We start from the raw sequence: 111,320 nt of genomic DNA on the forward strand, positions 1-111,320 counted from the left end.
ACGCCGGTCCGCATCCTGCTCTTCGCGATGATGCTGGGCGGCCTCGTGCTGTCGACGACGATCCCGACCGCCTTCGAAGGGCGGGGCCTGTGGTTTGCGATCGCCTACGCAGCCATGCAGGTGGGGCGCACGGCGTTCTGGCTGTTGGCAACGCCGCGGCATCGGACGGCGGTGCGCCACAACGCCATCCGCATCCTGACCTGGCTCTGTATCTCCGCGGTGTTCTGGATCCTCGGGGGCCTTGCCCATGACGAGGCCCGTCTGTGGTTTTGGATCGCCGCCCTGACGATCGAATACATCTCGCCCGCGGTCCGCTTCTGGGTGCCGAAGCTGGGCTTCTCCTCAATCGAGGCCTGGGCCGTCGAAGGCGGCCACATGGCCGAGCGCTGCTCGCTCTTCGTCATCATCGCGCTCGGCGAAGCCGTCGTCGTCAACGGGGCGACCTTTGCCGAGCTGGAATGGAGTGCGGCCAACATCCTGGCCTTCGTCTCCGCGCTGGTCGGCGCCATCGCGATGTGGTGGGTCTATTTCCACAAGGGCGCGGAGGCCGGCGCCGCGCGCATCTCGAAGTCCGCCGAATCCGGCCGGCTGGCGCGGCTCGCCTACACCTATCTGCACATGCCGATCATTGCTGGCATCATCCTGACCGCGGTCTCGGACGAACTGGTGCTGAAGCACCCCACCGGCCATTCCGATATGCGCACGATCGTGAGCACGATCGGCGGTCCGCTGGTGTTCCTGGTCGGCACGATCCTGTTCAAGCACGCGATCCGCGGCTTTCTGCAACTCTCGCACGGTATCGGCATCATGCTGCTGCTGGTGCTGTGGTGGTTCGCCGCCGATCTCTCGCCGCTCTGGCTGTCGGTCGCGACCAGCGTCATCATGATCGTGGTGGCCGTCTGGGAGTCGGTATCGCTGGGGTCGGCGCCGGAGGAGTAGGCGCGGAGGAGCTTACTCCGCCACCTCCAGCGCATGCACCGAGAACATCTTGGCCGCATCCGTCCAGCTTTCGCGCACCCGCCAGCCGGCGCCCTGCGCCAGCGCGGCAAAACGCTCGAGGCTGTACTTGTAGCTGTTCTCGGTGTGGATGCTCTCGCCCGGCTTGAACGAGAAGCTGGTGCCGAGCAGCCGCACGGTCTGGCTCTTCTTGCTGATCAGGTGCATCTCGATGCGATGGCGCTCGCGATTGTAGATCGCGCGATGGGTGAAGGCGGAGAGATCGAAATTGCCGCCGAGCTCGCGGTTGATGCGCACGAGAACGTTGAGGTTGAAGCGCGCGGTGACGCCGGCGGCATCGTTGTAGGCATCATAGAGCACGCGCTCGTCCTTCTCGAGGTCGGCGCCGATGATCATCTGCGCGCCCCGGCCCAGAATCTTGCGCGCGCTGTTCAGGAAGGCCTGGGCTTCCTGCGGCTCGAAATTGCCGATGGTCGAGCCCGGGAAGAATCCGACTTTCGGCATGGACGCGACCTGTCTGGGCAGCTCGAACGGCGTGGTGAAGTCGGCCGCGACCGGATAGATGCCGAGCGAGGGGAAATCCCGTTTCAGGCCGTTCGCCTGCGCCTTCAGGAAGTCGCCGGAGATGTCGACGGGCACGTAGGCCGCGAACTTGCAATGGTTCAGCAACAGGCGAACCTTGGTGGTCGCGCCGGCGCCGAACTCGACCAGGGCGGCATGCTCCGGAATGATCTTTGCGATCTCGCTGCCGCGCTCCCTCAGGATCGCAAGCTCGGTGCGCGTCGGATAATATTCCGGCAGCTTCGTGATCGCCTCGAACAGCTCCGAGCCGGTCGCGTCGTAGAAATATTTCGGCGACAGCTTTTTCGGCTGCTGCGAGAGGTCCTCGATGGCCTCGCGGGCGAAGGCGGTGGTCTGCTCGTCGGGAAGATGGGCTTCGGCCAAAGCGCTGGCGTGCACATTCATGATACTCTCCTGAACGCGCTGTCCGGCGCGCATTTGTCGTCGGATGAACCCAAAGCGCGACGAGGTCGCATCTCAGGTTTTGCTTCTTTGAGCATGATCTTTTCGGAAAACCGCTGCACACTTTTCCGGATCATGCTCTACTCGTAGTCGGCGAGCCGCAGTCCCGTGAACTGCCAGCGGTGGTGCGGATAGAAGAAGTTCCGATACGTGATACGGCTGTGGCCCTCCGGAGTTGCAAGCGAGGAGCCGCGCAGCACCAATTGGTTGACCATGAACTTGCCGTTGTACTCGCCGAGCGCGCCTTCGACGGCGTGGTAGCCGGGATATGGCGAATACGAAGACCGGGTCCATTGCCAGACGATGCCGAAGGCGTCGTTGAGCTGGCCTGTGCGCGCTGCGACCTCCCATTCCATTTCGGTCGGCAGATGCTTTCCGGCCCAGCGCGCGAAGGCGTCGGCCTCGTAATAGCTGACGTGGCAGACCGGCGCTTCGGGGTCGACCGGCTTGAGGCCGGCGAGCGTCATGACCTGCCATGCGCCATCGGCCTCGCGCCAATGGCCCGGGGCCTGCCAGTCGTCCTTGCTGGCCGCGGCAAAGCCGTCCATCAGCCACAACGTCGCGGTCCGGTAACCGCCGTCGCGCATGAAGGAGAGCCACTCGCCATTGGTGACGAGATTGCGCGCCAGCTTGACCGGGCCAACGAGGGCGCGATGCGCGGGCTTCTCATTGTCGAAATGGAAACTGTCGTCGACATGGCCGACGGTGTGGATGCCTTCGTTGAGTTGCAGCCATTCATCGCCGGTGCGCGTCGGGGAGGGAAAGCGCCAGTCCGGGTCGTAGGCCGGATAGACCGGGTTCTGCGCAAATGCGTGCAGGATGTCGGTGAACATCAATTCCTGATGCTGCTGCTCATGGTTCAGCCCGACCTCGACCAGCGGCGCGATCTCGCGAAGCTTGTCCGCGCCGGTCTCCCGGAAGAATTTGAGGACGGCCGCATCGACATATTTGCGATAGGCGCCGACCTGATCGGCGCTGGGACGGGTGATGTCGCCGCGATGATTGCGCGCATGACGCGGGCCGGCGCTGACGTAATAGGAATTGAACAGGAACGCGAAATCGGGGTGGAAGGGGCGATAGCCCGCCACGTGCTCGCCGAGCAGGAATTGCTCCCAGAACCAGGTGGTATGCGCCCGATGCCATTTCGTCGGGCTTGCATCCGGCATGGACTGAATCTGCTGGTCCTCCGGCGAGAGCGGCGCGGCCCGGCGCTCGGTCTCATTGCGGACGGCAATGAACGCGTCCTGCAGCCTCTGGGCGAGGCCGCCCGGACCGGACAGTGACGAAAGCGGGGCGGCGGCCGTGGCGGAGGCTTGTTTCGTCACGTTTTTCTCCAGACAGGACAAGAGAACGTTGTTGGCGTTACCCGGTTCCACAACCGACGTTCGTCCTAGATAGGGGCTCCGTTACGGTATGAAAGTCCTCTCCGGCGATGATATTGATGTCGTCAGCCTATGGACCTGGCCCGGGTCAAACCGGTCGCAGGGGACCTCTCGCCGCCATTTTACTTTGGATGCACAACGGTTTGGGCTACATATATAGGAAGGTATCGGGTTAGATCGGCTGAGCCGGCCCGAGGGATATTGTTGAGGGCTCTGCCCCAGAAGGACACGGATATGAGCATCGCGGAATTCATCGACAACGAAGTGAAGTCGAACGACGTGGTTCTGTTCATGAAGGGTACGCCGCAATTTCCGCAGTGCGGTTTCTCGGGCCAGGTCGTCCAGATCCTCGACCATATCGGCGTCGGCTATAAGGGCCTCAACGTGCTCGAATCCGCCGAGCTCCGCAACGGAATCAAGGAATATTCGAACTGGCCGACCATTCCGCAGCTCTATGTGAAGGGCGAGTTCGTCGGGGGCTGCGACATCGTCCGCGAGATGTTCCAGGCTGGCGAATTGCAGCAGCTTCTCTCCGAGAAGGGCGTCGTCGTCGCGGCCTGATAAATGACCCAGCTGGCTCGCCGGATCGGCGGCGCCGAGCTCGAGGTCATCGTTGCCGACATCACCACGCTCTGCGTTGACGCCATCGTCAACGCAGCCAACACGTCGCTCCTTGGCGGGGGCGGCGTGGACGGCGCGATCCATCGGGCCGCCGGGCCCGACATGGTCGCCGAATGCCGCATGCTGCACGGCTGCAAGACCGGTGATGCCAAGATCACCAAAGGCTACCGGCTCAAGGCCGCCCATGTGATCCACACCGTCGGGCCGGTCTGGAATGGCGGCACGATTGGCGAGGACGATCTGCTCGCCTCCTGCTATCGCCGTTCGATGGAGCTGTGCGGGAAGCACAGGCTGACCTCGGTAGCATTGCCCGCGATTTCGACCGGCATTTTCCGTTTTCCCGCCGACCGGGCGGCCGACATCGCCGTGCGCACGACGATCGAAGGCCTCACTGCTGCGCCGTCCGTGACCCGGGTCGTGTTCTGCTGCTTCGCGGAGCCAAGCGCCAAACTCCATGCCGAGGCACTTGCGCGATACGCCGGCCCTTGTGCCGACTGAGGCGGCCGGTACACTCCGCCGGACCATGTTCCGAGGAGGGGATATGATTTCACAGTTTGGGCTGCGTGCGCTGGTTTGCGGCGCGCTGGTGTCGCTCGGCGCGATGTCGCTGGCGCGTGCCGAGGGCACTTACGAGATTCCGGCCGGCGCGCATTTCAATCAGGACAAGCTCGCGCGGATCACCGAGTTCTTCAAGAACGAGGTCGCGACCGGGAAGATCGCCGGTGCAACCGTCCTGATCCAGCAGCACGGCAAGCCGGTCTATCATGAAGCCTTCGGCGTGCAGGACGTGGTCAGCAAGGCGCCGATCACCGACAAGACCATCTTCCGCCTGTTCTCGATGACCAAGGCGATCACCGCTGTGGTCGCGATGCAATTGGTCGAGGACGGCAAGATCAAGCTGGATGATCCCGTTTCGAAATACATCCCATCCTTCGCCAATGTGAAGGTCGGCGTCGAGAAGAAGGCCGAGGACGGCACCAAATCGCTCGAACTGGTGCCGCCCAATCGGCCGATGACGGTGCACGATCTGATGACGCACACCTCGGGCATCACCTATGGCTTCTATGGCGATAGCCTGGTCCGCAAGGCCTATCGCGAGGCCAACATCTATGCCGGCGATTTCGATCTCGCCGAGTTCGCCGAGCGCATCGCCAGACTGCCGCTGCACAACCAGCCGGGCGCGCTCTGGCAATACGGTCATTCCACCGACGTCCTGGCGCGCGTGATGGAGGTCGCCGCCGGCAAGCCGCTGATCGACATCATGCGTGACAAGCTGCTCGATCCGCTCGGCATGGTCGATACCGGCTTCTTCGTCAGCGATCCCGAAAAGCAGAAGTTGCTGGCGCAGCCGGTGCCGAACGACGCCGATTTCCGCGTCGGCCGCATCAACGATCCGACCGTGGCCAAGAAGATCATGTTTGCCAGCGGCGGCATGGTGACGACCATGGCGGACTATCGGCGGTTCGCGCAGATGCTGCTCAACGGCGGCAGCCTCGACGGCAAGACCATTCTCAAGCCGGAGACGTTCAAGCTGATGGCGACCGACCAGGTCGGCCCCGGCTCCGGCGTCGATCGCGACTTTTTCTATTTTCCCGGGGACGGTTTCGGCTTCGGTCTCGGACTTGCGGTCCGTACCGATCCCGGAAATGCCAAGCCGCCGCCCCCCGGCAACCTCGGCGAACTCAAGTGGGACGGCGCCTCCGGCTGTTACTTCGTGATCGACCCCAAGCAGGACATGTTCTTCGTCCTCCTGGAGCAGACTCCGAGCGAGCGGCAGCGCGTGCAGCGGACCTTGAAGCAGCTGGTCTATGAAGCCATGGAGAAGTGAGGCGTTCGTTCGGATCGTCCTCGCCGCCGCCTTTGTCCTGCTGACCGGTGCGGCGAGCCAGCTCCGTGCCGAAGCGCCGGCTGCCCGCAGTTTCTCGACGGCGGGACTTGCGCGCGTCAGTGCGTTCCTTGACGATGCGGTCGCCGCCGGCAGGATCCCCGGCGCAATCCTTCTGATCCAACAGCACGGCAAGCCGGCACTCTACCGCAAATTCGGCCAGCGCAACGTCGCGCCGGCGCAGTTGATGACGGACGACACCATCTTCCGCCTCTACTCGATGTCGAAGCCGATCACCTCGGTAACGGCGATGATGCTGGTCGACGACGGCAAGCTCGCTCTCGATGACCCCGTCGCGAGATACATTCCGGCCTTCGCCGATGTGCAGGTCGGCGTCCCGCAAGCAGATGGCAAGCTGGCCCTCCAGCCGCTGGCGCGACCGATCACGGTGCGCGATCTGCTCCGGCATACGTCCGGCATCACCTATGGCTTCTATGGCAGCAGTCCCGTCCGCAGGCTCTATGCGGAAGCCGGCCTGTTCGACGGCGATCCCGACAATGCGCAATTCGCCGAGCGGCTCGCGCGATTGCCGCTGGCCGAGCAACCGGGGACGCTGTGGGACTATGGCCATTCGACCGACGTGCTGGGCCGGGTGATCGAGTCGGCATCGGGTCGGTCGCTCTATCAGTTCGAGAAGGAGCGGCTGCTCGATCCCCTTGGCATGCGGGATACGGCGTTCTTCGTCGCCGACGATGCCCGGCGGCCGCTGATCGCAGAAGCTTTGCCCGGCGACTGGTTCGATCGTCCCGTCGCCGGCATCATCGAGGCGACCGCGCCGCGTCGCTGGGAATCCGGTGGTGCCGGCATGGTCGGCACCATCGGCGACTATGCACGTTTTGCACAGATGCTGCTCAATGGCGGCGAGCTCGACGGTCGCCGCTATCTCAGGCGCGAGACCGTAGCGCTGATGGCGTCGGACCAGCTCGACGGCGGGATCGCGAAGAATCCGGAATTCTATTTTCCGGGCCCCGACAGCAGTTTTGGTCTTGGCTTTGCCGTGCGCACGCGCGCGAAGCCGCCGCTGCCCGCAGGCGAATATCGCTGGGACGGCGTCGGCGGCACCTTCTTCTTCATCGATCCCGCCGACGACATGTTCGTGATCTGCATGATGCAGTCGCCTTCGCAGCGCGGCCCGATCCAGGACGAGCTGAAGCGGCTGGTCTATGAGGCGATGGGACGCTAGCTAAAGCGCGATGCGATTAGGATGAATCGTCATCGCGCTTTAGGTTGTTGTTTAAGCATGATCTTTTCGGAAAACCGCTGCGCACTTTTCCGGATCATGCTTTACGCGCCGCGCACGATCTCGCGGACGTATCCGATCGTCTCCTCGACCTGGGCCGCATTGACGTCGAGATGCGTGCAGGCGCGGATGCGTCCGTCCATCATCGCGAGCGTGACGCCGCGCTGGCGCAGTGCCGCGACCATCTTGTCGCCGGCAATGCCGGCGCCGTCGGGCTTGAAGAAGACGAGGTTGGTCTCGGGCTCCTGGACCTCGATGCCTGCGATCTGCGACAGACCGCGGGCGAGCGCGCGCGCATTGGCGTGGTCGTCGGCGAGCCGATCGACGTGATGGTCGAGCGCGTAGATGCAGGCGGCGGCGCAGATGCCGGCCTGGCGCATCGAGCCGCCGAGGCGCTGCTTCCATTGCCAGACCGCATCGATGAAGGCGCGCGAGCCCGCGAGCACGCCGCCGATCGGCGCGCCCAGCCCCTTGGAGAAATCGATCCAGGCCGAGTCCCAGCCCGCCGTCATGTCGCGCGGGGAGACGCCGCTGGCCACGGTGGCGTTGAGCAGGCGCGCGCCGTCCATGTGTGTGACGAGGCCGTGCTGCCTGGCGATGGTCACGATCTCGTCGAGAGCTGCCTTCTTCCAGATCGTGCCGCCGCCGATATTGGCGGTCTGCTCGACGCTGACGACGGTCTGCGGCGGCTGGTAGCGCGTGCGCGGATGCAGGGCCTTCCGGAGCGTCTCCGGCGTGAACTGGCCGCCCTCGCCCTTGAGCTGCGTGACCTGGAAGCCGCCGAGCGCGGCATGAGCGCCGCCTTCGCGGGCGATGATGTGCGCGGTCTCGTGGGCGAGGATCTCGTCGCCGGGGCGGCAATGCACCAGCGTCGCGGTGACGTTGCACATCGTGCCCGAGGGCATGTAGACCGCCGCCTCCTTGCCGAGCAGATCGGCCACGCGCTCGCACAGCGCGTTCACGGTAGGATCGTCGCCGACCTGCTCGTCACCGACCTCCGCGCGCGCCATCGCCTCGCGCATCCCGGCTGTTGGTTTCGTCTGCGTGTCCGAGAGCAGATTGATGCGCACCGGCGGCGCCTTGGGGTCGACAGGGGGAGGGGTGTAGAGCATCAACTTGCTCCCTGAGGGAAATGCATGTGCTCGCGGTCAGCGAGCTCTGGGTGGACGCCGCGCGGCGTGACGAAACCGCATAATAACGATTTCTGTCTCGGTCACACGATAATCGATCAGATAGGGATAAGGGTTGACCGGCAAGCGACGGACGTATGCACGAGTGGTCTACCGGCCTGCGTACGGGTGATCCCCAAGCAGCGTGATGAGTGCGACGAGGCGGTCGCGCACGTGATTGGCTCCTTGGGGAGAACGCGCATCGATGTAGGTCAGAACTTCGTCGATTTGGGCGAGCGCCCGCTTGGCGTAGCGAGCCTTCACAGTCCGTGCTTGGCCCACATCGCTCGGACTTCGTCGGCGCTGGCCAACTCGCCGCGGGCGATTTCAGCTTCGGCCTCGCCGAGATCTGCGTCTTCCGCCACCGTTAACTGGATAGGAGGTTGATCGATGCCGGCGAGCTCGAGCAGGGCTCGCGCCAGCTCGTCCTGCTCTGAATCGGGCAGGTTGGAAACCTTGCTGAAAGCCTCTTCCAGAAGACGCGTCATGGTCAACTCCGCTAGGTGCGAGCATAGCACGGACCGGCTGAAACAGGCGAGTGGCCGCCCAAAAATGAAAAGGCCCCGGAAAACCGGGGCCTTTGAATGTCGTTCTGCCGAAATGATCAGCGCGAATAGAATTCGACGACCAGATGGGGCTCCATCTGCACCGGGAAAGGCACGTCGGAGAGGCCGGGGATGCGGATGTACTTGGCGGTCATCTTGCCGTGGTCGACTTCGAGATAGTCGGGCGTGTCGCGCTCGGGGAGCTGGCTGGCTTCGAGCACGTGGGCGAGCTGCTTGGAGGCTTCCTTGACCTCGACGACGTCGCCGACCTTGAGCTGGTAGCTCGAGATGTTGACCTTGCGGCCGTTCACCTTGATGTGGCCGTGGTTGATGAACTGGCGTGCGGCGAAGATCGTGGAGACGAACTTGGCGCGGTACACGACCGCGTCGAGACGACGCTCGAGCAGGCCGATCAGGTTCTCGCCGGTGTCACCCTTGAGGCGGCTTGCCTCGACATAGATGCCGTGGAACTGGCGCTCGCTGATGTTGGCGTAGTAGCCCTTCAGCTTCTGCTTGGCTCGCAGCTGCACGCCGAAGTCGGAGAGCTTGCCCTTGCGGCGCTGGCCGTGCTGGCCGGGGCCGTATTCACGACGGTTCACGGGGCTCTTCGGGCGGCCCCAGATGTTCTGGCCCATACGGCGATCGATCTTGTACTTCGCCTCACTGCGCTTAGTCATCGCGTCCTCTTCGGTTGCATGGTTTGAGGAAACGCGCCCTCCTGTGTGACGGACCTGGGCCCGGCACCGACAGGTCCGATCCCCAAAGCTTAAGGGAGTGGACCACGGGTCGCGAAACGCTTCGCGGGCCGAAATCGGCCCGCGAGCAGGCGGCTTTTAGGGGAGTTTGGGGCGTCCTGTCAACGTCACCTCGGTCATTCCGGGTGCCCACAGGGCGAACGCTAGTGTGCAATTGCGCACCTGAGAACCTCGAGATTCCTGGCTCGGTGCTCCGCGCCGCCCCGGAATGACGGGCCTTAACCGCCGACCGCCCGGATGGACTTGGGACCGGCCCGCAATTCGGCAGCGATTTCAGTGTTCAGCACCTGTTCCAGCCGGGTCAGGACCCGGGCAATCGGAGCGCCGTCGGTAACCCGGTGATCCCAGCGGATCACGACGTGGATGGTCTGGTCGGGCTCGACCACCCCATAGCTGACGATGAAGGGGCCCGGCGTGATCGGATGGAGCTCGCCGCCGCCATAGGCGGCCACCGAGCTGACCGCGAAGCTGCCGAACCAATTGCCGCGCTGCCGGCCGAAATTCAGGCCGATCGCCCAGGACAGGCGGCGCAGCGGCAGCGGCAGGCGGGTCGCCCGCATGATCTTGCGGAACATCGGGACGTCGTTGAACGGCGCCGTCTTGGCGCGACGGATCTCCGCATCGACCGCGGCCAGCGCCATGGCCTCGGGCGCCGCGATTCGCTGCGGCATCACGCATTCCTCGCCATCCTCGACCCGGGCCACGGCCACCAGCGCCACGCTCTTGGGCAGCTCGTAGAGCATGGGACGGGGCCATTTGGCGTAGACGGTGCGCAGGATCGGCTCGTCCCTGGCGATCAGGGCGAAGGCCTTGACGAACATCGCGGCCCAGCCCGCGGGCGCCAGCGCGCCTGCGCGGGCCTCCAGCAGGGGGCGGACATTGAGCGGGCGGGACAGCGAAACGAATGGCACGTCCATCGAGGCGCGCATGAGGTCGCAAATCAGCCGGCGCGGCAGCGAAATGTTCTTGGGTTTCCCGCGCATCGGTCTTTCGGTTCCCGCGGATGAAAATATGTGCAGCGAGCGGATTTCCCGCTCGCTGTCTGCTCTAGCACGAACCAACCCTGTTGGGGCCAGTCGGTTCGGCGCACGGCAGCGACGGCGGCTGCCGCCTATTCGAGGTGAAAATACAAATTGTTTTCAATGCTTTACTAATGTTCCTGTGCCGTTTGGACTCGCTCAGCGCCTGATCCCCTCGAACGCCGCCATGATGCCGCGCTGGAACAGCGACCAGTCGAAGCCGAGGGCGATGGCGCGGTAGCCGCGGTCGATCAGGGCGTTGGCCTGATCGGCGGTGCGGGCGACGCCGCCGATCGGTACGCCGCTTCTGAGGATGCCGGCCTCCGCGCGCGCGATCAGCTCCAGCAGCTCCGGGTCGTCCATCTGGCCGCGCTTGTTGATGGACGTGGCGAGATCGCCGGGGCCGATCACCGCGACGTCGATGCCCGGCGTCGCCATGATCTCGTCGATGCGGTTGACGGCGTCGACATGCTCGATGGTGACCATGCAGATCATCTCGTCGTCGGCGCTGGCCATGTAGTCCGGCATCGACTGGCCCCAGCGGAACGGGGCGTGGAAGGGGCCCCAGAGCCGATCGCCACGCGGCGGATAGCGCACGCTGCGCACCGCCTTTTCGGCGTCCGCGCGGCTGGTGATCATCGGGAAGTTGATGCCGAAGGCACCAATGTCCATCGGCGCCTTCGCAAGCCACGGCTCGTTCGCCGCGATCCGCACCAGGGGCGTGCACGGCGTGCCCGTGGTTGCGGCGATCATCGCATGTGCTTCGGTCAATCCGATCGGGCCGTGCTCGAGATCGACAATGATCCAATCGAGCGAGCGCGCCATGATCTGCACCATCTGCACGCTCGGGATGGTCGCGATCGCACCGAAGGCGGGGCGCCCCTCGCGCCAGAGCTGGCGGAGACGGTTGAGTGGCGTGGACGGGACCGACATCGAAAGACCTGCATCTGGGTGACGACGGCAAAACGTAGCAGCGCGGCACCGAGGCGGAAAGTCAGGCCAGCGCGCGTCCGCCGAAGAACGGCGTCAGCGTGGCCGAAAGGCCGTGCACGCGGTTCGAGGTAAAGATCATCTCGGCGCCGGATTGCGCGACCTCTCCGCTGCGCGGACCGAGCAAATCGGAGACGCGCCTTGCGATCGCCGGCGCGGGATCGATCCAGTCGACCGGCCAGGGGGCCAGCCGCTTCAGCCGGTCGAGCAGCAGCGGATAATGGGTGCAGGCGAGCACGACGGTGTCGGTGCGCGCGCCGGCATCCTCGGTATCGCCGACGAAGCAGGGAGCGAGCTCGGCAAGGATGTCGCCGTCGCTGACGGAAGCGCCGCCCAGCGCGGCCTCGGCGAGCGAGGCGAGTTCGGGCGAGCCGACCAGCGTCACCTCGCAGCCTTGCGCGAAATCGCGGATCAGCGCCTTGGTGTATTCGCGCCTCACCGTGCCCTTGGTGCCGAGCACCGAGACGCGCCGGGTCCTTGACTGCGCGCAGGCCGGCTTGATCGCCGGCACGGTGCCGACGAAGGGTACGGAATAAGCGGCGCGCAAGTGCGACAGGACCAGGGTTGACGCGGTGTTGCAGGCGATGACGACGATATCAGGCTCATGCGTGCCGATCAGCTCCCCCATCAGCGGCACGACGCGGGCGATGATCTCGTCCTCGCTGTGATGGCCGTAGGGGAAGAAGGCGTCGTCGGCGACGTAGACAAAGTGCGCCTCGGAGCGCGCGGCCACGACCTCACGGAGCACCGTGAGCCCGCCAAGGCCGGAATCGAACACCAGGATCGTCGGAGAATGGGTCACGTCGTCACCTTAAGGCGCCATGGTTACCATTCGGTTTTTGGGGCGGTTTTGCGGCGGGGCTGGACGACGCCATTGGAAGGGAGGCAGCGAGCGCGGACGGCGGCATCCACAGAAATCCCGGGGCCGACATGACGCGGCCCGGCGTGGGCCGCCCAACTTCACGCGATCCTGTTCGTCGTGGCTGCCCGTTCCGTAGCCAGCTGCTTCTGCAAGCGATCGATGTTCTGCAGGAGGCGCTGGCTGGTCAGCACCAGGAAGTAATAGCCGAACTGCGGATCCTGGAAGTAGATCTCGAGCAGCCGGTCATAGGTGATCGTCAGCACCTGGCCGTCCTCGATACATTCGACCGTGCCGGTGCGCCGGTTGTCCGGCGTGAGGAAGCCGAGCTCGCCCATCAGCGCTCCGGGCAGGATCTCGACATTGATCTCCTTGACCAGGAACTTGCCGGTGACCGTGAGGAACATCTCCTTGGCGGGATCGCGTAGCTTGAACAGCGTGTCGCCGCGGCGATATTTGCGCTCGGTCATGAACGGCTTGAGCCATTCGATCGACATGTCGCCTTCGGCGGCATGGCGCGCCTTCTTGACCAGCTTGAGCATCTGCCGGAGGCGCAGGGCGTTGATCGGAAGCATCAGCAGATAGAGCAGAAACGTTGCGACGTTGGCGGAGAGCGCGCCGAAGATGGCAAAGAACGCGCAGCCGATCATGTTGGCGACGCGCAGCGGCACCATCGTCCGCATCAAGAGCGTGGCGACAAAGAAGACCGCCCCGACCACGGCGAACATATTGGCCAGCGTGATGTTGCTGACGAAGATCTCCAGCAGGCGGTTGAAGATCGCGTCGTAGGTGACGTTGTTGGGATCGAGGCCCATCTGAACCAGGATCTTCGCGATCCTGAGATTGTCCGTGGCCGCGTCGAGAATGCGGTCGAGGATCGAGGAAATGTCTGCGCTGCCGGACGGCATGGTACTAACCCCGCGTAAGGCCTTCAGTCCTGGTCGGTGTGCTCGACACCTATAGCCGAAATCGCATGACGGCCGGCTGAAATGAAGCCTTCGGCCACCATGTCGCAAGAGGCAAATTCTAGCCCGATCGGACGTTTCGGCAATTGCCGGTTGGTGCCCACCAGGCTGTGGCGCGCCGTGATTCGGGCAGGGGCCGGCGTCGCGGAGGCGGCTGCATGCCCCAGGCGGGGCGCCGGACGATCTTCGCCTTACAGCTTGGCGGCGGGCTGCACGACCTGCTGCTCGACGAGGCCAAGGCGCCCCGGCAGCGAAGCGGCCCGCAGCATCATGGCGATGCTGTTGGCTTCTTCCAGTGTCAGGTTTCCGGAGATCTGGCCGGAGCCGCCGGTGATCGGCTCGCGGATCTCGGGAGCCGAGACGACCTTGTCGTCGAGCACGATGGCGAAGGGTTTGCCAACGTTCTCGCTGGTGATGTGGGCAAAGCGCCGCGTGCCGCGGCCGTTGAAACGGAACAAGGCGACGGGCTCTTTCGTGCCGCTTGCAAATCCCGGACCCGCATAGCTGATGTCGTCCCCGTCGAGCGCGCTGTGCTTGGCGACGAGGTAGGGTTTGTTGTCCTTGAAGCCGAGCAGAACTTCCGTGCCGTCCGGTGGCGCGCCCCGCTGCGCCTGCTCGGCAGGCATCGAGACGTCGACCTGGCGGAAGCTGACCTTGACCTTCCTGGCGAAGATCGCGGTGATGCGCTCGGGCTCCGTCATGCCGGGCAGGAAGATGCGAATGCGATCTGTGCCCTCGGGTTGGACGCTGGCGAGCGTTACGCCGGCGTCCTTGAGGCGCTGCTCGATCATGGCGATGCAATCGTCGACCAGCTCGTGCAGGCGTGCGGCGGATGCAGCCTCGGTCGGCGCCAGCCTGATCAACCCGTCGCCACTGCCGGTAATTGTGAGCGCGTGCGTGGGCAAGTCCTCCGCCGCCGAAGCGAGCTTGCGTGTGAGCTGTTCGCGGCCCTTCGCGTCGGGGATATTCACCTCGACGCGGCCGTCGCGGATCGCGAGTCCGGAGAAGGCGATCCGGCCCTCGCGCAGGGTCTTGTAGACGTCGTCGCGCAGGTCCGCGACGACTGCCTCGCGCAAGCCGTCGGTGTCCACCCTGTAGACGATGCGCGATCCGCCCAGCTTCTCCATCTTGTCGGCGATGAAAGCCGCCACTTTGGCTCGCATCTTGTCGAGCTGGGCGTCGGCCGACGCCGCACCCGGCATGGCGATCGCCGCTGCCATGGCGAGCGCTACGCGCAGCCTGGTGATGAAGTTGCTCCGGTGCATGGGCATGATCACCTCAAGTCTTGCGGCAGGACGCTGGCCGGCGCATCCGACGCCAGTTCTTGGTCCCGGAATTGGGTGTGGAGGTTCAATGCCGGTGTCGATCGAGGCGGTCGCCGCGGCGGGTAGGCCATGGACGAACGGCAAATCATCCATCATTCTGCGCTCGCTCGACCGGCCATCGGTCGAGGCCTCGCCGAACAAAATGTCAAAAGACAGCGGGCGGGGGACATGCATCTGAGGGAGGACGGAATTCCATGGCGGGCATCCATGCGCTCGATCGGCTTATCGGCAACGACTATCCGGAGCTTTTGACGGACGCGGACGTCCGCGCCTTCGAGCAGGTTCCTTACGCAGAGCGCGTTGCGGCCGAGAGCACCTATGACGCCATCAAGCTGGGTGCGGAGCGCAACCCCGACGGCGCGGCGATCCAGTTCCTGCAGAACGCCGATCCCGCCGACACGCCGGTCGTGGTCACGTACCGCGACTTCATCGCGCGCGTCACGCAGGCCGCCAACATGTTTCACGCGCTCGGCGCGGAGAAGGACGACGTCATCAGCTTCATGCTGCCGCTGGTGCCCGATGCCTTCGTGACGCTGTTCGGTGCGGAGGCCGCCGGCATCGCCAATCCCGTCAATCCGCTGCTCGAGCCGCACCAGATCGCGGAAATCCTGGAAGCTGCGAACACCAAGATCCTGGTGGCGCTCGGGCCGATGCCGGGCACCGACATCTGGCAGAAGGTCGAGCAGATCCGCCCCCAGCTCAAGCACCTCAAGGCGATCGTGCAGGTGTTCGGCGGCGGCGATCACGACAAGGGCATCTTCGCCTTTGGCGACCTCATCAAGCAGCAGCCGTCCGACCGGCTCGTCAGCGGGCGCAAGATTGCCGGCCGTGACATCGCCGCCTATTTCCACACCGGCGGCACCACCGGCACGCCGAAGCTGGTGCGGCACACCCATGCCAACCAGGTCTATCAGGCCTGGGCGCTCAATCTGCTGCTGAAGGGAAAGCCCGGCGCCAATCTGCTGTTCGGCATGCCGCTGTTTCACGTCGGGGGCTCCTTGACACAGGTGCTGACGACGCTGTCGAGCGGCGGCTCGCTGGTCGTGCTGTCGCCGAGCGGCTGGCGCAATCCGAATGCGGTGAAGAACATCTGGGGACTGGTCGAGCGCTTCAAGCCCGAGGCGCTGTCGAGCGTGCCGACGGTGCTGGCCGCGACGCTCGCGGTGCCGCCTGGCAATGCGGATATTTCCAGCCTGAAATATGCCGCCGGCGGCGGCTCGGCGATCCCCGTCGCCGTCGGCTCGGCGATCCAGGACAAGCTGAAGCTGCCGGTGGTCGAGGTCTACGGCATGACCGAGACCTCGAGCGTGCACACGCTGGCTTATCCGTCACGACCGATCCGGCTCGGCTCGGTCGGCCTGCCGATGCCTTATTCGCGCGTGCGCATCGTGCAGCTGGACGCCGATGGCCGCCTGATCCGCGACTGCAAGCCAGACGAGATCGGCGTCGTCATCATGGCCGGGCCCGGCGTGTTCGGCGGCTATCTCAACGACGAGCACAACAAGGGTGCCTTCGTCGACGAGGTCTGGGTCAATTCCGGCGATCTCGGCCGCCTCGATGCCGACGGCTATCTCTGGATCACCGGCCGCGCCAAGGACCTCGTGATCCGCGGCGGCCACAACATCGACCCGGCGCCGATCGAGGAGATCATGTTCCGCCATCCCGCCGTCGGCTTCGCCGCCGTGGTCGGCCAGCCCGACGCCTATGCCGGCGAATTGCCCGTGGGATACGTGCAGCTGAAGCCGGGCACCAAGGTCGAGCCGGGCGAGTTGGAATCGTGGGTTCGCGAGCGCACGCCGGAGCGCGCCGCCGTTCCGGTGCAGGTCATTCCGATCGACCCGATGCCGGTGACGGGCGTCGGCAAAGTGTTCAAGCCGCAGCTGCGCTGGGACGCGGCGGAGCGCGTGTTCACCAAGGTGCTGGCGCCGCTGGTCGAGCGCGGCATCGATTGCAGGGTCAAGGTCGGCGCCCATGGCAGTCACGGCTCGATCGCGACTGTCACGCTTGCCGGTGTGCCGCCGGATCAGCGCGAGACGATTGCGGGCGAGGTGCACGCTCTGCTCGCGCCGTTCGTGATGCGGCACGAGGTCGTGCAGGTGTAGCACCCATTTTGGCTTACTGAATCGGACAGGAAGGGGACGCTTCGGCACGTTATCCATATCGAAGTCGGAAGCCTTTATGTGATGGATGTCACATAAGAAGGATTGGAAATCGGCGACGCTAGCGAATAGTCTCATGGAATTGCATCCGGGGGGACGCAAGTGATTCCGCTTCGGCTATTTGTTTTGTTGATGTTGGCGATGGGCTTTGCCTGCGGACCGGCGCATGCCGACCGGCGGGTGGCGCTCGTCATCGGAAATTCCGCCTACAAGAGCGCACCCAAGCTCAGCAACCCTGCGAACGATGCCACCCTGGTTGGAGGCATGTTCAAGAAGGCTGGCTTCGATTCCGTCGATGTCAGGCTGGATCTCAATGCCAGCGAGATGCGGCGGATGTTGCGCGAGTTCGCGGGCAGGACGCGCGATGCCGACATGGCGGTAATTTATTACGCCGGGCACGGCATCGAGCTCGACGGAACCAACTATCTCATTCCGACCGACGCGACGCTGGAGACCGACGGCGACGTTCTCGACGAGACTATTCCGGTCGAGCGTGCGCTCTTTGCGGTCGAGCCCGCCAAGCAACTGCGTCTGATCATCCTGGACGCGTGCCGCGACAATCCATTCGCGAAGTCGATGAAGCGCACGCTGGCCTCGCGCGCGATCGGACGCGGCCTCGCCAAGGTCGAGCCGACCAGCCCTAACACCATGATTGCCTTCGCGGCTAAGGCGGGATCGACCGCCTCCGACGGCGATTCCAGAAACAGCCCGTTCGCCGCCGCACTGGTCGAGCACCTGCCGAAGCCGGGACTTGATCTGCGCAAGGCCTTCGGTTTCGTGCGCGACGACGTGCTCAAGGTCACGGGCTACAAGCAGGAGCCTTATGTGTACGGCTCGCTCGGCGGCGACGACGTGCCCCTCGTCGCGAAGCAAGTCCCAACCGGTCCCCAGGCTAACCCGCAGGAGGCCGTGCGCAGGGACTATGAGCTCGCGCTCCAACTGGCCACGCGCGATGCCTGGGAAGCCTTCCTGGCGGCGTATCCGGACGGCTTCTACGCCAACCTCGCCAAGGGCCAGTTGAACAAGATCGGCGCCGAAGAGACGCGCGCTGCCGCTGAACAAAAAGCGAAGACAGCCGAGCAGGAAAAGGCGAGGCTCATCGCCGAGCGAGCCCAGAAGGCCGAGCAGGAGAAGGCGGCTGCTGCGGCCAAGGCCGCCGAAGAGGCGCGCATCGCGGCAGAGAAACAGAAGCAGATCGAGCAGGCGAGGGCCGAAGCGGCCGAGCACCAGCGTAAGCTGGCTGAGGCGGCGGCGGCGAAAGCCTTGGCCGAAAAGCAGGCGGCGGAAAAAGCCAAGGCCGAGCTGGCTGCCCGGCAGGCCGCCGAGAAGTCCGAGCAAGCGGCAAAGCCGGCACCTGACAGGCAGATACCCGAGGTCGAGAACAAGAAAGTCGCCGCGCTCTCGGCTGGGGCAACCGCGACATTGTCCGCGACTGACCTCAGCAAGTCCGTACAGAGCGAGCTGCGCCGCGTCGGCTGCCTGACGTCCGCCGCAGAGGGCGAGTGGACGTCGGCCGCGCAGCGTTCGCTGACGCTCTTCAACAAATATGCCGGCACCCAGTTCGACGTGAAGCTCGCCAGTATCGACGCGCTCGATGCGCTCAAGGCGAAGCCGGGACGGGTCTGTCCGCTGGTGTGCAATTTCGGCTTCAAGGCCGACGGTGACCAATGCGTGAAGATCGCTTGCCGCCCAGGCTATCGCGTCGGCGACGATAACGAATGCGAGAAGATCCAGGAGAAGAAGCCGGTCGCGACGCGCGAGGAACCGAGGAAGCGCGATCAGGACCGGAAAGAGGCGGAATCTGCGGCACCTAAGTCGCAAGCGTCCGGTCAGATGATCTGCAATCAAGCCGGCTGCAGACCGGTCGCAAAGGGTTGCCGCCTTGGTTCGGTGCCCGGCCCAGGGAGTGGGGTCGTGAAGATTACTGGCGAGATCTGCAACTGACCAGCCGGGCTTGGCTCGCCCAAGGCTTCCCCTAAAGCGCGATGCAATTGGGATGAATCGTCATCGCGCTTTAGGTTGTTGCTTAAGCATGATCGTTTCGGAAAACCGCTGCGCACTTTTCCGGATCATGCTTTAGCTCGCCGGCATTCGCGTCTCGACCAGGCGGGCCCAGAACGAGGCGCCGTGGCCGAGAATGTTGTCGTTGAAGACGTAGGCAGGGTGATGGCACTCGTTGCCGTCGCCCATGCCGACCAGCACCATCGCGCCGGGACGCGCCTCCAGCATGAAGGAGAAGTCCTCGGCGCCCATCATCGGGATGAACTTGTCGTTGACGCGATCGGTGCCGACGATGTCGCGGGCGACGTCGGCGGCAAGGCCGGCCTCGCGGGCATGGTTCATGGTCACCGGATACATCCGCGTGTATTTGGTCTCGGCCGAGCCGCCATAGGCGCGGGCGACGCTCTCGGCGACTTCGCCGATGCGGCGTTCGACGAGATCGCGCACCTCGGGATCGAGCGTGCGCACGGTGCCGCCGAGCTCGGCGATCTCCGGGATGATGTTGAAGGCCGTGCCGGAGTGGAATTGCGTGATCGAGATGACCGCCGACTTCAACGGATCGACGTTGCGCGCCACGATCGATTGCAGCGCATTCACGATCTGCGAGCCGATCAGCACGCTGTCGACGGATTTGTGCGGGCCTGCGCCGGCGTGGCCGCCCTTGCCATGGACGGTGATCTGGATGTTGTCGGAGGAGGCCAGCATCGCGCCGGGCGTGGTTGCGAAATGCCCCTCCGGCAGGCCCGGCATGTTGTGCATGCCGTAGACCTCCTGGATGTTCCAGCGCGTCATCAGCCCGTCCTCGACCATGGCCTTGCCGCCGCCGCCGCCTTCCTCGGCGGGCTGGAAGATCACGACCGCGGTGCCGTCGAAATTGCGCGTCTCGGTGAGGTACTTTGCGGCGCCGAGCAGCATCGCGGTGTGGCCGTCATGGCCGCAGGCATGCATCTTGCCGGGGACCTTCGAGGCGTAGGGCACGCCCGACGTCTCCATGATCGGCAGCGCGTCCATGTCGGCGCGCAGGCCAATGGTCTTGCCGGAGGCGGACTTGCGGCCGCGGATCACGCCGACCACGCCGGTGCGGCCGATGCCGGTCACCACCTCGTCGCAGCCGAACTCGCGCAGCTTGTCGGCGACGATGCCGGCGGTGCGGTGGACTTCGTAGAGCAGCTCGGGGTTCTCGTGGAAGTCATGGCGCCAGGCGGCCATTTCGTCGGAGAGGGCGGCAACGCGGTTGACGATGGGCATGGGGGGATCCGTTTCTTGTGGGTTCTCTTGTCGTTCCGGGGCGATGCGACGCATCGAACCCGGTGTCTCGAGATTGTAGCGCAAGATTCCGGGTTCACGCGTCGCGTGCCCCGGAATGACGAGGATATCAGCTCTCGCCGAACACGCGCTTGAAGATCGTATCGACGTGCTTGAGGTGATAGCCGAGGTCGAACTGCTCCTCGAGCTCGGCGTCCGAGAGATACTTCTTCACCTCGGCGTCCTTCTTCAAAAGCTGGAGGAAGTCGCCTTCGCCGCGCCAGACCGGCATGGCGTTGCGCTGCACCAGCTTGTAGGAATCCTCGCGGCTCGCGCCCTTCTGCGTCAGCGCCAGCAGCACGCGCTGCGAATGCACGAGGCCGCCGAGGCGGTCGAGGTTCTTTTGCATGTTGGCGGGGTACACCAGCAGCTTGTCGATCAGGCCAGCGAGGCGCACCAGCGCGAAGTCGAGCGTGACGGTCGCATCCGGGCCCATCATGCGCTCGGCCGAGGAGTGCGAGATGTCGCGCTCGTGCCAGAGCACGACGTTCTCCAGCGCCGGCGTCACGTAGGCGCGCACCATGCGGGAGAGGCCGGTGAGGTTCTCCGACAGCACCGGATTGCGCTTGTGCGGCATGGCGGAGGAGCCCTTCTGCCCCTCGGAGAAGAACTCTTCGGCCTCCAGCACCTCGGTGCGCTGCATGTGGCGGATCTCGACCGCGATACGCTCGATCGAGGAGGCGATCACGCCGAGGGTCGAGAAGTACATCGCGTGGCGGTCGCGCGGAATCACCTGGGTCGAGATCGGCTCTGGGACGAGGCCCATGGCTTTCGCAACGTGCTCTTCGACGCGTGGATCAATCTGCGCGAAGGTACCGACGGCGCCGGAGATGGCGCAGGTCGCGACCTCTTTCCGTGCGGCGATCAGGCGCTCCTTGGCGCGGGTGAACTCGGCATAGGCATAGGCGAGCTTGAGGCCGAAGGTCACCGGCTCGGCGTGGATGCCGTGGCTGCGGCCGATGGTCGGCGTCATCTTGTGCTCGAAAGCGCGCTTCTTCAGCGCGGCCAGCACCTTGTCGAGGTCGGCGAGCAAAAGGTCGGCGGCACGGGTGAGCTGGACATTGAGGCAGGTGTCGAGCACGTCGGAGGAGGTCATGCCCTGGTGCACGAAGCGCGCCTCGGGGCCAACGATCTCGGCGAGATGGGTGAGGAAGGCGATGACGTCGTGCTTGGTCTCGCGCTCGATCTCGTCGATGCGGGCGACGTCGAAGGTGGCATTCCTGGCCTTGGCCCAGACCGTCTTGGCGGCCTCCTTGGGGATGGTTCCGAGTTCGGCGAGCGCGTCCGCCGCGTGCGCCTCGATCTCGAACCAGATCTTGAACCGGGTCTGCGGCTCCCAGATCGAGGCCATTTCGGGACGAGTATAGCGGGGGATCATCGGGCGGCTCCAGGAAGGTGGGCGGGCGATCCTGAGGAGGCGGCGCCGGCCAAATGCTTTTTACGCCGTGATTTAACAGAGCGGACAAGGCGAAACAAACGATCTGGCCCGCGGTAGAGGGGGGATCGCCGAGCTATCCACCGGACTGGCCCGCAGGGATGGCAGCCCCGGCCGCAAAAATTAACTGTCAATCACGGATCATTGACTGACAGATATTGAAATCTGTCAGCGAGACGTGTATATCCGTTTCCGGACGCTCCGATTGGGCGTCCCGCGACAAGCCCCGGCGAGCCCGACATCCGAAGCGGATCGGAGGGCGAATTGAAGGACCGGGACCCGCGGACGAATGGAGACTTAAGACAATGACGACCGAAATCCTCAATCTGACCGGCGTGATTGGGCATTGGCTCAATTTGCTGGTGGCGCGCCAGATCGCGGCGCAGGCTGCAAAACTGCCTCATTAGGGCATAGGCTTTCCGAAACGACCGGCCAGGGCGCTTCGGAAGCAGCCCTACTGCCGGGAAACTGAACCCGAACGGGAACATGGTGCTGGCATGAATGAAGCTGTTGTCTTGACGCCGGAGCGGATCCTCGACGTTACCGAGGACGTGCTCAGGCGGTTTGGACTTGCCAAGGCCACCGTGGTCGACGTGGCCCGTGCGCTCGATGTGAGCCACGGCAGCGTCTACCGCCATTTCCCGAGCAAGGCCTCGCTGCGCGAGGCCGTCGCCAAGCGCTGGCTGGACCGCATCGACACGCCGTTGCGCGCCATCGTCGAGGAGCAGGGCCCGGCGCCGGACAGGCTCGCGCGCTGGCTGCGCACGCTGTTCGCTGCCAAGCGTTCGCGCGTGCTCGACGACCCCGAAATGTTCGAGACCTACCTGACGCTGGCGCGCGAGGCCTGTGCGGCCGTGAAGTGTCACAAGGACACCATGATCGACCAGATCGCGGCGATCCTGGGCGACGGCGTGAAGCAGGGCGTGTTTGACGTCGCCGACACGAAGATCACGGCGCGCGCGATCTTCGATGCGACCGTCCGTTTCCACCATCCGGCTCATGCCGAGGAGTGGAAGGATGCCGATCTTCCCGCGCGCGTCGACGCGACGCTGGCGCTGCTGCTGCGCGGTCTGAAGGCGGCCTGAAGCCGCAGGACTCATTCAATTCGCGGTGCGGAGGATCAACCTCTCGCCTTGTGAAGAAGGGCGCCGTTTCGAAGCGAGGGCGATGAAACCGAATGTCTTCGCGCTTGGAAGGCAGGATCGGACGATGGCACGACCGGCGGACTTTCCGGATATGCATTGACCGCGATCTCGACGGCGTCTTTTGACCGCTTTCGAAGATGGTAGAATGTCAGCTCCTGATCGAGCATCGGGCAGCGGAAGTGGACGACGGCGGTGTCGGGCAGGCGGCAGAGTTCGTCGATCAGCTCGCCTACCGTGATAATGGGGGGATGGTCGACTGACTTGTGATGACCCTTGCTCATGACCCTGTACTCCTTCATTGCCGGGTTAACCGGAGCCGGATGGTCTCCGTTCCAATTTCGTTCGGCAGATTGAGAACCTTCGGGGCCAAACCGGTGCGGCAGCTCTGCTGCTAGATCCTCGTCAGACCGCACGTCGCGGCGAGCCGCACCAGCTGCGCATCCGTGCGTGCGCCGGTCTTGGTCTTGATCAGGTAGTGATAGTTCTGCACCGTCTTCACACTGAGATTGAGATACGCCGCGATCTGCTCGGTGGTGGCGCCGCCGGCGAACTGGCGCAGGATCTCGATCTCGCGTTCCCCCAACTGATCCAGCACTGAACCCGACGACAGGCTGTCCTCGGCGAGGACATGCGCGATGTCGTCGCTCATGGCACGCTCGCCGCGGGCGACGGCCCGGATGGCGCCGACCACGGCGGACGGCTCGCTGCTCTTGGTGACGAAGCCGCTGGCGCCGGCGCCGAAGGCGGCTTTCACCAGCACGGCCTCGTTGTGCATGGTGAAGACGAGGATCCGCGCCCGCGGGCTGCGGGCGCGGATATTGCGGATCGCCTCCAGCCCGCTCGCGCCCGGCATCGAGATGTCGAGCACCACGACATCGGGGTCATGCGCCTTGAAGGCGCCATAGGCGTCCGCGGCGTTGTCGGCTTCCGCCACGACATGCAGATCGCCCTGGCTTTCCAGCACGCGCCGGTAGCCTTGCCGGACGATCGGATGGTCGTCGACCAGCAGCACGGAGATGCCTGTTGCTGCGACCTCGCTCATGTCGACCTCACGCGGCGAGCGGGATGGTGGCGGCGACGCTGAGGCCGCCGCGGGCAGGCAGGATCGAGAGCGATCCGCCGGCCGCATTGACGCGCTCGCGGATGCCGGTGAGGCCGAAGCCGGCCGACTGTGCGACGCGCGCCGCATCGCCGCCGCCGTCGTCCTCGACCCGGATCAGCAGCGCGTTGTCGTCGCCGGTCCGTCGTTCGATGCGCAAGGAAATCTCGCGGGCCGCGCTGTGACGCAGCGCGTTGGTCAGGCATTCCTGCGCCACGCGATAGGCTGTGGTGGCGGCCGCTCCCCGCACGTCCGTCAGGTCGCCTCTGAGGTCGAGCCGGATCGTCGGCCGCGCCGCGCTCTGCGAGCGCCAGCTGTCGACGAGATTGACGAGGCTCGCCTCGAGCCCGAGCTCCTCGGGCAGAGGATTGCGCAGGCGCTTCAGCGCATCGCGGAGCGAGGCCATCAGGTGATGGGTGGCCTGCGAGATCATCCGCGCATCCTGTGCGATGCCGATGTCGGCGTTTCCCTTCTTGCTCGCCGTCTCGATCGTGTTGGCGAAGGCGAGAATGGCGGACAGATTCTGCCCGAACTCGTCGTGCAGCTCGCGGGCGAGGGCGCGGCGCTCGTCCTCGCGGATCTCGATCAGGCGCCGCGTCAGCGCGGCGCGCTGCTCGGTGGCTTCCTCCAGGCGGTCGCCGAGCTCCTCGACGGCGCCGCCGATCATCGCCAGCTCCATCGAGCGGAAGCGCGGCAGTCTGGTGCGATATTGTCCGCGCGCCATGCGCTGCAGCGCCGTCACGATCGCGCGCGCCGGGGCCAGCGCATGCGCAATCGCGAGCGATGCCAGCACTGCGATCGCCGCCGCCATCAACAGCGCCACATCGATCACGTTGAGGATGTATTCCCAGGCGAGCGAGATCGCGGCGGCGGCATCCGGCGTCGCGACCACGGTGCCGGCGGAAGCGGCGCGGGGACTGACGGGCCGCACCACCTCGGCGTGGCTGCCGAGGAAAATCGGCACGATCGCGGCGAACCAGCGCGGCGGAGTCTTGCCCAGCCCCTCGCTCTGGCCGCAGAGCGGCTTCTCGAATGCCGCGGCGGGCTGGAACTCGACGCAGACGCCGGGCGCGATCAGCTTCATGGTCTCCAGGGTGCGCCAGTCCGGAACGGGCAGGATATGCTCGCGGGCCCTGCTGCTACGCAACAAAAGCTCGCGCCAATAAAGCGCCTGAAGCGCCTGCGCGACCCGCTGCGCCGAGGCTGCGGTCGACCGATCGACGCTGCGATAGGCATCGAACGTGGCCCAAATGGTTGCCGCGCCAAGGCACAGGGCCACGATGAGCAGCAGACGGGCGACAAGCTGAAGCACGAGGCGCATGCGATCACCCTCGACGTTTGATAAGGTCAGCCTAACAACGCCGCCGCGCCTTGCCAATTGCGGGGTTCGGCAGGATTGCAGCTCGGGCAAATTTCCCAAGCCGGATTGGGCATGGGTCTTTGGACCTGATACGGCCGCTTTGATCTAATCGGGTGGAAATCTTGATGGGCCAATCGTTGCGGCCCGAGGAGCGTTGCAGCATGAGTTCGATGACGATTGGACCGATCGCGCCGGCCGCGACCGACCCGTCCGAGCGCAGCGCGCTCCTGTTCTGGATGATCTTTACCGGACTTTCGATCTTCGCCGTCGTGCTGCTGTGGCGGTTCGGCCTGATCCATCTGATGCTGACCTCTGACCGCACCTACATCTCCAGCGTCATCGCGCTGCTCTACGTCGTCACCTGCGGCCATTGCTTCCTGCGCACGCGGGCGATCGCGCGGGAGGGCGCGGCGGCGCGGCGCTGCCGGGCGGCGCTCGCGGCCCCCGATGGCGGCAAGGTGCTCGATGCGCGTGCGGCGGCGTTGCCGCGCGGGTTGGTGCGGGATCACATCGAAAGCCTGGTGACCAAGGCCGCGGCGCAGGATTTTCGCCCGGTGGATCAGACGCTGCTGCTGCGAAATCTCGCCGATCGGCTGCGCGGCTCCAACGGGTTCGGCGCCTTCGTCTCCGACACGCTGATGAAGCTCGGCCTGCTCGGCACCATCATCGGCTTCATCATCATGCTGGCACCGATCGCGGGGCTCGATGCCGCCGACAAGGTCGCGATGCGCTCCTCGATGGGGCTGATGAGCGACGGCATGGCGGTCGCGATGTACACGACGCTCGCCGGCCTCGTCGGCTCGATCCTGGTCCGCATCCAGTATTACATGCTGGATGCGGCGACCCAGCGCGTGTTCTCGGATGCGGTGGTGCTGACCGAGACCTATGTGACGCCGGTGCTCGAGCGCAAGGGCGCGGCAATCAAGGGCGCCACCCCGTCATGATGGATGATTTCGGCCTCTATCCGCGCGAGGAGCCGTTCGACCCTCTGGGCGTGATGCTGTTCAAGGCGCTCCAGGTGATCGCGTTCCTGTTCTTCCTGGCGCTGCTCGCGGTCTCTCCGGATGCCAAGGAGGGCAAGATCGACTCCAAGGCCGAGTTCATGATCACGTTGGACTGGCCGGACAATCACCCCGATGATCTCGACCTGTTCGTGCAGGATCCCGCCGGCAACATCGCCTGGTACCGCCACCGCGAGGCCGGCTTCCTCACCCTCGACCGCGACGACCGCGGCGGGGCCAACGACTTCATCATGGTCGCCGGCAAGAGGGTCGCCTCGCCGATCCGCGAGGAGATCGTCACGGTGCGCGGTGTCCTCGCCGGCGAATACACCGTCAACGTCTCGCATTTCGTGGCCACGACCGGTGAGCCCGTCACGGCCAACGTGAAGGTGCAGAAGCTCAATCCGACGGCGCAGGTGGTGTTCGACAACAAGTTCACGCTCGACCACACCGGCGACGAGAAGACCGCGGTGCGGTTCCGGATCGATGCCGAAGGCAAGGTCGTCAACGTGGACCAGCGTCCGAAATCGCTGCTGGAGACGTTCCGCAGCGGCTGGCGCAACGGCGCCGATCTCGATCCGAGGACCGGTGTGAGCAGGAATCCTGTGAGGATACGCCGTGACTGATCTGCAGACCGTCATCCTGACGCTGTCGGTCGCTTACGCCGTGATCGGCGCGCTGCTGCTGGTCGTGCTGGTCTATGCGCGGCTGCACTGGTCGCTGAAGGCGGTCGCGGTGATCGTGACCAGCGCCTTCTATGTCGTCAGCTTCACCGAGATGCGCGGGCTGCTCGGCTGGGCCAGTTCCGACCGGCTGCCGGCGACCTTCAAGCTGCTGAAGGCCCGCATCGTCGAGCCGCATTCGCTTCAGGGCGATCGCGGCTCGATCTATCTCTGGGTCGAGCAGCTCGACGAGGACAATCGTCCGAGCGGTATCCCGCGGGCCTTCCGCGTGCCCTACAACGACAGGCTCGCCGACAAGACCCATGCCGCGGAGAACGAGATCGCACTCGGACATCCGCAAGGCGGCCGCGCCGCCGATTTCGGCGGCGGCGATGGCAGCCTGATCGACCTGGTCCGCGAATATGTGACGCCCAAGACGATCTTGGAGACGAGCGGCGGCGATTCCTCGACCGGCGAGTTCACCGCCCCGCCGGCCGGCGCGCAAGGCGCCGTGTTCACCCCGCTGCCGCCGCCCCGAATGCCCCCGAAGGACGAGCAATAGGCTCGTCACCATCGCCCGCAGGGCGCTGGCAATCCGTGTGGCGCTGGCGCATCTTCTTGACCTCCCTCAATTTGGCCCTATCGGCCTTCAATAAGAATTCGAGGGTGGAGGGTGTGTGCTCCTAGCTGTCTTTTCGGATATCCATGGCAACCGGCAGGCCTTCGAGGCCTGCCTGAAGGTCGCCCGTGCGAAGGGCGCGGAGCAATTCGTCCTGCTCGGCGATTTCGTCGGCTATGGCGCCGATCCCGAATGGGTTGTGGATACCGCGATGGAGCTCGTTGCCCAAGGTGCTGTCGCCGTGCGCGGCAATCACGACCAGGCGGTCAATTCCTCCGCAGAGACGATGAACGCCGAGGCGCAGGTCGCGATCGAATGGACCCGTGGCCGGCTTGACACCGCGCAGCGGCGGTTTCTGACCGAATTGCCGATGCTGGTCGAGGACGGCGATCGGCTCTTCGTGCATTCGGAAGCCTCACACCCCCAGCGCTGGCACTATGTCCGCTCGACGGTGGAGGCCGCCAAGAGCCTGATCGCGACACCGGCCCATGTCACGTTCTGCGGCCATGTCCATCGTCCCGCGCTCTATTCGATGTCGGTGACGGCAAAGATGACGAGCTTCGTGCCGAAGACCGACGTCCCGGTGCAGCTCTTGCGCGGACGGCAATGGCTCGCCGTGCTCGGCTCGGTCGGCCAGCCCCGCGACGGCGATCCGTCGGCAGCTTTCGTCTTGTTCGACACCGAATCGTGCCAGATCACCTATTGCCGCGCGCCCTATGACGTCGCGACCGCGGCGGGCAGAATTCGCGACAACGGTCTGCCGCATTGGCTCGCCGACCGGCTCTCGCAGGGGCGCTGAAGGCAATGCCGAAGCCTCTGGTCAAATCCGGCGCGGTGATCGATGGCTACACCATCGGCGAACGCGTTCATGCCGGCGGCATGGCGACGCTGTGGACCGTCACCCATCCCGGCATCGACGTGCCGCTGCTGATGAAGATCCCGCGGGTCTCGGAGGGCGAGGACCCCGCCGCGATCGTCTCCTTCGAGATGGAGATGATGATCCTGCCGCGGCTCGCGGGCCCGCACGTCCCCACCTGCTTCGGCACCGGCGATTTCGCGCACCAGGCCTATGTCGTGATCGAGCGCATCGGTGGCGCCACGCTCTATAAGCGGCTGCCCGAGCTGCCGTTGCCCTATGACGAAGCGCGGCAGCTCGTCGCCAGGATCGCGAGCGCGCTGGCCGATCTACACCGGCAGAACGTGATCCATCACGACATCAAGCCGAGCAGCATCATGTTCCGCGAGAGCGGCGAGGCCGTGCTGATTGATTACGGCCTGTCGCATCACAATTACCTGCCGGATCTGTTGCAGGCGGAGTTCCGCCTGCCTTACGGCACTGCGCCCTACATGGCACCCGAGCGGCTGTCGGGCGTGCGCGACGATCCCCGCAGCGACCTGTTTTCGCTCGGCGTGCTGCTGTATTTCTTCACCACAGGCGAGCGGCCGTTCGGCGAGGGCGAGACGCTGCGCGCGATGCGGCGCCGGCTGTGGCGCGATCCGCATCCGCCGCGCAAGCTCTGCCCCGACTATCCGCCCTGGCTCCAGGAGGTGGTGCTGCGGTGTCTCGAGATCGAACCGGTGTGGCGCTATCCGACGGCGTCCCAGCTCGCCTTCGATCTTACCCATCCCGACCAGGTCAAGCTCACCACGCGCTCGGAGCGGGTCAAACGCGACCCGCTCAGCGTCGCCTGGCGTCGCCGCTTCAATCTGGGCGTCATGGCGCCGCACGCGAAATCGGATGTCGCCGCCCAGATCGCATCGAGCCCGATTCTTGCTGTCGCGCTCGACACGGTCGAAGGCGCACCGGAGCTCAACGAGGCGCTGCGCGTGACCACCGAGCGCATCCTCGCCACCCTGCCGTCGGCGCGGCTCGCCTGCGTCAACGTGCTCAAGCTGAGCCGGATCGCGGTCGACCGTACCTTGGACGAGCAGGGGTCCAACAAGCATATCGACCGCCTGGTCGCGCTCCGGCATTGGGCGATGCCGCTCAAATTGGATGAGAGCCGGCTGACGGCTCATGTGCTGGAGGCGGTTGATCCCGCCGCCGCGATCCTGGAATTCGCCGAGGTCAACCAGGTCGACCACGTCATCATCGGAGCGCGGCAAGACTCATTCAGGCGCACGCTGCTCGGCAGCGTATCGGCCAAGGTCGCTGCGGAAGCCAGGTGCACCGTCACGGTGGTGCGGCCGCCGCGGATGGCTGGCGACGCCGGCGAGTCCGATGCCGGCGAAGCACCGGGCGAAGCACCGGCATAGGCTGCCTGCCGACTTGAACGGGTGGATCAGGCGTGGGCGGACTGAGCGAGCCGCTTGCGGCGGATCGGCCAGGAGAATTGCGGGCCGGGCTCGCCGTGATCCGCGCTGCCGCCGAAATACTGAATGATCTCGCGGCAGGGCTCGCAATTGAACAGGTTACGCGACGCGGATGCCTTGGTCATTTCCTTCAGGCAGTTCGGGCAGTGCGGTTTCATGGGTAAGTCCGAAAAAAGAAGTGTCAGTGTCGGTGCTGCGAGGCCAACGAATGATCGAGGTCCGTCGTGTCGAGCCTGACGTCGCCGTCCATCGCCCCATCGGTGCGCTCGAGGCGGCCGAAGAAATAATCAAGGCCCGGATGCGGACGGCGCGGGATCCGGCACCTGCGCTTCGGCTGGCGCTTCACGAGCGTGATCTGCATGGCGCTCAACCCCGACGACGATGAAGCTGGATGACGCGGGCAGGGGTCTTGGCCTTCACCGGTCGCGCCACATACAGGCTGCGGGCCGCAATCGCCGCATTGAACGCCAACCACAACGCTACGCCAGTCCAGAGCAGGATCGCCGTCATGATGTCCTCCCGTCAAAAGCAGGCAGGAATCACTTGCGGTGATTTGCGCGAATCAGTGAAGCCCGGATGAGTACGGATCAAGACTGCAATTTTAGGCATTGCGCATTGCAACACCCGTAAGAGCCGCAGATTTTTCTGCGGTCCGCCTGGGTCCTGATGCAGCTCAAATCGCTTCGCCGCGGGCCCCTAGCGCCGCGTTGCGGATCGCGGCGATGTTGGCCTTGTAGGCATCCTGCGTGCCGCCCCGGAATACGGATGTGCCGGCGACGAAGGCGTTGGCGCCGGCCGCAGCCAGCGCGCCGGCGACATCGGGGCCGACCCCGCCGTCGACCTCGATGTCGATCGGGCGTCCCGCCGTCATCGCGCGGATGTCGCGGATCTTTCCGATCGCGGAGGGAATGAAGGCCTGGCCGCCGAAGCCGGGATTGACCGACATCACCAGCACGAGGTCGACGAGATCGAGCACGTATTCGAGCGCGCTGACCGGCGTGCCTGGATTGAGCGAGACCCCGGCCTTCTTGCCGAGCGCGCGGATCGCCTGCAGCGAGCGGTGCAGATGGGGGCCGGCCTCCGCATGCACGGTGATGTGGTCGCAGCCGGCTTTCGCAAAGGCCTCGAGATAGGGGTCACACGGCGAGATCATCAGATGCGCATCGAACACCTTCTTCGTGTGCGGGCGCATCGCCTTGATGATGTCGGGACCGTAGGAAATGTTGGGAACGAAGTGACCGTCCATCACGTCGAGATGGATCCAGTCGGCGCCGGCGGCGTCCACGGCGCGCACCTCCTCGCCGAGCCTGGAGAAATCCGAAGCCAGAATCGAGGGCGCGATGGCCAGGGGGCGTGGGGCGAAGGCTTGGGTCATGGCGGTTTCCCGTGGCGGCCGTGAAAGATGGGCCTCGCCTAACATGGGCCTCCATGGCGGGCAATGCAGGGTAGGCGCGCTTGCTGTGGGCGGAAAATTCTGCCGCGGCCGGCACGAATTGCCGGTGTTCCCCGGCCGTCCAAGGCGCGGCGGAGCCGGATTTCATTGAACTTTTTGCGCTGGCACGACGCTTGCTGACATCGCCTGCAGAACATTGGCCGCGGCATGCCGCATCGGTTGGAGTTGTGCAATGTTGTTTGCCCTTGGGGCCGTCGGGGCCGTATCGAGCGCGCTCGATGCGATTCAGTCGCTGACAAACTCGAAATCGTCCTCCTCGACGCATAAGACGGGATCGGCGCAGAGCGCGACCAATCCGTTCGCGATCGACAGCGGTAGCAGCAACACGACCAGCGGCGCGACCTCGTCGGTCAACTCGGGCAATTGCGCGCAGATTTCGCCGGAAACGATGAGCGCGCTGATCGCCGCGCAGAGCCAATCGTCCGACGGCAGCAGCGTGGCGACCTCGTCGACCTCGACGTCGAAAGGCCGGGATGCTGCGCTCAAGGATCTGTTCTCGCAGATCGATGCGGATGGCGACGGCAGCATCACCAGGTCCGAGTTCGAGGACGCGCTGGGCGCAGGCGGGACCAACCTCGCGCAGGCCGACGACGTGTTCTCCAAGCTGGATGCGAACTCCGACGGCGACGTCAGTCTCGACGAGATGTCGAAGGCCCTGAAGAGCGGTCACCACGGCCACCATCACGCGCAAGGTGCCGGCGGCTCGGGCGATGGATCGGATTCCTCGTCGAAGTCCGGCGGCGGATCGACCTCGACGACGACGACCGCTGCCGACGGCTCGACCACCACCACCGTCACCTATGCCGACGGCTTCAAGATGTCGACAACGGTGCCGGGCGCCTCCAGCGCCCGCAATTCGGCCTCTGATCTGTTCGCGCAGTTGATGCAGCAGCAAGGCGGCCAGGGCCAGGGCTCTTCGGCGGCGGCCGGTTCGTCGATGTCGATGAGCGTCTGACCGGCATCCGGATCAGCCGGCATATTCGTTCGTGATGTCACGATAGACATAGCGGTCACGGATTTCGTGGTTGAAGAACGCGCCCTTTGAGCGCGCGTCCCGGAACGCTGCAGCGACCTCGGGCGGAACGTCCTCGTAGACATAGAGGCGACCGCTGACGAAAGTCACCTTCAGCTCCCGCGTGTCGGGCGCATAGCGGAAGAACCGGATCACGTAAGACGGCATGGCAGCACACCTGGGGCCGCCAGGGTAACGCCGTATCAGCCGTTTCGTTTCTAGCCGAATCTGTCCTGCCACGCCGGCTGCGCCCCCGGGAACGGCAGCGCGGTCGCGCTGTACACGGCGCGGCCGATCGCGCGCGCGACCACGTTGGCGGCGACGGTGCCGAGCTCGGTAAGGCCGACCAGCGGCTCGATCGGCTTCTCGCCGGTCGCCGCCGCAAACAGCACGTCGCCATCGGTCGGTGCGTGCACCGGATAGATGGCGCGGGCGAAGCCGGTGTGCGCGATCATCGCCAGCCGCTTGGCCTGGGGTTTGGTCAGCACCGCGTCGGTCACGACCGCGCCGATCGTGGTGTTTTCCCGCGCGCTCGCCGCCGGACCGCCCTTGATGCGCATGCGGAGCATGTCGTCGGTGAACGTGTCGGGCAGGCCGCGGCCGCCGAATTCGCCGCCGATCTCGAACGGCGCCGCCCAGAACCAGGGCCCGTCGCCGACGGTAACGCTGCCCACCGCGTTGACGGCGATGATCGCGGCGACCTTCACGCCATCAGGTGTCACCGCCGAGGCCGAGCCGAGCCCGCCCTTGAATGTCGCGGTGGTGGCCCCTAAGCCGGCGCCGACGCTGCCGAGCGCGAAGTCGGTGCCGGCGGCAGCGGCCGCGGCGTAGCCGAGGTCGCGATAGGGCGAGAAGCGTCCCCAGGCCTTGTCGCCGCCGTTGAGCAGATCGAACAGGATCGCGCCCGGCACGATCGGGATCAGGGCTTCGCGAACCCTGAAGCCGCGCCCCTGCTCGGCGAGCCAGGCCTGGACGCCGCCGCCGGCATCGAGACCGAAGGCGGAACCGCCGGACAGCGCGATCGCATCGACCCGCTCGACGGTGTTGGCGAGATCGAGCAGGGCGTCCTCGCGCGTGCCGGGACCGCCGCCGCGCACGTCGATCGCCGCGACCGCGGGGGAATCGAAGATGATCGCGGTCGTGCCGGTGGCGACTTTGGCATCCTCGGCATGGCCGACGCGGACCCCTGCAATGTCGGTGAGCAGATTCTTCAAGGTGGCCTCGTGCGCTGAAAGGAGCTCGCCTTGCGATAGCGCAGGGATGCCGCAGGCTCAACTCGCCAGTGCCGTCCTGAGCATCTTGGCGAGTTCGGTCTTGCGGTAGGGCTTCGCCAGCAGCAGCACGCCGGAATCGAGCCGGCCGTGATGGACGATGGCATTCTCGGTATAGCCCGAGGTGAAAAGAGTCTTCAGATCGGGGCGGCGGCGGACCGCTTCGTCGGCCAGCTGACGGCCGTTCATGTTGCCCGGCATGATGATGTCGGTGAAGAGCAGGTCGATGGTCTTGTCGTTGTCGAGGATGGTCAGGGCCTCGGCGCCGTTGGCGGCCTCGAGTGCGGTATAGCCGAGGCTCTTGACCTGGGTCACCACATATTGCCGCACCAGCGCATCGTCCTCGACGATCAGGATCTTCTCGTTGCCGCCGGTGACGGGCGCATTCTGCAGCGCCTCGAACTCGCTCTCCTGCACGCCGCTCGAGCGCGGCAGGTAGATCTTCACGCTCGTGCCATGGCCTTGCTCGCTGTAGATCTTGATGTGGCCGCCGGACTGCTTGACGAAGCCGAACACCATGCTCAATCCCAGCCCGGTGCCCTTGCCGACCTCCTTGGTGGTGAAGAAGGGATCGAACACGCGGTCGATCAGCTCCGGCGGGATTCCGGAGCCGGTGTCGCTGACCGCGATCATCACGTAATTGCCGGCGGCGACGTCAGGGTTCATGCTGGCATAGCCGTCGTCGAGGAAGATGTTGCGGGTCTCCAGCACCAGCGTGCCGCCCTCGGGCATGGCGTCACGGGCGTTCAGCGCGAGATTGAGGATTGCGGTGGACAATTGGCCGGGATCGACCAGCGTCGGCCAGGCATCCTCGGTGAGCTGCGGCACGATGGTGATCTGCTCGCCCAGGGTGGGGTGCAGTAGCTTGGCGGCTTCGAGCGCCAGCGCGTTGACGTCGATCTCGCGGGGCTGGAGCGGCTGCTTGCGGGCGAAGGCCAGCAGATGCTTGGTCAGCTGCGCGCCGCGCTCGGCGGCATCGTCGATCAGCTTGGTGATCGCAGCCAGCTCGGGGCGGTCGGCGACCGCGTCGGCCAGGATGCCGATCGTGCCGGTGATGACGGTCAGCACGTTGTTGAAATCGTGGGCGACACCGCCGGTCAACTGGCCGATGGAGTCCATCTTCTGGACGTGCCGGAACTGGGCTTCGGCGGCCTGCTTCTCCGTGAGATCCCGGCCGATGAAGAAATGGCGCTTCACGGGCTCGGACCAGGTGCCCATCCAGTTCAGCGTGACCTCGTGACCGTCGTAATGATAGTAGCGCGCCTCGAAGCTGCGCTTGACCGCGCCGCGCCGCGCCGCCCGCATCTCCTCCCGCGTCTTCTCGAGGTCGTCAGGATGGATGAACTCGGTCGCGCTGTGCCCGATCATGTCTTCCGGGTTGAAGCCGAGGATGTTCTTCACGCTCGGGCTGACCTGGACGAAATTGCCGAAACCGTCGGTGACCAGGATCAGGTCCTGCGAGGTCTCGAAGATGCGCTGGCGCTCCTCGGTCTCGCGGCGCAGCTTCTCGCGCGCCTCCTTCTCCTCCGTGATGTCATGGGCGATCTTGGAGGCGCCGATGATCTCTCCGTGGTCCGATCTCAATGGCGAAACATTCAGGACGACGTCGAGCGCGCGGCCATCCTTCCGAATCCGCACCGTCTCATGCTGGGCGATCGACTCGTTGCTGGCGATCCGGTTGAGGATGCTTCTGACTTCGTGCTTGCGGTCCGGCGGCACGATGATGTCGATCGACCGTCCGACGGCCTCCGCGGCGGAATAGCCGAACAGATGCTCGGCGGCCTTGTTCCAGCCGGTGATGATGCCGTCGAGCGTCTTGGTGATGATGGCGTCGTTGGAGGATTCGACGACGGCGCCGTACAGCGCGAGGCGCTTGCCGTAGTAGTCGCGTTCCGAGGCCGATTGCTGGCGCAGCCTGCCGACGAGGCCGACGGTGTGCACCTGAAGGCGGACGTTCTCGATCAGCAGCACCGCGAGCACGAAGCTCGACGCGCAGAGGCCGTAGAGACGGCCGGCGTAGAAACCGAGATCGAAGCGCGCGACGTTGACGATCGCGGACAGAGCGACGTCGAACAGCCATGCGCACATCACGACCATGAGCCAGACGTCGATCACCGAATGCGGGCGGCGGAACCACAGCGAAACCAGCGCGGCGAAGCTCAGCGACCACACGAAGGACACGACCCCGATCATGGTCGCTGTGTAACGGCCGTCGCGGAGCAGAACCGGCAGCAGATCGTGCTGGGCGGTGACGATCCAGGTAAAGACACCCATGGCCGCGACGACGCCGAGCGCGACGGCGCAGATCGCGGTGCTGGTCGGACCCTGGATCCTTGGGCCGCCGTCCTTTTCCTTCTGCCAGGCATAGCCGAGCACGAACAGCGGGAAGACGCCGTGCCAGATCATGTAGAGCCAGACGGTGGTCTGGCTGCCCGCGCCAAACAGCCCGGTCGGGGTGAACAGGCCGGGGAAGGTGAGGGCGTGGACCAGCGCCGCGGCGGCGGTGAAGAGATAGCCGGTCGACAGCCACAGCAGCGCACGGGTCCGCAACACCGAAAACTGCGATAGCAGCAGCACTGCCGTGATGATGTCGCTCACGGCCAGGGCTGATTGATAACTCGCGACGAAGGCCGGGACCGGCGGCAGCGGGATACTTGCGAACGGAACGGCCAATGCGAACAGGATCGACGAGATGCTGACGATCCACAATGCCGCGGTCCGATCGGTTGACGTGGCCGGCAGAGTAGAAAGAAATGTGCTTCGGTCGATCGCAGGCGCGTTCATCTCGTGCAGACCCGTTTTGAGCATCTCCGCAGTTCCAAGATCGGGCAGTCTTGACCTCCACGGTAGCCCGTTCCGGGCACGGGTCGTGAACTTCTGCAGCGACGACTCAACCGAAGGTTACAGTTTACTTAATTTGGGTGGGAACGCGGAATAGGGATCGGGTAAGATGCGCTTTACTGCGCGGTGTCATAATGCCCTGCCATGGTGCCGGGTTCCAGGTTGAATCATACGATTTGATCGATCTGCGGGAGTTGTTCCCATGCCTCGCGTTCTCATCATCGACGACCAGAAGGACGTGCGCGCGATGGTCGCGATCGTGCTACGGGTCAACCATTACGAGGTTGCCGAGGCCGACAGCGGCGCGGCCGGGCTGAAAACCTTCGCGGAAAGCCGCTTTGACGCAGCGATCGTCGATATTTTCCTTGGCGATACCAGCGGTATCGACGTCATCTCGGCCCTGCGCGAGCGTGCGCCGGGGCTTCCCATCGTCGCGGTGTCTGGAATGACGGCGCTGGACTTCATGGAAGCGTCGCCCCACCTCGCCAACGTGATCTGCCTGCAAAAGCCGTTTCGGCCGAACGATCTCCTGCAAGCGCTTCGGAAGGCCCAGACCGCGGCCACCGGCGAGTTGCCCGCAGCCGTCTGATCCTGCCGCAAAAACAAAAACGCCCCGGGCAAGCCGGGGCGTTGATGACGATTGCATGCGAGGTTTGAGCCCCGGAGCCGCGTTCAGGTGCCGTTGCCGCTGATCTGGGCGTAGCCGCCCTTGGCGTCCCACTTGTAGACGACGTAATCGAGCAGCTTGATGTCGCCCTTGGCGTCATACTCGATCGGGCCGATCACGGTGTCCCACTTGCCGGCCTTCATCGCCTCCATGACCTTCTTGGCGTCGGTGGTGCCGGCCTTCTTGGCCGCCTGCGACCACACCTGCATCGCCGCGTAGGTGTAGAGGGTGTAGCCCTCCGGATCGATGTTCTTGGCCTTGAAAGCCTCGACGATCTTCTTCGCGGTCGGCTTGTTGCGCGGATCGGGACCGAAGGTGAACAGCGTGCCTTCGCCGGCCGGGCCGGTGATGGAGGCGTACTCCTTGTCGGCCAGCGCGTCGCCGGCCATCAGCACGGTCTTGAGGCCCTGGTCGCGCATCTGACGCAGGATCAGGCCGCTCTCCTGATGGTAACCGCCGACATAGACGAGATCGATGTTGTCGCGCTTCAAGCGCGAGACGATCGCGTTGAAGTCCTTGTCGCCCTTGTTGTAGGACTCATACATCTTCTCGGTGACGCCGGCCTTGTTGAGCGCCTTCTTGGTCTCGTCCGCAAGACCCTTGCCGTAGGTGGTCTTGTCGTTGAGGATCGCGATGTTCTTGCCCTTGTAGTTCTTGGCGATGTACTGCGCCGCGATCAGGCCCTGCTGATCGTCACGGCCGCAGACGCGCGCCACGTTCCAGAGCTTGCGCTCGGTGAAGAGCGGGTTGGTCGAGGCCGGCGTGATCTGGAGCACGTTGCCGTCGGCATAGGCTTCAGAAGCCGGAATCGACGACGACGAGCAATAGTGCCCGGCCACGAACGGGATTTTCGCGCCGGCGATCTTTTCGGCGATCGAGCGCGCCTGCTTCGGGTCGCAAGCGTCGTCCTCGACGGAAAGCGCGAGCTTCTTGCCGTTGACGCCGCCGGCGGCGTTGATATCGGCCACGGCCATTTCGGCGCCGTTCTTCATCTGGCGGCCGAAGGCGGACTCGCCGCCGGTCATCGGACCTGCGACTGCGATGGTGACATCCTGCGCGAACGCCGCGCTCGACAGCGCGATCGATACGCCGAATGCCAGACCGATGAGCTTCAGTGATTTCATGAGATACCTCGCGGGTGGTCGCCTGTGGAAGTTGCCGGGCATGCCCGGTCCAAACCGGCGCCATTCTTGAATGAATTTCAGGAGAAGTCACCGGCAAAATACGGGCATTGGCGCAGATATCTCGCCCATTCGGCCGCAGGCGGGGCCACGCGTGGCTCGGTCAGCCGTGCCGGCCGCCTTCCAGATAGGCGGCGCGAATCTCAGGGCGCTGCAACAATTCGGCGCCGGTGCCGGCCAGCGTGATCAGGCCATTGACCATGACATAGCCGCGATGGGCGAGCTTGAGGGCATGGTTGGCGTTCTGCTCGACGATCAGGACGGTCAGGCCGTCCTGCCGGTTCAGGGTGCGGATCGCATCGAAGATCTGGCGCGCGATCAGCGGTGCGAGGCCCAGCGAGGGCTCGTCGAGCAGGAGCAGGCGCGGACGGCTCATCAGGGCGCGGCCGATCGCCAGCATCTGCTGCTCGCCGCCGGAGAGGGTTCCGCCGCGCTGGTCATAGCGTTCCTTCAGCCGTGGAAACAGCGTGAAGACGCGCTGCAGCGTCGCCTCGCGTTCGGCCTCGGTGCATTCGGTGGCGTCCGCCCCCATCTGGAGGTTTTCCGCCACGCTCATGCGCGGGAAGATGCGGCGGCCCTCCGGCGATTGCGCGATGCGCAAATGCGCGATCTCGTGGGTGGGGACGTCGGTGATGTCGCGGCCTTCATACAGGATCTGGCCGGCCCGGGCGCGCGGCTTGCCGAAGATCGTCATCATCAGCGTCGACTTGCCGGCGCCGTTGGCGCCGATCAGCGCCACGATCTCGCCGGCATTGATCGCGACGTCGACGCCCTTCAGCGCCTCGATCTTGCCGTAGGCGGCGCGCAAGCCCTGGATCGCGAGCAGAGGAGAGGTTGTCACGCTCCGCCCTCCATCACGGCTGCCGCCTCTTCCTCGTCGGCGCCGAGATAGGCCGCGATCACCTTGGGATCGTCGCGGATCTCGCGCGGCGTGCCTTCCGCGATCTTGACGCCATGGTCCATCACCACGATGTGGTCGGAAATCTCCATCACCACCGACATATCGTGCTCGATCAGGAGGATCGAGGTGCCGAGCTCGTCGCGGATCGAGAGCAGAAGCTCGCTCAAGGCCGCGCTCTCGCGCGCGTTGAGGCCGGCGGCGGGCTCGTCCAGGCACAGAAGCGCGGGCTCGGTGCACATTGCGCGCGCGATCTCGAGCCGGCGCTGGTCGCCATAGGCGAAATTGCCGGCGGCATCGTCGGCGCGGTCGATCAGGTTGACCCGCTTGAGCCAGTCGGTGGCGAGGTCGATGGCGCGCTTTTCGGCATCACGATAGGTGGGAACGCCGAGCAGACCGAGGAGGGTGAATCCGGAGGCGCGCATCAGCGCGTTGTGCTGCGCCACCATCAGGTTCTCCAGCGCGGTCATGCCGGGAAACAGCCGGATGTTCTGGAAGGTGCGCGCGACCTTGGCCTGCTTGGCGATGCGGAAATCGCTCAGCCGCTCCAGCGCGACCGTCGTGCCGTCGTCGTGCGTGAGGCGGATGGCCCCGCCGCTCGGTTTGTAGAAGCCGGTGATGCAGTTGAACACGGTGGTCTTGCCGGCGCCGTTCGGCCCGATCAGCGCGGTGATCTTCTTCCGCTCGGCGGCGAAAGACAGGTCCTGCACGGCAACGATGCCGCCGAATCGCATGGCGAGCCGGTCGATGCTGAGAATCTTGTCGCCGCTCATCCGTGCCCTTCCTTGACGAGGTCGGAGGAGATCGCTTTCGCCTTGGTCAGATAGACGGTGGGCGCGCGGTGGCCGACGAGGCCGCGCGGCCGCCAGATCATGATCAGCACCATGGACATGCCGAACACCAGCATGCGGTAGGTCTCGAGGCCGCGGAACAGCTCGAAGCCGCCGATCATGGCGAGCGCGGCAAGCGCCACGCCGAGCTGCGAGCCCATGCCGCCGAGGACGACGATGGCCAGCACCAGCGCCGATTCCTGGAAGGTGAAGGATTCCGGGCTGATGAAGCCCTGGCGGGTGGCGAAGAACGCGCCGGCGAAGCCGCCGAACATGGCCCCCGTCGCGAACGCCGTCAGCTTGGTGGTCGTGGTGTTGATGCCGAGCGCGCGGCAGGCGACCTCGTCCTCGCGCAAGGCTTCCCAGGCCCGCCCGATCGGCAGGCGGCGCAGGCGGATGGTCGCCCAGTTGGTGAGCAGCGCAAGCGCCAGGATCAGGTAGAACAGGAAGATGATGCGGTGCGTCGGCGAATATTCGATGCCGAGCTTGGCGGCGAGGCCGTCGTCGCTGTTATCGAGCGGGATGCCGAAGAAGGAGGGGCGGGGAATACCCGAGACGCCGTTGGGGCCGCCGGTGAGCTCCTGCCAGTTGATGATGACGAGGCGGATGATCTCGCCGAAGGCGAGCGTCACGATGGCGAGATAGTCGCCGCGCAGCCGTAGCACGGGGAAGCCGAGAAGCACGCCCCAGAACGCCGCGAGGATGCCGGCGAGTGGCAGGCAGATCCAGAACGACCAGCCGAAATTGGTCGCAAGCAGCCCGTAGGAATAGGCACCGACCGCATAGAAGGCGACGTAGCCGAGATCGAGCAGGCCGGCGAGCCCGACCACGACGTTCAAGCCCCAGCCCAGCATGACGTACGTGAGCACGAGGATCGCAAGGTCGAGGATGTAGCGCTGGTTATAGAAGATCACCGGCACCAGCAGCGTGAAGATCAGGAGCGCCGGCGCGAGGTAGCGGCCGATGAAAGACATGCCGCTCTGCACCGCCGGCGGCACCAGTTTCTCGGCGCCGGTCGGGCCGATCCATTGCCGCAGCAGCTCGATCACGATCGAGCCGCCGAACACCGCGGCGACGAGGGACGCGAGCTCGCCGAACCGCGTCCAATAAGTGAGCTGGCCGGAGGCGCCCGCCTCGGTGCGGATGCCGACCATCAATGAAAACAGCACCAGCGCGATCAGGGCGTTGACGAAAGCCGTCTTCAGGATGGAGGTAGTGCCCGTTGCAGGTTTGGCAGTCATGGGTGAGGAAGTTGCCACGCGCGACCGTCAGACTTTTTCGACTTCGGGGCGACCGAGCAAACCGGTCGGCATGAAGATCAGCACCACGATGAGGATCGAGAACGCCGCGACGTCCTTGTATTCGACCGAGAAATAGGCCGACCAGAACGTCTCGATCAGGCCGATCGCAAGGCCTCCGAGCATGGCGCCGGGCAGCGAGCCGATGCCGCCGAGCACGGCGGCGGTGAATGCCTTGATGCCGGCGACGAAGCCCATGAAGAAGTCGACGAGGCCGTAATAAAGCAGATACATCAGGCCCGCGACCGCGGCGAGCGCGGCGCCGATCACGAAGGTCATGGAGATGGTGCGGTCGACGTCGACGCCCAGCAGCGCCGCCATGGTCTGGTCCTGCTCGCAGGCGCGCATATCGCGCCCCAGCCGGGTGCGCGACACCAGCCAGGTGAAGATCGCCAGCAGCACGATCGTGGTGATGACGACCACGATCTGGATGTTGGAGAGCTGGATCACGAAGCCATCGGCGCTCTCGTGCAGCGTGTAGCCGCCGGTGATCACGGGCGGCACTGGCTTCACCCGCGCGCCTTGCGCCACCTGCGAATAGTTGGTCAGCACGAAGGACATGCCGATCGCCGACAGCATCGGGGCGAGGCGGAAGGAGTGGCGCAGCGGACGGTAAGCGATGCGCTCGATGGTCCAGCCATACAGGGCCGTGATCGCCATCGAGACCAGGATGACGATAAGCAGGATCACCGGGACCGCCGTCAGGCCGGTCGAGACCAGAAGAAGGAAGGTGATCAGCGCGATGAAGCCGCCGATCATGAAGACGTCGCCATGGGCGAAGTTGATCATGCCGACGATGCCGTAGACCATCGTATAGCCGATGGCGATCAGGCCGTAGATCGAGCCTAGGACGAGACCGTTGATGAGCTGCTGGGCGAAATAATCCATGGGCTGCCGTACCAAACCTGACGCGGGCTCAAAGCGAGCACTTGGGAGAGTGGGTTGGAGGGTGGTTTTCTTGGGCCCCGGCAGCCGCTAAGCATTCTGCACGTTTTGTAACAGCAGGGAACTGATGGCTGCAACACCTCACGCGGAGGCAGGAGGTCTTGTACAGAACTCATTTGGCGTTCCGGGTTCCGCAGGCGCGAGAAACCGGGTTCCGCCCGCAACCTAACTGGGGGGCGACCGTTGTCTCGTCTCTGACGTCCAACAAGGGAGTTCCCCGAATGACGAAGCAGCAGAACCAGAATCCGGGCCAGCAGAGTCAGAACCCCGGCCAGCAGCGCCCCGGGCAGCAGCAGGGCGGTGGTCAGAAACCCGGACAGCAGCAGCAGAACGACCCGATGCGCCAGGGCGATCGCCCCGGCCAGCAGGGCGGCCAGCGCGACCAGGAATAGAGCGCTTGATAGCCGAGGAATAATAAGAGGGCGACGAGGGGCCCCGCCGAAAGGCGGGGCCTTTTTTCTTGGCCTTCTAGCGTCGTCGTTCCGGGGCGGCTCGCAGAGCCGAACCCGGAATCTCGAGATTTCGGGCTCGATGCTTCGCGCTGCCACGCAATGACGACCTCTGCGAGGCCGGTTAAGGTAAACAAAGGGTTTAAATTGCCGCCACGGTCTGATGCGAGTTAGCTCCCCGCAAAGCCTTCGATCGAAGGCGAAGGCAGGCGAAGCGGGAAGCGGCATGTTCAGGAATTGGCGGATCGGCTCGGTCAACGGCGCGCTGCTGGCGGCCTATTTCATCCCGGCCTGGGCCCTGGTCGCCTTCAATATCATTGTCGCACCGGTGCACGGCCTCTACGAGCGGCCGAGCGTCGCGGTTGCGCTGTATCTCAGCGACCATCTCCAGATGGCCGGCATGGACACGGTGCGCGCCGCCTGGCTGCTGGCGCTGGGCCGGCTGACGGTCGTGGCGTTCTTTGCGATCTATCTCGTGCTGCTCTGCATTCCTCGCATCCGCAGGAACGGCGGCAGCGACGAGGCGCTCGGCATTGCCCTGGCGATCGGCAGCCTGATCTCGTTAGCCAGCATGATCATGGCTTCGAAGGTCGGCGAGATGGCGGCGCTCCGGCTGCACGCCACCGAACTGCTGCTCCTGCTCGGCGCCGCCATCGTGGTGGTGATCGAACGGCCCGAGGCCGCGCCCAAGACTGTTCAGAAGACCGTCGAGACTGCAGCGCCCCTAGGGCTTGAGCAGGCCGAGCTCCTGCACAATCGCTGAGGCTTCCTTGACGGCGTGGTTCACGGCCGGCACGCCGCAATAGATCGCCTGCTGCAGCAGGATTTCCTTGATGTCGTCGGGCGTGAAGCCGCCTTCGGCAAGCGCCGCCCGCACGTGCAGGCGGAATTCGTCCCATTGCCCGAGCGCGACCATGGTGCCGATCACCAGCACGCGCCGCGTTCGCTCGTCGAAATGCGGCCGCGTCCAGATCTCGCCCCAGGCATAGCGCGTGATCATGTCCTGGAAATCGGTGTTGAAGGCGTTGCGGTTCGCGATCGACTTGTCGACCCAGGCATTGCCCAGCACCTTGCGGCGAACGTTCATGCCGGCATCGCGGCGCTTCTGGTCGTCCATGTGTTTCCCTCCTTCGTCATTGCGAGGAGCGTAGCGACGAAGCAATCCAGAATGTCTGCGCCGAGAAATCTCTGGATTGCTTCGCTACGCTCGCAATGACGGCGTTCTGCTGCTAGCGCTGCGTCAAAAATCCCACCACCGCGTCGGTAAACGCGTGCGGCTGCTCGACGTTGGAAATGTGCGCGGCGTCGATGATGGTCATGCTGGCGCCGGGAATCTTCGAGCGGATCAATTCGCCCGCCGAGATCGGCGTCGCCATGTCGTGGCGGCCGGCGATCACCAGCGTCGGACTCTTGATCTTGGCAAGCAGCTCGCGCTGGTCCAGCGTCGACAGCGCCTCGCAGCAGGCGAGATAACCTTCGACAGGCGAGGCGAGCAGCATCGACTTCATCCGCGCGGTGATGTCAGGCTCGCGCTCGCGAAAATCCTGCGTCAGCCAGCCTGCGATCACGGCATCGGCGACCGCGGCGATGCCGCCCTTCTTCACGGCGTCGATGCGCTCCAGCCATCTGGTCGGCTCGGCATAATAGCAGGAGGTGTTGGCGAGGATGAGCTTGCCGAAGCGCTCCGGCGCGTTGGCGCCGAGCCATTGCCCGACCATGCCGCCCATCGACAGGCCGCACCAATGCACCTTCTCGATGTTGAGGTCGTCGAGGATCGCGAGCACGTCGCGGCCGAAGCGCTCCATCGTATAGGGGCCGGGCGGCACGCTGGACTTGCCGTGGCCGCGGCGGTCGTAGCGGATGACGCGGAACAGCTGCGTCAGCGCCTTCATCTGCGGCTCCCACATCTGAAGCGTGCAGCCGAGCGAGTTGGACAGCATCAAGGTCGGCCCGCCGTCGCGGCCCTCGACGGAGACGTTGAGCAGGCATCCGTCGGCATCGATCATGGGCATGCGGCGTCTCCGTCGTATCTTGCGGTTCTCATTCGCGGTCGAGGCTGTAGAGCAGCCGGTCGATCAGGGCCTGGGAAGCCCCTTGATAGGCCATCGGCTCGAACAATGCCGCAATTTTTTCCGGCGAAAGCTGCGCATTGACCTGCGAATCGGCCAACAGCACCTCGCGCAGATGCTTCTTCTCGGCGACCGCGCGCTTGCTGGCGGCCTCGACGAGGTGGTGCGCATCGCTCTTGCCGATCTTCTCCGCCAGCGCGAACGTGACCGCCTCCGCCATGATCAGCCCATGCGTCGCGTCGAGATTGCTGCGCATGCGCGCGACGTCGACGTCGAGGCCTTCCGCGATGTCGACGATGGCGGAAAGCGCGCCCGAAGTGACCAGCATCAATTGCGGCAGCGTCGGCCATTCCGCATGCCAGGGACCGGCGCTGCGCTCGTGGTCCTGCACTTGCGCCGCGAAGATCGTCGCGGCAAGCTGCGGGGCCATCGTGGCGGCGCCCAGCGCGCTTGCGGCCGCGACCGGGTTGCGCTTGTGCGGCATGGTCGAGGAGCCGCCGCGGCCTTCGCCGGCCGGTTCGAACGCTTCGGCGACGTCGGTCTGCATCATCAGCGAGACATCGCGCGCGATCTTGCCGCAGCTTCCCGCCAGAATGGCGAAACAGGAAGCGGCCTCCGCGATCCGGTCGCGATGGGTGTGCCAAGGCGCTTCCGGCAGCGCCAGGTCGAGCTCGCGCGCGAGGCGTTCCGCCACGGCCAGGCCGTTGTCGCCGAGGGCCGCGAGCGTGCCGGCGGCGCCGCCGAATTGTAGCGCGAGGCCCTCGCGGCGGAGCCGCCGCAGCCGGCAACGGGCGCGGGCGAGGCTTGAGGCATATCCGGCGGCCTTGAGGCCGAACGGCATCGGCAGCGCGTGCTGGAGCCAGGTCCGTGCCACCATCGCAGTGTTGCGATGGCTGCGCGCCAGTGCGGCAAAGCCCTTGATGGCGCGGCCGAGGTCGGCCTCCAGCGCATCGATGCCGGCGCGAAGCGTGAGCATGGTCGCGGTGTCGATGACATCCTGGCTGGTGGCGCCCCAATGCACGTAGCGCGCGGCCTCCTTGTCGGCCTTGCCGACATTGGCGGTCAGGGTCCTGACCAGGGGAATCGCAAGATTGCCCGATCGTGTCGCGGCCTCCGCCAGCGCGGCCATGTCAAAGGAATCGGCCTTGCAAGCGGCCTCGATCGGTCCCAGGGCGGATGTCGGAATCACATTCGTGGCGGCCTCGGCGCGTGCCAGGGCTGCCTCGAAATCAAGCATGTTCTGCAAGGTCGACCGGTCGTCGCAGACCGCGCGCATGGGGGCGCTCGACAGCATCGGTGCGAGCAGGGGGGAGAGGGACGTACTCATGTTGCGCGCGACCTAATCATCATGGCCCGGCCATGCCAATCCCTAACCGCCCGCACACGCCATTTTGCAGTTGCGAATGTGCATTGCACGTGACCGGTCGCCGCCCTTTCCTTTGTCGCGTCCCTGCGTTACTTGATCAGCACTATAGTTACGCGATCCGGGAGGCACCCTCATGGCCATGACGATGAACGGCGAAGTCCAGCTTGCGGCGCCGCGCGAGGCCGTGTGGGCCAAGCTCAACGACCCCGAGGTGCTGAAGGCCTGCATCCCCGGCTGCGAAGAGCTCGAGAAGACCGACGACGGCGGCTTTCGCGCAACGGCGAAAATGAAGGTCGGCCCCGTGTCGGCGCGCTTCAAGGGCAAGGTCACGCTGTCCGATCTCGACCCGCCGAACGGCTACAAGATCTCCGGTGAGGGCGAGGGCGGGGTCGCCGGCTTCGCCAAGGGCGGCGCGGCGGTCAAGCTGGCGGAGAAGGACGGCGGCACGCTGCTTTCCTACGACGTCGAGGCGCAGATCGGCGGCAAGTTGGCGCAGCTCGGCCAGCGCCTCATCAACGGTGCCGCCAAGAAGCTCGCCGACGAGTTTTTCGCGAACTTCGCCAAGGCCGTACAGAGCTGAAGGTCATCGCCTTCGGCATGGCGCCTTGCGTCCGGGGCGATGTTGCCCCGGGGCATAATGGCCCATATGATGGGTTGGAATAATTATAAGAACCGCTTCGATGGGACCCGTCGGGGCGCTGATAGAGAGTGCTTATGGCAAAAATCTCCCTCATCGTGAACGGCAATCCTGTCACGGCCAACGTCGATCCCCGCACCCTGCTGGTGCAGTTCCTGCGTGAGAATCTGCGCCTGACCGGCACCCATGTCGGCTGCGACACCTCGCAGTGCGGCGCCTGTGTCGTGCATCTCGACGGCAAGGCCGTGAAGTCCTGCACCACGCTTGCGGTGATGGCCGACGGCCACGAGGTCAAGACGATCGAGGGGCTGGCCGCCGACGGCGCGCCGCTGCATCCGATGCAGGAAGCCTTCCGCGAGCACCATGGCCTGCAGTGCGGCTTCTGCACGCCGGGCATGATCATGACCGCGATCGACATCGTGCATCGCAAGGGCCACGAGCTCGACGACCATACGATCCGGGAAGAACTGGAAGGCAATCTCTGCCGCTGCACCGGCTACCAGAACATCGTCGCCTCGATCTCCGCCGGCGCCAAGGCGATGGCGAAATCCGACCTCGCGTAACGCGCATCCCGCGATCAGGACATTCAGATGTACGAATTCAAATATCATCGCCCCGGGACCGTTCGGCAGGCCGCCAACCTCCTGGTGAAGAACGAGGACGCCAAGGTGATCGCCGGCGGCCACACGCTGATTCCCGTCATGAAGCAGCGCCTGGCGAGCCCCCCGCATCTGGTCGACCTCTCCCATATCGAGGGGCTCAACACGATCGAGATGAAGGGCCGCTCGCTGGTGATCGGCGCCACCGCCAAGCACGCCGAGGTCGCGGCCTCCGCGATCGTCGGTGAGGCGATCCCGGCGCTGGCCAATCTCGCCAGCCAGATCGGCGATCCCGCCGTGCGCCACAAGGGCACGATCGGCGGCTCGCTCGCCAACAACGATCCGACCGCGGACTATCCGGCCGCGGTGCTCGCGCTGGGCGCGACCATCGTCACCAACAAGCGTCGCCTCAAGGCCGAAGAATATTTCCAAGGCCTGTTCACGACCGCGCTCGAAGCCGACGAGATCATCACCAAGGTGCTGTTTCCGCTGCCGAAGAAGGCGGCCTACATCAAGTTCCGCAACCAGGCCTCGCGTTATGCGCTGGTCGGCGTGTTCGTGGCGCGGCGTCCGTCGGACGTGCGGGTCGCCGTGACCGGCGCCGGCTCCGAAGGCGTGTTCCGCGTCGAGGCGTTCGAGGAAGCCCTCAAGAAACGCTTCTCGTCCAAGGTGCTCGATGGCATCAACGTGCCGGCGGAAGGCCTCAACAGCGACATCCACGGCAGCGCCGAATACCGCGCGCATCTCATCGGCGTGCTGACACGGCGCGCCGTCGATGCGGCCAACGCCAAGGAATAAGCGGGTCACCGACGGGCCCGATGCCTGCCCTTCCGAGGGCGCAACCGAGACTGGCGTTTCATGACTTCAGTGGCCAATACTTCCGGTGCCATGCCGGCATCGGTCGATGCGATGCTCGAACTCCTGACCTCGCGCGGCTATCTCGCCGAGCGATCGCTGGCGACGGTGACGTACCTTTCGCTGCGGATGGGTCGGCCGCTGTTCCTGGAAGGCGAAGCCGGCGTCGGCAAGACCGAAATCGCCAAGGTGCTCTCGGCGGCCCTGGGGCGGAAGCTGATCCGTCTGCAATGCTACGAAGGCCTCGACGTCTCCTCGGCGGTCTACGAGTGGAACAGCGCGGCGCAGATGATCGCGATCCGGATGGCGGAAGCCGCCGGCGACACCGATCGCGACCAGCTCTCGAGCGATATCTTCGCCGACCGCTACATGATCAAGCGGCCGCTGCTCCAGGCACTGGAGCCCGACGTCGCCGGCCCGCCGGTGCTGCTGATCGACGAGCTCGACCGGGCCGACGAGGCATTCGAGGCTTACCTGCTCGAAATCCTCAGCGACTTCCAGGTGACGATCCCGGAATTCGGCACCGTGAAGGCGCCACACCCGCCGATCGTCATCATCACCTCCAACCGTACCCGCGAGATTCACGACGCGCTGAAGCGGCGCTGCCTCTATCACTGGGTGGACTATCCCGCCGCCGAGCGGGAGCTCGCGATCGTCAAGTCGCGCGTGCCCGGCATCTCCGCAAAGCTGTCGCAGCAGGTCGTGCGCTTCGTGCAGGCGCTGCGCAACCAGGACTTCTACAAGTCGCCGGGCGTTGCCGAGACCATCGACTGGGCCACCGCTTTGTCCGAGCTCGACGCCCGCTCGCTGACCCCGCAAGTGGTCGGCGACACGCTGGGCGCGCTGCTCAAATATCAGGACGACATCACCCGGATGCAGGGCGATACCTTGCAGAAGGTGCTGAAGGACGCGACGAGCGAGAATTAGCCCCGCGTGAAATTGAGCTCGTCATTCCGGGGCGCGACGAAGTCGCGAGCCCGGAATCCATCGGGCCGCAGGGATTGCGGGTAAATGGATTCCGGACTCGCGCCCAAGAGGGCGCGCCCCGGAATGACGGCTGAGAGTGTGGACCCATGGCCATCAACCACCTTGCCCCGGAGCAAACCGAGCAATTCGCCGACAACATCGTCGGCTTCGCCCGCGCGCTGCGCGCCGCGGGCATGCCGGTGGGGCCGGGTGCTATCATCGATGCCATGAGCGCGCTGCAGGTGATCGAGATCGGCAACCGCGCCGACGTCTTCACCACGCTGGAGGCGATCTTCGTCAAGCGCCATGAGCATGCGCTGATCTTCAGCCAGGCCTTCAACCTGTTCTTCCGCGCCTCCGAGGAGTGGAAGCACATGCTGGATTCGGTGCCGCTGCCGGACGAGGCCAAGAAGAAGCCGAAAGCCGGCTCACGCCGCGTGCAGGAGGCGATGTCGCAGCCGCGCATGACGGAGACGCCGCAGCACCAGGAGCAGGATCTGCGCCTGTCGGTCTCCGACAAGGAAATCCTTCAGAAGAAGGATTTTGCGCAAATGAGCGCGGCGGAGATTGCCGAGGCGCTGCGCGCCGTCGATCGCATGCACCTGCCGCAGGCCGAGCTCTTGATGCGCCGCTACCTGCCCAATCCGCGCGGGCTTCGCCTCGACCTCCGCCGCACGCTGCGTGCATCCTTGCGCACCGGCGGCGACATCATCGACATCCGTCGCCTGGGACGGATCGAGAAGCCGGCGCCGATCGTGGCGCTGCTCGATATTTCCGGCTCGATGAGCGAGTACACCCGCCTGTTCCTGCATTTCCTGCACGCCATCACCGATGCCCGCAAGCGCGTCTCGGTGTTCCTGTTCGGCACCCGTCTCACCAATGTCAGCCGTGCGCTGCGCCAGCGCGATCCCGACGAGGCGCTGGCGAGCTGCTCGGCTTCGGTCGAGGACTGGGCCGGCGGCACCCGGATCTCGGCCTCGCTGCACAACTTCAACAAATTGTGGGCGCGCCGCGTGCTGAGCCAGGGCGCCATCGTGCTGTTGATCTCCGACGGGCTGGAGCGGGAGGCCGATTCCAAGCTTGCCTTCGAGATGGACCGGCTGCACCGTTCCTGTCGGCGGCTGATCTGGCTCAACCCGCTCTTGCGGTTCGGTGGCTTCGAGGCCAAGGCGCAGGGCATCAAAATGATGCTCCCGCACGTTGACGAATTCCGTCCGGTACATAATTTGAGTTCGATCCAGGAGCTGATCACGACGCTCTCCGGGCCGCTGCCGCCGCATCACCGCAGCCTGATCCGCTCCGCAGCTTGAGAGGCCACCCATGCTCGATCGCGACGAGGATATCCTGAAGGCGGCAGAGGACTGGCAGAAGGCCGGCCGTGGCGTCGCGCTGGCGACGGTCGTCGAAACCTGGGGCTCGGCGCCGCGCCCGGCGGGCTCGAGCCTCGTCATCAACGACGAGGGCACGTTCTTGGGCTCGGTCTCCGGCGGCTGCGTCGAGGGCGCCGTGGTCACCGAGGCCATGGATGTGATCCAGAGCGGCAAACCGAGGATGCTGGAGTTTGGCGTCGCCGACGAGACCGCCTGGAATGTCGGGCTGTCCTGCGGCGGAACCATCCGCGTCTTCGTCGAGAAGGTCGGCTAGCCGTGAAGCTCGAGATCCTGCACGAACTCAATGCCGAGCGGGCCGCGCGCCGGCCGGCGATCCTGGTGACGGACACCGAGAGCGGCGAGCAGCGCCTGGTGAAGGCGAAGGATTTTGCCAGGGATCCGCTGTGCACCGAGCTGGAGAAGCAGCTTCGCATGGGCAAGAGCGCCAGTGTCGAGGCCGGCGGCAAGAAGCTGTTCCTCAACGTCTACGCGCCGACCGCAAAGCTCGTCATCGTCGGCGCGGTGCATATCAGCCAGGCCCTGGCGCCGCTGGCGCGCTCGCTCGGCTACGACGTCACGGTGGTCGATCCGCGCACCGCCTTTGCGAGCCCCGAGCGCTTCCCCGATATTCCGCTGGTGGCCGAATGGCCGGACACCGCGCTGCCGCCGCTCAATGTCGATGCCTACACCGCCTTCGTCGCGGTGACGCACGATCCCAAGATCGACGATCCCGCATTGCTGCATGCCTTCGAGCGCGGCTGCTTCTATATCGGCGCCCTCGGCTCGCGAAAGACGCACGCCAAGCGTGCCGACCGGCTGCGGGCGCAGGGCGCGAAGGAAAACGACATCGCGCGGATCCACGCGCCCATCGGGCTTGCAATCGGTGCGGTCTCTCCGTCCGAGATCGCGGTCGCGATCATGGCGGAGATCACGGCTGTGCTCCGCCTGCCGCCCAAGGAAAAAGAAGAAGCGGCATGAAATTTGGCCCGGCCAGTCCCCAGGATGCGATCGGCGGGGTGACCGTTCACACCCTGCGCCAGGGGCCGCTGGTGCTGAAGAAGGGCACGACGATCGGGCCCGCCGAGGTCGAGGCGCTGGAGCGCGCCGGCATCAAGGACATCGTCGTGGTGCGCATGGAGGCGGGCGACGTCTCCGAGGACGTCGCGGCCGCCAGCATCGCGCTCGCCGTCGGCGGCGAGGGCATCCATGTCGAGCGCGCCTTCACCGGCCGCGCCAACCTGTTCGCCGCGCGTCCGGGCGTGCTGGTGATCGACCGCGCCGCGGTCGATCGCATCAACAATGTCGACGAGGCCATCACCTTTGCGACGCTCTCCCCCTACAAGCCGGTGGTCGAGGGCGAGATGGTCGGCACCGTCAAGATCATCCCGTTCGGCGTCGCGGGAAGCTTGCGCGATGCCGCGGTGAAGGCGGCGGGCAAGGACGTGCTGAAGATCGCGCCTTACGTGATCCAGAGTGTCGGCGTGGTCTCGACCCTGCTGCCGGGCCTGTCCTCCAAGGTGATCGACAAGACGCTGCGCGTCACCGCCGAGCGGCTCGCGCCCGCTGGTGCCGGCATCATCGCCGAGCGGCGTGTCCAGCACGATGAACGCGAGCTGTCGGCCGCGATCAAGGAATTGCTGGGCCTCGGAGCCGAGCTGGTCATCGTGTTCGGGGCGTCCGCGATCGCCGATCGCCGCGATGTGATCCCCGCGGCCGTCACCGCGATCGGCGGCGAGATCGAGCATTTCGGCATGCCGGTCGACCCCGGCAATCTCTTGCTGATTGCGCGCGCCGGCGGCGTGCCGGTGCTGGGCGCGCCGGGCTGTGCGCGCTCGCCGGTCGAGAACGGGTTCGACTGGGTGTTGATGCGGCTCCTCGCCGGCATCAAGGTGACGCGCGCCGAGCTGATGGGCATGGGCGTCGGCGGCCTGTTGATGGAGATCGTCACGCGCCCGCAGCCGCGCGCAAAACCCGAGACCGAGGGCAACAGCCAGGTCGCGGCCATTGTGCTCGCGGCGGGCCGTTCGACCCGTATGGGCGGCCCGAACAAGCTGCTCGCCGAGCTCGACGGCAAGAAGCTGGTGCGCCTCGCGACCGAGCAGGCGCTGGCCTCGAAAGCATCCGAGGTGATCGTCGTCACGGGGCACCAGGCCGAGCTGGTCGAGCAGGCGCTGCAAGGCCTGACGGTGCGGTTCGTCCGCAATCCGGATTTCGCCGGCGGTATCGCCAGCTCGGTCAAGGCCGGCATCGCCGCCGTGCCGGAGGCCTGCGGCGGCGCCGTGGTGTGCCTCGGCGACATGCCGCTGATCGATTCCGGCCTGATCGACCGTCTCATCGACAGCTTTGCGCCCGATCGCGGCAATCTCATCGTCGTGCCCGTCAGCGAAGGCCGCCGCGGCAATCCCGTGCTGTGGTCGCGCCGCTTCTTCAAGGAGCTGATGACGCTCGACGGCGACGTCGGCGCGCGTCATCTGATCGCCAAGCACACCGAGGCGGTCGCCGAAGTACCCGTTGATGGCGAGAGCGCCTTCCTCGATATCGACACGCCGCAGGCGCTGGAAGCGGCAAGGGGCGGATGACGCTGCCGTAGTGCCGTAGGGTGGGCAAAGGCGCTCGCGCGTGCCCACCATCTCTCGATTGCGACTAAATTCGTGGGCACGCTTCGCTTTGCCCACCCTACGGCACTATGCTCACGCTCGGGGCTCGCCTACTTCTTGGTGTTCGAGAGCTTCTCGACCCCGCCGGCCTTCAGCTCGACGCCGCCCTTGGTGAGCTGAGCCTTGTTGCCGCTGCTGAAGGTGAACGTATCGGCGCCCGCACTGATGCCGTTCCATGCGACGGCTTCGCCGAGAGACAGATACCACAGTCCCTGAAAGCCGGTTGCGGAGTTGAGCTGTCCGGTCCAGACCGTGGTCGAACCGCAGCCGAGAAAATTCACCGAGAAGCTGATCGCAGTGCCTGTATTGCCGTAGGCCAGCCAACCCGTGACGGGCAGCGGTTTGCCCTCATCGCAACTATTCGCCGCGTTGTTGGTGTAGGTCCCCGTGATCGCGCCCGAGCTCTGGTCGAAGTTGCTGATGGCCAGGGTTGAGCCATATTGGTTGGTCCAGGTCCAGTTCACTGCCTGCGCATGCGCGGATGGAAGTCCGATCAGACTGGCCGACGCGATCATTCCCAGCAGCATCGTCTTGATTGGACGCATTGTCGTCTCCTTGGCCCGTTTGCAGCTCCACGACCTTAAATAACGCGATTGAAAAATACAACTATAAAGTGTATAACTGGCATCACTAGTCCGGCATCGCTTTTCAACCACCCGTTCACCAAGTGGAAACGACCCGGGCTTAGAGTCGCCTCTACCTGCCTTGGGGGGAGGGGATTTTCCATGGCTTCGAACGTCGTCGCGCGCCGTTGCGCGATGTTTTGCTTTGTCTTGTCAGTTGCCGTCACCGGCGCCCGCTATATCAGTGAAGCCCGTGCCGCCGGTGCGTTTGCGGTCGGCAAATGCGGCGCTTATGGCCAGGCCTTCGATTATGGTCACGAGCATGAAGCGCGCGCCGCGGCGCAGAAGCAGTGCAAGGGCGATTGCACCACCGTGACGATGAAGCACGCCTGCGCGGCCATGTCGGTCGATCTCGCCAACCCCTGCGGCGCCTATGGCTATGCCGTCAAGCCGAAGATATCGGCTTCGCTCAACGCCGCCACGCGCGAATGCTACAAATACGGCGGCAAGGAATGCGTGATCCGCGCCTGGGCTTGCGACGCCAAGGGTTGATTCCACCCGTCTCTCTTGCTGTCATTCCGGGGCGATGAATCACATCGAACCCAGAAGCCATAGCCAGCATCGTGAGTATGGATTCTCAGATGCGCAATTGCGCATCAGAGCTCGCGCCAAGTGGCGCGCCCCGGAATGACAGTCGAGGAATTGCATGCAGTTCGACACCAAGATCGCAGTCGTGATCCGCACCGATCTTCAGGTCTGGCAGAAGCTCAACGTCGCCGCCTTCCTCACCAGCGGCATCGCCGCCGCTTTTCCCGAATGCATCGGCGAAGCCTACGAAGACGCCTCGGGCACGAAATATCATGCGCTGATCGGTCAGCCGATCCTGATCTATGGCGCCGACGGTCCGGCGTTGTCGCGCGCGCTGGATCGTGCGCTCACGCGCAACGTCAAGGCGGCGGTCTATACCGAGGACATGTTCAGCACCACGCATGATGCCGCCAACCGCGAGGCGGTGAGGGCAGTGGCGCGCAACGATCTCAATCTCGTCGGCATCGCCATGCGCGCCGAGCGCAAGGTGATCGACAAGATCCTCGACGGCCTCAAGTTCCATAGTTGACACGTCGACATTTCGCCCAGCGTCATCGTTGTGTCATGATGGGGCTGGTCTTGCGTAAACTTTGTGCTGTTTGACCCCCGTCAAAGGGAGCAGGTGTGGCATCGCTAGTCTGCTTCACAACGCGCAAAGGAGCAGCAGATGCCGACCATGAAAGCCGCAATCGTCAAGCAATTCGGCAAGCCATTGGTGATCGAGGACGTGCCGGTGCCGCAGCCCGGTCCCGGCGAGGTTCTGGTCAAGGTGAAGGCCTGCGGCGTCTGCCATACCGATCTGCATGCGGCCTCCGGGGACTGGCCCGTGAAACCGGTTCCGCCCTTCATTCCCGGCCACGAGGCGGCCGGCATCGTCGCCGCGCTCGGGCCCGGTGTAAAGAATCTGAAGGTGGGAGATGCCGTCGGCGTCGCCTGGCTGCACGATGCCTGCATGGCCTGCGAATATTGCGAGACCGGCTGGGAGACCCTGTGCGAGCACCAGCACAACACCGGCTACAGCGTCAACGGCGGCTTCGCCGAATATGTCATCGCCTCGGCAGCCTTCGCCGCAAAGCTGCCGGCGACGGTCGATTTCGCTGCCATCGCGCCGATCCTGTGCGCCGGCGTCACCACTTACAAGGGCTTGAAGGAAACGGAGGCCAGGCCCGGCGAGTGGGTGGTGATCTCAGGCGTCGGCGGGCTTGGTCATGTCGCGATCCAGTACGCCAAGGCAATGGGGCTCAAGGTCGCTGCCGTCGACATCGCCGAGGACAAGCTCGCGTTGGCGCGCGAAACCGGCGCCGATCTCGCGGTCAATGCGCTCGCGGATGGCGCGGTGGAAAAGGTGCTGACGGCAACCGGCGGCGGGGCTCACGGCGTGCTGGTGACGGCGGTCTCGACCGCCGCGTTCGGCCAGGCGCTGAAGATGGTGCGCCGGAAGGGCACCGTCAGTCTCGTCGGCCTGCCGCCGGGCGAATTCCCGACGCCGATCTTCGACGTCGTGCTCAAGCGCATCACGGTGCGCGGCTCGATCGTCGGCACGCGGCGCGACCTCGAGGAAGCCATCGCATTCGCAGCGGAAGGCAAGGTGAAGGCCGAGGTGACCAAGGTGCCGCTTGCGCAAATCAACGACGTCTTCGAGCGTATGAAGGCCGGCAAGATCGACGGCCGCATGGTGCTGGATTTCGGCTAGCGCCTCATCCGGGCGGCATGCCTGCGAACTTCAGCAGGCTGGGGTCGATCTGATCCCAGTCATGGCCGCGCGCCGCGAAAGTGATCGCCTGCGGCTTGTAGCGGGCGGGCTCGTCGAGGCTTGCGGCGCGGATCGTGAAGACGTCGGGCTGCGCCGCGAAGGTCATATACACGGCCACGCCGCATTGCGTGCAGAATCCCCGCGTCTTCACGTTGCCGCTGTCGGCGACCATGTCCCAATGCCTGGCCTCGCCAGTGACCGTGACGCCGGCCCGCGCGAACGTCGCGTACGAGCCATGGCCGCTGCCGCTTTCCCGCTGACAGTCCCGGCACTGACAATGATTGCTGAACAGGGGCTCACCCAGAATCGAATAGCGGATCGCGCCGCAGGCGCAGCCGCCGGTATAGGGCTTGTCCATGGTGATGCGTCCTTACTTGTCTTCGCCGGAGATGGCATCGAGCCGCTGCAGCACCTTGACCCAGCCGTCGCTCATGTTGCGATAAGCGGTATCGTTCTTCGGCGTCACGAAGCCCGAATGCACCACGCGCACGCGCGTGCCTGCTTCAACCGGGGTGAGCGACCAGGTGACGACAGTGTCGAGCGCCGAGCCGTAACCGGTATTGCTCTCGTCGCCGCCCTCCCAGGCATAGGCAAAGCGCTGGTTCGGCACGACCTCCAGAACGCGGCAATGGATCGTGCCGTCCCAGGCGCCGGCCGGATTGGTCTTGAAGGTGAAGGTGTTGCCCTCGACGGCCTCGAAACCGGTCGGCGGCATCAGCCAGCGCGCAATCAACTGGGCGCTGGTCAGCGCCTTCCAGATCGTCGCGACGGCGTGAGGGAAGACCTCGTCGATGACGATGTCTTGGGTTTGGACTTTGGAAGCAACGGCACTCACGGATCGATCTCCTTCAACAGGTCACGCAGGTTCTGGAAGCGCTCGCGCCAGAACACACCGTAATGGTCCATCCAGGTGACCAGGGGCTCGAGCCCCTGCGGTGCGGCGCGGTAATAGACGTTGCGGCCCTCGGCGCGCTCGGCGACGAGGCCCGCCTGCTTCAGCGACTTCAGGTGCTGCGAGACCGCGCCTTGGGTCACGCCGCTGCCGCGCGTCAGCTCGGCGACGCTGATCTCCTTGCTCTCGAACACGCGCTCGAACACGGCCCGCCGCGTCGGGTCGGCGAGGGCGCGCATCACGGTGGTGACGGGGTTTGGGGCAGCTTCGGTCATGGCGTTAAATTAGTATACGCTAATTCATTAGTCAAGGCTAATTTGTGCATCTTGCTCAAGCTCCTTACGCTTGACGATGACTGACTAGTCAGTCATAAATGGTCCATGACGAAGAAATCGACCAGGCTCGCCAAAACGTCTGCAGAGGGTGGAGACCATCCATCCGCGACCCGCGCGGAGATGCCCGCGTCGAACCGCGCGGCGCGCGCGCTGGAGCGGCGCGCGGCGATCGTCGAGGCGGCGATGGAGGAATTCATCGCCCGCGGCTTTGCCGCGACGCGGCTCGACGACATCGCCAAGCGCGCCGGTGTCGCCAAGGGCACGATCTATCTGCACTTCAAGGACAAGGAATCGATGTTCGAGGAGCTGGTGCGCATCGTGATCGTGCCGGTCGTGGCGCGGCTGACTGCGCTGCCACCGCCGACGGGCTCGGTGCGCGACCTCATCGAGGCCTTTGCCGGCAACTTCCTCAAAGAGGTCATCGGCACCAGGCGCGGCGATCTGGTGCGGCTGATCGTGGCGGAGGGGCCGCGCTTTCCGGCCGTCGCCGACTTCTACTACCGTGAGGTCGTCTCGCGCGGCATCGCCGCCATGCGGGGGCTGATCGAGCTCGGCATCGCCCGCGGCGAGATCCGCCAGAAGGACCTCGCGCGCTATCCGCAGATCCTGGTCGCGCCGGCGATGATCGCGGTGATCTGGCAGAGCCTGTTTGCGCGGCATGCGCCGCTCGACGCGCAGGACATGCTGCGCGTCCATCTCGATCTGATTTTTGGCGAACGGAGGACGACATGAGGTCGTCGCGAACCATTTCTCACCTCATCCTGGGGAGCGCGGAACGCGCGTCTCGAAGGATGCAGGCCCGGCTGCGGCTCCTCGCCCTTCGAGACGCCGCTGCGCGGCTCCTCAGGGGGAGAGATCGACAGCAATATCTGCCGCGCCTTTGCTCGATCGTGGTTCTGGCGCTCGCGACCTCGCTTGCCGGGTGCAATGAGAAGCGCGATCCCGGCTTCCAGGGCTGGGTCGAGGCCGACATGATCTTCGTCAGTCCGGACGAAGCGGGACGGGTGACGAAGCTCAATGTCCGCGAGGGCGACGAGGTCAAGGTCGGCGACGCCCTCTATTCCGTCGATGACGATCTCCAGCGCGCCGATCTCAACCAGAACAAGGCGACGCTGGCGAATGCGCAGCAGACCTATGATCGCGCGGCCTCGCTGAGCAAGTCCGGCTCGGGCACGCAGGCCAATCTCGACTCCGCCGTGTCAGCGTTGCGTGTCGCGGAAGCGCGGGTGGCGACGTCGGAAACGCGGATGGCGCGGCGCAAGGGCTTTGCGCCCGTTGCCGGCACCATCCAGCAGATTTATTTCCGCGAGGGGGAGATGGTGGCGGCGCAGCGGCCAGTGCTGTCGATCATGCCGCCCGGCAACATGAAGCTGCGCTTCTTCGTGCCGGAGACGGCGCTGCCGAAGCTTTCGATCGGCGATACGGTGCGCGTCTCCTGCGACAATTGCGCGGCCGATCTGACCGCAAAGATCTATTTCATCGCGACCTCGGCCGAATACACCCCGCCGGTCATCTACAGCCTCGATGAGCGCAGCAAGCTGGTCTATCTGGTCCAGGCGCGGCCCTCGCGCCCCGACGCGCTACGGGTCGGCCAGCCGATCGACATCTATCTCAACCCCAAGACTCCGGTGGCGGACAAGCGATGAACGGCGGCAATGGCATCGCGATCGACGTCAAGGGCCTGAGCAAATCGTTCGGCGGCCGCGAGGTCGTGCACGATCTGTCGATGCAGGTGAGGCGCGGCTCGATCTACGGATTCCTCGGGCCGAACGGCTCCGGCAAGACCACCACCATCCGCATCCTCTGCGGGCTGCTCACGCCCGACAGCGGCGAGGGCACCTGCCTCGGCTACGATATCCGGCGCGATGCCGAGAAGATCAAGCGCCAGGTCGGCTACATGACCCAGCGCTTCAGCCTGTATCAGGATCTCTCCGTGCGCGAGAACCTCGAATTCGTCGCGCGGCTCTACGGCCTTGCTGACGCGCGCGGCGCCGCACGCGACATGGTCAAGCGGCTCGGGCTCTCAGGGCGCGAGGAGCAGCTTGCGGGCGAGCTTTCCGGCGGCTGGAAACAGCGGCTGGCTCTCGGAGCCTGCACGCTGCCCAATCCGCAATTATTGCTGCTCGACGAGCCCACCGCCGGCGTAGACCCCAAGGCGCGGCGCGATTTCTGGAACGAGATCCATGCGCTCGCCGCCGAGGGCCTCACCGTGCTGGTCTCGACCCATTACATGGACGAGGCCGAGCGCTGCCACGAGATCGCCTACATCGCCTATGGCCACCTCCTCGCCAACGGGACCGTGGACGAGGTGATCGCGAAATCCGCGCTGACGACCTACACGGTGACGGGCGAGGACCTCAACGCGCTTGCGGCCGAGCTCATCGGCAAGGCGGGGATCGACATGGTGGCGCCGTTCGGCTCCTCGCTGCACGTTTCGGGGCGCGACGTCGCCGCGCTCGAAACCAGCATCGGGCCGTGGCGCGAAAGAAGCGGCCTGCACTGGCAGAAATCGCATCCATCGCTGGAAGATGTCTTCATCGAATTGATGAACCGCTCCAGGGACAATTTCCAATGAGCACCATCCAGGCAACCGGCCCCGAACGGGGGATCCGCGACCGCTTCGGCTTCTGGCGCCGCACCTATGCCATGATGGCGAAGGAGTTCATTCAGCTTCGGCGGGACCGCGTCTCGTTCGCGATGATGGTGGCGATCCCGGTGATGCAGCTTCTGTTGTTCGGCTATGCCATCAACACCACGCCGCACCATCTGCCGAGCGCGGTGCTAATTCAGGAGGAATCCGATCTCGCTCGCTCGGTCCTGAAAGCGTTGGAGAATACCGCCTATTTCCGCTTCGTCTACGAAGTGCACGACGTGGACGATTTCGACAACCTGCTGAAGTCCGGCAAGGTGCTGTTCGGCGTCGAGATCCCGCGCGGCTTCGAACGGGCGGTGCGGCGTGGCGACAAGCCGGCGCTGCTGGTCGCAGCCGACGCGACCGATCCGGTCGCCGCAAGCGCCGCACTCGGCTCGCTCGGGATGCTCGTGCAGACCGCTCTCCAGCACGACCTCTATATTGGCGATGCGCCGGCACTGCCGTTCGAGATCCGGGCGCATGCACGCTACAATCCGGCCGCGGAATCGCGGCTCAACATCGTGCCGGGACTGGTCGGCACCATCCTTACCATGACCATGCTGATCTTCACCGCGCTGTCGGTGACGCGCGAGATTGAACGCGGCACCATGGAAAGCCTCCTGTCGATGCCGATCAAGCCGGTCGAGGTCATGCTCGGCAAGATCATTCCCTACATCCTGGTCGGCTTCATCCAAGCCTTCCTGATCGTCAATATCGGAGTGTTCCTGTTCGGTGTGCCGGTGCTCGGCAATCTGCTCCTGCTGGCGGCACTCTCGACCCTCTTCATCGCCGCAAATCTCGCGATTGGCTACACGTTCTCCACCATCGCGCAGAATCAGCTGCAGGCGATACAGATGTCGTTCATGTTCTTTCTGCCGAGCATTCTGCTGTCCGGCTTCATGTTTCCGTTCGCAGGCATGCCGGTCTGGGCGCAATATGTCGGCGAATGCCTGCCGCTGACCCATTATCTGCGCATCGTCCGCGCCATCATGTTGAAGGGCGCGACGATGCAGAATTTGCACTTCGACACGCTGGCGCTGGCGGCTTTGATGTTGCTCGCCATGACCATCGCCGTGACGCGCTTCCGCCGTACGCTGGATTGAGGCACAATGCCCCGGAATCGAGGGGCGGAATGGCCAAGTTTGCAAGCAGGAAGACGCGGCAGCATGCCGTGCTATCGGAGGATTTCGAGCGCGAGCTGACGCGGGAGGTGTTGCGTACCGAGCTGCTGCGGGTGCGGGCGCTGATCGCGACGGGCTGCGTCATGATGCTGTTGCTCACCGCGATCAATCTGATCGACCCCAGTGTGGTGAACCGGGTCTGGCGTGGAACGGAAGGCATCTTCGAGGTCTACGGCCTCCTGGTCGGCTTCATCCTGTTCGAGGTCTGGGTCCACACCCAGATCAGGAAGAACCTCCGGCTCGATCGCGACCTGCCGGTGGTCAGGCGCTATATCGGCACGCTGATCGAGACCTCGCTGCCCACGGTGATCCTGGTCCTGCAGACCCGGACCATGGGCGCAAGCCAGGCGATCGGCTTCGCCGTGCCGCTGATGTACTTCATCTTCGTCATCCTCTCGACCCTGCGGCTCGACTTCTGGCTCTCGGCGTTTACGGGTTTCGTCGCCGCGGCCGGGCTTCTCTCCGTCGCGCTGCTCTACAACGCGGCCGACGAGACCGGCGAACCGCTGATCTATTTCCACGCCGTGCGCAGCATCGTCATCCTGATCTGCGGCGTGCTGGCGGGCGCGGTCGGCGCTCAGCTGCGCCGCCAGTTCGCCGCGAGCATTGCGGCGGCGACCGCGCGCGACCGGGTGACGAACCTGTTCGGCCAGCACGTCTCTCCGCAGGTGGTGGAGCGGTTGATGGCGGCGGGCACCAGCGGGGGCGGCGACGTCCGCCGCGTCGCGGTGATGTTCGTGGATTTTCGCGGCTTCACCGCCGGCGCGCGATCGCGCAGCCCGCGGGAGGTGGTCGACCGGCTCGACGGCGCCTTTGCGGTGCTGGTGGACATCCTCGACCGTCACGGCGGCATCGTGAACAAGTTCCTGGGCGATGGCTTCCTCGCTTTGTTCGGCGCGCCGCTGGAGGCCTCCGACGCCGCGCAGCGTGCGGTTGCCGCTGGCCGCGAGATGCTACAAGCGATGGACCGCATCAATGCGCAGACGAACTGGCCGCTGCGCATCGGCATCGGCATTCATGTCGGCGAGGTCGTCGCCGGCAATATCGGCTCACCCCGCCGCAAGGAGTACACCGTGATCGGCGACACCGTGAACTTCGCCTCGCGGCTGGAGGCGCTGAACAAGGAGTTCGGCTCGCAGCTCTTGATTTCCGCGACCGTGCGCGAGGCGCTCGGCGAGGCCGGCAGCGATGCGGTCGCGCTCGGCGAGGTCGAGGTGCGCGGCTACGAGCAGAAGGTGCCGGTGTTTCAGCTGGGGTAGCGCGCCTTCACAGGTCACTCCCGCTTCATCGAAGCAGAGTCGCGCTGGCGATTGCTCCGATTGCACCGAATTTTGGGGCATGACGAGCGATATCGCCGGCTTGTAGACTGCCGGCGATGCGGCCGGTTGCGGCCGCGACTTGCATGGGGAAGTGACGATGCAGCGCCGCTACATCACCGTCGACGTATTCACCGACCGCGCCTTCGGCGGCAACCAGCTCGCCGTGGTGCTCGACGCCGGCGGGCTCACGACGGCGCAGATGCAGGCGATCGCCACCGAGTTCAACTATTCCGAGACCACCTTCGTGCTGCCGCCGCGCGACAAGGCCAACGATGCGCAGGTGCGCATCTTCACGCCGGTGCAGGAGCTTGCCTTTGCGGGCCATCCCAACGTTGGCACCGCCTTCGTGCTCGCCTCGATGGCGAAGGAGCCGAAGGCGCGTCTGCTGTTCGAGGAGAAGGCCGGGCTCGTGCCCGTCGACATCGTGAGAGAGCAGGGCCGGGTGACCAGGACCGAGCTGACCGCGCCGCAGCCGCTGGAGCGGCTCTCACGACTGTCGGCTGCCGAAGCCGCGAGCTGCATCTCGCTCGTCGCGGACGACATCAAGACAGACATTCACGAGCCTGAGATCGTTACCGTCGGGAATGCATTTCTGGTGTTGGAGCTGCATTCGCGCGAGGCGCTGAAGCGCGCTCGGCCAAATGCGGCAGCCTACGGCGAGGTCTTGCCGCGCGACGGGGCCCGCTCGGTGTGGTTCTATACGCGCGACGTGCCCGCGGCGGAGGTGCCTTGCGAACGCCAGGCGCGGATGTTCATGCGCGGCGCCAGCGGTCTCGTCGAGGATCCCGCCACCGGGAGCGCGACGGTCGCCGCGGCCGCGCTGTTCGCCGATCTCGATCCCGTGCGCGACGGCGAGCTCAAGCTCACCATCGGCCAGGGTTTTGACATGGGCCGGCCGAGCTTCCTGCTGACGCGCGTGCGCAAGCAGGACGGCAAGATCGTCTCGGCCCATGTCGGCGGCAGCTGCGTGCAGATGATGGAAGGGACGTTTAGGCTCGCGGGGGAGGGCTAGGGGTAGCCGTCATTCCGGAGCAGCGCGAAGCGCTGAGCCCGGAATCCATTTGTCCGCCGACTCTGCCGCTTGATGGATTCCGGGTTCGCGCTACGCGCGCCCCGGAATGACGCCCGCAACTACACCTGCCGTCCCGCCAGATTCTTCACCGCGACCCCATCGCGTTCCTCGATGATCTCCGCGATCATCTGGCGGTGGCAATGAGTATGGTCGCGCTCATAGCAGAGCAGGCACACCGGGCCCGCCTTCTTCACCAGCGCCGAGAGCTCGTCCATCGCTTCCCTGGCCTCGGGCGCCTTCAGGTGCTTTGAAAAAATTCTCTCGAGCACGTCGTATTGTCCGCTGCGTGCGGCGAGGCGGCCTTCCCTGGGCGTGCCGAGCGCGGCGAGGTGGACATAGGCGATGCCGCGTTCGTCGAGCCCCGCCGCAAGCTGCTTCTTGGAAAAGCCCGGCCGGCGCGACGACGTCACCGCGCGCACATCGACCACGAGCTTGACGCCGGCCCCTTCCAGCTCGTCCAGCACCGCCTTGGACGGCGTCTGTTCATAACCGATGGTGAACAGCTTTCTCGCCTTTGCCATGGACCACCTCAAGTTATGACAGGGCCGTCATGCCCGGGCTTGTCCCGGGCATCCACGTTCTTCGTGCCGCGCAGCAGATCGTGGATGGCCGGGACAAGCCCGGCCATGACGTGTGGAGGCTTCGGTGCTCTCAACTACAAGCGACAAAGGCCATAGCTCGCTCAGCTCACCCGCGCGATCAGTTCCATGGCGCCGGCCGGTGCGCGCACCTTGCCCTCGTGGATGACATAGGCGAACACGTCGCGCGGCTCTTTCTTCGGCTTGGCTTTGTCAACTTTCGGCAGGTCGTCCGGTTCACCGCCCGAAGCCCAGGCTTGAAAGCGCTCGGCCCAGGCATCGAGCTGCTTCGGCGGGTAGCAGGTCTTGATCTCGTCATTGCCCTTCTGAAGCCGGGCATAGACGAAATCGCCGGCAACATCGGCGATGGCGGGATATTTGCCGTGCTCGGCGAACACGACAGGCGTCTCGAATTCGCGGATCAGCGCCACGAAATCCGGCGTGCAAAAACTGTCGTGGCGGACCTCGACGACGTGGCGCAGTGCGCGCCCGGCGAGCTTGCGCGGCAGCAGCTCCAGGAACTTGCCGAAATCGGCGCCGTCGAATTTCTTGGTCGGCGCGAACTGCCACAGCGCCGGCCCAAGATGATCGCCGAGTTCCAGCACGCCGGAATCATAGAAGCGCTTGATGGAATCGCCTGCTTCCGCCAGCACGCGGCGATTGGTGGCAAAGCGCGGTCCCTTCACCGAGAAAACGAAACCGTCGGGCACCTCGCTCGCCCATTTACGAAAGCTCTCCGGCTTCTGCGAGCCATAATAGGTGCCGTTGATCTCGATCGAGGTCAGCTTCGAGGCCGCATAAGATAGCTCCTTCGCCTGCGCCAGCTTCTCCGGATAGAACACGCCGCGCCAGGGCTCGAAGGTCCAGCCGCCGATTCCGATGAAGATGTTGCCGGATTTTTTGGACGCGGTTTTTGCTTTGGCCACGGAGGATCTCGCATCGACGGGGAGGGAAGACTTCATCCTAGTCAAACGAGATGTGATTGGCCAGTTCTCGCCTCCAGTCTAAGCTCGGCAGTGCGATCTACGAAAAAGGAGAACAAGATGCGGATGCTGATGCTGGGAGCGGCGCTCGGCATGATGACATCTGCCGCCATGATGTCCTCGGTCATGGCGGATGACGACGGCGCCAAGGGCGCGCAGAAGCTCGCCCAGCAGGGCCGTGACGATTACTGGCATTGCCTGGCGCGGGAATATTCGCGCGACAGCAATCAGGGAATGACGGAACAGGATTTTAGCCGCTCGGTCGCGGGCGCCTGTCGGTCGGAGCGGCAATATTACCGGGTGGCGCTGCTCGACTATCTCACCACGCAATATCCTGAGATCGATGCCGGCGCCCATCTCGCGACCGCAAACAGGGCGGTGGAATCCGCGCAGAAGGACATCGTGACGGCGTTCGTCAAGCACAGGCCACCGCCGAAGTAGGGCCGTGGCCCTTCCGGCTCCGCGCGCATCCGTGGTATCACAGGGCGCATCTGGAACAGGGATGGGTTTCCATGGCGTCTGAGTCGGTGGGGGGCATTTTGGGCGCGATCGTTGCCGCGGTCGTGCTTGCGGTCGCCGTCGTGTTCGGGCCGATCGGCCAGTACGGCAAACCGCCCAAACCGGCGAAAGCCGAGCAGGCCCCGACTGCGGCACCCGCAGCCCCCGCCGCGCCCGCTCCGCGCGGCCCGATCATCCGGGAAGTGCCGAACCAATAGGGCTTAAAGTTCCGGTTTCCGGCCCCTTGCGGAGCTGTCTTGTCGTTCCTATCTAGGTTCTAACGGCGACGTTGAGCGAAAACTCCGGCGCTGGGACGACCTTGGAATAGCTTAGGCTTGCGCCGGATGTACGCGCGGCCCGCCGTTCCGGGGTCGTTGGCATTTTAGGCCCCCTTTTGGGGCTTTTCCCACAGACCTCCCGGCTTGGCAGCGCAGGATGCGGCAGATATACGCTGCCGTCATGAATGAAGCGATCAGACCGGGCTCCGACAACCCGCTACAGGCCCAAGAGGGCCCGGAACTGTCGGTCATCGTCCCGACCTTCAACGAGCGCGACAACGTCACGGTGCTGTACCGGCGCCTGGAGGCGACGCTCGCCAACGTCGCCTGGGAGGTCGTGTTCGTCGACGACAATTCGCCCGACGGCACCTGGGACGTCGTGCGCGCGCTGGCGCAGCAGGACAGCCGCGTGCGCTGCATCCGCCGCATCGGCCGCCGCGGTCTGTCGGGCGCCTGCATCGAGGGCATCCTGGCGTCCAGCGCGCCCTTTGTCGCCGTGATCGATGCCGACCTCCAGCACGACGAGACGCAGTTGCCGAAGATGCTGTTGCTGCTCGCCAGCGACCAGGCCGATCTCGTGGTCGGCAGCCGCTACATCGAGGGCTACAAGAGCGAAGGCTTCAACAAGCAGCGCGCCGGCGCCAGCGCGCTGGCGACCGAGGTCGCGAGGAAGATGCTCCGGGTCGAGATCGCCGATCCCATGAGCGGATTCTTCATGATCCGCCGCGACCGGTTCGAACAGCTCGCGCCGAAGCTGTCCGTGCACGGTTTCAAGATCCTGCTCGACGTCGTCGCGACCGCGCACGGTGGCTTGCGGGCTATCGAGATTCCCTACACTTTCGGCGCCCGCCAGCACGGCGAGAGCAAGCTCGATTCCATGGTCGCGCTCGACTTCCTCGGTCTCGTCTTCGCCAAGCTGACCAACGACGTCGTCTCGCTGCGCTTCATCCTGTTCGCGATGGTCGGCGGCATCGGCCTCGTGGTGCATCTGACCACGCTGTTCATCGCGCTTCAGCTGTTCAAGGCGCCGTTCGCGGAGGCGCAGGCCGCCGGTGCCATCGTCGCCATGACCAGCAATTTCATCCTCAACAACTTCCTCACCTATCGCGACCAGCGGCTGAAGGGGTTTGCGCTGCTGCGCGGCCTGATCGCCTTCTACATCGTATGCAGCGTCGGCCTGCTCGCCAATGTCGGCGTCGCCTTCTCGGTCTACGACCAGGAGCCGATCTGGTGGCTGGCCGGCATGGCCGGCGCGCTGATGGGCGTGGTGTGGAACTACGCGATGTCCGGACTGTTCGTCTGGCGCAAGAAATAGCGCGATGGGCGGGGCTGACGCGCGGATCGTCCGCAACACCGCGCTGCTGATTCTCGCGCTGGTGGCCCTGCGGCTCATCGCGGCCGCATTCACGCCGATCACCTTCGACGAAGCCTATTACTGGATGTGGTCGAAGAACCTGGCCGGGGGCTATTACGACCACCCGCCGATGGTCGCCTACGTGATCCGCGCCGGCACCATGATCGCCGGCGATACCGAGCTCGGCGTCCGCCTGGTCTCGATCCTGCTGGCGCTGCCGATGAGCTATGCGGTCTACCGCTCCGCGGCGATCCTGTTCGGCGGGGCGCGCGTCGCGGCGACCAGTGCCATCCTGCTCAACGTTACGCTGCTGGCCTCCGTCGGCACGCTGATCGTGACGCCGGATGCGCCGCTGCTGGTCGCATCCAGCTTCGTGCTGTTCTTCCTCGCCAAGGTGCTGGAGACCGGCCGCGGCGTCTGGTGGCTCGCGGTCGGCGCGGCCGTCGGCGCGGCGCTGCTGTCGAAATACACCGCGATGTTCTTTGGCGCTGCGATCCTGATCTGGCTCGCTTTCGTGCCGAAGCTGCGGCGCTGGTTTCTCTCGCCCTGGCCCTATCTCGGCGGCCTCGTTGCGCTCGCGCTGTTCGCGCCGGTGATTCTCTGGAACGCGGACCATCAATGGGTCTCGTTCGCAAAGCAGCTCGGCCGCGCCAAGATCGAGGACTTCCGTCCGGTCTTCATCGCCGAGCTGATCCCGACCCAGATCGCGTTCGCGACCCCCTTGGTCTTCATCCTCGGCGCGATGGGGCTGCACGCGCTGACCTGGCAGCGCGCGGGCGCGCTGGCCTCGCGCGTGCTGATCGAGGCGATGTTCTGGACCATCGTCGCCTATTTCGTCTGGCATTCGCTGCATGCCCGTGTCGAAGCCAACTGGTTCGCGCCGGTCTATCCGCCCTTCGTCATTGCTGCCGCGGCCGCCGCCAACCTCGTACAGTGGAAGCCGCGTGCGCGGCGCCTGGCGGAGGTCTGCCTGCGCTGGGCGGCGCCCACCGGCATCGTGATGTTTGCCGCGCTGATCGTGCAGGCCAACACCGGCTGGCTGTCGGGCTATCGCCGCGATGCCACCGTGCGCAGCGTCGGCGTCGGCTGGCGCGAACTCGCCGCGGGAATCGAAGAGGTGCGCGCGCGCCATGGCGCGAGCTGTGTGCTCGCGCAGGACTACGGCACCACGGGATGGCTCGCTTTCTATTTGCCGCGCGGCACCTGCGTGCTGCAGCAGAACCAGCGCATCCGCTGGGTCAACATGGGCGAGCCCGATCCAAAATTGCTTGCGGGCAAGCTGCTCTATGTCGACGAGCCGCGCACCGGCGGTCACCCCGTGCTCAACGATCTCTTCGCGAAGGTCACGCAGGTCGCGCAATTGCAGCGCAAGCGCGGGCCGCTCGTGATCGAGACCTACGGCATCGATCTGCTCGAAGGCGCCAAGGGCGACGTGCTGGATCGCTCGCCGCCGCCGGAGGCGAGATAGCTTGTCGTCCCTGCGAACGCAGGGACCCATACCGCGGGATCTATCGATAAGCGGCCGTTGCTTGTACCGCGCGAAAGGCCGCTCACGAGCAATCTTCGCCAAACTTCTCCCTGTGGGTATGGGTCCCTGCGTTCGCAGGGATGACAGCGAGTGTGGAGTGTGCAGCAGTGGTCTTCAGCCAATCATCTCGGCCTTGTCCGTAGCCTGGCCCGGCCCGCTCTGATCGCGCCAGAACCACACCGTCACGACGCCTGAGCGGCCGCGGACCTGGGCGAGCAGGGGGCCTGACAGAACGCCGTCGGGATCCCCGTGGAAGTCGGCTGCATCCAGCAGCGTATCGCTGAGCGCGAGCCGGGCGCCGTTCTGGGTGGCCACCTCCATCAGCCGGCTCGCGACGTTGACGGTGTCGCCCGTCGCCGTGATGTGCTGGTGACTTTCGCCGAGCCGCGAGGCGACGATCTCGCCGAAATGCGCCCCGATCTTGAAGCCGAGTCGATCGCCGATGGCCGTCGGCAGCGAGGCGATCCAGCGTTCGACGCTGCGATGCAGGTCGATCGCACATTTCAGCGCGCGCGCCGGATCATCGGGCATCGCACCCGGAAGTCCGAACAGGATCATGGCGCCGTCGCCGAGAAAGCCCGTGATCGTGCCTCCGCAATCGACCGCGCTCTTGTCGATCAGCGCGTGGAATGCCTTCAAAATCCCCTGGATCGCGTCCGGATCGGTCCGTTCGCTCAGGGCGGTGAAGCCGGAGAGATCGATGAAGACCACCGCTGCGTCCTGCCGGACGGGCTTTGACAGGAAATTCGGATCGCGCGCCAGCCATCCTTGCACTGCGGGTGACTGGAACCGGGCAAGCGACCTGCTCTTGTCGGCAAGATATTGCGTGCGGCGGCCTCCGGCCCACAGCTGTACACCGGCAAAGATCGCAACCGGCGGCACCGCGGCAGCGAGCGTAGTTGCTGCATTCAGCCAGACGCCATGCGTGAACGCGAGCGTATTGAGCGCAGCCCAGGCGATCATCACAGCGGCCGCCGCCATAATGCCGAGCGCGCTGCGGCGCCAGGCGAGCAGGCCGACCAGCAGCATCGGCAGCAGGATCGCAGCAAGCGCGTCGGCGATACGAACCCTGTGGTCGCGCACGATGCCGTCGCCGGCCACAAGATGCGTGATCGCAGTCGAGACCACCTCGACGCCGGGCATCAGCGAATCGAACGGTGTGGGATAGAAGTCGCCTCCGCCGGCGACCGAGGCGCCGATCACGACGATCCGGTTTTCGATCGCCGTGCGGTCGAGCGTGCCGTCGAAGATGCTCTGCGCGCTGACGGTGCGGATGGTGCGCCGCGGACCGTAATAGGTGATCGGCAGCGCGAAATCGGTGTCGGTCGGCACCGCGCGGTCGCCGAGCATGAGACGATCCGGCGCGATCGTCAGCGGCTTGTCGAGCGCACGGCTGGCGACGCGCAGGGGGAGCGACAGCTCGACCTTGTCGTGAGTCCGGAACAGCATCGGCACCGAGAGCGGAGAGCCCGACTGTCCGGTCGCGACATTGACGACGCCGACCTCGGCGTGGTCGGCGAACGCCGGCAACGGCAGCAGGAAGCGTTCGGCTTGCGGCAGCGCGGCGAGGGGACCCTGGCTGCTCGGCTCCACGGTTGCGCTGGCGCTGGGGAAGATCGCAGCGGCGGCGAGCACCATGGGACCCGTCGCCAGCGTGTTGGCCAGCGTGGCGTCGCCGATCGCAGCGCTGCGATCGACGAGCAGGAGATCGATCGCGACCACCTTCGGCTTGAACTGCACGATGGTGTCGACGACGCGGGCGAGGTCGGCGCGCGGCAGCGGATAGCTGCCGCCGCGCTTCACCACGGTATCGTCGATCGCAACGATGGTGACGAGATCGGGTGGACGCTGCACGCCGCGGATTTGGGTCCGCCAATCGGTAAGCGTTGCTTCGAGGCGGTCGAGAAAGCGCAGATGCCCGTAGGCGTGCGCGGCATAGATGCCCGCGCCCCACAGCGCGGTGAGGATGAGTGCTACCAGGATCTGAACGCGTCTAGTCACTAAGTGCTGCAATCTTCTTTGTTCTAGGTCCTGTTGGCCAAGTCTTGCTGGCCAAGTCTCTTACTGGCCAAGTCTTACTGGCCAAGTCTTACTGGCCGAGCCTTATTGACCAAGCCTTACTGGCCGAGCCTTGCCATCAGCGCATCGACACGCGGCTGGCCCCATGTCTTGATCGTCAACGGGCCGGTCGCTTCCACGTCGACGCCTTCGCCGGGGCCGAGAACGACGCCGCGCCCGGGTGTCCTGCGGTTGACGCCGACCCGGCCGTCAGCAACGAAGACGGAGGTCTTGGCCTCGGCGGCATCGACGGCCCATCTGGTGCCGCGCACCGCGGCGATCGCCTGCGGCGTCAGCACCTTGAAGGGATTGCCCCGGGGCTTCCTGGGCACCTCGACCAGCAGCGCTTTGCTGCTCAACTCGACGGAGTCTATATGTCCGTCGCGGTTGGCGTCCTTTAGTTCAAATCTGGCGCCGTTTTCTGCGACGATGGTGATGCCGTTGTCGCAGCGCCAAATGTGCGTGCCTGCGGTGGATGGCGCTGCCGTGCAGCCCGCATTGGCCGCAGGCTGTGCAATTGCAGAACCAATCAACAGAAACGACGACGCCAGGGCGAAAAACCCGGCGCGCGCGAGAACATTCATGCCAGCCTCCGTTTGCGTGCTTGGCACAGTTCAAGGCGATGTTGATACGGTACCGTATCACACGCAGAGGCTGCTGAAAAGTGCCGCTCTGTCAGCTATTTCCCCGCTGCGGCATTTTCCAGTCCGGCCCGATCAACTTTCGGTCAGGGAAGGCCGGTGCCACGTGAGTTGCGCTGCAGGAGGCGTGATGGCGTGAGCGGCCCAACGCGGGCGCCAAGGGGGCGCCAAGGGAGCCAAGAGAGAGGTGGAGGGACGCATCGCACGCCAGCCTCGCGCAATGCTTCCCCGTTATCATCCGGGCATTGAGGATCACGAAAAGGACTTGGTTGGATGCGCTTAAAGGCGCGGCCGGCGAGGTCCGCTGACGGCACTGATCCGGCCGAGAATCATGGTTAACAGACGCTTCTAAGTCCGTAGTTCTGCGGGCTTTTTTCTCAAAATGAGACAGCGTTGACGAGCTGCCCTACATCCGCCCGAACTTAATCCGCATTTAACTAAAAGTCGCCTTAATGACGCTCCGACCCTCTGCGAGATGCTGTTCCCGGATCGTGACCAGCGGCACTTTGAAGGGGGACTGAGTGACACCGTCCTGGACGCAAGGCGAATGAGTACGAGTATCGCTGCGCCGAGTAACGCGGCACGGAAGTCGAAAAATTTCTCGAAAAGCCCTTCGCGGAAATCTTCCCGGCAAATGACCACGACCAATTGGCTCGGCGCCGCGGCGATCGGCTGCGCCGTGATGGGCGCCGGCTGGACCATCTACAGCAACGTCTTCGGCGCGAGCGTCTATCCGACCGTCGGCAGCATCGGCTACGACGAGCCGGTGATCAAGCGGGCGCCCAAGGTCGCGCTGCGCGAGGCTGGCGAGGCCATCAAGGACGCTTTTGCGCTCCTGCCTGACCGGTTGCAGGTCGCAACCCCGATCTCGCGCGAGATGTTCAACGAGCGCTTTGCCGCAGCTGCGACGCAGGGCGTGCCCTCGAATGCGTCGAGCGCCGCACCCGCGACCCAGGTTGCGGTGGCTAACGACCCGCCGAAGCAGAGCGTGATCGCCAAGGTCGCGGAAGCGCTGAAGCCGTCGGCCCCGGCCAAACTCGCCGACAAGACCACCGACAAGGCCGCAGACAAGACCAAGCGCGCCCCGGATGCCCAGATCCAGCTCGCCTCGGCCGATCCGGCCCAGATCGTGCCGGCACCCGAAGAGAAGAAGTCGTTCGCCGATCGCGCCAAGGCCGCGGTGATGTCGATCACCTCGCCGCGTCAGTCGATGGTGGAAAAGCTCTGGGGCAAGCGTGATCCGTCCGGCGGGCTGCTTGCTTATGCCTCGGCCGATGCCAGCATCACCGCGTCCATCGCGCCGAAGGAGCAGAACCCGATGCTCGGCGGCGCACCGCCCTATGAGCGCGACACCGCGGTCTACGACATCACCGCCAAGACGGTGTATCTGCCCGATGGCACCAAGCTCGAGGCGCATTCCGGCCTCGGCTCCAATCTCGACGACCCGCGCTCCCAGCGCCAGCGCATGCGCGGCGTGACACCGCCGCACATCTACACGCTGAAGCCGCGCGAGGCGCTATTCCACGGCGTGCCGGCGCTGCGCCTGACCCCGATCGGCGGCGAGAGCGCGATCTACGGCCGCGACGGCCTGCTCGCGCACACCTTCATGCTCGGACCGAACGGCGATTCCAACGGCTGCGTGTCGTTCAAGGACTATTACGCGTTCCTCGACGCCTACCGCAACAAGGGCATCCGCAAGCTCGCGGTGCTGGCGCGGGTGGAGTGAGGCGCAGCGCGCCTCACCGCTTTCTGCACGATCAGCGCTTGACGAAAACAAGATTGCAGGCGCGCGCCTCGTTGCGCTTGCCGCTGCCGCGGCTGCGATCGAACTGCGCATCGACCGTGAAGGCGTAAGGCGAGCCCGGTGCGAGGTTGTTGAGCGTGTACGCGCTTGCTCCGGTCGTTCCGCGCGCGCTCAACGTCGTCTTGCCGTCGGCCGGGATCTGGCCGTCGATCTCCAGGCGGTTGATGCCGTCCTTGCCCTGACCCTCGGCGTGAAACACGCCGTTGGTGACGGTGGCGACCAGGGGCCTGGTGAAACCCTGCGCTTTGCCGGTCGGCGGGCAGTTCAGGGTCACGTCCCAGTGGCCGTCGAAATCATTGCTGCCGGTGGTTCTGGCATTGCCGCTCGGTGCGACCGCCACCTTCTGCTTCAGGCTCTCGATCCGCGCCTTGGCGAGGCCGGCGAAGCTGCAACTCGAAAATCGCGCCAGATGATCCTCGAAGACGCTGACGGTGCCGATGCCGTCCGCTGCCTTCCAATGGGCCTCCGCGGCCGCGCAAGGGTCGGGCCGCGGCGCGGCTTGCGGCGCCGCAGGGGCGAGCGTGACCGCGACCGGGCCGTTCAGATAGAACTTGCCGATGATCGACAGTGACAGCTCCGGCAGCTGGGTCTTGCCGCTGGCGTCATAGACGTCGCTGCTGATGTCGCGAAAGACGTCGCCGATCTCCTGCGGCTCCTCGATGTGCTTCAGGAATGCCGTCGTGTAGGGGCTGTTGCGGCCGACGCCGTCGGCGGCGACCTGGCCTGATTGCGTCGAGAACGACACGATGGTGCCGCGCGGCGCCTCGACCTTCGACAGACCGCGCCCGATCGAGGCGGCCCGCGTCGTGCCGGCGGAGCGTTTGAGCGTTTCTGCCAGTGGATTGTCGCGGCAGGAATCGAGCACCAGGATGCGCAGGTTCTTGGCCTGCTGCAGGTCGTTCACGATGTCGTCGACCCGGACGAAACGCTTGAGGTCCGCTTCATCGGTCAGCGAGGCGTCGACGGGCATCAGATAGTTCACGCCGTTGTACTGCATCGCATGGCCGCTGTAGTAGAACAGGGCGACGTCGGCTCTGCTCGCCGCGCGCGCGAAGCGGATGGTCAGGTCCTGCATGTCGGCCTGGCGCAAATCGATGCCTTGAATCACCTCGAAGCCGCTGCGCCTCAGCGAAGCCGCCACGTCCTCGGCATCGTGCGACGGGTTGGGAAGCCGCGCCGTCGAGGCATAGGCGCCGTTGCCGATGACGAGCGCGACCCGCGTCTCGGCTGACGCGGGACCAAGGCCGAGCCAGCAGGCGAGGAGAGCCAGGGAGAATCCGGGCAGGTGAAGACCTGAAACAGCGCGCATGAAAAACCGTCCGGGAAATATTGAAAAATATCTCCCAGATTAGCGCATGCCGCGCCGGCATCAATGCCCTCGCGACGGGGCGATCGGATCCGTCGGCCGTGACATCCTGTCACGCAGCGCTGGCCGCGACGGTCTTGCGCAGCGCCATCTCGGTCGCGATCGCCTCCCGCACGGCGGGGCGCGCCTGCATGCGCGCGAGATAGGCCGACAAGGACGGCCATTGCGCGATGTCGACTCCCGCGGGACGCAGCAGCAGCAGGGCCCAGGTGAGGTGCGCATCGGCCACCGTGAAGCTGTTGCCGACGAGGAATTCGCGCTGCGCCAGATGCGCAGATGGCACCGACAAGGTCTGCATGATCCTTGCGCGCGGCTTGGCGAGCGAGCCGTCGTCCTTGTACCAGAAGGCTGGAAACAGGAACGCCTTGTGAATCTCGGCGCCGACGAAGCTCAGCCATTCCTGGAGGCGATAGCGATCGGGATCGCCGTTGTCAGGCGCAAGGCCTGCCTGCGGCTTCAGGTCCGCGATGTATTGCAGCACGGCCGCGCTCTCGGTCAGCCGTTCGCCGTTCTCCAGCACCAGAACCGGCACCGCACCCTTCGGCGACAGGTCGCGGAAATCGCTGCCGTCGTCCACGATCCGCTTGGTCCAGATATGGGCGAGGTGATACTGCGCCTCGATGCCGGCCTCCATCAGCGCGATGCGGCTCGAGAGCGAGCAGGCCATCGGAAAGAAATAGAGTTGCAGCATGGCCAGCTCCGTCAGGTCAGCGCATCGCTCTGCGCGATGATCGCGAACCGGTCCGAGAGCTCGGCCAGCGCGACCTCGTGAATCGTCCGGGCGTCGAGCGTGCCGCCGCGTCCGTCCGGCAGGTCGCGGGTGGCGCAGGCATCGGCCGCGATCGTCGTGCGCAGGCCGAGATCGAGCGCGGCGCGGGCGGTCGAGGAGACGCACATGTGGGTCATGAAGCCGGCCAGCACGATGTTCTTGCGCCCGGTGGCGGCAAGGCGCGCTTGCAGATCGGTGCCGGCGAACGAGTTCGGCAGCGCTTTCTCGATCACGGGCTCGCTCGCGAGCGGCGTCAGGCGCTCGACGATCGCGCCGCGCGCGCCCTCGCGGTCGAACAGGCCGCCGGCGCGGCCCTTGTGCGCAACATGGAAGATCGCCGCGCCGCTCTGCCGCGCCCGCGCCAGCAGGCGCGCCGCCGCGGAGATCGCGGGTTGCGCATCGGGCAGGGCCAGCGGACCGGAACAATATTCGTTCTGGATGTCGATCAGCACGAGGCAGGCCTCGTGGAGCTTCGGCGGATCGAGATCGGCGCCGGCGAGTTCGAGCAGGGTCTTCGGAGCGGTCATGCGGGTCAGGCCTTAAAGGGATGTCGGATGGTGCGACATTAGCTCAGCACTGGCCTGCCATTGTGCAGGACTATTGCAGCTTACGGCTGCAGATTTGCAGAGCGCGGCATCGCCTGCTAGGCTCGGCGGAATGAACTGGGACGATCTGCGCATCATCGCCGCGGTGAGGGACGAGGGCACCTATGCCGGCGCCAGCGCGCGGCTGCGCATCGACGAGACCACCGTCGGCCGCCGGCTCGCGCGCATCCAGCGCGATCTCGGTGTGCCGCTGTTCGATGCGGTGGACGGGCTGCGGCGGCCGACGCGCCATTGCGAGGCGGTGCTCGAGCATGTCGGCGCGATGGCCGCCCATGCCGCGGCGATCGACCGCATCAAGGAGAGCCAGGTGGGGCCCGTCGGCCGCCTGCGCATCGCCTCGACCAACGCGGTTGCCGAAGAGCTGCTGGCGCCGCGGGCAAGCAGCTTCCTGCGCGATCATCCCGGCCTGACCCTGCAATTCCTCACCTCCAGCGGCAACGTCAAATTCTCGCGCTGGCAGGCCGACCTCGCCATCCGCCTACGCAAGCCGGAGAAGGGCGACTTCACCATCTCCAAGCTCGGCGACGTCAGGCTGTATTTCTTCGAGCCCGCCGACCGCTCGGGCGGCGAGCCGATCGCCTGCGTCTATCCGGACGAGCTCGACACCATTCCGGAAGCGCAGTTCCTGCGCGCGAAGCGGCTGACGAACGTGCGCTGCGTCACCGACAATGTCCGCATCATCCGGACCATGATCCAGTCGCATCAGGCCGTCGGCGTGCTGCCCGAGCACAGCTGCACCGCGCTGCTCGCCGACCGCAGCCTGCGTGCCACGCTGCTGTCGAAACGGCGCGACGTCTGGCTCCTGGTGCAGAACCACCTCAAGCGCGACGCAGCGACCCGCGTGACGATCGACTGGGTCAGGCACTGCTTCAAGGATGGGTCGCACCGCCGAGCGCTGGCAAGGTTCGGGCCTTCGCATTGAACGCGGTGCGCGCGACGTGCGACCAAGATCACGGAGCAGGGATTGCGCGCGCGCCAAGGTTGCGTAATCTCGCGACGAGACCTGACCGGGGCAAGCGCATGACCACTCTTTCGCAAACGATCCGGCGCTCGAGAGCCCAGTCGCGGGAATGGAAGGCGATTCTCATCCTGATCCTGCTGGTCCCGGTGCTGTGGTCGCCGCTGGTCCTGTTTCGCTTCGTTCTGTACCAGCCGTTCAGCATCCCCTCGGGTTCGATGACGCCGACGCTGATGGTCGGCGACTACGTCTTCGCCGCCAAATACGCCTACGGCTACGGCCGCTATTCCTTCCCGTTCGCGGCGTCCTGGATCTCGGGCCGCGTCCTTGCCGCCGATCCGGAATACGGCGACATCGTCGTGTTCCGGACGGCGAAGGACAATTCGGTCGACTACGTCAAACGCGTGGTCGGGCTGCCCGGCGACCGCATCCAGATGCGGCAGGGCCGGCTCGTCCTCAACGACCGTCCGGTGACGCGCGTCGCCCTGGAGAGGAAGCTCGCCGGCACCACCTGCGGCGTCGACGAGGGCGCCACCGTCAAGCGCTGGCGCGAGACGCTGCCGAACGGCGCGTCCTATGTCACCCACGACTGCGCCGACGACGGTTTCCTCGACAATACCGCCGTCTTCACGGTGCCGCCTGGCCACTTCTTCGTGCTCGGCGACAACCGCGACAATTCCACCGACGGCCGCATGTCGACGTTCGGTTTCGTGCCGATGGACAACCTGATCGGCAAGGTGACGCGGATCATCTGGTCGCTCGACGAAGACGGCGAGCCGCACTTCGAGCGGCTGGGAAAGGTGGAGTGAGGGGAAAGTCTCTCACCCCGTCATTCCGGGGCGGCGCGTAGCGCCGAGCCCGGAATCCATTGATCCGCAAGTTCAGACCGCAATCTGTGGATACAGGTCGATCCACTGAGGATTGTTCTCCTCAATGAGCCGCACCTTTCATTCCCGCCGCCACTTCTTCAATTCCTTCTCCCGCGTAATGGCAGTGACGGGATCGTCGTAGATCTCGAACCAAACCAGCCTGTCGACGCAGTACCGCTTGCTGAATCCAGCGGCGACTTTGCTCTTATGTTCGTGGATGCGGCGGATGATGTCATTCGTCACGCCGATGTAAAGCGTGCCGTATTTCTTGCTGGCGAGGAGGTAAACGTAATAGGCCATGAGCAAGCGGTGAAATGGATTCCGGGCTCGCGACTTCGTCGCGCCCCGGAATGACCGATCTTGCTACTTTTGCGTGTGACACGCAAAACAAAAACCCCGGCATCGCTGCCGGGGTTTCGTAGTGTTTGAGGTGGCTGGATCAGAAGTCCATGCCGCCCATGCCGCCGCCGGGGGGCATCGCCGGGCCGGCGCCGCCCTTCTTGGGCAGCTCGGCGACCATGGCTTCCGTGGTGATCAGGAGCGCGGCAACCGAGGCAGCGTTCTGGATCGCGGTGCGGACCACCTTGGTCGGGTCGATGATGCCCTTCTTGACGAGGTCGGCATATTCGCCGGTCTGGGAGTCGAAGCCGTAATTGTAGGCCTTGTTCTCCAGGATCTTGCCGACGATCACCGAGCCGTCTTCACCGGCGTTGATCGCGATCTGGCGAGCGGGAGCCGACAGCGCCTTGCGCACGATCTCGACGCCGGTCTTCTGGTCGTCGTTCTTGGTGCGCAGGCCCTTGAGCTGCTCGGAGGCACGGAGCAGGGCGACGCCGCCGCCCGGGACGATGCCTTCCTCGACAGCCGCGCGGGTCGCATGCATCGCGTCATCAACGCGATCCTTGCGCTCCTTGACCTCGACCTCGGTCGCGCCGCCGACGCGGATCACCGCGACGCCGCCGGCGAGCTTGGCCAGACGCTCCTGGAGCTTCTCACGGTCGTAGTCCGAGGTGGTTTCCTCGATCTGCGCCTTGATCTGGGCCACGCGCGCCTCGATGTCGGCCTTCTTGCCGGCGCCGTTGACGATCGTGGTGTTCTCCTTGTCGATCATCACCTTCTTGGCGCGACCGAGCATGTTGAGCGTGACGTTCTCGAGCTTGATGCCGAGATCTTCCGAGATCGCCTGGCCGCCGGTCAGGATCGCGATGTCCTGCAGCATGGCCTTGCGGCGATCGCCGAAGCCCGGCGCCTTGACGGCCGCGACCTTGAGGCCGCCGCGCAGGCGGTTCACGACCAGGGTCGCGAGCGCCTCGCCTTCGACGTCCTCGGCGACGATGACCAGCGGCTTGCCGGTCTGCACCACGGCCTCGAGCAGCGGCAGCAGCTCGTTCAGCGAGGAGAGCTTCTTCTCGTTGATGAGGATGTAGGCGTCGTCCATCTCAACGCGCATCTTGTCGGCGTTGGTGACGAAGTAGGGCGAGATGTAGCCGCGGTCGAACTGCATGCCCTCGACGACGTCGAGCTCGGTCTCGAGCGACTTGGCTTCCTCGACGGTGATGACACCCTCGTTGCCGACCTTCTTCATGGCGTCGGACAGGAACTTGCCGATCTCCTGGTCGCCGTTGGCCGAGATGGTGCCGACCTGGGCGATCTCGTCGTTCGAGGTGACCTTCTTGGAGTTCTTCTGCAGGTCAGCAACGACGGCTTCGACCGCGAGGTCGATACCGCGCTTCAGGTCCATCGGGTTCATGCCGGCGGCGACCGACTTGGCGCCTTCACGCACGATCGCCTGGGCCAGCACGGTGGCGGTGGTGGTGCCGTCGCCGGCCGCGTCAGCGGACTTGGAGGCGACTTCGCGCACCATCTGGGCGCCCATGTTCTCGAACTTGTCCTCGAGCTCGATCTCCTTGGCGACGGTGACGCCGTCCTTGGTGATGCGGGGAGCGCCGAACGACTTGTCGAGCACGACGTTGCGGCCCTTCGGGCCGAGCGTGACCTTCACCGCGTTGGCGAGAATGTCGACGCCGCGCAGCATCTTGTCGCGCGCATCAACCGAGAATTTGACTTCTTTGGCTGCCATGTGGATTTTTCCTTGGATGTTTGACTGGAGGGAGGAGAGGAGCTCTTAAGCCGCCTTCTTCTTGGACTCGCTGACTTCGAGAACGCCCATCACGTCGCTCTCCTTCATGATCAGCAGGTCCTGGCCGTCGATCTTGACCTCGGTGCCGGACCACTTGCCGAACAGCACGCGGTCGCCGACCTTCAGGTCGATCGGGATCAGCTTGCCGGATTCGTCGCGGCCACCGGGACCAACGGCGACGACTTCGCCCTGGGAGGGCTTTTCCTTGGCAGTGTCGGGAATGATGATGCCGCCAGCGGTCTTCTCTTCTGCGTCGATGCGCTTGACCACGACGCGGTCGTGAAGCGGACGGAATTTCATGCAGTCCTCCTAAGCATTTGCTCGGGTTGAGATTTTGAGATTGTTAGCAATCGGTGCCCGCGAGTGCTAGCACACGCGGAGCTGAAATAGGACAGGAATTTTGCGGGAGCAAGGGTTTGTAGCAAAAAAATCAGCACTCGGAAGCTCGGATTGCCAGCTTCTCTCGCCATCGTTAACCGAGCCTCGCCCCCGTATTAGCACGGAGCGTCCTCTGCTGCTAACGCGTTGAATTTCAACAGCTTGTTAAACTTTTGGGCTTGAGATGAATTGTCAGTTTGCGTCACATTTCTCTCATGTGAGCGCATCAGTACCGGGTGGCTCGTCAGGCGCACACCGACCAAGCCGCCCCTTGAATGCGCTCCTGCAAAGGAGGTCTGGCATGGGACTGCGGAATGGGGCCGTTTCCGAGGATTTCCGGAAACAGATGCTGGGTTACGGGCTGACGACGGCGCAGATCCTCTATCGGATGCCGGATCATCCCTCGCTGCTTCAGACCTACGTCTGGCAGAACTACGACATGTTTCCGAAATTCCCGGCGCTGAAGGATTTCCTGGCGTTCTGGCAGGAGAAGCTCGACGGCCCCCTGCATTCGGTCACCGTGGCGCATTCCAAGCTGATCAAGCCGGCCGAGCTGCGCGCCGTGGACGGCGTGTTCCGGCTGCATTGAGAGAACACAGGTCTCGAAGAGTGGGCAAAGGCGCCCCTGCGCCGTGCCCACGATCTTTCCAACCCGGCCACAGACGCGTGGGCACGCTTCGCTTTGCCCTACGATATCTCCTCGATATCTCCGTTGGAGCTGCGCCGGGCGAGCGCGCTATCCCGTCATTGCTTGAGGGGAAATCAGGCGGCGCTGCTGCAATAGCGCTGCCACATCGCGCGATAGGCCTCGTCCACCGCCCGTGCGTATGAGACCGGGTTGCCGGCGGCCGCAGCATTGATCCGTCCGGGCAGCTCGCGGCGCAACTGATCGAGCGTGCCGATCTCGGCCGCATGGCTGGTGGCGATCTCGATATAGGCCGCATCGCTGTCCGCGACCCAGTCCGGCAGGCCAAGTGCGGTGAGGATGGACCCGGCCGCACGGCTGGGCAGGCTGCTGCCGAGCTTCGCCACCACCGGCACGCCCATCTGCAAGGCTTCCCACGTGCTGACGCCGCCATTCTGCGGGAACGGGTCGAGGGCGATATCGACGCGATTGAACGACGCCAGATGTTCGTCGCGCAAGGTGGCTCCGAGCAGATCGACGCGCTCGACCGGCAATCCGCAAGCCGCAAACCGCGCCAGCAGATTGTCGCGGACCAGTTGATCGTCGAGCGCAACGTCCTTGATCAGCAGGCGCGAACCCGGCACCCGTTCGAGAATCCTGGCCCAGACCTTTGCTGCCTCGTCCGAGATCTTGCTGATGCGGTTGAAGACACCGAATGTGACGAATCCGTTCGCGATCGCCGGGGTCGGCGCGCGGTCGATCCCGGCCGGCAGTGGCGTCAGTGTCACGAAGCAGGGCAGGTCGACAACAGTCTCCGCAAACAAATGCCGGACCGTCGAAGGAATCGCGACGGGGTCCGAGAACAAATAATCGATGGTCGGCAGCCCGGTCCCCGTGCCGTGGCCCCAGCCGTGCACCTGGATCGGGGCCGGCTTGCGCGCAAACACGCTGAGGCGGTTTCCCCTGGTGTGGCCGGACAGATCGATCAAGATATCGACGCCATCGGCGCGGATCTCCGCGGCGAGGCGATCGTCGGTCCATTGCGAGGCATCGCGCCAGCGGTCGGCGATCCCCTGAAATTCCCGGGTCGTCGCGTCCAGTTTGGACGAACAGGAATAGCACACGATCTCGAACTGGGCCCGGTCATGGTGCTGCAGCACCGGCTTGAAAATGAACGCGGCCGAATGCGCGTTGAAGTCCGACGAGACATAGCCGAGCACCAGACGGCGATCCGCCTCGCGGCTGTTGTCATGCGGTCCCGCCGCTTCCGAGGCGATCTTCGCGCCGATCCGCTCCCACCATAATTGCCGCGCTTGCTGATGCTGCTCGACGCCGGCATCCGCCATGAAATCCAGCGTGAATATCTTGTTGGAGATCGCGCTCTGAAGGTCGGGCTGGATGTCGAGGGCTCTGTCGAAGCTGGCGAGGGCTTCCTCGACCCGGCCAAGTCCGGCGAGACAAAGGCCCAGCACCAAGTGAGCTTGAATGGAATCGGGAGCGATCGCGAGGGCCTTCTCGCAATCGTGCGATGCCTTGGCAATTTGCTGGATCTGGAGCAGGACACCGGCCCGCGCGATCCATCCATTCGCGTCGTCGGGGGCCAGCGCGATGGCCCGATCGCCGTCTGCCAGGGCTTCGTCAAATCGCTGGAGTTCCCGCAAAGCGATGGCGCGGTTCGCGAGCGCCGCCGCATAGTCGGGCTTGATCGACAGCGCGCGGTTCAGGCTTGCGACGGCCTCGTCATAGTTGCGCTGACGGCAGAGCGCCCAGCCCCGGCCATTATGGGCTTCGGCAAGCCCTGGGTTGAGCACGAGCGCCTTGTCGTAGCTGTGCAGCGCCTCGTCGTGACGGTCGAGGGCAACGCTCGCATTGCCGAGATTGGACAGGGTTAGCGCGTGGTTGGGCCGCAAGGCGAGGGCTTTTCGATAGCTCGCGCAGGCCTCCTCGTGACGCCGTAGTCCGTTGAGGGCGACGCCCAGGCTCATATGAGCGTCGGCCGACCGCGGATCGACGGCGACCGCCCGGCTCAGCAGGATTTCGGCTTGCTGATAGTTTTTGGCATCGGATTCCAAAATGCCGAGCATGTGCAGCGCAATGAATTGCTTGGGTGCGAGCTGCAGGAGCTGGCGATAGGCGGCCTGGGCCTCCGGCAGGAGTCCCATCTTGTGCAGCTGGAGTGCGTGCCCGAGCAATGGCAGCACTTCGGCCTTTTGTCGTTTCTGAAGCCGGGCATTTTGAAATGCACGCTGGCCTACGCTGCCGCCCATGAATCAATTCCCCCAGAATCTCAGGGGCGAGACTAATTCAGCGTGAGAACCAATACGAGACGCCGGCCGTCCGCCACGACAGCTTGGGGCAAGCTACGACTTGATTGGACATGGAGTGACGGGCCCTTGCGCCCGCAATTGCTGCCTCGTCCAAGACTGGATAATCTGCCTTCGGGTTGTCCCCCGTTCGGCGGGCGCGGCTCAGATCAGGGAGGCAGACAATGGCCAAGCAAAAGGCATCAAGACCCGCAACGAAGGCCGCGGTGAAGAAGCGCAGCGGCGCAAAGGCCGCGGCGCGATCCTCGGCGCGCAAGGCGGTCAAGGCGAAGGCACGCATTGTGGCGCCGAAAAAGCCCGCGCGCCCGCGGCAACGCATCGCCATCAGCCATCACCGCGAGGAAGACTTCAAGGCCGACGGCCTGCGCGCCTACGCGAAATACCGCGACCTCGGCATTGCCGAGGCCACCCACGGTCTCGCGCAGGCGCATGTGATCCGCCTGCAGGGCCCCTGCAATCCGGCCGAGGTCTCGAAGCTGCACTTCCACGACGTCGAATTCCAGATGGTCTACGTGCTCAAGGGCTGGGTGAAGACCTACATGGACGGGCAGGGCGAGACGCTGATGAAGGAAGGCAGCGCCTGGACCCAGCCGCCGAAGATCAAGCACATGATCCTGGATTACTCCGATGACGTCGAGCTGCTGGAGGTGATCCTGCCGGCGGAGTTCAGAACGGTGGAGTTGAAGGCGTAGGGAGCTGTCCGAAACGCGCACCTATCTCTGTCCACTCGTCATTGCGAGCGAAGCGAAGCAATCCAGAAATTCATCTGCGGGAACGGTCTGGATTGCTTCGTCGCAAGGGCTCCTCGCAATGACGGCGGAGAGACCTACGCCACCACCCCCACCACCGCGCCCATCACGCACGTGGTCAGCGTTCCCGACACGATCGACTTCAGCCCGAGCGCGTTGATCTCCTCGCGCCGCTCCGGCGCCATCACCCCTAGGCCGCCGATCATGATGCCGAGGCTGGCGAAATTGGCGAAGCCGCACATCGCGTAGAGCATGATCAGGCGCGAGCGCGGATCGAGCGCGCCGGGCGGCAGCTTCGAGAAGTCGACATAGGCAATCAACTCGTTGAGCACGGTCTTGGTGCCCATCAGGCTGCCGGCGGTGACGGCCTGATCCCACGGCAATCCCATCAGCCAGCACACCGGCGCCATCACCAGGCCCAGCAGCCGTTGCAAGGAGATCGCGGCGCCGCCGATCTCAGGCAGCAGGCCGAGCATGGCATTGACGAGATAGACCAGCGCCACCAGCACCAGCAGCATGGCGACGATGTTGAGCAGCAGCTCGAGGCCGGCGGTGGTGCCCTTCACGATCGCGTCCATCGTGCCGGACACGTCCATCTCGGGATCTTCAAGCACGCCGCCGGTGCGCTTGTCCGAGATTTCAGGCACCATGATCAGGCTGACGAGGATCGCGGCCGGCGCGCCCAGCACGGAGGCGATCACGAAATGCGCGGCGGCGTCGGGGATGAGGGGAGCAAGCAGCGTCGCATAGAGCACCAGTACCGTGCCGGCGATGCCGGCCATGCCGCCGGTCATCACCAGGAACAATTCGCTGCGCGTCATCTGCTTGAGGTAGGGCCGCACGAACAGCGGGGCCTCGACCATGCCGAGAAAGATGTTGGCGGCCGTCGACAGGCCCACCGCGCCGCCGACGCCGAGCGTTCGCTCCAGCAGCCAGGCCATGCCGCGCACGATTGGCGGCAGCACGCGCCAGTGGAACAGCAGCGTCGTCAGCACGCTCATGACCAGCACGATCGGCAGCGCCTGGAACGCCAGGATGAAATCGGCGCCCGGCACCTTGACATCGAAGGGCAGGGGGCCGCCGCCGATATAGCCGAACACGAAGGCGGACCCGGCGCGCGAGGCCGCGGAGATCGCACCGACCGCGTCATTGATGGCGCCAAAGGCATGCGCGACGACCGGCAGCTTCAGCAGCACGATCGCAGTGGCGAAGGTGACGACGAGCCCGACCGCCGCCTGTCGCAGCGACACGGCGCGCCGGTTCTCCGCCAATGCGAAGGCGATCAACAGCAATACGAAAATGCCGAGTGCCGATTGCAAGCGCAGCATGATGTCCCCAAACCCCCAATGATTATGGCCGCGGCTGCGCTGCAAAGGCAATGCCGGGCGGTCCGGGACGCGGCCGAGGTCTCGTGTCCCGGACAAGCTGCAACGCGTCAGCGTTGCAGCGCAGAGCCGGGACCCAGGAGACCAGGAACGAGATCGCGGAGGCATGGCCCCCGGCTCGGCAGCGTGATCGTATGCCGCGCTGCGTCCGGGGCACGAGACCTATGCCCCGGATTGCTGCCCGCAAGGAGGGCACGGACAGAGCACAGCGGAATCAATGAGATCCCTACTGTGCATGGGGTTGTTTTTCAGTTTTTGAGATCAGCCCCGTCCGACGAACGGCATCTTGGTGGCCATCACCGTCATGGTCAGCACGTTGGCATCGAGCGGCAGGCTGGCCATATAGGCCACAGCATCGCCGACAGCCTTGGCGTCCATGCGCGGCTCGTGCTTGGTGGTGCCGTCCGGCTGCAGCACGCCGGGACCGTTGACCATGCGGTCGGTCATCGGCGTCGCGGCATTGCCGATATCGACCTGGCCGACCGCGATGTCGTACATGCGGCCGTCGAGGTTGCTGGCCTTGGTCAGGCCGGTGATGGCGTGCTTGGTCGAGGTGTAGGCCGCCGAGAACGGCCGCGGCGCATGCGCCGAGATCGAGCCGTTGTTGATGATGCGGCCGCCGCGCGGGGTCTGGTCCTTCATGATGCGGAAGGCGTGCTGGGTGCACAGGAACGGCCCGGTGAGGTTGGTGTTCACCACCGCCTGCCACTGCTCGAGGCTGAGATCCTCGAAGTTCACGGCTGGCGCGCCCATGCCGGCATTGTTGAACAGCACGTCGAGGCGGCCATAGGTCGCCTTCACCTTGTCGAACAGCGCGGCGATGGAATCCGGCTTGGTCATGTCGGCGGTGACGCACAGGCTTTTTCCCGCCGGGCCGAGCTTTGCGGTCTCCTCGAGCATGTCGAGCCGGCGCCCGGTGAGCACCACGGTGAAGCCGGTATTCATCAGCGCCAGCGAGGCCGCGCGCCCGACGCCGGTGCCGGCGCCCGTCACCACGGCGATCTTTTTTGCTTCACTCATCGTTTCCTGCCTTTTCTCATGTTGTCAGGTTTTCGGTTCTTTTTCGTTCTTGTAGGGCGGCCGCGGAATGTTCTGATGCGCTGCGCGCAGCGCCGCCGACCAGCGCGAGCGCAGGTCGTGGAAATAGGGCTCGCCCGCCTCGATGCGGTGGTTGAGATCGGCCTCGCAGGCATCCGAGCGCACCACCAGCACGTCGATCGGCAGGCCGACACCGAGATTGGAGCGCATCGTCGAGTCCATCGAGATCAGGCCGGTCTTCAGCGCCTCGTAGAGCTCGACGTCGTAATGCATGGCACGATCGAGCACCGGCTTGCCGTATTTGTGCTCGCCGATCTGCAGGTAGGGCGTGTCGGTGGTGCACTCGATGAAATTGCCGGCGGTGTAGACCATGAACAGGCGCATCCGGGAGCCCTTGATCTGGCCACCGAACAGGAAGGAGACGTCGAAGGACACGTCCTCGGACTTCAAGGCAGGGCCTTCGGTGGCGTGCACCGCCCGGATCGCCCGGCCGATGCGCTGGGCGGCCTGGAACATGGTCGGCGCGTTCATCAGCGTCTCGAGCTCGCCCGTATTGGGGTCCTCCAGGCCTTCGGTCAGCGTGGAGAGCACCGACTGGCTGATGGCGAGGTTGCCGGCGCTGGCGATCGCCATGATGCGTTCGCCGGGCTTGGAGAAGATGTGGAGCTTGCGGAAGGTCGAGACGTTGTCGAGGCCGGCATTGGTGCGGGTGTCGGCGATCATCACCAGACCGTCCCGAACCAGAATTCCGCAGCAATAGGTCATTTCCATTCCTCGAACGCGTTTGCGCGGAATTACTAGCCAATTTCAAGGGCCGCTCCAACCCCCGATTCCGGCCGTCATTCCGGGGCGCGACGAAGTCGCGAGCCCGGAATCCATTCATCCACGAACTCTGTGGCCCGATGGATTCCGGGTTCGCGCTGTGCGCGCCCCGGAATGACAGTCATCCTTGTCGTTCAATCCGCTGCATCGACCAGAAACGCCTCGTCGACGGGCACGCCGAGCGCCGTGACCAGCCGGTTGGTCTCCGCGGCCATGCCGACGATGGCGAGCATCTCGGCATATTCGGCCTCGGTCATGCCCTTGGCTCGTGCGGCGGCGGTGTGCGAATGAATGCAGTAGCTGCAGCCATGCGCGATCGAGACCGCCACGTAAAGCATTTCCTTGACCTTGGGATCGAGCGCGCCGGGCGCCATCACCTCCTTGATGCTCTCCCAGGTCCGCCGCAGCGTCTTCGGATCATGCGCCAGCGCGCGCCAGAAATTGTTGACGAAGTCCGACTTCCGCACCTTGCGGATATCGTCGAAGACGGCGCGCGCTTCGGTGGAGAGTTCATCGTCCGAAAGCAGCTTGACGGTTGCCATGTGGTACCTCGCGGGGCAGGTCTGATCCTCGCGAGTGTAGCACGACCCATGTGTTCGGACGGCGGCGCCTAGCCCTGCCGCTGGGATTGCGATTGCGACGGCCCGCCGCGGCCGGCCTGCTCGACCTTCACGGCCACCGTCAGCGTCTCCGTGCCGCCGCCATAGCGGGTGCCGCGCACCGGGGCCGCGCCGAGATAGTCGAGCCCGATCGCGACGCGGACATGGGCGTCGGTGGCGCAGATGCTGTTGGCGGGATCGAAGCCGACCCAGCCGAGATCGGGCACAAAGGCTTCCGCCCAGGCGTGCCCGGCGTCCTGATGCAACAGACCGTCCGCGCGCAGGAAGTGGCCGGAGACGAAGCGCGCCGGCACGCCGCCGGCGCGGGCGCAGGCTATGAAGATGTGCGCGTAGTCCTGGCACACCCCGCGCTTGAGCGTGAACGCCTCCGCCGCCGAGGTGCCGCTATGGGTCGGGTCCTCGTCGAACGTCATGTGGTCGGCAATCTCAGTCATCAGCGTATGCAGGAAGCCGAGCGTGTCGCTCTCGGCCTCGCTGCGCAACTGACGCGCAACCGCCGTCATCGCCGGATTGACGGAGGTGAGGTCGGTCGAGCGCAGGAACATGCCCGCCGGAAAGCGTTCGTCGGCGCCTCGCAGCACGCCGCCGGTATCGTGGGTCTCGATCAGCCCTTCGGCCGTGATCTGGATGTCGCCGACGGGCCCGCAGGACAGCACGTGGGTGACGTTGCCGAACGCATCCTCATGCGTGTCGAGCTTGGTGTCGGTGGAGACGTCGATCTGCCATTCCGCCACATATTGCCCGTCATGGCTGCCGGGAGTCATGCGCAGGATCTGGATCACGCTCGTGGCCGGCGGCTCGTAGCGATAGGTCGTGGTGTGCAGGATTCGCAGGCGCATGGTGGACCGTGTCGTTGGTTGTGAGGCCCGACTGTTGCCGCAAAGAAACTCGTCATGCCCGGGCTTGTCCCGGGCATCCACGCTCTTCCTCGCCGCGTGAAAGCAAGAACGTGGATGGCCGGGACAAGCCCGGCCATGACGGCATCCCATTTTGTCAGTCGATGGACATCAAATCAAATACTGCTTCGTGATGATTTCGCCCAGCCTGGAATTGTCCGTGATGAATTCCTGAATGAATTCATGCACGCCGTGCTGGAAAATGTCGTTCATGTTGCTGTGTTCCAGCCGGTTGCGGATGCCGCGGGCGTGGCGCTGGGCCGCGCCCTGGCGGCCATAGGCGACGCCGATCTGGTCGAGGTTGCGCACGAGATTACCGTAGCAGCTGGCCAGCGAGCGCGGCAGCGTGTCGTTGAGGATGAGCAGGTCCGCGATCAGCCAGGGCTTCAGCGTCTCGCGATAGACCCAGTGATAAGCCGTCAGCGCCGAGACCGAGCGCAGGATCGAGCTCCACTGATAGAAGTCGAGCGGGCCGCCGACATGCTCCTCCTCGGGCAGCAGCACGTGATACTTCACGTCGAGAATGCGCGCGGTGTTGTCGGCGCGCTCGAGGTGCACGCCCATCCGAGAGAACCAATAGGCGTCGTTGCGCAGCATGGTCCGGTAGGCCGAGCCGTCGAAGCGCAGCGAGGTCTCCTGCACGAAGCGGAGGAATTTGGCGAGCTCCTCTCGCGTCGAGGCGCCCTTGCTCCACACCGCCTGAAGCTCGATCCAGGCCGAGTTGATGGTGTCCCACATCTCGCTGGTCAGCGCGGTGCGCACCGAACGCGAATTCAGCCGCGCCGACTCGATGCAGTTCCTGATCGAGGACGGGTTGTCCGCGGAGAACGAGAGGTATTCGACGACGTTGTGCTCGTTGGCTTCCTCGTAGGTCTGATAGAAGCTGGCGGCGACGCCGGCGGTGAGCAGCGCCGAGTCCCATTCATTGGTCTTGCCGATATAGGCGGCGGGAAGCGCGGTGACGCGCAGCGTCGCGTCGATGGTGCGCGCGAGATATTCGGCCCGTTCGACGTAGCGGGCGAGCCAGTAGAGGTTTTCGGCGGTACGCGACAGCATCTGACTACTCGTCCAGGATCCAGGTGTCTTTGGTGCCGCCGCCCTGGCTCGAATTCACCACCAGGGAGCCTTCCTTCAGCGCGACACGTGTCAGGCCGCCCGGCACGATCGTGGTGCTCTTGCTGCCGGTGAGCACGAAGGGCCGCAGGTCGACATGGCGTGGCGCAAGGCCCGATGCCGTGCAGGTCGGGCAGGTCGAGAGCGCCAGCGTCGGCTGCGCGATGAAACCTTCCGGCTCGCGCTTGAGCTTCTCGCGGAATGCTTCGATCGTGGCTTTCGTCGCAGCGGGGCCGATCAGCATGCCGTAGCCGCCGGAGCCGTGCACTTCCTTGACGACGAGCTCGCTTAGATTGTCCAGCACGTAGGCTAGATCCTTCGGCTCGCGGCAGCGCCAGGTCGGCACGTTCTTCAGGATCGGCTCCTCGCCGAGATAGAATTTCACGATGTCCGGCATGTAGGAGTAGATCGCCTTGTCGTCGGCAATGCCGGTGCCGACGGCGTTGGCGAGCGTGATGTTGCCGGCCGCATAGGCCGACATCAGCCCGGGCACGCCGAGCACGGAATCGGGACGGAAGGTGAGGGGATCGAGGAAGTCGTCGTCGACGCGGCGATAGATCACGTCGACCCGCTTCAGCCCTTCCGTCGTCCGCATGAACACTTCGTTGTTCTTGACGATGAGATCGCGGCCCTCGACCAGCTCGATGCCGAGCTTGTCGGCCAGGAAGGAGTGCTCGTAATAGGCCGAGTTGTAGACGCCGGGCGTGAGCAGGGCCACCGTCGGCTCGCTGGACGCGCTTTGCGGCGCGACCGAGCGGAGCGCGGCGAGCAGCTCATCCGGATAGCGCTCGACCGGCGCCACCCTGTGGCGGGCGAACAGGTCCGGAAACAGCCGCATCATGATCTCGCGGTTTTCCAGCATGTAGGACACGCCCGAGGGCGTGCGGGCATTGTCCTCCAGCACGATGAAGTCCTCGGCATCGACGCGGACGATATCGATGCCGGCGATGTGCACATAGACGTCGTGCGGCACTTGCTGGCCGTTCATCTCGGGCCGGAACACCGGATTCTGGAAGATCAAGTCGTCAGGCACGATTTCGGCGCGGAGGATGTCGCGGCCGTGATAGATGTCGCGCAGGAACATGTTGAGTGCGCGCACGCGCTGCTTCAGGCCCTTCTCCAGCAACGTCCATTCCCTGCCGGACATGATCCGCGGGATCACGTCGAACGGGATCAGGCGCTCGGTGGACTCGGCCTCGCCGTAGACCGCGAAGGTGATGCCGATCCGGCGGAACAGGAGCTCGGCCTCCTGGCGGCGATATTCGAGCGCCTCGGGAGGCGTCTCCTTGAGCCAGCGCGCCAGCTCCTGATAGGCGGGGCGAAGGTCCCCGCCGGGAATGTTCATTTCATCAAACGCGACTGCCATAGATCCCGACTTGTCTCCGCAAGGCGTTGCGCCATTGCACAGGCCGCAAGGCCTTGTTGAAGACCGCAACGTCCTGTGGCCATGCGGCAAGAGTGCATGACTTTCATGTGGTAGCAAGGGCCGGGCCAGCGCGATAAGCATGGACTGGCAGCATTTGCCTGGGGTGGCCGGCGGCTTGCCCGAAAAAATGGCGGAGGACTGCTTATTTCGGCAGCAAAACCGCGTGACTTCAACGCGTTACCCCGGCAAAGTCGACGCTACAGGTGAGGGACTTAAGTTATGAGCGAGATCGTCACGGCGGGCATTCTGGTCATTGGCGACGAGATCCTGTCCGGCCGAACCAAGGACAAGAATATCGGTTTCATCGCCGAATACCTGACCAATATCGGCATCGACCTGAAGGAAGTCCGGGTCGTCTCCGACGACGAGGCCGACATTATCGCGGCCTTGAATGCACTGCGGCATCGCTACGCCTACGTCTTCACCACTGGCGGCATCGGGCCGACCCATGACGACATCACCGCCGACAGCGTCGCCAAGGCGTTCGGGGTCGGCATCGACCACCACCCGGAGGTCGTCGCTCGTTTCCGCGAGCGCTGGAGCGAGCAGGATCTCAACGAGGCCCGCCTGCGCATGGCCCGCATCCCCGACGGTGCCGAGCTGATCCAGAGCGCGACCATCCTCGCTCCCGGCTTCAAGATCGGCAATGTCATCGTCATGGCGGGCGTGCCCTCGATCATGCAGGCGATGATGGACATCGTTGCGCCCAAGCTGAAGTCGGGCATGCGCATGCTCTCCGACACGGTGCGCGCCGATGCGCGCGAGGGCGACATCGGCGGTCCGCTGCGGGCGATCGCCGCCGCCCATCCCGACACCATCATCGGCAGCTATCCCTTCATGGACGAGGACTCGAAACCGAACACCAACCTGGTGGTACGCTCGCGCGATCCCGAGAAGCTGACGGCAGCGATGGCTGCGGTGAAGGAGATGCTGGCAGGATTGAACGTCAGCCGTTAAGCCGGCGGCTTGCTGGACGTTTTACGACGCAGGAGACGACAATGGCTGGTGAAGCACCGGAACTGAGCGCACAGGAGCGGGCGGGCAGGGCCTTTCCGGTCTCGTGGGACCAATTCCACCGCGATTGCCGGGCGCTGACCTGGCGGCTCAACGAGGTCGGTCCGTTTCACGCGGTGATCGCGATCACGCGCGGCGGCCTCGTGCCGGCCGCGATCGTGGCGCGCGAGCTCGGCGTGCGCGTGATCGATACGGTCTGTATCGCCAGCTACGATCACGACAAGCAGGGCGAGCTCCAGGTCCTCAAGGGCATTTCGGAACAGGCCATGAAGCTTGGCGGAGGCACCGGCAAGGGGCTGTTGATCGTCGACGACCTCGTCGATACCGGCAAGACCGGCCGGCTGGTGCGCGAGATGCTGCCCGATGCGCATTTCGCAACCGTCTACGCCAAGCCGAAGGGCCGCCCGCTGGTCGACACCTTCATCACGGAGGTCTCGCAGGATACCTGGATCTTCTTTCCATGGGACACCGCGCTGTCCTACCACCCGCCGCTGCGCGACGGGGCGGCATGAGCTTTCTTCACCTCGCCCCGCCTGCGGGGAGAGGTCGCGCCGAAGGCGCGGGTGAGGGGGACTCTCCGCGAGTCCCGCAGTCACCGAATTTGCGGAAGCAGCCCCTCACCCCGACCCTCTCCCCGTAAGAACGGGGAGAGGGAGTGGACCCGCACCATGCCGCTGCCCCTGCAAAACCGCGTCACGCCCACCGGCGACATCATCGCCACTCCGCATCGCGGCATGTTCACCGGCAATCGCGGCATCATCCACGATCCCGCGACGAAGACGCTGCTGACAAAGCGCTGGTCGTCGCCGGCCTGGATCACCTGCCTATGCGAATTCCGCGGCTGGCGGCGACCGGTGATGGCGCGGCGGAGCTGGACCGAGCTGTTCTTTCTCGACGAAGCCACCGCCCTTGCCGCAGGGCACCGCCCCTGCTTCTTCTGTCGCCGCGACGATGCCAACCGCTTCCGCGCGGCATGGGAGCGAGGCAATGGCGCAAGCAAGGTGAGCGCAAAGGCGATGGACGCCCAGCTGCACCGGGAGCGTCTGGACCACGGCCGCAAGCGGTTGCACGCGCTGGAGGTGCCGCTCGCAGACTTGCCGGATGGCGCGATGGTGCAGCAGGCCGAGCAGAGCTTTCTGATGACGACAGGTCGGCCGCTGCTATGGTCGCCCGCCGGCTATGCCCGCTACCAGCGCGAGCTGGAGAGCCCGATGTTGCTGACGCCTCCGTCCACATTGCGCGCGCTGAGCGCGGGATATCGGCCGGCGCTGCATCCGACCGCTCTGGACTAGCAAAGCCGTCTGCGCATCGCCGCCGTCATCCCAGCTTCTCGCGCGCCAGCGCCGCGCCGGCGCCGAGCGCCATCAGCTTGGCTTCGGCGATCTCGCGCCGCATCGGGGCCATGCCGCAATTGGTGGTGGCGATGATGTTGCTCTTGGGCACGAACTTCGACACGGCGTCGATCACCTGAACGACGTCCTCGGCGGTCTCCACCGCGTCGCTGGCGACATCGATCACGCCGGCCTGCACGATCTTGTTCTTCAGGAGCGCGAGCAGCTCGAGCGGCACCTTCGAATTGCGGCATTCGACCGCGACCTGCTGGATCGGGCTCGCGTCGATCGCCGGGAAGATTTGTTCGTATTGCCGCCACTGGCTGCCCAGCGTCTCCTTCCAGTCGGTGTTGGCCTTGATGCCGTAGCCGTAGCAGATGTGCACGGCGGTGGTGCAGGTCAGCCCCTGCGCCGCGCGCTCCAGCGCCTTGATGCCCCAATCGTTGACCTCGTCCATGTAGACGTTGAAGGCCGGCTCGTCGAACTGCACGAGATCGACGCCGTCGGCCTGCAAGGCCTTGGCTTCCTCGTTGAGCAGCTCGGCGAAGGCAAACGCCATCTTGACGCGATCGCCGTAGTAGCGATCGGCGATGGTATCGATGATGGTCATCGGGCCGGGCAGCGTGAACTTCAGCTTCTTCCCGGTATGCGTACGCGCCACCCGCGCCTCGAAGGCATGGACGCGATCCTTCAGGCGGAGCGGCGCGATGACCTGCGGCACCATCGCCTTGTAGCGGTCTTTCCGGATGCCCATCTCGACCTTGTGGGCGAAATCGATGCCTTCGATTTTCTCGAGGAAGCCGTGGACGAAATGCTGACGGGCCTGCTCGCCCTCGGTGACGATGTCGATGCCGGCGTCCTCCTGGATCTTCAGCCAGATCAGCGTCGCATCGCGCTTGGCGCGGACAAGCTCGTCGCCTTGCGACTTCCAGGGCGCCCAGAGCATGTTGGGCTCGGCGAGCCATTCCGGCTTCGGCAAGGAGCCGGCGATCGTGGTTGGAAACAGCATGGCGGCCCTCCCGGCAGGTTGAGTTGCGCCCCTTCCTGCCATGTCCTAACGTCGAGGTACAGAACAACAAAAGTCGTCATTTGGCTGGCGGCATCGACAGGGAAGGCCCGAAGGAAATGCCAAGGGACAGGTCATGATCGACCTCTATTACGCGCCGACACCGAACGGCTGGAAGATCTCGATCATGCTGGAGGAGCTCGGGCTTCCCTACACCGTGAAGCCCGTCAACATCCGCGCCGGCGAGCAGTTCGCTCCTGAGTTCCTGGCGATCTCCCCGAACAACCGCATCCCCGCGATCGTCGACCACGCACCCGCCGACGGGGGCGAGCCGTTCTCGGCCTTCGAGACCGGCGCCATCCTGATCTATCTCGCGGAAAAGACCGGCCGCTTCCTGCCTGCCGATCTGCGCGGCCGCTCGATCACGATCCAGTGGGTGATGTGGCAGATGGCCGGCCTTGGCCCCATGCTCGGCCAGCATGGCCATTTCGCACTCTATGCAGCCGAGAAGATTCCTTACGCGATCGAGCGCTACCGCGACGAGGCGGCCCGGCTCTATGGCGTGCTTGACCGGCAGCTCGAGCAGACCGGCGCCTATGTCGCCGGCGATTATTCCATCGCCGACATCGCCTGCTTCCCCTGGACCATGACCCACAAGGCGCAGGGCTTTACGCTGGACGATTATCCGAACGTCAAGCGCTGGTACGCCGAGGTCCGCGCCAGGCCGCAGGTGCAGGCGGGGCTTGCGATCGGCAAATTCGTCAAAGAGCCGTTCGACGAGGAATCACGCAAGATCATGTTCGGGCAACGGGCTAAGGAAGTGTTGGGACGGAAGTAGACCTGTCATTCCGGGGCGGCGCGTAGCGCCGAGCCCGGAATCCATCGGGCCGCAGCGACGGTGGCGAAATGGATTCCGGGCCTGCGCCTGCGGCGCATCCCGGAATGACAAACAAACAAGGAAACACCCATGATCGAATTCTTCTTCGACTGCTCCAGCCCCTGGACCTATCTCGCCTTCCACAACATCCAGCCGCTCGCCAAGGAGATGGGCGCGGAGATCGTCTGGCGGCCGATCCTGGTCGGCGGCATCTTCAACACCGTCAACCCGAGCGTCTATGCGCAGCGGGAGAAGCCGGTGCCGCTGAAGGCACGTTACATGAAGAAGGATCTTCAGGACTGGGCGCGCGCGGCGGGCCTCGCGATCAAGATGCCGCCGACGGTGTTTCCCGTGAACAGCGTAAAGGCGATGCGCGGCTGCATCTGGCTCGGGAAGGACATGGTGCCGTTTGCGACGGCGGTGTTCCAGGCCTATTGGGGCGGTGACAAGGACATCTCGCAGGACGCCGTGCTGGCCGACATCTGCAAGCAGGTCGGCATCGACGAACAGAAATTCATCGCGGGCATCTCGGAGCAGGGGATCAAGGATCAGCTCAAGGCGAATACGGAAGAGGTGGTCGCCCGCGGCGGCTTCGGCTCGCCGACGATCTTCGTTGGCAAGACCGACATGTATTTCGGCAACGACCGCCTGCCGCTGATCCGCGAGGCGCTCTTGCGCAGCAGGGCGAGCGCGGCCTGATGGTGCGCGCCGTCGTCTGCCGCACGCTCGGCGAGCCCGAAGCGTTGCGGCTCGAGGAGTATCCGTCGCGCGTCCTGAAGCCCGGCGAGGTGCGCGTTGCGATCCGCGCCGCCGGGCTGAATTTTCCCGACGTGCTGATGGCGGCCGGCCAATACCAGCTCAAGCCGGAGCTGCCGTTCACGCCCGGCATGGAAGCCGCCGGCGACGTCACCGAGATCGGTCCCGAGGCAAGAGGCGTTGCCGTCGGCGACAAGGTCATCGTCAAGATGCGGCACGGTGCGTTTGCGGATGAAGCCGTCGTCACGCCGTCGCAGCTCATTCCCAAGCCGTCGACATTCGACTACGCGGAAGCCGCGACTTATCTTGCCGGCCATGGCACGGCCTATCATGCGCTGATTGACCGCGGCCGGGTCGAGCCGGGCGAGGTGCTGCTGGTGCACGGCGCCGGCGGCGGCACGGGATTGGCCGCGGTCGAGATCGGCAAGATGCTGGGCGCGATCGTGATCGCCACCGCATCCAGCGACGAGAAGCTCGCCATTGCGAAATCGCGCGGCGCCGATCATCTCATTCGCTACGACCGCGAGCCGTTCCGCGATGCCGTCAAGCGCATCACCGACGGTCGCGGCGCGGACGTCGTGTTCGATCCCGTCGGCGGCCAGGTCTTTGAAGATTCGATGCGCTGCATCGCCTGGGGCGCGCGGCTCCTGGTGATCGGCTTCACCGGCGGAATCGGTTCGGCCAGGACCAACCTCCTGCTGATCAAGGGCGCCAGCGTGCTCGGCGTGCGCGCCGGCGAGGCGGTACGGAAGGATCCCGCGCTCGGCGAGGTGCGCCTGAAGGCGCTGCTGCAATGGGCGGAGGAGGGCAAGCTGCGTCCCAACGTCTCACACCGCTTGCCGCTGCAAGATTATGCGAGCGCGATGCGGCTTCTGATCGAGCGCAAGGCGATCGGGCGTGTGGCGCTGATGATGGAGTGAAGGTGCGTAGGGTGGGCAAAGCGCAGCGTGCCCACCATCTATCGCGATTGTCGGGAGATGGTGGGCACGGCGCAAGGGCGCCTTTGCCCACCCTACGACAGCGTCACTTGTACTCCCGCTCCGTCCACCACGGGAAATAGTCCGGCATGTCGGTCGAGACCTTGTTCTTGAACTGTGCGGGACGCTTTTCCAGGAACGACACCACGCCTTCCTTCACGTCGTCGGAGCGGCCGCGGGCATAGATGCCGCGGCTGTCGACCTTGTGGGCCTCCATGGGATCGTCTGCGCCCATCATGCGCCACATCATCTGCCGGATCAGCGCCACCGAGACCGGCGCGGTCTTCGCCGCAAATTCCTTGGCGAGCGCGCGGGCGGTCGGCAAGAGATCGTCGGGGGCGACGACCTTGCTGACGAGACGGCCGGCGAGGGCTTCCTGCGCCGGGAAGACGCGGCCGGAATAGCACCATTCCAGCGCCTGCGAGATGCCGACGATGCGCGGCAGGAACCAGCTCGAGGCCGCCTCCGGCACGATGCCGCGCTGGGAGAAAACGAAGCCGAACCGCGCCGCGTCGGAGGCAATGCGGATGTCCATCGCGAGCTGCATGGTGACGCCGATGCCGACCGCAGGACCGTTCACCGCCGCGATCACGGGCTTCAGGCACTTGAAAATGCGCAAGGTCACCTGGCCGCCGCCGTCGCGCACCTGCGGATCGCTGTAATCGACCTTGCCGTCGGCGAGGCGCTTCACCGGACCGCGCCGCGCGTCGCGGTCGAACGTGTCGGCGCCGGAGGAGAGATCGGCGCCCGCGCAGAAGCCGCGGCCGGCGCCGGTGACGATAATGGCGCGGACATTGTCGTCCTTGTCGGCGGCATCGAACGCGTCGATCAGCTCGGACTGCATCTGCGCGTTGAAGGCGTTGAGCTTGTCGGGCCGGTTCAGCGTGATGGTGAGGATCTGCTCGGCGACCTCGTACTTGATCGTCTCGTACGCCATGGTGGTTTCCTTCCCTGTTTCTTTATCGGTCTCTAGCATGTCATTCCGGGGCGCGCGACTTGTCCGCCGAAGCCCGCAGAGCGAAGGCGGAAGCGCGAACTACGGTGCGCAATTGCGCACCCGAGAATCCATCTCTCCGCACCGATTGTGCCGAGGAATGGAGTCCGGGCTTGCGCCAAGAGGGCGCAACCCGGAATGACGAGTGTGCAGTCAACGAGCCGGCGGCTTCGGCCAGGGCCGCTGCGCGCCGCGCAGGCCCTCGAACACCTTGGCCACGCCGAGTACGCCGAGGTCGTCGAAGCGGCGGCCGACGATCTGCACGCCGATGGGAAAACCCATGGCGTCGAAGCCGCCGTTGAGGGAGATCGCGGGGTTCTCCGACATATTCCACGGCACGGTATAGGCAATGTGCTCGAACGGCTTCATGGGATCGTTGGTCGGCGAGGCCCATTCCGCCGGATAGTTCACGTTCGGTGCGGTGGGCGAGATCACATAGTCGAGCTCGCAGAACAGTTTTGCCGCGGCGGCCCGGATCGCCATGGTCTGGTTGAAACCGCGGATCACGTCGACGCCCGAGAGCTTGGCGCCGGACTCGCCCCACTTGAAGATATAGGGCAGCACCTTGGCCTGGTCGGCCGGCGTCAGCTTCGACAGATCGTCCCACATCCTTGCGCGCCAGAAATTGTCGAGGCCGTCGAGCATCTCGCGCGTCAGGATGCCGTCGACCTCGGTGACGACGCTGCCTGCGGATTCGAACGCTTTCGCCGCCTTCACCGCGACTTCGCGCACCGGCTTCTCCAGGGCCAGGCCGCAGCCCGGATCAAGCATCAGGCCGATCCGCAGCTTTCGCGGAGATTTCTCCAGGCCCTTCCAGTTGAGCGGCTCGGCGGGCAGGCTCATTCCGTCGCGCCGGTCGGGCTTTGCGATCGCGCTCATCATCAGCGCGCAATCGTCGACCGTGCGGGTCATGGGACCGGCGACACGGCCGACATAGGTGGGATCGATCGGCACGCGGCCAAAGCTCGGCTTGAGACCGACGAGGCCGCACCAGCCCGCGGGCAGGCGCACCGAGCCGCCGATATCGGTGCCGAGATGCAAGGGACCATAGCCGGCCGCCGCTGCAGCCCCTGCGCCCGCGCTGGAGCCGCCGGGATTCTTGGCGAGGTCCCACGGGTTGCGCGCCAGCGCGTGGAAGCTGGAGAGCCCGGAGGACAGCATGCCGTAATCGGGCATGGTGGTCTTGGCGAAGATGATCGCGCCGGTCTCGCGCAGCCGCGCGGCCGGCGGAGCATCCTTCTCCGCCGGCACCAGCTTGACGCTGGCAGCGCCCAGCGGCACCGGCACGCCCTTGGTCGCGATGTTGTCCTTCACCGTGACGGGCACACCGTCGAGCGCACCGGACGGCTCGCCGCCGGTCCAGCGCGCGGTCGAGGCCTTGGCGGCCTCGCGCGCGCCGTCGGGATCGAATGCATAGAGCGCCTTCAGATGCGGTTCCCACGCCGCGACGTGCGCAAGCACGTCCTCCAGCACCTCGCTCGGCGAGAATTGCTTGGCGCGATAGCCCGCGATCAGATCGACCGCGGACAGGTCGTGCAGCGAGGTGACCGCCTCTTCCGCACGCTTCTTATGCATTGGCACCCACCGGCATCCGCGTCTCGATGATGCGGGCGAACATGCTGGCGCCGATCGGCAGGATCTTGTCGTCGAGCACGAAGCCGGGATTGTGCACCGGCACCGAGCCGTCGTGGCCGACCCAGAAATAGGCGCCGGGAATGGTCTCCAGCATGTCGGCGAAATCCTCGCTGCCCATCTTGGGCTGGGCGCGCGTGATCACGTTGGCGGGGTCGACGATGGTGCGCGCGACTTCCTCGACCACCTTGGACTGCTCGACCTGGTTGACCAGCACGCCAAAGGTGTCGCGGATGTCGACGTCGATCACGCACTGGTAGGCGCTGGCGATGCCGGCGCAGATCGTGCGGATGCGTTCGCTGACCAGGGCGCGGACCTCCTTCGAGAAGGTGCGGATGGTGCCGCAAAGATGCGCGTCGCCCGGAATGACGTTGTAGGCGGAGCCTGCGTGGATTTGGGTGATCGACACCACAGCGGCCTGCAGCGGCTCGACGTTGCGGCTGACGATGGTCTGGATCGCCTGGGCCAGCGTGGTCGCGATGATCACGGCGTCCTTGGAGCGCTCGGGCATCGCGCCATGCGCGCCGTAGCCGGTGATGCGCAGGTCGAAGAAGTCGGCGCTGGCCATCGCCGGGCCCGGCAGGATCGCGATCTCGCCATGGTTGAGGTCGGGCGCGTTGTGCAGGCCGTAGAGCTCGTCGCAGGGAAACTTCTCGAACAGGCCATCCTTGATCATGGCGCGGGCGCCGCCGAGGCCTTCTTCGGCCGGCTGGAAGATCAGGTGCACGGTGCCGTCGAAATTCCTGGTCTCGGCGAGGTAGCGCGCGGTGCCGAGCAGCATGGTGGTGTGGCCGTCATGGCCGCAGCCATGGAATCGGCCGGGGATTTTCGAGCTCCATTTCAGATTGGTGTTCTCTTCCATCGGCAGCGCGTCCATGTCGGCGCGCAGGCCAATGCGCTTGCTGCCGGAGCCCTTGCCCTTGATGACGCCGATCACGCCGGTGCCGCCGAGGCCGCGGTGCACCTCGATGCCCCAGCTCTTGAGCTTGTCGGCGACGATGCCGGAGGTGCGCACTTCCTCGAAGCCGATCTCGGGATGGGCGTGGAGGTCGCGCCTGATGGCAGTGAGTTCGTCGGCATAGCCGTCGATGCGGTCGATCGTGGGCATGGGTCCTGTCCGGTCAGCGTGAGGGAGGAGTGAAAACGGGGCCGTTCGGCTTGATGCGGATGCCCGGACGCAGGCGCGTCCAGGGCAGGGAGGCGGTGTCGGCCGGCATCGCGCCGGGCGCGGCGCAGATCATCAGCTGCTCCGCGATCGGCTCGAAATCGGCGCGGAAGTGCACCGAGCTCTTGTTGACGAGAATCTTCTCCTGCGTCGGCTCGATGCCGACATAGCGGTACATCGCCTGGTCGGCGAGCTGCGCCTTGTACGAGCTCACCACGACGCGGACGTCGCCGATGCGCAAGGCTGCGGAGGGGCCCATCTCCATCTCGCGGCCGCCGTAGTATGGACCCGGTGCGATGAAGCGGCCGTCGGAGAGCATTTCGACCACGAAGGTCTCGGTGTAGGGTTCGTCGCCGGGAATGCCGGACTTGCCGCCGAGCGACAGCGTCACGGTGGCGCCGACGCCGGCCGCATGCGCGGCCTTGGCCGATTCCGGATCGTAGATTGCCCCGGTCGCCGCGCTCGCTCTGTTGCGCACCAGCGCGCGCAGCATGCCTGTCGTGTCGGAATCGCCGCCGGCGCCGGGATTGTCCTGGGTGTCGGCGATGATGATCGGCTTGCTCGCGCGCTTCGCAAGTTCCATGGCGTGGCGCACGCCGTCATCGGGCGTCCAGATCTTGCCGTCGAAATCGTCCTCGTGGCTTTCGACCAGCCTCACGATCGCGTCCGCGGCGCGATCGGCCTCCGCTTGGGTCGTGCCATAGGCGAACACGCTCGGGCCGCAATCGCGGAAGTCGGCGGCGGGAAAGCCCGGCGCGAAAGAGAGCGTCGGGACCGCATCGCTCTCCAGGGCGGCGAGCTTTTCGTAGATGCCCTTGGTGGGCTGGTCGTTGGTGCATTGCCAGCTGATCGGAATCAGGAACGGCAATTGCCGGAACGCCTTTGCGAAACGTTGCTTCGTCTTCAGCAGCAGAGCGAGATGTCGCGCCGAGGCGCGGCCGGTCTCGGCCATGTCGACATGGGGATAGGTGCGATAGGCGATCAGCGCGTCGGCATGCTCCATCATCTCGGGGGTGACGTTGGCGTGGAGATCGAGGCTGGTGACCAGCGGAACGTGCTTGCCGATGACGCGGCGCACGCGCGCCAGGATCTCGCCTTCGCCGTCGTCGAGGTGCTCGGTCACCATCGCGCCGTGCAGGTCGAGATAGACCGCGTCGATTGGGCCCGCGGCCGCGATGCCGTCGACCATCACCTTGACGATGCGCTCGAAGGCGTCCTCGGTGACGTGCGCGGAGGGACTCGCAGCGGCGGCAATCGTCGGAATGAGTTCCCAGCCGTTGGCTTCGGCGCTGTCGACGAAACCGGCGAGGCCGACATTGATGCGCCGCATCACCTTCAGCACGTCGGCCCCCTCGGTCATCGCCGGCCAGCCGCCGCCATGCTGGAAGTCGGCGAAGGTCGCCTTGGTGGGAGCGAAAGTGTTGGTCTCGTGCAGGAAGCCGCCGACGGCGATACGTGTCATCAATTCAAGTCCAGCGTTGGAAAGTGCGCGACGTTAGCCTTGGCGCGAAGGAGAGAGCAAGGCGGGAAGCACTCGCGCCGTGCATAGGGTCAAGACGTTTTGGGAATGCTGCGGATGTTGTCTAACAGAGCGTTCCCACAGTCTCAGTGTCGTCCCCGCGAACTCGGGGACCCATAACCCCAGGGAGGAATTTGGCGACGGCTAGTCGTTCGAGACTAGCACCGTACGCAATTGATAGCTTCCGCGGCATGGGTCCCTGCGTTCGCAGGGACGACAGCGGGAGTGTTGCTACGCGCTCGCCCCCACACTCTCCGCCACCGGCCGGAAGTTCGCAAAATCCCAGCCTCGCCCCGGTGCGGCATCGAGCAGCGCCTTGGTGTAGGCCTGCTTCGGATGCGTCAGCACCTCGGCGGCGGGGCCCTGCTCGACGACGCGACCGTGCTGCATCACCACGACCTCGTCGCAGATTTGCGCCGCGACGCGCAAATCGTGGGTGATGAACAGGATGGCGATGCCGAGCCGCGTCTGGATCTCGTCGAGCAGGTCCAGCACCTGCGCCTGCACCGAGACGTCGAGCGCGGAGACCGCTTCGTCGGCGACCAGCACGTCGGGATCGAGCGCGAGCGCGCGGGCAATGGCGATGCGCTGGCGCTGGCCGCCCGAGAACTGGTGCGGATAGCGCGACACCGCATCGGCGGGCAGGCCGACCAGCTCAAGCAGCTCGCGGGCGCGTTTCATCGCCTCGGTGTGCGCGACGCCGTAATTGATCGGGCCTTCGGCAATGCTCTCGCCGACCGTGACGCGCGGGTTGAGCGAGCGGTAGGGATCCTGGAACACGATCTGGATCTTCTGCCGGTGCGGCTGCAGCAGGCGCCGCGAGATGTCGGCGATCTCGCGGCCGGCAAGGCGGACGCCGCCGGAGGTCGGGTCGATCAGGCGCACGATGCAGCGCGCCACCGTCGACTTGCCCGAGCCGCTTTCGCCGACGATGCCGAGCGTGCGGCCCTTGCGCAGGGTCAGCGTCACCTTGTCGGCGGCAACGACCTCGCGGCCTTTGCCGAAGAAGGCGCGCTCCTTATAGACCTTGCTGAGCTCGTTGGCTTCCAGCACGACCGGCTCCTTGGTCTCGGGTCGCGCCGCGCGCGGCACCAGGCTCGGCACCGCAGAGAGCAAATTGCGGGTGTACTCCATGGTGGGATTGCGCAGCACGGTGTCGAGCGGGCCGGTCTCGACCAGGCGGCCCTGCCGCATCACCGCGACGCGGTCGGCGATTTCGGCGACCACGCCCATGTCGTGGGTGATGAACAGCACCGCGGTGCCGTGATCGCGCTGCAGCTCGCGGATCAAGGTCAGGATCTGCTTCTGCGTGGTGACGTCGAGCGCGGTGGTCGGCTCGTCGGCGATCAGCAGCTTCGGCTCCAGCACCAGTGCCATCGCGATCATGATGCGCTGGCGCTGGCCGCCGGAGAGCCGGTGCGGGTAGGAGGCGAAGATGCGCTCGACCTGGGGCAGGTGGACCTGCTCCATCATGTCGAGAATGCGCTTCTTGCGCGCCTTGGCGTCGAGGCTGGTGTGCGCGCGCAGCACTTCGTCGATCTGACGGCCGACCGGTACCACCGGATTGAGCGCGGTCATCGGCTCCTGGAAGATCATCGCCATCTGCGTGGCGCGAAGCTGTCGCAGGCGGCGGTCGGTGGCGGCGAGCAGCTCCTCGCCGACCAGCTTGATGCTGCCGGCGGTGGGCACCAGCGTGCCCTTCGGCAGCAGGCCCATCGTGGTGAGCGAGGTCACCGACTTGCCCGAGCCGCTCTCGCCGACGAGACACAGCGTCTCGCGCTCGCGCACCTGGATCGAGATGTCGTCGATGATCTTCGGTCCGCCCGGCTTCTTGCCGACGGAGACGACGAGGTTGTTGATGTCGAGGATGATGTTGGTCACGTCAATTCTCTCCGCCGTCATTCCGGGGCGCGACGAAGTCGCGAGCCCGGAATCCATTGGGCCGCAATTCGCGTGGTGAAATGGATTCCGGGTTCGCGCCAAGGCGCGCGCCCCGGAATGACCGTGCTGCTTGGCTCACTTCCCCTCCCGCTGCTTCATGCGCGGATCGAGGGCGTCGCGGGCGGCGTCGCCGATCAGATTGATGCTCAGGATGGCGATCGAGAGCAGGAGGCCCGGCCAGAAGATCAGCGACGGCTTGATCTGGAAGTACTGGCGGCCCTCGGCCATGATGTTGCCCCAGGTCGGCGTTTCCGGCGAGATGCCGGCGCCGAGGAAGGAGAGGATCGCCTCGGTGAGGATGGCGCTGGCGCAGATATAGGTGCCCTGAACGATCAGCGGCGCGACCGTGTTCGGCATCAGGTGCCGCCACATGATCTTCGGCAGGGACGAGCCGACCGAGATCGCCGCCTCGACGTAAGGTTCCTCTCGCGCCGACAGCACGACGGAGCGCACCAGGCGCGCGACGCGCGGAATCTCGGGGATGGTAATCGCGATCAGCACGGTCCAGAGGCTGGCGCCGGACAGCGACACCACGGCGATCGCGAGCAGGATGCTCGGCATCGCCATCAGGCCGTCCATGACACGCATCAGTACGGCATCGACCAGCTTGAAGAAGCCGGAGACGAGGCCGATCGCGAGGCCGATCACGATCGACAGGATCGCCGAACCGATGCCGATCAGCAGCGAGATGCGGCCGCCATAGAGGACGCGTGAGGCCACATCACGGCCATAGGCGTCGGTGCCGAGCAGGAATTGCGCGGACGACGGCTTCAGCCGTTGCGACGGCGAGAGCTGGATCGGGTCATGCGGCGCGATCAGCGGCGCGAGGATCGAGACCAGCACGATCAGCGCCAGCAGGACCGTCGCCATGGCGATGATCGGCGTCGAGGTGAGGAAGCCGAAGCGCGGTCGCAGCGGCGAGGTGATCGGAATGGACGACTGGGGAAGGGTTTCGACCGACATGTTTGTTCTTCAATCCTTGCCTCAGTACCGGATCCGGGGATCGAGCAGGGTGTAGGCGACGTCGATCAGAAGATTGACGACGACATAGATCAGCGAGGTCAGCAGGATCATCGCCTGGATCACCGGATAATCGCGCGCCAGCACCGCATCGACGGTGAGGCGGCCGATGCCGGGAATGTTGAACACGCTCTCGGTGACGACGACGCCGGAGATCAAGAGCGCAAAGCCGGTGCCGATCACGGTGATCACGGGCACGGCGGCGTTGCGCAGCGCGTGGCGCATCATCACGGCAACCTCGTTGATGCCTTTCGCACGCGCCGTTCGCACATAGTCTTCGCCGAGCACGTCGAGCATCGCCGCGCGCGTCATGCGCGCGATCAGCGCGATGTAGATGAAGGACAGCGCGCAGGTCGGCAGGATCATGCGCTCGAAGAACGGCCCGAAGCCGTTGAAGATGCTGCGGAAGCCCTGCACCGGCACCCAGCGCAGCTCGATTGCGAACACCTGGATCAGGATATAGCCGACCACGAACACCGGCACCGAGAAGCCGAGCACGGACAGCCCCATCACGAAACGGTCGATCCAGGTGCCGTGCTTCCACGCCGCGATCACGCCCAGGGGAACCGCGACCATCACGGCGAGGATGATGGTGCACAGCGCGATCGAGATCGAGGGCTCGACGCGTTGGCCGATCATCTTCATCACAGGCAGATTGGAGATCAGCGAGGTGCCGAGATCGCCGTGCAGCAGCTTGTTGACCCAGGTGATGAACTGCACGATCAGCGGCTCGTTGAGGCCGAGCGAGGTGCGGATGCGCTCCAGCCGCTCTGGCGTCGCATTGTCGCCGGCGAGGATCGCGGCCGGATCGCCAGGGGTGAGGCGGAGCAGGAGGAAGACGAACAGCGCGACGACGCCCATCACGGGCACGGCGGCGAGGATTCGGCGAAGGAGATATCCGAGCAAGTTGGATCCGTCAGATTAGAGTCAAATCGGGGCAGCGAACGAGGGTCTGTTCTGCCACCAGCCTAACATTTCAGCAATTCCCGTGCCATCTGGGCCACAGTTTTTGCAGTGCGGTCAGCTGTTTTGGGGAGGCGTAGGCCCTTCGATGCTCTGTCATTCCGGGTTCGACGCTTCGCGCCGCCCTGGAATGACGGCTGCGCCGTCACTCCAGCTCGTAGTAGGGTGGGCAAAGCGGAGCGTGCCCACGGTTCGTCCATTTGGCAGAATGGTGGGCACGGCGCTACGCGCCTTTGCCCGCGAAGAGCTACGAAATAGCTGCACCGTCACTCCAGCGTCGCCAGCAGTCCGGCCATCAACCGACCGCGTTCAACGAGACTCTCGACCTCGATATACTCCTCCAGCGTGTGGCCGTTGCCGCCGCGCACGCCAAGGCCGTCGAGCGTCGGGATGCCCATCGCACCGGTGAAATTGCCGTCGGAGCCGCCGCCGGAACTCGCATGCGGTAATTCCGCGCCGAGAGATTTGGCGATGCCGCGCGCTTTCTCGTACAGCGCCATCGTGCCCGCGTCCGGCTCCCACACCGGGCGCGTCACGCCGCGCGTCACCTTGAAGGTGACGTCGTTGGTCGTGCCTGACAGCGCCAGCATCCGCTCGACGCCGCGGTCGAGATCGGCCTGCCGTTTGGCCATGGAGAGCGCTTCGCCGGTGGCGGTGGTGGCAACGCAATTGACCCATTGCCCGCCATGCACGACGCCGACCGAGAAGGTGCAATCCTCCGTCGTCATCGCGTCGATCGCGAGGATCTGCCGCGCCATCTCGCGGATCGCCGAGCGTCCCGCCGACAGCGTCGCGCCGGCGTGACTCGGCCGCCCCGTCGCCTCGAGATTGAAGCGTGCGATGGCGTAACGTCCGGTGGTGACGCCGTTGTCGGCACGGCCGGGTTCGGGCACCAGCACATATTTGTTGCGCGCGGCTTCCGCCTCGATGATGTCGCGTGTCGAAGGCGTGCCGACTTCCTCATCCGGCGTGAACAGCACGGTAATCGGCAGCGGCGTGGTGACGGATGCGCGCGCCAGCTGCCGGATCGCTTCCAGCGAAAGGTAGTTGCCGCCCTTCATGTCGTAGATGCCGGGGCCGTAGCACTTGTTGCCCTCGCGCCGCCATTTCAGCTTCTCGATGGTGCCGACCGGATGAACGGTATCCATGTGTCCGGCGATCAGGATGCCGGGCTCGCCCTGTTTCGGATGCGGAAAGCGCGCGCGGATCACGCCGCCAAAGCCTTGCCGGCCTGCGATGCGCTCGATCGTCGCACCCATGATGGCCATATCCCGCGCCGCGATATCGAGCATCCTGTTGACGGCGTCGGCATCCCAAGTCGGGCTCTCGCATTCCACCCAGGTGCGCAGGCCTTCGAGCATGGCCTCGGAATCGAAGGGAAGATTGGCTGGATTCATCTCAATGTCTCTCAAGCTTCGAAAGATGGAACGCGCATTGCATCGCCGTGGGCGAGACGAGCGGAGAGTGTTGTAGTGCCAAACCGATCGTTGTGGAGCCCGTGCCCGCGCCGCCAGGGCCTGCAGCGAAACCGGATTGACGCGCTCGGCACTGTCTGCAAGTCTCGAAAGATAAAGGCATTGCATGGGGTTAGTTCGCCCAAGGAACGAACCACATGCTCAATCAATAACCCGCCTTTGAACAGTTTCACGTCAGGAGAAACTTTTTATGTTGCACTTCATGCGCCGGGGGCCTCGCGCGTTTGCCTCCAAACTTGCGCTGTCTGTCGTCGCGCTTTCGACGGCGCTCGCCTCGCCGGTGCTCGCGGCTGGCAAGACCATTACGGCGGTGATGCATTCCGATCTGCGCATCATCGATCCGATCTTCACCACGGCCTACATCACGCGTGACCACGGCTACATGGTCTACGACACGCTGGTGGCGCCCGATTCGAGCTTCAAGATCCAGCCGCAGATGGCGGATTGGAAGATCTCCGACGACAAGCTCACCTACACCTTCACGCTGCGCGACGGCCTGAAGTGGCATGACGGCGCGCCGGTGACGGCGGAAGACTGCGTCGCTTCGCTGAAGCGCTGGGCCGCGGTCGACGGCATGGGCCAGAAGCTCATGGACTTCACCGCGAGCATCGAGGCGACCGACGCCAAGACCATCACGCTGAAGCTGAAGGAGGCTTACGGCCTCGTGCTCGACTCCATCGGCAAGCCGTCCTCACGTGTCGCCTTCATGATGCCGAAGCGTCTCGCCGAGACGCCGGCGGACAAGCAGATTCCCGAGCAGATCGGTTCGGGTCCCTTCAAGTTCCTGCAGTCGGAATTCCAGCCGGGCGTGAAGGCGGTCTACGTCAAGAACACCGACTACGTGCCGCGCAAGGAGCCGGCGAGCTGGACCTCCGGCGGCAAGGTGGCGAAGGTCGACCGCGTCGAATGGATCACCATGCCGGACTCGCAGACCGCGGTGAACGCGCTGCAATCGGGCGACATCGATTTCATGGAGAACCTGCCCTACGACATGTTGCCGGTGCTGGAGGCGAACAAGGAGATCACGATCGAGGTCCTGAATAAGTTCGGCTATCAGACGCTCGGCCGGATGAACTTCCTCTATCCGCCGTTCGACAACGTGAAAGTGCGACGTGCTGCCTTGCTGGCCATGAACCAGAAGGACGTGCTCGACGCATTGGTCGGCAATGCCAAGTATCAGAAGATCTGCGGGGCGTTCTTCATTTGCGACACGCCGTTTGCGACCGAGGTCGGCGGCGAGACGCTGGTGAAGGGCAACGGCATGGCGGAAGCCAAGAAGGCGCTGGCCGAGTCCGGCTACGACGGCACCCCGATCGTGATCATGGCGCCGGGCGACGTCACGACGCTGAAGGCGCAGCCGATCGTCGCGGCCCAGCTGCTGCGCGAGGCCGGCTTCAAGGTCGACCTGCAAGCGACCGATTGGCAGACCGTGGTGAGCCGTCGCGCCAGCCAGAAGCCACCGAAGGAGGGCGGCTGGAACATGTTCTTCACCAACTGGGTCGCGCCCGACGTGTCCAACCCGATCGCCAACCTCTCGATTGGCGGCCAGGGCAAGAAGGGCGGCTGGTTCGGCTGGGCGGAAGATCCCAAGATCGAGCAGCTCAAGGACGCCTTCGTCCGCGCGCCTTCGATCGACGAGCAGAAGAAGATCGCGGCCGACATCCAGAAGGAAGCCTATGAGCAGGTGATCTACATCCCGCTCGGGCAGTACCTCCTGCCGAGCGGCTGGCGCAAATCGCTGACCGGCGTGCTCGACGGCCCGGCGACGCCGCTGTTCTGGAACGTCGACAAGTCGGAGTAGGCGACCGCGCCTACGCCTGAAAGCGAAAGGCGCCGCGGGTGGAACCGCGGCGCCTTTTTCTATGCGATGATATCGGTCTCAATCAGCAGTGGCTGTCGCGCACCTGCTCGAGGCCTTCACTTGCGAATGGCAGGCTTCGGTCCGGCCGCTCCTCGGATATTTCCCCCGGGGCACGCCGCTCGGTCTCCCACGCGGGCTGATCCGTTCTGCTCTCTTGTTCCATCTCGCCGATCCCTTCGATTGCTGCAGTACAACATCGAGAGGTCCGGGAAGTTCCTCAGGCGATGGGGCGATGATGCGGCCTGAACAGCCGTCCCTTCTCGACCACCAGCACGATCGCGAGCGCGGCGAGCGTCGACAGGAAGAAGCCGACCGAGAACGGCAGCAGCGTGCCGTCGAAGCTCTGTCCGATGGCCATGCCGACCACGATGCCGATCAGCGTCGTGATCGAGCCGTAGAGCGAGGAGGCGGTGCCGGCGATGTGGCCCTGCGGCTCCATGGCGAGCGCGGTGAAGTTCGCGACCATCATGCCGAACGAGAACATCATCAGGGCCGAGAGCACCATGAACAGGCTCAGCGGAAGCATGCCGAGGCACACCGTCAGCAGCATCACGACGGATACGACCGTGTAGAGCGTCAGCGCCCCGTGCGAGATCACGCGCATGCCGAGCCGCCCGACCAGCCTTGCGTTGAGGAAGCCGGCAATCGCGGTGCCGGCGGCGATCGCGGCGAAGGCGAGCGGGAAGTAATGGCCGAGGTGATAGATGTCGGTGAAGACCTGCTGGGCGCAGAAGACATAGGCGAACAGCGCGCCGATGACGCTGCCGGCCGCGGTGGCATAGCCGATGGTCTGGCGGTTGGTCACGGTCTGCCGGAACGCCGAGAGCACGTCGGCAGGCGCCAGCGACCTTCGCTCGGACTCCGGCAGGGTTTCAGGCAGTCGCAGCACGCACCATGCGAGCGCGAGCAGGCCGTACAGCATCAGCACCACGAAGATGCCGCGCCACGCCGTCACCAGCAGCACCGCCTGCCCGAACGAGGGGGCGATCACGGGCACCGCGATGAACACCATCATGGCGAGTGACATCACGCTCGCCATGCGGCGGCCGACATAGCAGTCGCGCACGATCGAGGTCGCGATCACGCGCGTCGCCGAGGTGCCCAGTCCCTGCAGCGCGCGCGCCAGCAGCAGCGTCTCGAACGAGGGCGCTGCGACCGCCAGCACGCTCGCCACCGCATAGACCGCCATGCCGCCGAGCAGCACCGGCCGGCGGCCGAAGCGGTCCGACAGCGGCCCCATGACGAACTGGCCGGCGCCGAATCCGATCAGGAAGGTCGACAGCACCAATTGGAGATGGTTGGCGACGGGGATCTGGAAGGCAGCCCCGATATTGGGCAGCGCCGGCAGCATCATGTCCATCGCCAGCGGATTCAGCGCCATGATGGACGCGATCACGATGACGAATTCCGGAAAGCGCATGGGGCGGTGTCCCGCGGACACCCAGTCGTCG

At 65.2% G+C, this 111,320-nt stretch carries 112 protein-coding genes and 1 pseudogene (2 of these 113 only partly in view); 51 read left to right on the plus strand and 62 right to left on the minus strand.

Translation table 11 applies throughout. The annotated features are described in order from the left end of the window. A protein-coding gene (locus E4K64_RS08330) for a low temperature requirement protein A (RefSeq protein ID WP_167771884.1) crosses the window boundary here: on the plus strand, window positions 1-939 show its 3' portion. 243 nt of this gene lie to the left of the window's left edge; 939 of the gene's 1,182 nt are visible here — the last part of the coding sequence; its start codon lies beyond the left edge, outside the window; the stop codon is at window positions 937-939. Window positions 940-951: 12 nt separating this feature from the next. Here the strand turns inward: E4K64_RS08330 and egtD are convergent, their stop codons facing one another. Together egtD and egtB are read right to left on the minus strand one after the other, a co-directional pair. Further along, window positions 952-1,923: an L-histidine N(alpha)-methyltransferase gene (gene egtD / locus E4K64_RS08335; protein WP_167771885.1), complete on the minus strand. Its 972-nt coding sequence runs from the start codon at window positions 1,921-1,923 to the stop codon at window positions 952-954. Between the two features lie 137 nt (window positions 1,924-2,060). Next, window positions 2,061-3,356, minus strand: a complete 1,296-nt coding sequence (egtB, locus tag E4K64_RS08340) for an ergothioneine biosynthesis protein EgtB (RefSeq protein WP_167771886.1) — start codon at window positions 3,354-3,356, stop codon at window positions 2,061-2,063. Between the two features lie 240 nt (window positions 3,357-3,596). Here egtB and grxD point away from each other — a divergent pair, with 240 nt between their 5' ends. Genes grxD through E4K64_RS08360 form a run of 4 tightly spaced genes read left to right on the plus strand, consistent with a single transcriptional unit; the run spans window position 3,597 to window position 7,051 of the window. Next, a complete protein-coding gene (grxD, locus tag E4K64_RS08345; RefSeq protein WP_126260869.1) occupies window positions 3,597-3,923 on the plus strand; it encodes a Grx4 family monothiol glutaredoxin in 327 nt (108 codons plus the stop codon). Between the two features lie 3 nt (window positions 3,924-3,926). After that, a complete protein-coding gene (locus E4K64_RS08350; RefSeq protein WP_135163089.1) occupies window positions 3,927-4,481 on the plus strand; it encodes an O-acetyl-ADP-ribose deacetylase in 555 nt (184 codons plus the stop codon). A 43-nt stretch (window positions 4,482-4,524) separates the two neighbouring features. Then, window positions 4,525-5,811: a serine hydrolase domain-containing protein gene (locus E4K64_RS08355; protein ID WP_167771887.1), complete on the plus strand. Its 1,287-nt coding sequence runs from the start codon at window positions 4,525-4,527 to the stop codon at window positions 5,809-5,811. Continuing rightward, window positions 5,792-7,051, plus strand: a complete 1,260-nt coding sequence (locus E4K64_RS08360) for a serine hydrolase domain-containing protein (protein ID WP_135163090.1) — start codon at window positions 5,792-5,794, stop codon at window positions 7,049-7,051. Before E4K64_RS08355 ends, E4K64_RS08360 begins: the two co-directional genes overlap by 20 nt. A gap of 101 nt (window positions 7,052-7,152) precedes the next feature. Here E4K64_RS08360 and E4K64_RS08365 read toward each other — a convergent pair whose 3' ends face one another. From E4K64_RS08365 to E4K64_RS08405, 8 genes are all read right to left on the minus strand, one after another. Then, entirely contained in the window at window positions 7,153-8,220 is a 1,068-nt protein-coding gene (locus E4K64_RS08365) for a threonine aldolase family protein (RefSeq protein ID WP_135163091.1), read from the minus strand. Window positions 8,221-8,537: 317 nt separating this feature from the next. After that, window positions 8,538-8,765 carry a hypothetical protein gene (locus E4K64_RS08375; protein ID WP_135163092.1) on the minus strand — a complete coding sequence of 76 codons (228 nt, stop codon included), beginning with the start codon at window positions 8,763-8,765 and terminating at the stop codon, window positions 8,538-8,540. 116 nt (window positions 8,766-8,881) lie between these two features. Next, a complete protein-coding gene (gene rpsD, locus E4K64_RS08380; RefSeq protein WP_028137354.1) occupies window positions 8,882-9,499 on the minus strand; it encodes a 30S ribosomal protein S4 in 618 nt (205 codons plus the stop codon). A 296-nt stretch (window positions 9,500-9,795) separates the two neighbouring features. After that, window positions 9,796-10,560, minus strand: a complete 765-nt coding sequence (locus E4K64_RS08385; RefSeq protein WP_135163093.1) for an acyltransferase — start codon at window positions 10,558-10,560, stop codon at window positions 9,796-9,798. Between the two features lie 195 nt (window positions 10,561-10,755). After that, on the minus strand, window positions 10,756-11,529 hold the full coding sequence (locus E4K64_RS08390) for an HpcH/HpaI aldolase family protein (RefSeq protein ID WP_135163094.1): 774 nt from the start codon (window positions 11,527-11,529) through the stop codon (window positions 10,756-10,758). A 61-nt stretch (window positions 11,530-11,590) separates the two neighbouring features. Next, window positions 11,591-12,388: a glutamate racemase gene (murI, locus tag E4K64_RS08395; protein WP_135163095.1), complete on the minus strand. Its 798-nt coding sequence runs from the start codon at window positions 12,386-12,388 to the stop codon at window positions 11,591-11,593. Between the two features lie 158 nt (window positions 12,389-12,546). Continuing rightward, on the minus strand, window positions 12,547-13,353 hold the full coding sequence (locus E4K64_RS08400; protein WP_135163096.1) for a Crp/Fnr family transcriptional regulator: 807 nt from the start codon (window positions 13,351-13,353) through the stop codon (window positions 12,547-12,549). Between the two features lie 248 nt (window positions 13,354-13,601). Then, window positions 13,602-14,681, minus strand: a complete 1,080-nt coding sequence (locus E4K64_RS08405; protein WP_135163097.1) for a SecDF P1 head subdomain-containing protein — start codon at window positions 14,679-14,681, stop codon at window positions 13,602-13,604. 82 nt (window positions 14,682-14,763) lie between these two features. Here E4K64_RS08405 and E4K64_RS40210 point away from each other — a divergent pair, with 82 nt between their 5' ends. The 3 genes from E4K64_RS40210 to E4K64_RS08415 all read left to right on the plus strand — a co-directional run bounded on the left by E4K64_RS40210 (window position 14,764) and on the right by E4K64_RS08415 (window position 18,838). Then, the gene (locus E4K64_RS40210) at window positions 14,764-14,913 is read left to right on the plus strand and encodes a hypothetical protein (protein ID WP_167771888.1); all 150 of its coding nucleotides are present in this window, start codon (window positions 14,764-14,766) and stop codon (window positions 14,911-14,913) included. A 16-nt stretch (window positions 14,914-14,929) separates the two neighbouring features. Further along, window positions 14,930-16,837, plus strand: a complete 1,908-nt coding sequence (locus tag E4K64_RS08410) for an acyl-CoA synthetase (protein WP_135163098.1) — start codon at window positions 14,930-14,932, stop codon at window positions 16,835-16,837. Window positions 16,838-17,035: 198 nt separating this feature from the next. Next, window positions 17,036-18,838 (plus strand): caspase family protein, encoded by a 1,803-nt coding sequence (locus E4K64_RS08415; RefSeq protein WP_167771889.1) that lies wholly within the window; start codon window positions 17,036-17,038, stop codon window positions 18,836-18,838. 132 nt (window positions 18,839-18,970) lie between these two features. On the opposite strand, the gene E4K64_RS08420 is transcribed toward E4K64_RS08415, so the two are convergent. Continuing rightward, window positions 18,971-20,143, minus strand: coding sequence for a M20 aminoacylase family protein (locus E4K64_RS08420; RefSeq protein ID WP_135163100.1), 1,173 nt, complete (start codon window positions 20,141-20,143; stop codon window positions 18,971-18,973). Window positions 20,144-20,270: 127 nt separating this feature from the next. After that, on the minus strand, window positions 20,271-21,578 hold the full coding sequence (purB, locus tag E4K64_RS08425) for an adenylosuccinate lyase (RefSeq protein ID WP_126260884.1): 1,308 nt from the start codon (window positions 21,576-21,578) through the stop codon (window positions 20,271-20,273). A gap of 554 nt (window positions 21,579-22,132) precedes the next feature. On the opposite strand from purB, the gene E4K64_RS08430 reads away from it, so the two are divergent. After that, window positions 22,133-22,720, plus strand: coding sequence for a TetR/AcrR family transcriptional regulator (locus E4K64_RS08430; protein WP_126260885.1), 588 nt, complete (start codon window positions 22,133-22,135; stop codon window positions 22,718-22,720). A gap of 35 nt (window positions 22,721-22,755) precedes the next feature. Here E4K64_RS08430 and E4K64_RS08435 read toward each other — a convergent pair whose 3' ends face one another. From E4K64_RS08435 to E4K64_RS08445, 3 genes are all read right to left on the minus strand, one after another. Next, a complete protein-coding gene (locus tag E4K64_RS08435; RefSeq protein WP_135163101.1) occupies window positions 22,756-23,061 on the minus strand; it encodes a hypothetical protein in 306 nt (101 codons plus the stop codon). Between the two features lie 110 nt (window positions 23,062-23,171). After that, window positions 23,172-23,822, minus strand: coding sequence for a response regulator (locus tag E4K64_RS08440; RefSeq protein ID WP_135163102.1), 651 nt, complete (start codon window positions 23,820-23,822; stop codon window positions 23,172-23,174). 7 nt (window positions 23,823-23,829) lie between these two features. Beyond that, window positions 23,830-25,200 (minus strand): sensor histidine kinase, encoded by a 1,371-nt coding sequence (locus tag E4K64_RS08445; protein WP_135163103.1) that lies wholly within the window; start codon window positions 25,198-25,200, stop codon window positions 23,830-23,832. Between the two features lie 200 nt (window positions 25,201-25,400). On the opposite strand from E4K64_RS08445, the gene E4K64_RS08450 reads away from it, so the two are divergent. The 5 genes from E4K64_RS08450 (at window position 25,401) to E4K64_RS08470 (ending at window position 29,777) form a co-directional block, all read left to right on the plus strand. Beyond that, complete coding sequence (locus E4K64_RS08450) at window positions 25,401-26,183, plus strand: MotA/TolQ/ExbB proton channel family protein (RefSeq protein WP_135163104.1); 783 nt, start codon at window positions 25,401-25,403, stop codon at window positions 26,181-26,183. Then, entirely contained in the window at window positions 26,180-26,866 is a 687-nt protein-coding gene (locus E4K64_RS08455) for a DUF2135 domain-containing protein (RefSeq protein WP_135163105.1), read from the plus strand. The genes E4K64_RS08450 and E4K64_RS08455 overlap by 4 nt, the downstream gene beginning before the upstream one ends. After that, window positions 26,859-27,464, plus strand: a complete 606-nt coding sequence (locus E4K64_RS08460) for a hypothetical protein (RefSeq protein ID WP_135163106.1) — start codon at window positions 26,859-26,861, stop codon at window positions 27,462-27,464. Before E4K64_RS08455 ends, E4K64_RS08460 begins: the two co-directional genes overlap by 8 nt. A gap of 115 nt (window positions 27,465-27,579) precedes the next feature. After that, window positions 27,580-28,320: a metallophosphoesterase family protein gene (locus E4K64_RS08465; RefSeq protein ID WP_126260892.1), complete on the plus strand. Its 741-nt coding sequence runs from the start codon at window positions 27,580-27,582 to the stop codon at window positions 28,318-28,320. A 5-nt stretch (window positions 28,321-28,325) separates the two neighbouring features. Then, window positions 28,326-29,777 (plus strand): serine/threonine protein kinase, encoded by a 1,452-nt coding sequence (locus E4K64_RS08470; protein ID WP_135163107.1) that lies wholly within the window; start codon window positions 28,326-28,328, stop codon window positions 29,775-29,777. 26 nt (window positions 29,778-29,803) lie between these two features. Here E4K64_RS08470 and E4K64_RS08475 read toward each other — a convergent pair whose 3' ends face one another. From E4K64_RS08475 to rpe, 4 genes are all read right to left on the minus strand, one after another. After that, on the minus strand, window positions 29,804-29,992 hold the full coding sequence (locus E4K64_RS08475; protein ID WP_126260894.1) for a hypothetical protein: 189 nt from the start codon (window positions 29,990-29,992) through the stop codon (window positions 29,804-29,806). Window positions 29,993-30,015: 23 nt separating this feature from the next. After that, the gene (locus tag E4K64_RS08480) at window positions 30,016-30,195 is read right to left on the minus strand and encodes a hypothetical protein (RefSeq protein WP_135163108.1); all 180 of its coding nucleotides are present in this window, start codon (window positions 30,193-30,195) and stop codon (window positions 30,016-30,018) included. 5 nt (window positions 30,196-30,200) lie between these two features. After that, complete coding sequence (locus E4K64_RS40215) at window positions 30,201-30,344, minus strand: hypothetical protein (RefSeq protein WP_167771890.1); 144 nt, start codon at window positions 30,342-30,344, stop codon at window positions 30,201-30,203. A gap of 163 nt (window positions 30,345-30,507) precedes the next feature. After that, window positions 30,508-31,209 carry a ribulose-phosphate 3-epimerase gene (rpe, locus tag E4K64_RS08485; protein WP_135163109.1) on the minus strand — a complete coding sequence of 234 codons (702 nt, stop codon included), beginning with the start codon at window positions 31,207-31,209 and terminating at the stop codon, window positions 30,508-30,510. Window positions 31,210-31,459: 250 nt separating this feature from the next. Between rpe and E4K64_RS08490 the strand changes: the two genes are divergently transcribed. Then, window positions 31,460-32,242, plus strand: coding sequence for an EF-hand domain-containing protein (locus E4K64_RS08490; RefSeq protein ID WP_135163110.1), 783 nt, complete (start codon window positions 31,460-31,462; stop codon window positions 32,240-32,242). 12 nt (window positions 32,243-32,254) lie between these two features. Here the strand turns inward: E4K64_RS08490 and E4K64_RS08495 are convergent, their stop codons facing one another. From E4K64_RS08495 to E4K64_RS08505, 3 genes are read right to left on the minus strand one after another with little or no spacing between them, the layout of a single operon-like run. Then, complete coding sequence (locus E4K64_RS08495) at window positions 32,255-32,467, minus strand: KTSC domain-containing protein (protein ID WP_135163111.1); 213 nt, start codon at window positions 32,465-32,467, stop codon at window positions 32,255-32,257. 50 nt (window positions 32,468-32,517) lie between these two features. Then, window positions 32,518-33,513 carry a P1 family peptidase gene (locus E4K64_RS08500; protein ID WP_135163112.1) on the minus strand — a complete coding sequence of 332 codons (996 nt, stop codon included), beginning with the start codon at window positions 33,511-33,513 and terminating at the stop codon, window positions 32,518-32,520. A gap of 57 nt (window positions 33,514-33,570) precedes the next feature. After that, on the minus strand, window positions 33,571-36,378 hold the full coding sequence (locus tag E4K64_RS08505; RefSeq protein ID WP_135163113.1) for a PAS domain S-box protein: 2,808 nt from the start codon (window positions 36,376-36,378) through the stop codon (window positions 33,571-33,573). Window positions 36,379-36,613: 235 nt separating this feature from the next. Between E4K64_RS08505 and E4K64_RS08510 the strand changes: the two genes are divergently transcribed. After that, window positions 36,614-37,000, plus strand: a complete 387-nt coding sequence (locus E4K64_RS08510) for a response regulator (protein WP_135163114.1) — start codon at window positions 36,614-36,616, stop codon at window positions 36,998-37,000. Window positions 37,001-37,083: 83 nt separating this feature from the next. On the opposite strand, the gene E4K64_RS08515 is transcribed toward E4K64_RS08510, so the two are convergent. The 5 genes from E4K64_RS08515 to E4K64_RS08535 form a co-directional block, all read right to left on the minus strand. Next, window positions 37,084-38,202: a branched-chain amino acid ABC transporter substrate-binding protein gene (locus tag E4K64_RS08515; RefSeq protein WP_135163115.1), complete on the minus strand. Its 1,119-nt coding sequence runs from the start codon at window positions 38,200-38,202 to the stop codon at window positions 37,084-37,086. A gap of 160 nt (window positions 38,203-38,362) precedes the next feature. Continuing rightward, the gene (locus E4K64_RS08520; RefSeq protein WP_135163116.1) at window positions 38,363-39,100 is read right to left on the minus strand and encodes an ABC transporter ATP-binding protein; all 738 of its coding nucleotides are present in this window, start codon (window positions 39,098-39,100) and stop codon (window positions 38,363-38,365) included. Next, window positions 39,097-39,930 carry an ABC transporter ATP-binding protein gene (locus tag E4K64_RS08525; RefSeq protein ID WP_135163117.1) on the minus strand — a complete coding sequence of 278 codons (834 nt, stop codon included), beginning with the start codon at window positions 39,928-39,930 and terminating at the stop codon, window positions 39,097-39,099. Before E4K64_RS08525 ends, E4K64_RS08520 begins: the two co-directional genes overlap by 4 nt. Further along, window positions 39,927-41,228 (minus strand): high-affinity branched-chain amino acid ABC transporter permease LivM, encoded by a 1,302-nt coding sequence (livM, locus tag E4K64_RS08530; protein WP_135163118.1) that lies wholly within the window; start codon window positions 41,226-41,228, stop codon window positions 39,927-39,929. The genes E4K64_RS08525 and livM overlap by 4 nt, the downstream gene beginning before the upstream one ends. 27 nt (window positions 41,229-41,255) lie before the next feature. Then, a complete protein-coding gene (locus tag E4K64_RS08535) occupies window positions 41,256-42,173 on the minus strand; it encodes an ABC transporter permease subunit (RefSeq protein ID WP_126260905.1) in 918 nt (305 codons plus the stop codon). A gap of 278 nt (window positions 42,174-42,451) precedes the next feature. Between E4K64_RS08535 and E4K64_RS40220 the strand changes: the two genes are divergently transcribed. Together E4K64_RS40220 and E4K64_RS08545 are read left to right on the plus strand one after the other, a co-directional pair. After that, window positions 42,452-42,622: a hypothetical protein gene (locus tag E4K64_RS40220; protein ID WP_164718993.1), complete on the plus strand. Its 171-nt coding sequence runs from the start codon at window positions 42,452-42,454 to the stop codon at window positions 42,620-42,622. Window positions 42,623-42,905: 283 nt separating this feature from the next. Next, window positions 42,906-43,442 (plus strand): hypothetical protein, encoded by a 537-nt coding sequence (locus tag E4K64_RS08545; RefSeq protein ID WP_135163119.1) that lies wholly within the window; start codon window positions 42,906-42,908, stop codon window positions 43,440-43,442. On the opposite strand, the gene E4K64_RS08550 is transcribed toward E4K64_RS08545, so the two are convergent. From E4K64_RS08550 to E4K64_RS08560, 3 genes are all read right to left on the minus strand, one after another. Then, entirely contained in the window at window positions 43,404-43,796 is a 393-nt protein-coding gene (locus E4K64_RS08550; RefSeq protein ID WP_128920868.1) for a carboxymuconolactone decarboxylase family protein, read from the minus strand. The two genes, E4K64_RS08545 and E4K64_RS08550, sit on opposite strands and share 39 nt — an antisense overlap. A 112-nt stretch (window positions 43,797-43,908) precedes the next feature. After that, complete coding sequence (gene pcaD / locus E4K64_RS08555) at window positions 43,909-44,691, minus strand: 3-oxoadipate enol-lactonase (RefSeq protein WP_135163120.1); 783 nt, start codon at window positions 44,689-44,691, stop codon at window positions 43,909-43,911. A 28-nt stretch (window positions 44,692-44,719) separates the two neighbouring features. After that, window positions 44,720-46,075, minus strand: a complete 1,356-nt coding sequence (locus tag E4K64_RS08560; protein WP_135163121.1) for a 3-carboxy-cis,cis-muconate cycloisomerase — start codon at window positions 46,073-46,075, stop codon at window positions 44,720-44,722. A gap of 172 nt (window positions 46,076-46,247) precedes the next feature. Here E4K64_RS08560 and E4K64_RS08565 point away from each other — a divergent pair, with 172 nt between their 5' ends. The 8 genes from E4K64_RS08565 (at window position 46,248) to E4K64_RS08600 (ending at window position 53,120) form a co-directional block, all read left to right on the plus strand. Further along, the gene (locus tag E4K64_RS08565) at window positions 46,248-46,694 is read left to right on the plus strand and encodes an SRPBCC family protein (RefSeq protein ID WP_126260910.1); all 447 of its coding nucleotides are present in this window, start codon (window positions 46,248-46,250) and stop codon (window positions 46,692-46,694) included. A gap of 134 nt (window positions 46,695-46,828) precedes the next feature. After that, entirely contained in the window at window positions 46,829-47,314 is a 486-nt protein-coding gene (locus E4K64_RS08570; protein ID WP_014494194.1) for a (2Fe-2S)-binding protein, read from the plus strand. A gap of 27 nt (window positions 47,315-47,341) precedes the next feature. Next, complete coding sequence (locus tag E4K64_RS08575; protein ID WP_126260911.1) at window positions 47,342-48,148, plus strand: FAD binding domain-containing protein; 807 nt, start codon at window positions 47,342-47,344, stop codon at window positions 48,146-48,148. A gap of 60 nt (window positions 48,149-48,208) precedes the next feature. Then, window positions 48,209-49,132 carry an AAA family ATPase gene (locus E4K64_RS08580; RefSeq protein WP_135163122.1) on the plus strand — a complete coding sequence of 308 codons (924 nt, stop codon included), beginning with the start codon at window positions 48,209-48,211 and terminating at the stop codon, window positions 49,130-49,132. 146 nt (window positions 49,133-49,278) lie between these two features. Next, window positions 49,279-50,481 (plus strand): vWA domain-containing protein, encoded by a 1,203-nt coding sequence (locus E4K64_RS08585; RefSeq protein WP_135163123.1) that lies wholly within the window; start codon window positions 49,279-49,281, stop codon window positions 50,479-50,481. Window positions 50,482-50,491: 10 nt separating this feature from the next. Continuing rightward, window positions 50,492-50,815 carry an XdhC family protein gene (locus tag E4K64_RS08590; protein ID WP_007602422.1) on the plus strand — a complete coding sequence of 108 codons (324 nt, stop codon included), beginning with the start codon at window positions 50,492-50,494 and terminating at the stop codon, window positions 50,813-50,815. Between the two features lie 2 nt (window positions 50,816-50,817). Then, on the plus strand, window positions 50,818-51,519 hold the full coding sequence (locus E4K64_RS08595) for an XdhC family protein (RefSeq protein ID WP_135163124.1): 702 nt from the start codon (window positions 50,818-50,820) through the stop codon (window positions 51,517-51,519). After that, entirely contained in the window at window positions 51,516-53,120 is a 1,605-nt protein-coding gene (locus E4K64_RS08600; protein WP_135163125.1) for an NTP transferase domain-containing protein, read from the plus strand. Before E4K64_RS08595 ends, E4K64_RS08600 begins: the two co-directional genes overlap by 4 nt. Before the next feature lie 128 nt (window positions 53,121-53,248). Here E4K64_RS08600 and E4K64_RS08605 read toward each other — a convergent pair whose 3' ends face one another. Then, window positions 53,249-53,743: an avidin/streptavidin family protein gene (locus E4K64_RS08605; RefSeq protein ID WP_135163126.1), complete on the minus strand. Its 495-nt coding sequence runs from the start codon at window positions 53,741-53,743 to the stop codon at window positions 53,249-53,251. Between the two features lie 180 nt (window positions 53,744-53,923). Here E4K64_RS08605 and E4K64_RS08610 point away from each other — a divergent pair, with 180 nt between their 5' ends. The 3 genes from E4K64_RS08610 to adhP all read left to right on the plus strand — a co-directional run bounded on the left by E4K64_RS08610 (window position 53,924) and on the right by adhP (window position 56,042). After that, window positions 53,924-54,313, plus strand: coding sequence for a DUF4189 domain-containing protein (locus tag E4K64_RS08610; protein ID WP_126260916.1), 390 nt, complete (start codon window positions 53,924-53,926; stop codon window positions 54,311-54,313). A gap of 154 nt (window positions 54,314-54,467) precedes the next feature. Further along, the gene (locus E4K64_RS08615; RefSeq protein ID WP_135163127.1) at window positions 54,468-54,878 is read left to right on the plus strand and encodes a DUF2000 family protein; all 411 of its coding nucleotides are present in this window, start codon (window positions 54,468-54,470) and stop codon (window positions 54,876-54,878) included. Between the two features lie 138 nt (window positions 54,879-55,016). Then, window positions 55,017-56,042 carry an alcohol dehydrogenase AdhP gene (gene adhP / locus E4K64_RS08620; RefSeq protein WP_135163128.1) on the plus strand — a complete coding sequence of 342 codons (1,026 nt, stop codon included), beginning with the start codon at window positions 55,017-55,019 and terminating at the stop codon, window positions 56,040-56,042. Window positions 56,043-56,046: 4 nt separating this feature from the next. On the opposite strand, the gene E4K64_RS08625 is transcribed toward adhP, so the two are convergent. Genes E4K64_RS08625 through E4K64_RS08635 form a run of 3 tightly spaced genes read right to left on the minus strand, consistent with a single transcriptional unit; the run spans window position 56,047 to window position 57,269 of the window. Next, entirely contained in the window at window positions 56,047-56,460 is a 414-nt protein-coding gene (locus E4K64_RS08625; protein ID WP_135163129.1) for a GFA family protein, read from the minus strand. Between the two features lie 12 nt (window positions 56,461-56,472). Next, on the minus strand, window positions 56,473-56,937 hold the full coding sequence (locus tag E4K64_RS08630; RefSeq protein ID WP_135163130.1) for an SRPBCC family protein: 465 nt from the start codon (window positions 56,935-56,937) through the stop codon (window positions 56,473-56,475). Continuing rightward, on the minus strand, window positions 56,934-57,269 hold the full coding sequence (locus tag E4K64_RS08635) for an ArsR/SmtB family transcription factor (RefSeq protein ID WP_135163131.1): 336 nt from the start codon (window positions 57,267-57,269) through the stop codon (window positions 56,934-56,936). The genes E4K64_RS08630 and E4K64_RS08635 overlap by 4 nt, the downstream gene beginning before the upstream one ends. A 105-nt stretch (window positions 57,270-57,374) precedes the next feature. Between E4K64_RS08635 and E4K64_RS08640 the strand changes: the two genes are divergently transcribed. The 6 genes from E4K64_RS08640 to E4K64_RS08665 all read left to right on the plus strand — a co-directional run bounded on the left by E4K64_RS08640 (window position 57,375) and on the right by E4K64_RS08665 (window position 63,473). Further along, the gene (locus E4K64_RS08640) at window positions 57,375-58,061 is read left to right on the plus strand and encodes a TetR/AcrR family transcriptional regulator (RefSeq protein WP_135163132.1); all 687 of its coding nucleotides are present in this window, start codon (window positions 57,375-57,377) and stop codon (window positions 58,059-58,061) included. Continuing rightward, a complete protein-coding gene (locus tag E4K64_RS08645) occupies window positions 58,058-58,975 on the plus strand; it encodes an HlyD family secretion protein (protein WP_235884603.1) in 918 nt (305 codons plus the stop codon). The genes E4K64_RS08640 and E4K64_RS08645 overlap by 4 nt, the downstream gene beginning before the upstream one ends. Continuing rightward, a complete protein-coding gene (locus E4K64_RS08650) occupies window positions 58,972-59,904 on the plus strand; it encodes an ABC transporter ATP-binding protein (protein ID WP_135163133.1) in 933 nt (310 codons plus the stop codon). Before E4K64_RS08645 ends, E4K64_RS08650 begins: the two co-directional genes overlap by 4 nt. After that, window positions 59,901-61,064: an ABC transporter permease gene (locus tag E4K64_RS08655; RefSeq protein ID WP_135163134.1), complete on the plus strand. Its 1,164-nt coding sequence runs from the start codon at window positions 59,901-59,903 to the stop codon at window positions 61,062-61,064. Before E4K64_RS08650 ends, E4K64_RS08655 begins: the two co-directional genes overlap by 4 nt. Before the next feature lie 29 nt (window positions 61,065-61,093). Continuing rightward, complete coding sequence (locus E4K64_RS08660) at window positions 61,094-62,401, plus strand: adenylate/guanylate cyclase domain-containing protein (protein WP_135163135.1); 1,308 nt, start codon at window positions 61,094-61,096, stop codon at window positions 62,399-62,401. 157 nt (window positions 62,402-62,558) lie between these two features. Then, window positions 62,559-63,473 (plus strand): PhzF family phenazine biosynthesis protein, encoded by a 915-nt coding sequence (locus E4K64_RS08665; protein ID WP_135163136.1) that lies wholly within the window; start codon window positions 62,559-62,561, stop codon window positions 63,471-63,473. Window positions 63,474-63,592: 119 nt separating this feature from the next. Here E4K64_RS08665 and E4K64_RS08670 read toward each other — a convergent pair whose 3' ends face one another. Both E4K64_RS08670 and E4K64_RS08675 read right to left on the minus strand, forming a co-directional pair. Further along, window positions 63,593-64,054 carry a DUF488 domain-containing protein gene (locus E4K64_RS08670; protein WP_135163137.1) on the minus strand — a complete coding sequence of 154 codons (462 nt, stop codon included), beginning with the start codon at window positions 64,052-64,054 and terminating at the stop codon, window positions 63,593-63,595. A gap of 161 nt (window positions 64,055-64,215) precedes the next feature. Further along, complete coding sequence (locus tag E4K64_RS08675; RefSeq protein WP_167771891.1) at window positions 64,216-65,037, minus strand: DUF72 domain-containing protein; 822 nt, start codon at window positions 65,035-65,037, stop codon at window positions 64,216-64,218. A gap of 117 nt (window positions 65,038-65,154) precedes the next feature. On the opposite strand from E4K64_RS08675, the gene E4K64_RS08680 reads away from it, so the two are divergent. The 4 genes from E4K64_RS08680 to E4K64_RS08695 all read left to right on the plus strand — a co-directional run bounded on the left by E4K64_RS08680 (window position 65,155) and on the right by E4K64_RS08695 (window position 68,692). Next, window positions 65,155-65,535, plus strand: a complete 381-nt coding sequence (locus tag E4K64_RS08680; RefSeq protein WP_135163139.1) for a hypothetical protein — start codon at window positions 65,155-65,157, stop codon at window positions 65,533-65,535. 71 nt (window positions 65,536-65,606) lie between these two features. Beyond that, entirely contained in the window at window positions 65,607-65,810 is a 204-nt protein-coding gene (locus tag E4K64_RS08685) for a hypothetical protein (protein WP_135163140.1), read from the plus strand. A 241-nt stretch (window positions 65,811-66,051) separates the two neighbouring features. Then, window positions 66,052-67,185, plus strand: a complete 1,134-nt coding sequence (locus E4K64_RS08690) for a glycosyltransferase family 2 protein (protein WP_135163141.1) — start codon at window positions 66,052-66,054, stop codon at window positions 67,183-67,185. Window positions 67,186-67,189: 4 nt separating this feature from the next. Then, a complete protein-coding gene (locus E4K64_RS08695; RefSeq protein WP_135163142.1) occupies window positions 67,190-68,692 on the plus strand; it encodes a glycosyltransferase family 39 protein in 1,503 nt (500 codons plus the stop codon). A gap of 174 nt (window positions 68,693-68,866) precedes the next feature. On the opposite strand, the gene E4K64_RS08700 is transcribed toward E4K64_RS08695, so the two are convergent. Both E4K64_RS08700 and E4K64_RS08705 read right to left on the minus strand, forming a co-directional pair. Beyond that, window positions 68,867-70,753, minus strand: coding sequence for a CHASE2 domain-containing protein (locus E4K64_RS08700; RefSeq protein WP_135163143.1), 1,887 nt, complete (start codon window positions 70,751-70,753; stop codon window positions 68,867-68,869). Between the two features lie 116 nt (window positions 70,754-70,869). Beyond that, complete coding sequence (locus E4K64_RS08705; protein ID WP_167771892.1) at window positions 70,870-71,394, minus strand: FecR domain-containing protein; 525 nt, start codon at window positions 71,392-71,394, stop codon at window positions 70,870-70,872. 691 nt (window positions 71,395-72,085) lie between these two features. On the opposite strand from E4K64_RS08705, the gene E4K64_RS08710 reads away from it, so the two are divergent. Then, window positions 72,086-73,177, plus strand: coding sequence for a DUF2778 domain-containing protein (locus tag E4K64_RS08710; RefSeq protein ID WP_167771893.1), 1,092 nt, complete (start codon window positions 72,086-72,088; stop codon window positions 73,175-73,177). Window positions 73,178-73,208: 31 nt separating this feature from the next. Here the strand turns inward: E4K64_RS08710 and E4K64_RS08715 are convergent, their stop codons facing one another. The 3 genes from E4K64_RS08715 to E4K64_RS08725 all read right to left on the minus strand — a co-directional run bounded on the left by E4K64_RS08715 (window position 73,209) and on the right by E4K64_RS08725 (window position 75,917). Continuing rightward, window positions 73,209-74,564: a caspase family protein gene (locus E4K64_RS08715; protein ID WP_135163146.1), complete on the minus strand. Its 1,356-nt coding sequence runs from the start codon at window positions 74,562-74,564 to the stop codon at window positions 73,209-73,211. Window positions 74,565-74,673: 109 nt separating this feature from the next. After that, window positions 74,674-75,312, minus strand: a complete 639-nt coding sequence (locus E4K64_RS08720) for a glutathione binding-like protein (protein ID WP_135163147.1) — start codon at window positions 75,310-75,312, stop codon at window positions 74,674-74,676. A gap of 11 nt (window positions 75,313-75,323) precedes the next feature. Beyond that, on the minus strand, window positions 75,324-75,917 hold the full coding sequence (locus E4K64_RS08725) for a cysteine hydrolase family protein (protein ID WP_135163148.1): 594 nt from the start codon (window positions 75,915-75,917) through the stop codon (window positions 75,324-75,326). A 130-nt stretch (window positions 75,918-76,047) separates the two neighbouring features. On the opposite strand from E4K64_RS08725, the gene E4K64_RS08730 reads away from it, so the two are divergent. Together E4K64_RS08730 and lepB are read left to right on the plus strand one after the other, a co-directional pair. Further along, on the plus strand, window positions 76,048-76,917 hold the full coding sequence (locus tag E4K64_RS08730; RefSeq protein ID WP_135163149.1) for a LysR family transcriptional regulator: 870 nt from the start codon (window positions 76,048-76,050) through the stop codon (window positions 76,915-76,917). A gap of 98 nt (window positions 76,918-77,015) precedes the next feature. After that, window positions 77,016-77,762 (plus strand): signal peptidase I, encoded by a 747-nt coding sequence (gene lepB / locus E4K64_RS08735; RefSeq protein WP_135163150.1) that lies wholly within the window; start codon window positions 77,016-77,018, stop codon window positions 77,760-77,762. A 72-nt stretch (window positions 77,763-77,834) separates the two neighbouring features. On the opposite strand, the pseudogene E4K64_RS08740 reads toward lepB, so the two are convergent. The 3 genes and pseudogenes from E4K64_RS08740 to groES all read right to left on the minus strand — a co-directional run bounded on the left by E4K64_RS08740 (window position 77,835) and on the right by groES (window position 80,262). After that, window positions 77,835-78,122: pseudogene (locus tag E4K64_RS08740) on the minus strand (GIY-YIG nuclease family protein). Between the two features lie 139 nt (window positions 78,123-78,261). After that, window positions 78,262-79,902, minus strand: coding sequence for a chaperonin GroEL (gene groL / locus E4K64_RS08745; RefSeq protein WP_035696468.1), 1,641 nt, complete (start codon window positions 79,900-79,902; stop codon window positions 78,262-78,264). 45 nt (window positions 79,903-79,947) lie between these two features. After that, the gene (gene groES, locus E4K64_RS08750; protein WP_024340799.1) at window positions 79,948-80,262 is read right to left on the minus strand and encodes a co-chaperone GroES; all 315 of its coding nucleotides are present in this window, start codon (window positions 80,260-80,262) and stop codon (window positions 79,948-79,950) included. Window positions 80,263-80,641: 379 nt separating this feature from the next. Between groES and E4K64_RS08755 the strand changes: the two genes are divergently transcribed. Continuing rightward, on the plus strand, window positions 80,642-80,929 hold the full coding sequence (locus E4K64_RS08755; protein ID WP_049820194.1) for an usg protein: 288 nt from the start codon (window positions 80,642-80,644) through the stop codon (window positions 80,927-80,929). 173 nt (window positions 80,930-81,102) lie between these two features. Here E4K64_RS08755 and E4K64_RS08760 read toward each other — a convergent pair whose 3' ends face one another. After that, the gene (locus tag E4K64_RS08760; RefSeq protein ID WP_135163152.1) at window positions 81,103-83,232 is read right to left on the minus strand and encodes an O-linked N-acetylglucosamine transferase, SPINDLY family protein; all 2,130 of its coding nucleotides are present in this window, start codon (window positions 83,230-83,232) and stop codon (window positions 81,103-81,105) included. A 221-nt stretch (window positions 83,233-83,453) separates the two neighbouring features. On the opposite strand from E4K64_RS08760, the gene E4K64_RS08765 reads away from it, so the two are divergent. Then, window positions 83,454-83,981: a cupin domain-containing protein gene (locus E4K64_RS08765; RefSeq protein WP_126257827.1), complete on the plus strand. Its 528-nt coding sequence runs from the start codon at window positions 83,454-83,456 to the stop codon at window positions 83,979-83,981. Between the two features lie 134 nt (window positions 83,982-84,115). Here the strand turns inward: E4K64_RS08765 and E4K64_RS08770 are convergent, their stop codons facing one another. The 7 genes from E4K64_RS08770 to E4K64_RS08800 form a co-directional block, all read right to left on the minus strand. Then, window positions 84,116-85,366, minus strand: coding sequence for a NupC/NupG family nucleoside CNT transporter (locus tag E4K64_RS08770; RefSeq protein ID WP_135163153.1), 1,251 nt, complete (start codon window positions 85,364-85,366; stop codon window positions 84,116-84,118). Window positions 85,367-85,684: 318 nt separating this feature from the next. Continuing rightward, complete coding sequence (locus E4K64_RS08775) at window positions 85,685-86,443, minus strand: SDR family oxidoreductase (RefSeq protein ID WP_100231326.1); 759 nt, start codon at window positions 86,441-86,443, stop codon at window positions 85,685-85,687. Window positions 86,444-86,467: 24 nt separating this feature from the next. Then, window positions 86,468-87,226, minus strand: coding sequence for a proteasome-type protease (locus E4K64_RS08780; RefSeq protein WP_126257829.1), 759 nt, complete (start codon window positions 87,224-87,226; stop codon window positions 86,468-86,470). A gap of 191 nt (window positions 87,227-87,417) precedes the next feature. Beyond that, window positions 87,418-87,825 carry a carboxymuconolactone decarboxylase family protein gene (locus E4K64_RS08785; RefSeq protein ID WP_028141193.1) on the minus strand — a complete coding sequence of 136 codons (408 nt, stop codon included), beginning with the start codon at window positions 87,823-87,825 and terminating at the stop codon, window positions 87,418-87,420. Between the two features lie 68 nt (window positions 87,826-87,893). Continuing rightward, window positions 87,894-88,742 (minus strand): transglutaminase family protein, encoded by an 849-nt coding sequence (locus tag E4K64_RS08790; protein ID WP_126257830.1) that lies wholly within the window; start codon window positions 88,740-88,742, stop codon window positions 87,894-87,896. 168 nt (window positions 88,743-88,910) lie between these two features. Further along, window positions 88,911-89,855 carry an alpha-E domain-containing protein gene (locus tag E4K64_RS08795; protein ID WP_126257831.1) on the minus strand — a complete coding sequence of 315 codons (945 nt, stop codon included), beginning with the start codon at window positions 89,853-89,855 and terminating at the stop codon, window positions 88,911-88,913. Window positions 89,856-89,859: 4 nt separating this feature from the next. Next, a complete protein-coding gene (locus E4K64_RS08800) occupies window positions 89,860-91,278 on the minus strand; it encodes a circularly permuted type 2 ATP-grasp protein (RefSeq protein WP_126257832.1) in 1,419 nt (472 codons plus the stop codon). Between the two features lie 279 nt (window positions 91,279-91,557). On the opposite strand from E4K64_RS08800, the gene E4K64_RS08805 reads away from it, so the two are divergent. The 3 genes from E4K64_RS08805 (at window position 91,558) to E4K64_RS08815 (ending at window position 93,644) form a co-directional block, all read left to right on the plus strand. Further along, window positions 91,558-92,295 (plus strand): competence/damage-inducible protein A, encoded by a 738-nt coding sequence (locus tag E4K64_RS08805; RefSeq protein ID WP_135163154.1) that lies wholly within the window; start codon window positions 91,558-91,560, stop codon window positions 92,293-92,295. 41 nt (window positions 92,296-92,336) lie between these two features. Continuing rightward, on the plus strand, window positions 92,337-92,864 hold the full coding sequence (gene gpt / locus E4K64_RS08810) for a xanthine phosphoribosyltransferase (RefSeq protein WP_063195254.1): 528 nt from the start codon (window positions 92,337-92,339) through the stop codon (window positions 92,862-92,864). Window positions 92,865-93,026: 162 nt separating this feature from the next. Next, window positions 93,027-93,644 (plus strand): hypothetical protein, encoded by a 618-nt coding sequence (locus E4K64_RS08815; protein ID WP_135163322.1) that lies wholly within the window; start codon window positions 93,027-93,029, stop codon window positions 93,642-93,644. A gap of 25 nt (window positions 93,645-93,669) precedes the next feature. Here E4K64_RS08815 and E4K64_RS08820 read toward each other — a convergent pair whose 3' ends face one another. Continuing rightward, a complete protein-coding gene (locus tag E4K64_RS08820) occupies window positions 93,670-94,692 on the minus strand; it encodes a methionine synthase (protein ID WP_135163155.1) in 1,023 nt (340 codons plus the stop codon). 133 nt (window positions 94,693-94,825) lie between these two features. Here E4K64_RS08820 and E4K64_RS08825 point away from each other — a divergent pair, with 133 nt between their 5' ends. The 3 genes from E4K64_RS08825 (at window position 94,826) to E4K64_RS08835 (ending at window position 97,242) form a co-directional block, all read left to right on the plus strand. Continuing rightward, complete coding sequence (locus E4K64_RS08825; RefSeq protein ID WP_135163156.1) at window positions 94,826-95,527, plus strand: glutathione S-transferase N-terminal domain-containing protein; 702 nt, start codon at window positions 94,826-94,828, stop codon at window positions 95,525-95,527. Window positions 95,528-95,656: 129 nt separating this feature from the next. Further along, the gene (locus E4K64_RS08830) at window positions 95,657-96,265 is read left to right on the plus strand and encodes a 2-hydroxychromene-2-carboxylate isomerase (protein WP_135163157.1); all 609 of its coding nucleotides are present in this window, start codon (window positions 95,657-95,659) and stop codon (window positions 96,263-96,265) included. Then, on the plus strand, window positions 96,265-97,242 hold the full coding sequence (locus E4K64_RS08835) for an NADPH:quinone oxidoreductase family protein (protein WP_135163158.1): 978 nt from the start codon (window positions 96,265-96,267) through the stop codon (window positions 97,240-97,242). The genes E4K64_RS08830 and E4K64_RS08835 overlap by 1 nt, the downstream gene beginning before the upstream one ends. A gap of 103 nt (window positions 97,243-97,345) precedes the next feature. Here the strand turns inward: E4K64_RS08835 and E4K64_RS08840 are convergent, their stop codons facing one another. From E4K64_RS08840 to E4K64_RS08875, 8 genes are all read right to left on the minus strand, one after another. Then, window positions 97,346-98,236 (minus strand): crotonase/enoyl-CoA hydratase family protein, encoded by an 891-nt coding sequence (locus tag E4K64_RS08840; RefSeq protein ID WP_135163159.1) that lies wholly within the window; start codon window positions 98,234-98,236, stop codon window positions 97,346-97,348. Window positions 98,237-98,446: 210 nt separating this feature from the next. Next, window positions 98,447-99,868 carry an amidase gene (locus E4K64_RS08845; protein ID WP_135163160.1) on the minus strand — a complete coding sequence of 474 codons (1,422 nt, stop codon included), beginning with the start codon at window positions 99,866-99,868 and terminating at the stop codon, window positions 98,447-98,449. Then, the gene (locus E4K64_RS08850) at window positions 99,861-101,033 is read right to left on the minus strand and encodes a M20 aminoacylase family protein (RefSeq protein ID WP_126257841.1); all 1,173 of its coding nucleotides are present in this window, start codon (window positions 101,031-101,033) and stop codon (window positions 99,861-99,863) included. Before E4K64_RS08850 ends, E4K64_RS08845 begins: the two co-directional genes overlap by 8 nt. Before the next feature lie 13 nt (window positions 101,034-101,046). Beyond that, window positions 101,047-102,552 carry a M81 family metallopeptidase gene (locus E4K64_RS08855; protein WP_135163161.1) on the minus strand — a complete coding sequence of 502 codons (1,506 nt, stop codon included), beginning with the start codon at window positions 102,550-102,552 and terminating at the stop codon, window positions 101,047-101,049. Between the two features lie 288 nt (window positions 102,553-102,840). Continuing rightward, entirely contained in the window at window positions 102,841-104,490 is a 1,650-nt protein-coding gene (locus E4K64_RS08860; RefSeq protein ID WP_135163162.1) for an ABC transporter ATP-binding protein, read from the minus strand. Between the two features lie 135 nt (window positions 104,491-104,625). Next, window positions 104,626-105,513, minus strand: a complete 888-nt coding sequence (locus tag E4K64_RS08865) for an ABC transporter permease (RefSeq protein ID WP_126257844.1) — start codon at window positions 105,511-105,513, stop codon at window positions 104,626-104,628. Window positions 105,514-105,534: 21 nt separating this feature from the next. After that, complete coding sequence (locus E4K64_RS08870; RefSeq protein ID WP_167771894.1) at window positions 105,535-106,476, minus strand: ABC transporter permease; 942 nt, start codon at window positions 106,474-106,476, stop codon at window positions 105,535-105,537. Window positions 106,477-106,799: 323 nt separating this feature from the next. Further along, window positions 106,800-107,930, minus strand: a complete 1,131-nt coding sequence (locus E4K64_RS08875) for a M20/M25/M40 family metallo-hydrolase (protein ID WP_135163163.1) — start codon at window positions 107,928-107,930, stop codon at window positions 106,800-106,802. Between the two features lie 268 nt (window positions 107,931-108,198). Between E4K64_RS08875 and E4K64_RS08880 the strand changes: the two genes are divergently transcribed. Then, complete coding sequence (locus tag E4K64_RS08880) at window positions 108,199-109,809, plus strand: ABC transporter substrate-binding protein (protein ID WP_135163164.1); 1,611 nt, start codon at window positions 108,199-108,201, stop codon at window positions 109,807-109,809. Window positions 109,810-110,086: 277 nt separating this feature from the next. On the opposite strand, the gene E4K64_RS08885 is transcribed toward E4K64_RS08880, so the two are convergent. Next, window positions 110,087-111,320 carry the 3' portion of a multidrug effflux MFS transporter gene (locus E4K64_RS08885; RefSeq protein WP_135163165.1) on the minus strand. 17 nt of this gene lie beyond the right edge of the window, so only the last 1,234 of its 1,251 coding nucleotides appear in the window; its start codon lies beyond the right edge, outside the window — the gene reads right to left on this strand; it ends in the stop codon at window positions 110,087-110,089.

This window comes from Bradyrhizobium frederickii, from assembly GCF_004570865.1.
Classification (GTDB): domain Bacteria; phylum Pseudomonadota; class Alphaproteobacteria; order Rhizobiales; family Xanthobacteraceae; genus Bradyrhizobium; species Bradyrhizobium frederickii.

Coding starts and splice junctions, on each gene's coding strand:
- egtD (WP_167771885.1), bottom strand. CDS start 1,923: ATGAATGTGCACGCCAGCGCTTTGGCCGAAGCCCATCTTCCCGACGAG.
- grxD (WP_126260869.1), top strand. CDS start 3,597: ATGAGCATCGCGGAATTCATCGACAACGAAGTGAAGTCGAACGACGTG.
- E4K64_RS08350 (WP_135163089.1), top strand. CDS start 3,927: ATGACCCAGCTGGCTCGCCGGATCGGCGGCGCCGAGCTCGAGGTCATC.
- E4K64_RS08355 (WP_167771887.1), top strand. CDS start 4,525: ATGATTTCACAGTTTGGGCTGCGTGCGCTGGTTTGCGGCGCGCTGGTG.
- E4K64_RS08360 (WP_135163090.1), top strand. CDS start 5,792: ATGAAGCCATGGAGAAGTGAGGCGTTCGTTCGGATCGTCCTCGCCGCC.
- E4K64_RS08365 (WP_135163091.1), bottom strand. CDS start 8,220: ATGCTCTACACCCCTCCCCCTGTCGACCCCAAGGCGCCGCCGGTGCGC.
- E4K64_RS08375 (WP_135163092.1), bottom strand. CDS start 8,765: ATGACGCGTCTTCTGGAAGAGGCTTTCAGCAAGGTTTCCAACCTGCCC.
- rpsD (WP_028137354.1), bottom strand. CDS start 9,499: ATGACTAAGCGCAGTGAGGCGAAGTACAAGATCGATCGCCGTATGGGC.
- E4K64_RS08385 (WP_135163093.1), bottom strand. CDS start 10,560: ATGCGCGGGAAACCCAAGAACATTTCGCTGCCGCGCCGGCTGATTTGC.
- E4K64_RS08390 (WP_135163094.1), bottom strand. CDS start 11,529: ATGTCGGTCCCGTCCACGCCACTCAACCGTCTCCGCCAGCTCTGGCGC.
- E4K64_RS08400 (WP_135163096.1), bottom strand. CDS start 13,353: ATGCCGTCCGGCAGCGCAGACATTTCCTCGATCCTCGACCGCATTCTC.
- E4K64_RS08405 (WP_135163097.1), bottom strand. CDS start 14,681: ATGCCCATGCACCGGAGCAACTTCATCACCAGGCTGCGCGTAGCGCTC.
- E4K64_RS40210 (WP_167771888.1), top strand. CDS start 14,764: ATGCCGGTGTCGATCGAGGCGGTCGCCGCGGCGGGTAGGCCATGGACG.
- E4K64_RS08410 (WP_135163098.1), top strand. CDS start 14,930: ATGGCGGGCATCCATGCGCTCGATCGGCTTATCGGCAACGACTATCCG.
- E4K64_RS08415 (WP_167771889.1), top strand. CDS start 17,036: ATGGGCTTTGCCTGCGGACCGGCGCATGCCGACCGGCGGGTGGCGCTC.
- E4K64_RS08420 (WP_135163100.1), bottom strand. CDS start 20,143: ATGCCCATCGTCAACCGCGTTGCCGCCCTCTCCGACGAAATGGCCGCC.
- purB (WP_126260884.1), bottom strand. CDS start 21,578: ATGATCCCCCGCTATACTCGTCCCGAAATGGCCTCGATCTGGGAGCCG.
- E4K64_RS08430 (WP_126260885.1), top strand. CDS start 22,133: ATGAATGAAGCTGTTGTCTTGACGCCGGAGCGGATCCTCGACGTTACC.
- E4K64_RS08435 (WP_135163101.1), bottom strand. CDS start 23,061: ATGAGCAAGGGTCATCACAAGTCAGTCGACCATCCCCCCATTATCACG.
- E4K64_RS08440 (WP_135163102.1), bottom strand. CDS start 23,822: ATGAGCGAGGTCGCAGCAACAGGCATCTCCGTGCTGCTGGTCGACGAC.
- E4K64_RS08445 (WP_135163103.1), bottom strand. CDS start 25,200: ATGCGCCTCGTGCTTCAGCTTGTCGCCCGTCTGCTGCTCATCGTGGCC.
- E4K64_RS08450 (WP_135163104.1), top strand. CDS start 25,401: ATGAGTTCGATGACGATTGGACCGATCGCGCCGGCCGCGACCGACCCG.
- E4K64_RS08455 (WP_135163105.1), top strand. CDS start 26,180: ATGATGGATGATTTCGGCCTCTATCCGCGCGAGGAGCCGTTCGACCCT.
- E4K64_RS08470 (WP_135163107.1), top strand. CDS start 28,326: ATGCCGAAGCCTCTGGTCAAATCCGGCGCGGTGATCGATGGCTACACC.
- E4K64_RS08475 (WP_126260894.1), bottom strand. CDS start 29,992: ATGAAACCGCACTGCCCGAACTGCCTGAAGGAAATGACCAAGGCATCC.
- E4K64_RS08480 (WP_135163108.1), bottom strand. CDS start 30,195: ATGCAGATCACGCTCGTGAAGCGCCAGCCGAAGCGCAGGTGCCGGATC.
- E4K64_RS40215 (WP_167771890.1), bottom strand. CDS start 30,344: ATGACGGCGATCCTGCTCTGGACTGGCGTAGCGTTGTGGTTGGCGTTC.
- rpe (WP_135163109.1), bottom strand. CDS start 31,209: ATGACCCAAGCCTTCGCCCCACGCCCCCTGGCCATCGCGCCCTCGATT.
- E4K64_RS08490 (WP_135163110.1), top strand. CDS start 31,460: ATGTTGTTTGCCCTTGGGGCCGTCGGGGCCGTATCGAGCGCGCTCGAT.
- E4K64_RS08495 (WP_135163111.1), bottom strand. CDS start 32,467: ATGCCGTCTTACGTGATCCGGTTCTTCCGCTATGCGCCCGACACGCGG.
- E4K64_RS08505 (WP_135163113.1), bottom strand. CDS start 36,378: ATGCTCAAAACGGGTCTGCACGAGATGAACGCGCCTGCGATCGACCGA.
- E4K64_RS08510 (WP_135163114.1), top strand. CDS start 36,614: ATGCCTCGCGTTCTCATCATCGACGACCAGAAGGACGTGCGCGCGATG.
- E4K64_RS08515 (WP_135163115.1), bottom strand. CDS start 38,202: ATGAAATCACTGAAGCTCATCGGTCTGGCATTCGGCGTATCGATCGCG.
- E4K64_RS08525 (WP_135163117.1), bottom strand. CDS start 39,930: ATGAGCGGCGACAAGATTCTCAGCATCGACCGGCTCGCCATGCGATTC.
- livM (WP_135163118.1), bottom strand. CDS start 41,228: ATGACTGCCAAACCTGCAACGGGCACTACCTCCATCCTGAAGACGGCT.
- E4K64_RS08535 (WP_126260905.1), bottom strand. CDS start 42,173: ATGGATTATTTCGCCCAGCAGCTCATCAACGGTCTCGTCCTAGGCTCG.
- E4K64_RS40220 (WP_164718993.1), top strand. CDS start 42,452: ATGACGAAGCAGCAGAACCAGAATCCGGGCCAGCAGAGTCAGAACCCC.
- E4K64_RS08545 (WP_135163119.1), top strand. CDS start 42,906: ATGTTCAGGAATTGGCGGATCGGCTCGGTCAACGGCGCGCTGCTGGCG.
- E4K64_RS08550 (WP_128920868.1), bottom strand. CDS start 43,796: ATGGACGACCAGAAGCGCCGCGATGCCGGCATGAACGTTCGCCGCAAG.
- pcaD (WP_135163120.1), bottom strand. CDS start 44,691: ATGCCCATGATCGATGCCGACGGATGCCTGCTCAACGTCTCCGTCGAG.
- E4K64_RS08560 (WP_135163121.1), bottom strand. CDS start 46,075: ATGAGTACGTCCCTCTCCCCCCTGCTCGCACCGATGCTGTCGAGCGCC.
- E4K64_RS08565 (WP_126260910.1), top strand. CDS start 46,248: ATGGCCATGACGATGAACGGCGAAGTCCAGCTTGCGGCGCCGCGCGAG.
- E4K64_RS08570 (WP_014494194.1), top strand. CDS start 46,829: ATGGCAAAAATCTCCCTCATCGTGAACGGCAATCCTGTCACGGCCAAC.
- E4K64_RS08575 (WP_126260911.1), top strand. CDS start 47,342: ATGTACGAATTCAAATATCATCGCCCCGGGACCGTTCGGCAGGCCGCC.
- E4K64_RS08580 (WP_135163122.1), top strand. CDS start 48,209: ATGACTTCAGTGGCCAATACTTCCGGTGCCATGCCGGCATCGGTCGAT.
- E4K64_RS08585 (WP_135163123.1), top strand. CDS start 49,279: ATGGCCATCAACCACCTTGCCCCGGAGCAAACCGAGCAATTCGCCGAC.
- E4K64_RS08590 (WP_007602422.1), top strand. CDS start 50,492: ATGCTCGATCGCGACGAGGATATCCTGAAGGCGGCAGAGGACTGGCAG.
- E4K64_RS08600 (WP_135163125.1), top strand. CDS start 51,516: ATGAAATTTGGCCCGGCCAGTCCCCAGGATGCGATCGGCGGGGTGACC.
- E4K64_RS08605 (WP_135163126.1), bottom strand. CDS start 53,743: ATGCGTCCAATCAAGACGATGCTGCTGGGAATGATCGCGTCGGCCAGT.
- E4K64_RS08610 (WP_126260916.1), top strand. CDS start 53,924: ATGGCTTCGAACGTCGTCGCGCGCCGTTGCGCGATGTTTTGCTTTGTC.
- E4K64_RS08615 (WP_135163127.1), top strand. CDS start 54,468: ATGCAGTTCGACACCAAGATCGCAGTCGTGATCCGCACCGATCTTCAG.
- adhP (WP_135163128.1), top strand. CDS start 55,017: ATGCCGACCATGAAAGCCGCAATCGTCAAGCAATTCGGCAAGCCATTG.
- E4K64_RS08625 (WP_135163129.1), bottom strand. CDS start 56,460: ATGGACAAGCCCTATACCGGCGGCTGCGCCTGCGGCGCGATCCGCTAT.
- E4K64_RS08635 (WP_135163131.1), bottom strand. CDS start 57,269: ATGACCGAAGCTGCCCCAAACCCCGTCACCACCGTGATGCGCGCCCTC.
- E4K64_RS08640 (WP_135163132.1), top strand. CDS start 57,375: ATGACGAAGAAATCGACCAGGCTCGCCAAAACGTCTGCAGAGGGTGGA.
- E4K64_RS08645 (WP_235884603.1), top strand. CDS start 58,058: ATGAGGTCGTCGCGAACCATTTCTCACCTCATCCTGGGGAGCGCGGAA.
- E4K64_RS08650 (WP_135163133.1), top strand. CDS start 58,972: ATGAACGGCGGCAATGGCATCGCGATCGACGTCAAGGGCCTGAGCAAA.
- E4K64_RS08655 (WP_135163134.1), top strand. CDS start 59,901: ATGAGCACCATCCAGGCAACCGGCCCCGAACGGGGGATCCGCGACCGC.
- E4K64_RS08660 (WP_135163135.1), top strand. CDS start 61,094: ATGGCCAAGTTTGCAAGCAGGAAGACGCGGCAGCATGCCGTGCTATCG.
- E4K64_RS08665 (WP_135163136.1), top strand. CDS start 62,559: ATGCAGCGCCGCTACATCACCGTCGACGTATTCACCGACCGCGCCTTC.
- E4K64_RS08670 (WP_135163137.1), bottom strand. CDS start 64,054: ATGGCAAAGGCGAGAAAGCTGTTCACCATCGGTTATGAACAGACGCCG.
- E4K64_RS08680 (WP_135163139.1), top strand. CDS start 65,155: ATGCGGATGCTGATGCTGGGAGCGGCGCTCGGCATGATGACATCTGCC.
- E4K64_RS08685 (WP_135163140.1), top strand. CDS start 65,607: ATGGCGTCTGAGTCGGTGGGGGGCATTTTGGGCGCGATCGTTGCCGCG.
- E4K64_RS08690 (WP_135163141.1), top strand. CDS start 66,052: ATGAATGAAGCGATCAGACCGGGCTCCGACAACCCGCTACAGGCCCAA.
- E4K64_RS08695 (WP_135163142.1), top strand. CDS start 67,190: ATGGGCGGGGCTGACGCGCGGATCGTCCGCAACACCGCGCTGCTGATT.
- E4K64_RS08705 (WP_167771892.1), bottom strand. CDS start 71,394: ATGAATGTTCTCGCGCGCGCCGGGTTTTTCGCCCTGGCGTCGTCGTTT.
- E4K64_RS08710 (WP_167771893.1), top strand. CDS start 72,086: ATGACCACGACCAATTGGCTCGGCGCCGCGGCGATCGGCTGCGCCGTG.
- E4K64_RS08715 (WP_135163146.1), bottom strand. CDS start 74,564: ATGCGCGCTGTTTCAGGTCTTCACCTGCCCGGATTCTCCCTGGCTCTC.
- E4K64_RS08720 (WP_135163147.1), bottom strand. CDS start 75,312: ATGCTGCAACTCTATTTCTTTCCGATGGCCTGCTCGCTCTCGAGCCGC.
- E4K64_RS08725 (WP_135163148.1), bottom strand. CDS start 75,917: ATGACCGCTCCGAAGACCCTGCTCGAACTCGCCGGCGCCGATCTCGAT.
- E4K64_RS08730 (WP_135163149.1), top strand. CDS start 76,048: ATGAACTGGGACGATCTGCGCATCATCGCCGCGGTGAGGGACGAGGGC.
- lepB (WP_135163150.1), top strand. CDS start 77,016: ATGACCACTCTTTCGCAAACGATCCGGCGCTCGAGAGCCCAGTCGCGG.
- groL (WP_035696468.1), bottom strand. CDS start 79,902: ATGGCAGCCAAAGAAGTCAAATTCTCGGTTGATGCGCGCGACAAGATG.
- groES (WP_024340799.1), bottom strand. CDS start 80,262: ATGAAATTCCGTCCGCTTCACGACCGCGTCGTGGTCAAGCGCATCGAC.
- E4K64_RS08755 (WP_049820194.1), top strand. CDS start 80,642: ATGGGACTGCGGAATGGGGCCGTTTCCGAGGATTTCCGGAAACAGATG.
- E4K64_RS08760 (WP_135163152.1), bottom strand. CDS start 83,232: ATGGGCGGCAGCGTAGGCCAGCGTGCATTTCAAAATGCCCGGCTTCAG.
- E4K64_RS08765 (WP_126257827.1), top strand. CDS start 83,454: ATGGCCAAGCAAAAGGCATCAAGACCCGCAACGAAGGCCGCGGTGAAG.
- E4K64_RS08770 (WP_135163153.1), bottom strand. CDS start 85,366: ATGCTGCGCTTGCAATCGGCACTCGGCATTTTCGTATTGCTGTTGATC.
- E4K64_RS08775 (WP_100231326.1), bottom strand. CDS start 86,443: ATGAGTGAAGCAAAAAAGATCGCCGTGGTGACGGGCGCCGGCACCGGC.
- E4K64_RS08780 (WP_126257829.1), bottom strand. CDS start 87,226: ATGACCTATTGCTGCGGAATTCTGGTTCGGGACGGTCTGGTGATGATC.
- E4K64_RS08785 (WP_028141193.1), bottom strand. CDS start 87,825: ATGGCAACCGTCAAGCTGCTTTCGGACGATGAACTCTCCACCGAAGCG.
- E4K64_RS08790 (WP_126257830.1), bottom strand. CDS start 88,742: ATGCGCCTGCGAATCCTGCACACCACGACCTATCGCTACGAGCCGCCG.
- E4K64_RS08795 (WP_126257831.1), bottom strand. CDS start 89,855: ATGCTGTCGCGTACCGCCGAAAACCTCTACTGGCTCGCCCGCTACGTC.
- E4K64_RS08800 (WP_126257832.1), bottom strand. CDS start 91,278: ATGGCAGTCGCGTTTGATGAAATGAACATTCCCGGCGGGGACCTTCGC.
- E4K64_RS08805 (WP_135163154.1), top strand. CDS start 91,558: ATGAGCGAGATCGTCACGGCGGGCATTCTGGTCATTGGCGACGAGATC.
- gpt (WP_063195254.1), top strand. CDS start 92,337: ATGGCTGGTGAAGCACCGGAACTGAGCGCACAGGAGCGGGCGGGCAGG.
- E4K64_RS08820 (WP_135163155.1), bottom strand. CDS start 94,692: ATGCTGTTTCCAACCACGATCGCCGGCTCCTTGCCGAAGCCGGAATGG.
- E4K64_RS08825 (WP_135163156.1), top strand. CDS start 94,826: ATGATCGACCTCTATTACGCGCCGACACCGAACGGCTGGAAGATCTCG.
- E4K64_RS08830 (WP_135163157.1), top strand. CDS start 95,657: ATGATCGAATTCTTCTTCGACTGCTCCAGCCCCTGGACCTATCTCGCC.
- E4K64_RS08835 (WP_135163158.1), top strand. CDS start 96,265: ATGGTGCGCGCCGTCGTCTGCCGCACGCTCGGCGAGCCCGAAGCGTTG.
- E4K64_RS08840 (WP_135163159.1), bottom strand. CDS start 98,236: ATGGCGTACGAGACGATCAAGTACGAGGTCGCCGAGCAGATCCTCACC.
- E4K64_RS08845 (WP_135163160.1), bottom strand. CDS start 99,868: ATGCATAAGAAGCGTGCGGAAGAGGCGGTCACCTCGCTGCACGACCTG.
- E4K64_RS08850 (WP_126257841.1), bottom strand. CDS start 101,033: ATGCCCACGATCGACCGCATCGACGGCTATGCCGACGAACTCACTGCC.
- E4K64_RS08855 (WP_135163161.1), bottom strand. CDS start 102,552: ATGACACGTATCGCCGTCGGCGGCTTCCTGCACGAGACCAACACTTTC.
- E4K64_RS08865 (WP_126257844.1), bottom strand. CDS start 105,513: ATGTCGGTCGAAACCCTTCCCCAGTCGTCCATTCCGATCACCTCGCCG.
- E4K64_RS08875 (WP_135163163.1), bottom strand. CDS start 107,930: ATGAATCCAGCCAATCTTCCCTTCGATTCCGAGGCCATGCTCGAAGGC.
- E4K64_RS08880 (WP_135163164.1), top strand. CDS start 108,199: ATGTTGCACTTCATGCGCCGGGGGCCTCGCGCGTTTGCCTCCAAACTT.